Origin of the sequence: Klebsiella sp. K5-204 (genome assembly GCF_030128585.1) — a bacterium.
GTDB classification, from domain to species: Bacteria; Pseudomonadota; Gammaproteobacteria; order Enterobacterales; family Enterobacteriaceae; genus Klebsiella; species Klebsiella quasipneumoniae.
This window is the reverse complement of the sequence record NZ_JAKUZS010000008.1, coordinates 230,348-344,461: the sequence shown is the minus strand read 5'-3', so window position 1 is coordinate 344,461 and position 114,114 is coordinate 230,348. Positions and strand designations below refer to the sequence as shown.

Below are 114,114 nucleotides of genomic sequence, written 5' to 3'. Positions count from 1 at the left end.
GAGAACTCCTTTCATTTACGCGGTTGGGGAAAGTGTAGTGCAAAGCCGCTACACTTCACGCCAGCCGACGTGATTCGTAGTATATTGAGAATATTCTTTGTTAACAGGTGGCCTCCATGCCTTACTCCATCGGCGAATTTGCCCGACTTTGCGGGATAAATGCGACCACGCTTCGCGCCTGGCAGCGCCGCTATGGCCTGCTCAAGCCGCTGCGCACCGATGGTGGACACCGTCTGTACAGCGATGACGACGTCCAGCAGGCGCTTAAAATCCTCGACTGGGTGAAAAAAGGGGTGCCGGTCAGCCAGGTGAAGCCCCTGCTGTCGCGCCCCGGCGCGCGGCGCACCAACAACTGGCTGACGCTGCAGGAGACCATGCTGCAGCGGCTGAAAGAGGGAAAAATAGAGTCCCTGCGCCAGCTGATCTACGATGCCGGCCGCGAATATCCGCGCCAGGAGCTGGTGACCGAGGTGCTGCGTCCGCTGCGCAGCCAGGTCTCCGCCAACGTGCCGGCCATCATGACCCTGCGCGAAATCCTCGACGGCATCATCATCGCCTACACCTCATTTTGCCTCGAAGGCGACAAGAAGGCGCCCGGGGACAACTTTCTGATCACCGGCTGGCACCTGACCGACGCCTGCGAAATCTGGCTTGAAGCGCTCAAACGCACCGGTCAGGGCCATCGCATCGACGTCCTGCCGGTGCCTCCCGCCGCCCTGGCGCCGGAGATTTTCCCCCAGCGCAACTGGCTGCTGGTCACCAGCGGCAAACTCTCCGCCGCTCGTCAGAGGCAGGTCGAACTCTGGCAGCAGCAGGTCGTCTCCCTCGAGGTGATCCCGCTCTAACCCCCGGTTTTCACTTACCCCACTCTCTGTTCCGCCTGCGCCCGGCGGCGCGGCGGGCGCACGTTTGCCCTTCGTGCAGCCCGCGTTTTTCGCCCTTTAAAACACTAATCATAACAACCTGATTTTAAACATAAATAAAATATATTTTTTCACAAACTTGGACAAATAATTTTATTTGTGTAAGTTTTAAGTATGCCATTACGCCACCGTGTTTAGCCAGGATGTGATCCATGAGCACCACGCCGTCCGTCATTCGTCGTTTCGTTGAGTACTACGCCAGGCTGGATGCGCAGCCGCCCACGGCGCTGGCCGCGCTGTACCATCCGGACGCGACGCTGAGCGATCCTTTTGGTCAGCACCAGGGACTGTTTGCCATCCAGCGCTACTTTACCCATCTGCTGGCCAACGTGGAGCAGTGCCGGTTCACCATCGACGCGCCGCTCTGCGACGGTCAGCGGTTCGCCGTAACCTGGACCATGCACTGGTCGCATCCGCGTATTGCCGGCGGAGAAACCCTGGCCCTGCCGGGCTGCTCGGTGGTGGACATCGCCGGGGAACAGGTTCTCCACCAGCGCGACTACTACGACGCCGGGGAGATGATCTACGAGCATCTTCCCCTGCTGGGCTGGGCGGTACGCGGCGTGAAGCGGAGGGTGCGCTCATGATGACGGTGCTTATCACCGGCGCCAGCTCCGGGATCGGCGCCGGCCTGGCGAAATCCTTCGCGGCGGATGGCCACCTGGTCATCGCCTGCGGGCGCGATGCTTCGCGCCTGACGGCGCTGCAGCAGTTCAGCCCCAACATCAGCGCGCGCCTGTTCGATATGACAGACAGGGACGCCTGTCGCCAGGCGCTGACGGGCTGTTTTGCCGACCTGATCATTCTCTGCGCCGGCACCTGCGAATATCTCGACCACGGACAGGTGGATGCCGCCCTCGTGGAGCGGGTGATGGCCACCAACTTCCTCGGGCCGGTGAACTGCCTGGCGGCGCTGCAGACGCAGCTGGAGGCAGGCGATCGGGTGGTGCTGGTCAGCTCCATGGCGCACTGGCTGCCCTTCCCGCGCGCGGAAGCCTATGGCGCCTCCAAGGCGGCGCTGACCTGGTTTGCCAATAGCCTGCGTCTGGACTGGGAGCCGAAAGGGGTGGCCGTCACGGTGGTCTCTCCAGGCTTCGTCGACACCCCGCTGACGCGCAAAAACGACTTCGCCATGCCCGGCCGGGTGAGCGTCGATCGGGCGGTGGCGGCGATCCGCCACGGCCTGGCGAAGGGCAAAGACCACATCGCCTTCCCCACCGGCTTCAGCCTGACCCTGCGGCTGCTGGCCAGCCTGCCGTCAGGTATACAGCGCCTGCTGTTGCGCAGGATGGTGCGCTCATGAACATCGCCATCATCGGCAGCGGTATCGCCGGGCTGACCTGCGCCTGGCGGCTGGCCGGACACCATCAGGTGACGCTGTTCGAAGCGGGCGCCGCGCCGGGCGGCCACACCGCCACCGTGGATGTCGCCACGCCGCAGGGCACCTGGGCCATCGATACCGGATTTATTGTCTACAACGATCGCACTTATCCGCGCTTTATGGGCCTGCTCAGCGAGCTGGGGATCGACGGGCAAAAAACGCAGATGAGCTTCTCGGTCCACAACCCGGCCAGCGGCCTGGAGTACAACGGCCACAGCCTGACCTCGCTCTTCGCCCAGCGACGCAATCTGCTGAAGCCGGCCTTCTGGGGGCTGCTGAGCGAGATCGTCCGCTTCAACCGGCTGGCGAAACTGGCGCTGACCGAGGCGCTGGATCCGGGGGCGACGCTGGAGAGCTTCCTCGCCCGCCACCGTTTCAGCCCCTTCTTCGCCCGCCATTATATCCTGCCGATGGGGGCGGCCATCTGGTCGTCGTCGCTGCAGGAGATGCGCCGCTTCCCGCTGCCGCTGTTTTTGCGCTTCTTTGAACACCACGGCCTGCTGGACATTCGCGATCGCCCGCAGTGGTACGTGGTGCCCGGCGGTTCCCGGGAATACGTTCGCGCCCTGCTCGCCAGGCTCGGCGACCGCCTGGACCTGCGGCTCAACGCGCCGGTGCAGCAGGTGGAGCGCTACCCGACAGGGGTTACCCTGCGGCTGGCGTCCGGGGAGGCGCATTTTGACCAGGTGATCTTCGCCTGCCACTCCGCGCAGGCGCTGGCGATGCTGGCGGCGCCCACCGACGCCGAGCGTGAGGTGCTGGGGGATATCGGCTGGCAGCGCAACGAGGTGGTGCTGCACAGCGATCCGCGCTGGCTGCCGGCGCGTCAGCGCGCCTGGGCCAGCTGGAACTATCGCCTGAGCGACGGGGATCGGGCCCGGGCCTGCGTCACCTACAACATGAATATTCTCCAGGGGCTGCCCGCGGGCGCGCCGCTGTTCTGCGTCACCCTGAACCCGGACGCGCCGGTGGACGAGCGCTACGTCTGGCAGCGCTTCGTCTATGAGCATCCGCTGTTTAACCCGCAAAGCTGGTCGGCCCAGCTGCGGCGCGAAGAGATTAACGGCCAGCAGCGGAGCTGGTACTGCGGGGCCTACTGGTACAACGGCTTTCATGAGGACGGGGTGCGCAGCGCGCTCGACGTGGTGCAGGGCATCGCCGCGGCGGAGGGCAACTGAAATGAACAGCTGCCTCTATCATGGCGTCCTGCGCCACCGTCGCCTGCAGCCGAAGGCGCACCACTTCGTCTACCGCCTGTTTATGGCCTGGCTCGACCTCGACGAACTGGACAGGCTGCCTGAGGCGGGCATCCGTCGCAACCGCCTGGCCGCCGCCGCCTGGTACGACGCCGATTATCCGCTGGGCGCGCCGCTGAAGGCTCAGGCGCTGAACCGGCTGGAGAGCCTGACCGGCTGCCGCCCGGCGGGACGCGTGATGCTCCTGACCCAGCTGCGCTACTTCGGCTTCCATTTTAATCCGGTCAACTTTTACTACTGCTATGACGAGGCCGACACCCTGCGCTGGGTGCTGGCCGAAGTGCGCAACACGCCGTGGAATGAGCGTCATTACTACGCGGTGGACGGCCAGCAGGCGCGCCCGCTGGAGAAAGCCTTTCACGTTTCGCCGTTTAACCCGATGGACATGGTCTATCACTGGCGCTTCAACGCGCCCGGCAAAACGCTGCACATGCATATTGAAAACCATCAGGCCAGCAAGGTGTTCGACGCCACGCTGGCCCTGAGCCGCGTGCCGTTAACCCGCGCCAACCTGCGCGGGCTGCTGCTGCGTCTGCCGATGATGACCCTGAAAACCGTCCTCGCCATCTACTGGCAGGCGCTGCGGCTGTGGCTGAAGCGCGTGCCGCTGTACAACCATCCTGTCAGCAGGAGTGAACGCTCATGACCGATCCCGTCTTTGCGCTTGAACCCGATGTGCCGCGCAACGTGCGGCTCGCGCGCTGGCTGCTCTTTCGTCTGTTGAGCGGCCTCCGCGAAGGCTCGCTCACCGTGCGCGAAGGGGCGCAGACTTTTCATTTTGGCGACCCCGCCGCCGCGCTGCGCGCCGAGGCGCGGGTCTGCACGCCGGAGGTGTACTGGCGTCTGCTGACCGGCGGCAGCCTGGCGGCGGCCGAGGCCTGGATGGACGGCGACTGGGAGAGCCACCAGCTGACGGCGCTGCTGCAGATCCTCGCGCGCAACGGCGAGGTGCTGGGGCGTCTGGAGCGCGGCTTTCGTCTGCTGGGCAAGCCCGTCGCCCGCCTGCGCCACTGGACCCGCCGCAACACCCGCGCTCAGGCGCGGGAGAACATCGCCGCCCACTACGACCTCGGCAACGAATTTTATGCCCACTTTCTGGATGACGATCTGCTCTACTCCAGCGCGCTGTTTGCCGACGACCAGCAGGATCTGACCCAGGCCCAGCGGGCCAAGATGGCGCGCCTGTGCGACCAGCTGGCGCTCACTCCCGGCGATCATCTGCTGGAGATTGGCACCGGCTGGGGGGCGCTGGCCGAGTACGCCGCCCGCCATTACGGCTGCCGGGTCACCACCACCACCCTCTCCCGGGAGCAGCACCGCTGGGCTACCGAGCGCATGGCCCGCGCCGGGCTGCAGGATCGCGTCGAGGTGCTGCTCTGCGACTACCGCGATCTGCGCGGCGAGTACGACAAACTGGTGTCGGTGGAGATGATTGAAGCGGTTGGCCAGCGCTACCTGCCGGCCTTTTTCCGCACCTGTCAGGCGCGCCTGCGCCCGGGCGGCAAAATGGCCCTGCAGGCGATCACCATCCAGGATCAGCGCTATCGCGACTACAGCAAAAGCGTCGATTTTATCCAGCGCTACATCTTCCCGGGCGGCTTTTTGCCCAGCATCACGGCAATGAGCGAGCTGATGACCCGCCATACCGATTTTGTGGTGCGCAACCTGTTCGACATGGGCCCGGACTATGCCCGCACCCTGGCGCACTGGCGGCAGCGTTTTACCCATGCCTGGCAGGATATTGAAAAGCTCGGCTTTGATGAGCGCTTCCGCCGGATGTGGCTCTACTACTTCGGCTACTGCGAAGCCGGATTTAACGCCCGCACCATCAGCGTGGTGCAGCTCACCGCGGAGCGGGTATGACACGCCCGGCGCAGCACCTGCTGATGGCCCTCGCGTTCGATGTTTACTGGACGCTGGTGGTGATGTTGCGCGAGCGCGGCCTGCTGATCTGGCTGACGCTGGCGCTGTTCGCCTGGCTGCGGTTGCCGGCGGCCAGTCGTCCGCCCGCTCTGCTGTTGGCTGCGGCGGGCTGCGGGCTGGACGCCTGCTGGGCGCTGGCGGGGCTGATTGATTTTCCCGGCGACAGCCTGCTGCCCCTGTGGATGGTGGCCCTGTGGCTGATGTTCGCCGTCGTCTGGACCCGGCTGACCCGCACCACGACGCTTCCCGGCTGGGTGCTGGCCGCGGCGGCCACCGTCGGCGGCCCGGTGGCCTACCTGATCGGCGCTCGCCTCGGAGCCATGACCCTGCAGGTACCGACGGCGCTTGCCGTGGCCGCCATGGCCTGCGGCTGGCTGGTGCTCATGCTGTTGTTCCATCTGGGGATGGGGAGGCAAAAATGAGATTCGCCCTGTTACTGCTGTGGCTGAGCGCCCTCGCCCCGGCGGTCCACGCCGCCGACTGGCTGACGTGGCGCCGCGTCGGCGAGGCGACCCTCACCTGGGGGCCGTTCACTGTCTATCACTCACAGCTGCGCACGCCCAATGGCCGGTATGACGGCCCGCAGCAGGATCGGGCGCTGATCATCACCTACCGGCGCGACATCGATCGCGAGGCGCTGGTGGAGGCCACCCGCGACCAGTGGCAGGCGCAGGGCATTCTGCAGCAGGAGCCGCGCAGCGAAGCCTGGCTGCGCATGCTGCAGGGGATCTGGCCGGACGTCGCGCCGGGCAGCCAGCTGGCGTTCGTGGTCAGCGGCGGCGAGGGGCAGTTCTGGTACCGCGCCAGCGCCGCGCAGACCGCCTTTACCCCGCTCGGCCCGCGCCAGTCGGCGGCGTTCAGCACCCGCTTTCTCGCCATCTGGCTCGATCCGCGCACCACTTATCCCGAACTGCGTCAGCAGTTGATCGGAGGTACACCATGAAACGCATTCTGACCCGTGGCCTGGCGCTGCTGATGCTGATGCTCGCCGGCTGCAGCACCGAGGTCACCGAGTACCGGCAGCAGCAGCCCGCCCTCGACATCTTCCACTATTTTCAGGGCCGAACCGAGGCGTGGGGGATGGTGCAGGATCGCAGCGGCAAACAGCTGCGCCGCTTCCATGTAGCGATCGATGGCGACGTCGTCGGCGACACCCTGACGCTCCATGAGCGCTTTGTCTATGACGATGGCGAGAAACAGCAGCGGGTGTGGCGCATTCGCCGCACCGGCGATAACCGTTATCAGGGCACCGCCGGGGATATCGAAGGCGTGGCCAGCGGCCAGGCGGCAGGCAATGCCTTTCACTGGCGCTACAGCATGAACGTCGAGGCCAGCGGCAGCCGGTGGCTGCTGCACTTTGACGACTGGATGTTCCTGCAGGACGGCAGCCATTTGTTTAACAAAACCGAGATGAAGAAATTCGGCATTACGGTGGCCACCGTGACCCTTTTCTTTACCCGAACCACAGCAGAAGAGAGGACAGCGCCATGAACACGCAACCTGTCATTGGGATCAGCGGATGTTTAACCGGCTCAGCCGTGCGATTCGACGGCGGGCATAAGCGTATGGGCTTTGTGATGGATGAGCTCGCGCAGTGGGTGGCGTTTAAGCCCGTCTGCCCGGAGATGGCGATTGGCCTGCCCGTTCCCCGCCCGGCGCTCCGGCTGGTGCAGACCCCGGTCGGGGAGATCCGCATGCGCTTCAGCCACGCCCCGCACGAGGATGTGACGGAGAAGATGGCCGATTTCGCCAACGCCCATCTGGCAACCCTGGGCGAGCTGTCGGGCTTTATCGTCTGCGCCAAATCGCCGAGCTGCGGGATGGAGCGCGTGCGGCTGTATGATGAAAAAGGCAATCGCGGGCGTAAGGAAGGCGTGGGGCTGTTTACCGGCGCCCTGATGGCGCGCTACCCGTGGCTGCCGGTGGAAGAGGATGGCCGGCTGCACGATCCGCTGCTGCGGGAGAATTTTGTCGAGCGCGTCTTCGCCCTGCATGAACTCAACGCCCTGCGCGCCCGCGGCCTGACCCGCCACGGCCTGCTGGCCTTTCATAGCCGCTACAAGCTGCAGCTGCTGGCTCACCACCAGGCGGGCTACCGCGAGATCGGCCCGTTCGTCGCCTCGCTGCATGAATGGGAGGATCTGGAGGCTTTCTTCGAGGTCTATCGCGAAAAGCTGATGGCGATCCTCAAGCGGCCCGCCTCGCGGAAAAACCACACCAACGTGCTGATGCATATTCAGGGTTATTTCCGCGACCAGCTGAACAGCCGCCAGCGCGGCGAGTTGCGGGAGGTGATCCTCAACTATCGCGCCGGGCTGCTGCCGATCCTCGCGCCGCTGACGCTGCTTAAGCACTATCTGGCCGAGTATCCGGATCGCTACCTGCAGGCGCAGAACTATTTTGACCCCTACCCGCAGGATCTTGCCCTGCGCCTGACGGTGAACTGAGGGAACCTGGGCCAGCTGCCCGGCGGCGCTGCGCTTGCGCGGGCCTACGGGGGGATCCCGCAGGCCTCCTCAGGAACGTAGGCCGGATAAGGCATTTATGCCGCCATCCGGCACAACCACAGGTATGGAGCTTGACGTGTCCTGCCCGGCGGCGCTGCGCCTGCCGGGCCTGGGGGGTATCCCGCAGGCCTCCTCAGAAACGTAGGCCGGATAAGGCATTTATGCCGCCATCCGGCATAAATGGAGCGCACCAGTCGTAGCCCGGCTAAGCGTAGCGCCAGCCGGGAACGCTCCTTCGACAACGCTATCGCATCAGAACCACGCCTCAAACATCCCGCCGATGTTCAGCGAATCCAGCTGCTGGTCTTTGGTATTGTTGACCTTCGCGGTATGCTCGTTGTCCACCTGACCGCCGGTCACGTAGAAGCGCAGCATCGGACGGAACTCCGGCCCCATGCCGATGGCGATGTTCTGCGACAGCGTCAGCTTCCAGCCGTGGTTATCCCCGCCCTGGTCGTAGTCCACGCGCTGGTAGCCCGCTTCCAGCCAGGTGGAGTGCACGTCGTTCCAGAAGTACATCGGCCGCACGATGGCGCCGTAGTTTTTGCGGTTGTCGGTATTATCTTTGCCGTTGTCATAGTCGTGGAAGGCCAGCAGATATTCCACCTGCGCCTGCTGGGTGAACTTATGGCTGCCCTCGAAGCTGGCGTAGACCGTGGTCAGGTCGTCGGTTTTGTTGTAGACGCTGTTATCCGAGTTGTCGGAGTAGCGCAGGATCACCTTGTTCACTCCGCTGTCGTTGGTGTGGCTCAGCACCAGGCCGCCCTGCCAGGCTTCGAGACGCGCGTCGCTGTCCACCGCCTTCGAGTCAAAGCCGTAGTTGGCGTACACCTCGACATCGATCGGCCCGGCCTTGATGTTGTGGGTTTTGGTGGTCAGCGCGTAGTGGCCGTTGTCCCCGGTGTCGGAGCTGCCGGTACAGGTGATGCGCGACGGGTTGGTCTCATCGGCCATCACTTCCGGGCTACAGGATTTCACCTGCGACACCGCCGCCACGTCGAACTGCACGCCGCCGATATCAAAGTTCTTCACCCCGGCGCCCTGGCCGTCGTGGTTCATCCAGAAGTAGTCGTTGATCCCCTGTTGCGGACGCTGGTGGAAGTCGCGGCCGGCCCAGATATAGGCGTTGGGATTGGATTCCAGCACGTTGGTGACGCCGACGTAGGCCTTCTTCAGGTTAACCTCGTCGCTCCAGTGGTCGAACATGACGTTGAGATCCCAGATAGCCCCCTGCGCGCTTTTGAAGGCTTTGCTGATCTGGAATTCGCCGCCGTTGCTTTCGTTGCCCAGACGGCCGATCGCCGAGGCGCCGTTATAGGAGCCGTCGACGCCGACATATTTCTGGTCGCCGGTCTGGAAATGGGCGCCATAGCGGGCATAGCCGCTGAACTTAAGGCCGAACGGAATCGCCATATCCGGCGAGGCGGCGGTGGTCTGCGGGTTGGTAATGACGTCGACCTTTTTGTCGGCCGCGGCGTCAATTTTCGCCTGGCGGTCGGCCAGTGCTTTATCAACAGCTTTGGCGACAATGGCGTCGATCTGTTCCTGAGTAAATTCTTGCGCCATTACAGAGGTAAGCGGAAAAAACGCGGCGATAACCGCCATGGTTAATGGAAGTTTTTTTATCATTGTCATGAGTTTCTCAATATAGGTTAATTTTATTCAGACAATAACCAGCCTATTCTGAGCTGACAGAATATGTCGCTATCATCAGAACAAGTTATTTTTTATTTTGTACGGTCACAGAGGCATTACACAATTATCGCTACTCGCCCTCCCTCACTGATATTAAACAGGTGGCACAATGGCAGAACCATCCGCGCGGCGGATTGTTCCTCTATAGACAGTCAAACAGATAGCCTTTCGGCACAGACAGCATAAATACAACACGAACAAATAAACGCTATTTCCCGGCAGCGGGCAGACGGCGGAATACATGCCCCCGCAGGGGCATGTCAGCAAAAATCAACCAAAGATATAAGTATTGACGAGATTTTCGAGTAATTCCTGACGCCCGCTCTGATGCTGCGGATTCAGATTATGCTGCTCAGCGTACCGGGCAATATTATCCAGCGACATACGGCCGGCCATAATTTGCTGCCCCAGTTCGCCCTGCCAGCCGGCATAGCGTTTTGCCAGAGCCCGATCGAGCTTGCCATCCTCAATCATCCGCGCGGCCAGCTTGAGAGACAGCGCCATCACGTCCATGGCGCCAATATGGCCATAGAACATGTCGTATTTGTCGGTGCTCTGCCGGCGAACTTTGGCGTCAAAGTTCAGGCCGCCGGTGGTGAATCCCCCGGCTTTGAGGATCTCGTACATCACCAGGGTATTTTCTTCCACGCTGTTCGGGAACTGATCGGTATCCCAGCCGAGCTGCGCATCGCCGCGGTTGGCATCAACGGAGCCGAAGATCCCCAGCGCGATGGCGCTGGCGATTTCATGGTGGAAAGAGTGCCCCGCCAGGGTGGCGTGGTTGGCTTCAATGTTCACCTTGATCTCATTTTCCAGACCAAACTGCTTCAGGAAGCCATACACCGTCGCGACATCGTAATCGTACTGATGCTTGGTGGGCTCCTGCGGTTTCGGCTCGATAAGCAGCGTGCCGCCAAAGCCAATCTTATGCTTGTGCTCCACCACCATCTGCAGGAAGCGGCCAATCTGCTCGCGCTCCTGACGCAGGTCGGTATTCAGCAGGGACTCGTAACCTTCGCGGCCGCCCCACAGAACATAGTTTTCGCCGCCGAGCTGGTGGGTGGCGTTCATGGCGGTCACCACCTGCGTGGCCGCCCAGGCAAACACCTCCGGATCGGGGTTGGTCGCCGCCCCGGCGCCGTAGCGCGGGTGGGTAAAGCAGTTGGCGGTGCCCCACAGCAGTTTCACGCCGGTTTGCTGCTGTTTCTCCGCCAGCACCTCGGTCATCACGGCAAAATTATGCAAATACTCTTTCAGCGACGCGCCTTCTGGCGAGACGTCGACATCGTGGAAGCAGTAATACGGCACGTTGAGCTTGTAGAAAAACTCAAACGCCACGTCCGCTTTGCGTTTGGCCATTTCCAGCGCATCGCCCGCGGCCTGCCAGGGACGCTCAAACGAGCCGGCGCCAAACATATCCGCGCCATTCCAGCAGAAGTTATGCCAATAACAGGCGGCAAAACGCAGATGATCTGCCATGCGTTTTCCCAGCACGATTTCATCCGGATTATAGTGGCGAAACGCCAGAGGATTATCGGTTTTAGGTCCGGCGAAAAGAACGCGTTCGAGCTGGTCAAAATAAGTTTGCATGATGAACTCCGAAATTGAGGAAGCCGAAAATTAACAACTGTGACACATCGTGTATTCTCATCGTCGGTTGCTCAATTACGTTATTTCACTCAGCGATTGAGAAAATGCTCAAATGTGAGCCATCTCGCAAATAAAACTATTTTAAATATCTCGCTTCGCGCGCGTATAGCGTACACTTCCTGGGGAATTCAGGTGGACATAGCGAATTAAAATGCCGGTTTTGTCACATTGCCTGTCTGCCAAAAAATTAGCGGCGGATGGCGGCTCAACGCAGGTGATACAGGCCTTTGCTTCGAGGATCACAGAAGTAAAAAAACATAATTACTTAATTTAAAAACGTAATAGATTCTTCCATGTCAACTGTGTCAGAAAGTGTTTCACCTACACAAAACAAACCGGAGTCTGCTTAGAATGAGTAAAAACATAATGCACAGTCGGCATGATGAATATCATAAATTAACCCGCGGAGAACGAATTGGTTATGGCATGGGCGACTTTGCGCAAAACCTGGTTTTCGGCACAATTGGGGGTTTTCTGGCTTTGCATATGCTGACGGTAAATACCATCAGCACGGCAACGGCAGGCTTTATTTTTCTTTTTGTCCGCATAATTAACGTGTTTTGGGATCCGATGGTCGGCACCTACGTGGATAAACGAACCTCGAAAGCAGGGAAATATCGTCCGTGGCTGTTACGAGCCGGCGTGCCGCTGGTGATCCTCTCGGCATTACTGTTCGCGCCCATCCCCGGAGTGAAAGGTTCGGTGGCTTTCGCCTTTATTATTTATCTGGCGCTGGACCTGGTTTATTCCTTAGTCAATATTCCCTATGGCTCATTGAATGCGTCGCTGACCCGCGACCCGGAATCGATCGATAAGCTCACCAGTACCCGCATGATGCTGGCCAACAGCGCCAACCTGCTGGTCTATACCCTGTTCCCGATGTTTGTGCAGATGGCGGCGCCGAAAGATCGCAGCCTGAAAGACACCGGCTTTTTTGGCCTTGAGCTGAATCTGGGGAATTATGCCGATCCGTCGGCAAACTACGCCTGGTTTGGCGTGTACGCCATCTATATGATCATCGGCGCGGTGGCCCTGTTTATCTGTTATAAATTCACCAAAGAACGCGTTGTCGCGACCGCCGAGCAGACCGCCAACGTCAAAACCACCGACCTTTTCCACGAGCTCCGACATAACCGCCCGCTGGTTATTCTGGGCATGTTCTTTATGCTGGCCTTTACCTTCATGTTCTTCATGAACACCGTTAACGGCTTCTTCAACCAGTACGTCGTCGGCCACTCCGAATGGATGGGCGCGGTGGGTCTCGTCGCGTCTATTCCCGGCATCGCCTTCCCGATTTTCTGGCCGAAACTGAAAAAAATCTTTGGTAAAAAAGGCTTCTTCCATCTGTTCCTCGCCATGTTCATCGTCGGCGAACTGCTGACCTACGTCTGGTCCCGCGAAGGGATGCACGACGCCCTGTGGCTGGCCTACATCGCCACCTTTATTAAACAGTGGGGCTTAACTTCCGCCACCGGCTTTATGTGGGCGCTGGTACCGGAAGTCATCGCGTACGGCGAATTAAAATCTGGCAAACGCAATGCCGCCATTATCAATGCCATTATGGGACTCTTCTTCAAGATCGGCTTCACCATCGGCGGCGCGATCCCGCTGTGGCTGCTGGCGGTGTATGGCTTTAATGAAAGCGGCGCCGTGCAGAGCGCCAGCGCCATCGACGGGATTATTATGACCGCGGTGTGGATCCCGATCGCGCTGGCCGCTATTTCGATGGTGATTATCCAGGTTTATCCGATCTCCGATAAACATGTTACCGACATCAACCGTCAGCTGGATGAGATCCGCGTGTAGTTAAAAAAATTATAAATCAGACCGATTCGTCACTTTCCATTTTAAAAGGTGTAATGAAATGTCACTTATTCAAAACCCGATATTACGCGGCTTTAATGCCGACCCCAGTATTATTCGCGTCGAGGATACGTACTATATTGCCAACTCGACGTTTGAGTGGTTCCCGGGCGTGCGTTTACATGAGTCGAAAGACCTGAAAAACTGGAACCTGCTGCCTTCGCCGCTCTCCACCACCACCCTGCTGGACATGAAGGGCAACCCCTCCTCCGGCGGTATTTGGGCGCCGGCGCTCTCCTGGGCCGACGGGCAATTCTGGTTGGTGTATACCGATGTGAAGGTCACCGAAGGCGCCTTCAAAGACATGACCAACTATCTGACCACCGCGAAGGATATTCGGGGGCCGTGGAGCGACCCGATCAAGCTGAACGGCGTCGGGTTTGACGCCTCGCTGTTCCATGACGACGATGGCCGGAAATATATCGTCCAGCAAACCTGGGATCACCGGGAGTACCATCACCCCTTCGATGGCATTACCTTAACGGAGCTGGATACCAACACGCTGAAGTTAATGCCGGAAACCGCGCGCACTATCTACCGCGGCACCGCCGTGGCGCTGGTCGAGGGGCCGCACCTCTATAAACTGAACGGCTACTACTACCTGTTTGCCGCCCAGGGCGGCACCGTGTTTACCCACCAGGAGGTGGTGGCGCGGTCGAAAACCCTCGAGGCCGACAGCTTCGAAACCGAGCCGGGCGACGTGTTCTTAACCAACGTCGACACCCCGGACAGCTACATCCAGAAACAGGGCCATGGCGCGCTGGTCTCCACCCCGGAAGGCGAATGGTATTACGCCTCGCTCTGCGCCCGGCCGTGGAATCGCCCGGGGGAATCCATCTACGATCCGCGCGGCTGGTCAACCCTCGGCCGGGAAACCGCGATCCAGAAAGTGTACTGGGATGACGAGGGCTGGCCGCGTATTGAAGGCGGTCACGGCGGGAAAACCTTCGTCGAAGGGCCGAAAGACGCCATCTTCACCGAAAGCGCCAGCGATAATAGCCAGCAGGATGACTTTACGTCGCCAGCGCTCGATCCGAACTGGAATACCCTGCGGGTGCCGTTTACGGCCAAAATGGGCTCCACCGGCAACGGCAAATTAACCTTAATCGGCCAGGGTTCGTTAGCCAATACCCATGACCTGTCGCTGATTGCCCGCCGCTGGCAGGCCTTCTATTTTGATGCTGCAGTGAAGGTGAAATTCGAGCCCTTCAGCTATCAGCAGATGGCCGGGTTAACGAATTACTATAACGACCGCCACTGGAGCTTCGTCTTCCTGACCTGGAATGAAATTAACGGCAAGGTCATCGAAGTCGGCGAAAATAACCGCGGGAAATACACGTCGTACCTGAAAGATAACGCCATCAAGGTGCCGGACGGCGTCGAATACGTCTGGTTCCGGACCAAAGTCCGCAAGCAGACCTACAGCTATGAATACAGCTTCGATGGCGTGACGTTCACCGAGATCCCGGTCCAGCTGGATGCCGCGGTGCTGTCCGATGACTATGTGTTGCAGAGCTACGGCGGGTTCTTTACCGGGGCGTTCGTCGGCCTGGCGGCGGTAGACTACGCCGGGTACGGCACCCAGGCTGAGTTTTATCAGTTCGAGTATCAGGAGCTGGGCGATAGGTTAGCGGCCGATGGCAGCTACAGCTGGGAGGCTGGCGAGACGCGGGATAAGTAAAAGAGAGCGGGCCCACGCTACCGGTAAGGTAGCGTGGGGTTTGTGGTGTGTTTGATGAACGTAAAGCGAGCGCTGTCGGATGTCAGTCTGTGGGGCGCAGCCGGGCCTTCAGCTCTTCTGGGGTAAACGGCGGATCTCGCCGGTGCAGCATCGCATGGCAGTTGGGACATACCGGGATCAGATCGGTTTCAGGGTTCAGACGGTAGTCCTGCTTTATCCCGGACAGCGGAATGAGATGGTGGATATGGATAAAGCCCTGGCCGATATCGCCATAGCGGCTGGCCATATCCAGACCGCATACTTGACACCGGCAGCCATGCAGGCGAAGCGCCGCCTGACGAGCCTGACGGTCGCGCTCATAGCGATTGACCACTACCTGCATCGCCGCCCCTTCCACGTACTCCATGGTCGTCTGCCCCTCATCGGGGAAAAGCGCAACCTCGTCATCGCCAGCGCCCTGCGACGCGATCGTAAATCCTTGCTCCAGTGACAGACGCACGCATTTGGATTTAATCCCTCCGCTGAAATCCGCCGGGGTAAATTCCGTCCCCGTCGCAAGCGTGGCCGCTAACCCGACGATGGCTTTTGAAGGATACCGACGCCCCTCAAACTCGATCTCATACAGACGCGCGCTTTTAAACTGATGCGCAACGCCTGCATCGTAAGCGCGAATGGCGGCGATGATGCATTCCCTGGATAAATGGTCCGGTAGTTTTTTCATAAGACATAGCTATCTGATGGCGCGAAGCTTGAGTATAAATAGAAAGCTATGGGCTTTTCGAACAAATAACTGGCAGTGATAATTAAATCGCGATCCACGTAGAATCGCCGCATCTGGTAGGTTGATCGGCAAGGATTTTGCGAGCATCATCGCATTTATTTAGCTGCCAATGTAACGCTATGCCCTCCAGCACGACCCTGCAACACGCGATCGAGAACATCGCCATCTGGCGCAAAGGCGAACAGCGTGCGCCGCATAAGCCACTATTGCTGCTGTACGTCCTCTCACAGTACCAGCGCGGCCATGCGCGGATGTTCGATTACGCCTCGGAGATACGCGATGAGCTGCATAGCCTGCTGGAACGCTTTGGCCCGCAGCGCCGCCAGTACCGGCCGGACATGCCCTTCTGGCGCCTGAAAGGCGACGGCTTCTGGCAGTTGCACAACAGCGAACAGTGCTCAACCCAGGGCAGCCGACAGCCGCCCGGCAAAGAGCTGGAGCTCTGTCACGTCGCCGGCGGCTTCGATGAGCCGCATTTTGCGCTACTCAACAGAAATAAGAAGCTGATCAATACCCTCGCCCATCAGATCCTCGAAGCGCATTTCCCGGAGAGTATTCAGGAAGAACTGGCTGAAGAGATGGGGTTTGATCTGCTGCAGCTCCGCAAAGAACGCGACCCACATTTTCGCCAGCAGGTGCTGCGCGCCTATAATTATCAGTGCGCGATCTGCGGCTTCAATATGCGCCATGATAATACCTCCGTCGCCCTGGAAGCGGCCCATATCAAATGGAAGCAGCACGGCGGCCCCTGCGAAATCCCTAACGGCCTGGCGCTCTGCGCGATTCACCATAAGGCCTTTGATAAAGGATCCATTGGTCTGGATGAGGATATGCGCATCCAGGTTTCGCCGGCGGTGAACGGCGGGGGCATCGTTGGCAGGTTGTTCTGGGATTTTGATGGTAAGCCGATTACCTTGCCGCTGGGGAAAGAATGCTATCCGCAGGAGGGGTTTGTGGCGTGGCACCGGCGGGAGGTGTTCAGGGGGTGAGGGGGGATGGTGATAAGCGGGTTTCGATGCTACCTTCTCGCTCCTGAACATCAACGGACCCTTTCATCTCTGCGCCACCATCGTCTTTAAGATACATATACGGAGGAATTGGCATCTCATTTGCTCCTCATCGTTGAAATTAACTGCAATGTAATAATGTAGAGTAAAGCTGAAAGAAATATCACTATTACCAGCGATATATAAAAGAAAGTGTCATACATCGTATCGGCGTTCACACTCCCGAACAAGAAGTGGCAAACATCCCTTGCGATATCATAATCGAGATAGTTTTCCGGCCTTGGAAGTGCACATCCCAGAAGCAAAAACAGCAATATAATATAAATAATTTTACTTATATTATGGGCAAGAGATGTTACAGCCACTGGCAACAATCTCCCCATAACCGCGAACCAGCGGGGAACGCATGCAGGGAACATGAACCAGTGATGTTTTCGTAAGAGCATTCCGGATCATGGCAAAATCAGAATTATGGGCGATAGTAATACAACCCTCGACAATCGCCCCCGGATGCAAACGGAAATTACCGCATTTCACACCCTCTACCCACGTCTCATCGTCAATTTCGCGGTCGTCACGCCATAATGCAAACCAATCGCTATTCCCCCGCCGTAGTTCGCATAATGATGTGATGAAACGATTGGTGTTAGCCCTGCTTTTATTTATTTTCAAAGAATTGGCTATAGCACCCGTCCTCACGCCGGAAGCGGATATCACTCTGATGAATTCGTCGATGTTTACTCGTGAAGGATAGCGACGGCACAACATGATGCTATCGATGTGTTCACATAAACCGCCTGTACACGAGTCATAAACCTGATTCAGTCATGAACAAGTCCGCGCAAATGCATATAAATTAATAATTTTAACATTCAAATTTCCGCGTATCCAATCACTAATCGAATACTTATATGCGCTTTATTATTTTTTGAATTAATACATCTCACGCAATACAATTTGTAACAATTAGATTATGGTAACACTTATCAAGTTATTTATTCTCTTGTAAATTATCGTCGATTATTTCTTGCAAAAGTGATGTAAATCTTCAGTCGTTTATTTAAACATAGGATAGCTATATGGCAGACATAGAAGGGATAGCTCGGAAGATATATGACATCATTATTTCTCCTGATACAGTTACAGGGCTTATCAATGGTGGATTATCTGTTCCTTTAGATTATGGTTATCTGATTTACGGTATCTTTGATACGGATACAAGATATGAACGTGAAACAGAAAGAATCCGTATGATGACCGCGATAAGACATGACATCCTTAACTATGAAAATATCGTTAATGCAGTTAAATTAATCTTCCAATTGTTCAATAAATACCTATCCGAATCAGAACAAGATAGAATATACAGAAGTGTAGTTACCTCTATCGTGGGTAGAATCTCTACGAATATTATCGCATCGAACATCGCTAAAGCCGTTATAGAAAAAACATCATTTACTTACGTAGTATTCAAGGGAAAAGGGAATCCAATAGCCTTTTTAAGTACTATCCTCTTGTTTGGTGGAATGGCAGAGCGTTCCATCAGGACCTCTGATAGTCTCAGGAATGAAGCACCCGAGGTGTACACGTTATTAAGGCCCCGCGATTATGATCTGCTGTATTTCTTATTTGCCGATGCGGTACAACCTTTTGTTGATGCCATCCATGCAGGATACACCGAGGGCAGCCCCGTGTTCGACAAGATTATGAAAAGAGTGGAAGAACATTTAAATATGAATACTAAGGCTGGGTGATATGAAAAAAATTATTGCACCCCTCGTCGATATAGTTCTCTGCACCTATATTGTCACTGCATGCTTTACTTGCCTGACTGAGTTTAATAACTGGCGCAATAAAATAATCGCAGTGATGATTACAATCGGCAGCGCTTATATTATTGCCATTGTATTGAATAGATGCCTGGGCACAAAGATAGGTATATTAAGCGGTATTTTTAATTTACTATCAGGCCCGCTACTAATTATAGGCTCTATTGTTTGCACAGCCTTACTTAACCCGTGGCCTGTTAAGATTATTGGTCTGTTTTTGTGGGTCATTTTAATGTTTTGTTTACCTTCATTTATAAATAGAGATAAGGAATAATCATGTCAAATCCAGCATATCTTTGGCTAACCGATACAAACGGCTCCCCTATAACGGGTAGTTCTCTCGTTACAGGGCGTATTGGCGCTATTGAATTAAAAGCGGTAACGCACCACCTATCCATTCCTGTGGATGGAAACACCGGGAGATTAACAGGAACCAGAGTACATACGCCTATTACGGTACAGAAAGATTTTGATAAAACAACGCCCCTTTTATACAAAGCGTTGAGTGAGAACCAAACATTAAAGTCGGCAACCATAAAGATGTATCAGATCCTTGATGCAGGTGTTGAAAGCGAATATTTTAATATTATTTTAGAAAATGTAAAAGTAACCGGAATTACCCCCAACTTATTTCCTGATTCTGGTACAGGTACACACAGCGAGACGATTCAGTTAAGGTATGAGGCCATCACCTGGAAACATTGCGATGGGAATATCATTTACAAAGATTCCTGGAATCATCGGGCAACAGCATAAACTCCCCTTAGACTAAAGGCCATCCAAAAAAGTGGCCTTTTCTAAGTTTAACTGATGATTTAAACCACCCTCGCCAAACAAGCCCCTAATGCAGCCGCATGATTCCCGAAAAAATCATCTAAAATTGACCTTGCTATACTACATTGACCTGCTCTCCGTTGATTAATACATCTTGATGTCATGAATGTTTTCATCAGCAACTGAGGGCATCCCTGTGAAGAAGCGTTTTTCCGACGAACAGATCATCAGTATTCTCCGTGAGGCCGAAGCCGGCGTTTCTGCCCGGGAATTCTGCCGCAAGCACGCTTTTTCAGACGCCACTTTCCACACCTGACGCAAGAAGTTTGGAGGCATAGTATATAAAGGCTATACCTCCATGAGTAGAGCTAAATTAATTCAACACATTCGATACCTGCATTGCGTTAAGCCCCCTATAATTTCCGCTGCTCCAGGCTGGAATAAATCGCTCTAATTTCCGCTTGTAAGCTTTCGCCACGGTATACCATCGACGTATCGTATCGTTTGTACTTCTCATCACGCGTAGCGCTAAACCAGTTGAACGATCCTATGCACAACAGCCCTTCATCACCAATCACGATTTTACTGTGAACACGGTTAACCAGCATAGTCACAATGCCCAGCGCATTTAGTTTTTCCACTGCATCATTAAGGCGCTGCTGTTTTGCTTTGCGCTTTTCAAAACTGACGTCTTGGGTATTAAAGCTTTTATCCGTTACAACAGTAATGTCGATACCACGAGCACGTGCCTGGATCATTGATGTAAGAAAACCGGTTTGTTCCAATTTTTCCCAGGTCAGCCAAGGGGAAACAATAGTAATACTTTTACCAATAGCGTCAAAAGTCTGGTTCAGGAACACATCATGCTGCTCAACACCGTGCAAGGTAGAGATCTGTGTTTGCGCTGTATTAAGGTCCTGGCGTTCTTTATACTCAAACTGCAGTGCATTATTATCGGATGCAAACAGGTATTTTGAAAGCAACCCTCTCGGCGAGGAAGCGGGCTGAATCTCAAACAGGTCCATATCGCCAAAGACCAAAAAGCTATCTTTAGCACGTGAAACGGCAACGTTCAGCATGCTGCTGTCTCTATCAATAAATCCGCCATCTTCATGTTTCGAATACACAGGAGAGAACAGCACAATTGCCCGTTCCGCCCCCTGCAATGAATGAACCGTGCCCACTGTCACCGAATTTTCATCGCCACTACAATTGATATCCAGTTTACGTAATGACGATTTAATCGCACTGACCTGCGCCGAAAATGGGGTCACAATGCCGACTAATTCATGTAACGGTTTATTGTAGTGATGCTCAATCTCTTCTTTGTGCGCTGCAAGCCATGCAGCAATCGTCTTCGCTTCAAAGTCGTTATAACGACTTCCACCATTGGCCTGCATACCCTTACCATCTATATGCAGATAGCCCATTGCAGGAAATATTGTCTCTTTTCCTTCCCCTCGTTTGGGCTGCAACTTACCGTGATAACTAAGGGTGTTACAGTAGCCAATGATGTTATCGAAGCAGCGACGGTGTTCGTACAGATACATCCCCCGCGCCAGATCCGGATCGTACTGGTAGCGCGAGTTAAACTGTGCAACCTTCATAACGCTGCCGGATGCAGCGCTTTTTCCTGATTCACAAACCAAAGCATAAGCTTCAGTCAGTTCTTCCTGAGAACCTTCTGGAAGGATATGCTCCTCAACCATATTGCCAATATCAATACAAGGCAGGCTGTTCCAGATAGGCGCAATCTGTTCTGTGTCGCCAATTACCAGAGCTTTCTTCGCCAGTGCGAAAGAAGCTGCAGCAACCTCAGGAAGCACCTGCCCCGCTTCATCGACGATCAACAAATCGGCGAAGTTATATAAATAACCATCATCAAATTTCTTGCCACCAACATGTTCTCTGATAAGCATATGGTGAGGAAGCATGAAGCAGGTCATGACGACACAAGGGGTGAGCTTCATTCTACGTAGCCAGCGGGCTTTAATTGCCTTCGCCCCTTTGCGATCTTTTTCTTTTTGAAAGTCCTCGATAGCAGCCATATCCATCAGCCACCGACCTTCCCAGTAATGCGTCGCCAGCAAAAACGCCGGGAAACGGAGCTGTGTATCGGCAAGCTCATCGGCTTCGCTCAGATTCAGCTCCGTCTCGCCTGCATAACCCAGCGAATGGGTTATCTCGCACCAACGGATGACGGCTTCACTTTCACGTCGGGAAATGTCCTCAGCGTGATCAATTTGCTGTTGGTACCCGGCCTGTTCTTTATGAGCGTGCTCAATCAATCCATCGATAAAGGCATCAATTCCATCAGGCTGAGATCCCTGGAATGCTGTCATTCTTTCGCCAAACGTAGCCTCCAAAAACAGCTTCATTTGATAGTGACGCTTAGTACGAACGGCGGGAAGCCAGGAGAAGAGAGTGAACATGATCGACTCTCCGGCTCGATATTGTTCCCACTGTTTTTTGCCCTGCGTTAATAGCGAGATTTCATTGGTGCTATTAAGCAGTAACGTTCTCTTATCCTGAATATACTGTTCGAGATCGTCACTGATGACATGCCGCTCCTGACGGATTGCGTTCAGGTCATCCCACGCAGGCTCGATTTGCTCAAGCTCTGCAGAGAGTTCAACCAAACGCTGATGCAGGAGATCCACAACCTGTTCTGATGAATGACATTTCTCATTCGGAAAAGCTGCCCTTGCCTTTTCAAGGAAGAAGCACCGGGCATCTTCAACATATTCAAGAGATTCAACACGGTTAAAAAAGTCTTCCGTCTGGTATTTTTTTACCGCCTCGGCTCTTCGTCCCGAAGACGGGAAGTAAGCGCCAAAGCTTTTTACATCTGGTAACCAACGCCCGGCCATAGGCCCGGCACCGATAGAAAAATCTTTGCCGAAGGCCTCGATAATGTTGGTTACGGCCTGATTATTGGTTGATGTCGCAACCACCACAGGTGGTTCAGTTTTGTTTAAAGCTGCTCTCGCCCAATCAGTAGCGATGATGGAGAGAACCAGAGTAGTTTTCCCGGTACCCGGAGGACCATTCACGGCAAGAATATCGCCGGGCTGTTGAGTGAGGTAATGGCTCAGGGCATCGCGCTGCGCGACAGCCAGCGGAAACTTATCACCGGAGTGTCCCAGACGCTCACTAAACATGGCATTACTGGCGAGGAGCGGCTCAACAGGAGACTTCTCTTTCGAGGCAAAGCACGCCAGCAATGGCACCTCTTTTTTGCACGTCAGCAAATGATCGTACATAGGCAGGATATGGGTGCTGGCCCCTCCAGGCTGGTTGGCTTTAATAATGTAGCCATATCCAGTTTTTTCATATTGCTCAGGTGATGCGAGCCATTTGCCAGCAACATGCTTTAAAAGTTCATCTGAATCTTTAAGGTACTTTTGCCACCACTGCTGGTAACGAGCATATCGTTCCACTCGTTGTTCATCAGTCTCCTCACGCAGCTCATCCTCATTACCGGGACCAAAAGTGATTGAATCATGCGTGGTTCTGTACTTGTCATATTCCGCCATCTCACCAATAGAAAAGGTACCTTTGGGGAGCGGTTCGAGCAGGTCACGGGGAATGGTGGCTGGCGATGTAGGGAATAAAAAGCCTTCGCGGTTGAGGAGTGCAGCGGTAACCAAAGGTGTAACAATATCAGGAGCACCAGCAGTCCGCGCCTTGCCATGCTTTAACAGGCGGATCCATACCTCTGGCCGTAACAGCACCTCGACGGTCTTGACCTGGGTGTCTTCACCATTGAAGAATAATTCCACAATATCTTCACCCAACCTCCCCCTATCGACGTTCGTCCATTTCGTAAATGATTCTTCCTCTCTACGCTCAAATGCCCCTTTTCCAGACTCGGCATCTGCTAAGGTATTACGCCAATATGAAGTGAATCCCTGAGTATTACTGTCCATTCCCCATCCCGTAACTTAAATGAGACAATTGATGTTGTCGTATAAATTCATCATGGTTAAACATTGTCCACGATGCGAGGGGGATCGCAAGAATTGTTTGTATCGCTAAACATGGCGTGCCACTTTACATATCGACGGCTACTGAACGGGTATTCTCAATTTTTAATATGCTGTTTGTCATATCTCTGATGCAATAAATGAGGATAGGAATTGCCCTCCTGATACGGGTCATTTCTTTGTCCCTTTCCGGTTGCGATAGTCCCTGTAGCAGGTATTATTTTGCGTACTACGTTCCAAAACGGTTTTTTGCCGGAGCACTTTGCTCCATGGCCGCAATCTCTTCCGAGGGCTTCATGACTAACACTAACTTTTCTCAAACGGCTGCATTTATCTGGTCGGTGGCCGATCTGCTGCGCGGTGATTTCAAACAGTCTCAGTACGGGCGCGTGATCCTGCCCTTCACGCTGCTGCGTCGTCTTGAGTGTGTGTTGGCTGAAACCAAAGATGCGGTGGTGGCGAAATATGATGAATTAAAAACCAGCCAACTGCCGGAAGATGCCAAAGAGAAGTTTCTGCTGCGCGCCAGCGGGCTTTCCTTCTTCAATACTTCGAAGATGGATCTGGGCAAGATGGGGCAGAACGACATCAAAGCCAACCTGGAAAGCTACGTACAGGCGTTCTCCCCGGATGCGCGTGAAATTTTTGAACATTTCAAATTCAGCGAGTTCGTCGGCCTGCTGGAAGATGCCAACCTGCTGTTTAAAGTGGTGAAGAAATTCGCCACCACCGATCTCAGCCCGAAAGCGATTTCCAACTATGAAATGGGCCTGGTGTTTGAAGAGCTTATCCGTCGTTTTGCGGAAAGCTCCAACGAGACCGCCGGTGAGCACTTCACCCCCCGCGATATCGTGCGTCTGACCACCTCGCTGGTGTTTATGGAAGATGATGAAGCCCTGACGCAGCCCGGTATCATCCGCACCATTTACGACCCGACGGCCGGAACCGGCGGTTTCCTCTCTTCAGGCATGGAATATGTGCACGAACTGAACCCTAATGCGGTGATGCGTGCTTTTGGCCAGGAGCTGAACCCTGAATCCTACGCTATCTGTAAAGCCGACATGCTGATCAAAGGTCAGGATGTCAGCCGCATTAAGCTGGGGAACACCCTCTCGAACGACCAGTTACCGCAGGACCAGTTCGACTATATGCTCTCTAACCCGCCGTTTGGCGTGGACTGGAAAAAGATTGAGGGCGAGATTAACGACGAACATACGCAAAAAGGCTTTAACGGTCGCTTTGGCCCGGGCCTGCCGCGTGTTTCCGACGGCTCGCTGCTGTTCCTGATGCACCTGATCAGCAAAATGCGCGACAGCCACAATGTGGATGGCACCGTGAGCAACGGCGGGCGTATCGGGATTATCCTTAACGGATCTCCACTGTTTACCGGTGGTGCAGGCAGCGGTGAGAGCGAAATCCGGCGCTACATTCTGGAAGCCGATTTGCTGGAAGGCATTGTCGCGCTACCAACGGACATGTTCTACAACACCGGCATTGCCACCTACGTCTGGATCCTCTCCAACAAGAAAACGCCTGAGCGCAAAGGCAAAGTGCAGCTGATTGATGGCACCAACCTGTGCGGCAAGATGCGTAAATCACTGGGGTCCAAGCGTAACCTGATGGGCGAAGACGATATCAAACTGATCACCCAGACCTTCGGTGATTTTGAGGTAGTGGATGCCACAATCCTGGAAGAGCTTGGTCTGGAAAAAGCCGCCGAGCAAAAATCCAGCCGCGGTCGCCAGCCTGCCACCGCCAAAACCGAAGCGCCGAAAACCTTCGCCAGCAAAATCTTCAACAGTACCGACTTTGGCTATCGTCGCCTGACCATTGAACGCCCGCTGCGTTTATCCGCTCAGGTAACGGATGAGGCGATTGCGACCCTGCGCTTTGCACCGAAGCCGTTTAACGCGCCGATGGAACGCCTGTATGACGAGTTCGCGTCCCAATGGCAGGATGACACTTATGGTGATTTCTCCGGACTGGAAGCCGAAGCGCGCGCCATCATCAAAGCCGAATTTGCCGAGCTGAAAGAGAAGCAGATTAAAGACCTGCTCGACAATAAACTGTGGCTGGCGCAGCGTGAGTTAATGGAAAAAGCGCAGCAGATTCAGACGGCGCTGGGTACGCAGGCGGGTGGCAAAACGCTGGTGAGTAATGACTTCAACCAGTTCCAGCTGACCCTGAAAGGAGCCATCAAAACCGCTGGCGTGAAGCTGGATACGAAAGAGAACAAGCAGTTTATCGACGCTATCACCACGAAAAACCCGGATGCCGAGCCGGTGGTGAAGAAGGTGCTGAAAGAAGCCGCTCAGCCCCTGTACGGTGCGTTTGAATACAAAGGCAAGGTTGTTGAGTTTGAACAGGACGGCGACCTGCGCGATAACGAGAACGTGCCGCTGAACCCGGCAGTGTCCACCAGCGACCTGATTGAAAACTACTTCAAAGCCGAAGTGTTGCCGCATGTGAATGACGCGTGGATCAACGCCGATAAGCGCGATGCAAAAGATGGCGAGGTGGGGATTGTCGGTTATGAGATTCCGTTTAATCGCCATTTCTATGTCTATCAGCCGCCGCGCCCACTGGAAGAGATTGATGCCGACCTGGATGCGGTCAGTGCCGAGATTATGAAGCTGCTGCAGGAGGTACATTCCTGATGGCTAAGTATAAGGCGTATCCGGAGTATAAGGATTCTGGGGTTGAGTGGTTGGGGATGGTACCCTCTCACTGGAATATTAAGCGGCTTGGTCAACTTTTTGAGGAAAGAAGAGATAAGGTTAGTGATAAAGACTATCCTCCTTTATCTGTAACTATGCAGGGTATTGTCCCCCAAATTGATACTGCAGCTAAAACAGATGCAGGGGATAATCGTAAGCTGGTTTTGAAAAATGACTTTGTTATTAATAGCCGTTCAGATAGGAAGGGCTCGTCGGGGGTGTCTCAGCTTAATGGGTCCGTTTCATTAATTAGCATAGTAATGGAGCCTAAAAGGATAAACCCTAAATTTGCTCACCATTTACTCCGCAGTTATCCGTTCCAGGAAGAATTTTACCGCTATGGTAAAGGCATTGTTGCCGATCTTTGGAGTACAAACTCTTCTGAAATGAAGAATATCCTTATCCCTGAATTGGCAGATGATGAGAGTAATGCAATTGCATGTTTCCTCGATCACGAAACCGCAAAAATCGATAACCTGATCGAGAAGCAACAGCTACTGATCGAACTGCTGAAAGAAAAACGTCAGGCAGTGATTAGTCATGCCGTCACCAAAGGGCTAAACCCTGATGTGCCGATGATAGATTCTGGTGTTGAGTGGTTGGGGGAAATTCCGCAGCATTGGGGTGTTACACGGTTAAAATATGAATGCCGCAATATAGTTGATTGCCCTCACTCAACTCCTAACTACACAGATGAGGGTGAGTATCCAGCAATCCGAACAGCTGATATTTTGGCTGGATACTTAGACTTGGAAAATTGCCGCCGAGTCACAGAGCCTGTTTACGATGAGAGGAATTTTAGATTAATTCCAAAAGCTGGGGATATAATTTATTCCCGTGAAGGTGAACGGTTTGGTATTGGAGCTCCCATTCCAGAGGGGGTGAAAGTGTGTTTAGCACAGCGTGTTATGCTGTTTAGAGCCAAATCCACACCTGGATATTTGATGTGGGCACTAAACTCGTCTTCTACTTATACTCAGGCTCAGCAAGACTGTATAGGGTCGACCTCTCCTCATGTGAATGTTGATACCATCAAAAACTTTATTCTTGCTTGGCCACCGGAAAACGAGAGAGAGGAAATATCAAAATTTATCCATCAAACATTGGATTCAGTTGAATCACTTACTGCCCATCTTACTGAAAAGTTAACTTTACTCCAAGAACGCCGCACCGCCCTGATCTCCGCTGCCGTCACCGGAAAGATCGACGTCCGCGATTGGGTTGCCCCCGACACGCAGGATGTTGAGGCATCACAGGAGGCCACCGCATGAGCATGGACAGCACCAAAGAGCTGATCTTCCAAAATGAGATAATCACTCAGATGGAAGCAAAAGGCTGGGTTCGTGGCAAAACGGACGGCTACGATCGCGAACGTGCGCTGTATTCCCAGGATGCGCTAACCTTTGTACAAACCACCCAGCCGCAGGAGTGGGAGAAGTTTGCCAAAATTTACCCCACCGATACCGAGCGTCATTTCCTCGATACGCTGGTGGCGCAGCTCAAAAAAGCGGATATCAACGCCACCGATATGCTTTCGCGCACTTACGGCACGCTCGGCGTACTGCGTCATGGTATCAAAAGCCATAACGCGCGTTTTTCCCTGTGCCAGTTTAAGCCGGAACATAACCTCAATCCGGAAACCCTGACTCGCTATAAACAGAATATCTGCCGTATCGTGCCGGAGCTGGTTTACAGCCCGCATGCGTCGAACGCCGCATTTGAAGAAACGGGTACCAAGGCAAAGAAATGGCGTATCGACCTGGTATTGTTCGTCAATGGCCTGCCGGTAGCGACGCTGGAACTGAAGTCTGAATTTAAGCAGACGGTGCAAAACGCCATTACGCAATATAAGAAAACGCGTTTGCCAAAAGATCCTGGCACCAATAAACCCGAGCCACTGCTGACCTTTAAACGCGGCGCGCTGGTGCACTTTGCCGTCAGCCAGTACGAAGTGTTTATGGCGACCAAACTCGAGGGCGATAAAACCTTCTTCCTGCCGTTTAACAAAGGCACCCATGACGGCGGCGCGGGGAATGATATCCCGGAAGAGGCCAATGACTACGCCACCAGCTATCTGTGGAATGAGGTGCTGCTGCCGGACAATCTGCTGAAAATTCTCGCCAGTTTTGTGCATCTGCAAATCGTAGAAAAAGAAGATGCCATTGGCCTGAAGTACAAAAGCGAGAGCCTGATTTTCCCGCGCTATCATCAGTGGGACGTGGTGAACAAACTGATCACTGCCGCTACGGTGGAAGGGACCGGCAATAAATACCTGATTCAGCATAGCGCGGGGTCGGGCAAATCCAACTCTATCGCCTGGACGGCACATCAGCTTTCCCGCCTGTACGACGAAAATGGCGAGAAGCAGTTCCACTCGGTGATTGTGGTGACGGACCGAACCGTACTTGACGATCAGCTCCAGGACACCATCTATCAGTTTGAACATCAGGATGGCGTGGTCGGGCGTATCAATAACAAAGAAGGCGACGGTTCAAAATCGGAGAAACTGGCCAGCGCGCTGGAAAACTCGCAGCCGATTATCATCGTCACTATTCAGACCTTCCCGTTCGTCCTGAAGGCGATTGAAAACAGCGTCAGCCTCAAGCAGCGCAAATACGCGGTGATCGCCGATGAAGCGCACTCCTCGCAGAGCGGCTCTACCGCGCGTCAGCTGAAAGAAGTGCTGATGACCGAAGAAACGGATGACGATGTGGAGATGTCTTCAGAAGATATTCTGGACGCCACCGTCGCCGCGCGTAAAGGCAGCAACAACCTCAACTATTACGCCTTCACCGCCACGCCAAAAGCCAAAACGCTGGAGCTGTTTGGCCGTCGCCCGAATCCGCAGGAACCCGCATCGAAAACGAACAAACCGGAAGCGTTCCACGTTTACTCCATGCGCCAGGCCATCGAAGAAGGCTTTATTCTTGATGTGCTGAAGAACTATACCAACTACAAGGTGGCGTACAAACTGCTGCAAAAGCTGGAGGATCCTGACCGGGAAGTGGACAGCAAGAAAGCGAAGATCAAACTGAACCAGTGGGTCTCGCTGCACGATCATAACGTGTCGCAGAAAGTGAAGGTGATTATTGAGCATTTCCGCAAGCATGTGATGCACTTGCTGGCTGGCCAGGCGAAAGCGATGGTGGTGACCAGTTCACGTAAAGCGGCGGTGCGCTACAAGCTGGCGTTCGATAAATACATCGCCGAGCAAAAGTACGACAAGATCAGCGCCATGGTGGCGTTCTCCGGGGAAGTGGAATTCCACGAAGATGACCACAACAGCCTTGCGCTGCTTAACCAGAAGTTCACCGAGATCAATATGAACCCCGGACTGAAGGGCCGGGATATGCGTAAAGCGTTTGATACCGACGACTACCAGGTAATGCTGGTGGCTAACAAATTCCAGACCGGTTTTGACCAGCCCAAGCTGTGCGCCATGTATGTGGATAAAAAGCTGGGCGGTGTGGAGTGTGTGCAGACCCTGTCTCGCCTGAACCGTACCTATCCAGGGAAGGCGCAGTCCGGCACCTTTGTGCTCGATTTCTACAACGAACCCGACGAGATTTTGGGGGCTTTCCAGCCGTACTACCAGACCGCGGAACTGACTGATGTCAGCGATCCGCAGTTGGTCTTTGAGCTTTATGAAAAACTGCGTACCAGCGGCATTTTCCTGTGGAACGAAGTGGAGCAGTTCTGCGAGGCGTTCTTCAGCAAAAATAAATCCAACGCGGCTATTAGCAATATTTGCAAACCTGCGGTGGAGCGCTGGAAGCATCGCTACACCTCGGCGATTGATGCTTATGTGCTGGCCAAAGAGATGTTTGAACGCACGAAGAAGACCGGCGACGTTGTGCTGATCACCAATGCGGAAAATACCTTTAAGGACTGCGAGAAAGAAAAAAGTAAGCTGGATATCTTCAAGAAGGATCTCGGTAGCTTTGTCCGCTTTTACGAGTTTATGTCGCAAATTGTCGATTACGACGACAAAGACCTGGAAAAGCTGAGCCTGTTTGCCCGTCATCTGCGTCCGTTGCTGCATGAACAGCGTATCGAAGAAGATGAGATTGATTTAAGCAACGTGGAGATGAGCCATTACCGTTTGTCAAAACTCCACGAGCAACACCTGAAGCTGCAGGAAGATGCGGCGGAATACAAAATCAAACCGGGTAATGATGTAGGTACCGCGAAGCCAAAGGACAAGAAAGAAGAGTTTCTGTCGAATATCCTGGCGCGCCTTAATGAGCTGTTTGTCACCGATAATCTCACCGATAAAGACATGATCAACTATGCCTTTGCGGTGCGCGACAAGCTGTCAGAAAACCAGGCGGTGATGACCCAGATTGCTAACAATACGCGCGAGCAGGCGATGCTGGGCGATTTCCCAAAAGCCATTGATGATGCCGTGATGGACAGCAATGAGGCCCAGCAGGAGATGATGGTGCAATATCTCTCTAACCCTGAACTGGCCAAGGGCTTTGCTCGGGTGGTGTTTGATATGTTGAAAGGGGCTTAACGCTTTTCATCAAGGAGTGGTGTAGGAAATGCTGAATTCTCTAGAGATATACCAGGCGTTGAATGAATTGGGTTATCGTCTTGAGTCTGGAAAATTCGAGCCAAGCTATGCTTCTGAGCATGCGCTCGGGAATGGAAAGTATCTGTATGTCAAACGCCGTCAGGACGGTGTGGTTAACAAGAGCCCATTGGTTCTTGCACCAGAAACCCTGGCCTTAAAAGCGGAAATCGATCGTATTTCGGGTATCCACTGCCTTTGGGAAAAAGTAAAAAGCACCAGCTACCGCCGTTATCCGAAAGATAACGGTACATCCCAATATGGTTTCGCGGCTGATGTTGAGTCAGTTGAAGCGTTACAGGCGCTGGTAACTTTGCTGGGAGGCCAACCAGCTATAACTCCCCAAACCGGACTAATAAGAGACAACGAAAATAAGGAACAATCATTAATGTATCCCTTAAACCAAATTCTCTACGGGCCCCCCGGCACAGGTAAAACCTACTCTACGACCGAAATGGCGGTAAAAATCGCCGATAATGCGTGGTACCAACAGGCTACGCGCGAACATCATAGCAATGACTTACGGGAGTTGGTAAAAGAACGCTATAAGTCGTTAGTAGAAAAGCAGCGCATTATGTTTACCACCTTCCACCAGAGCTTCTCCTATGAAGATTTTATCGAAGGGATCCGCGCGACCACTGATGAAACATCGGGTGCGCTTCGCTACGAAGTAGTGGATGGTATTTTTAAACAGCTGTGCCTGAATGCTGAAGTTAAAACACGTGGTAGTTCAAACCAATCATTGTCCTTGAATGGGCGACGGATTTGGAAAATGTCTCTCGGGAATACGCTTGACGGAGAAGATTATATTTTTGATGAATGCCTTGTGAATAATTATATTCTATTAGGTTGGGGTGATAATCTTGATTTTAGTGGCTGCACGACAGCTGCTGATATCCGACTGCGCATCGATGAAGCAAGTGATAGTCTGGTTGAGCGAAGTGAATACATGCTGACTGCGGTCAATATGTTTAAAAACATCATGCAAAATGGTGATATAGTTATTATTTCCGATGGCAACCATAAATTTAGAGCCATTGCCGAGATCGCTGGCGATTATCAATTTTTACCTAATGATGAACGCGTTGGCTATCATCAAATGCGTAAGGTCAACTGGCTACGAATCTATTCGCCGAGCTTACCGAAAGAACAGCTTTTTTTAAAAGCACTTTCACAGATGACATTATATGAGTTGAGGGATACCACAATTGACAGGGAAAAACTGTCTCAACTACTGGCTCCGGTTGAAACAACTGATAATCAAGCATTGCCGCACGTGCTCATCATCGATGAAATAAATCGCGGTAATATTGCCCGCATTTTTGGTGAATTAATTACTCTGCTGGAACCCGATAAGCGACAGGGTGCCGAAGATGCCCGCACTTTAGTATTACCTTATTCTAAACAGCTGTTTTCCGTGCCTAAAAATGTCTATGTGATTGGCACTATGAATACTGCTGATAAGTCGTTAATTCAGATGGATCTGGCGTTAAGACGCCGTTTTAGCTTTACAGAAATGCCTGCAAGACCGGAGTTGTTAGCAGGGATCACTGCGTATGGCGTTGATGCCGCACAGTTGCTAAGGCGTATTAATCAGCGTATCGAAGCGCTACTGGATAGTGAGCATATGATTGGTCATGCTTACTTTATGCCACTAAAGAAATTAGACAATAACGCCGACCGCGAAGCCTGCCTGGCCAGCATCTTCCATGACAAAATCATTCCCTTGCTGAGAGAGTATTTCTTTGATGATTATGAGCGTATCGGTTGGGTGCTTAATGACTCGGTAAAATCGAAAGAAAATCGTTTTATTCTGTTACAGCAGTCAGCACAACTACCATCACTTTCTGCACTATTCCCGAAAGATATCGCGGATAGTTTGTCTGACAGACGCTTTCGTATCAATCAACATGCTTTCGCGTCGGCCGAAGCTTATCAGGGTATTGTGGCATGATGATCCAAGTCCGGGAATATGCTCTGCTGACTTGTGATAACTCTCAACCAGCCAGTATGGATTTGGGAATAGTTTCTGAGGCAACCTTTTCCTGGCTTGAGCAATTGCAACACAAGTGGCGTGGTTCTTCGCAAATTCTCAGCCGGGAAGGGAAGCGGTTTTTGCGTTTGGGAAACTACGTCGGTTATCTACAATCCCCGAATGGCGAGTCAATTGAAATTCTGCCTAAAACTACACTTGAAGCTCCAGCTGAGGTAGTCCCTCTGCGTCAACTTTTACGCCGAATGCTAAGCGCCTCTTTAGGGATTACGCCTCGTGAGGCAAATCAGGCTGCATTGCAACGTAGCGATCAGCCTCTACATGAATGGATAATCAGTGAGTTTTTGCGGCATCTTGCTGATTTAGTACGCAAAGGACTTCGTTTCGATTATCACCTCAATGAGGATGAACATAGTACGTTCATCCGCGGTCAATTGAATGTCACTGCGCAAATGAGAATGCCTCCGGGCAGAGGCACTCGTTTTCATGTGCGCTATGCCGAGTTCTCCCCTCAGCGCATCGAGAACCGTCTGCTACGGACGGCTTTGGATTGGGCGCTTAAAATGGCCAGGCAAGGGCAGAGCTGGAGGCAGGCAAATTCTCTAAGCCATCAACTGGAAGACATATTGCCTATCTGTGGCAGTACAACACAACTAATGAGGCAATGGAGCGATGGTAAATATCTCTTCGGATATCGCGCTATAAAACCGTGGTGCCAGCTCATTCTTGAACAGATGAATCCAGATTTTCAATTTGGATCGCATCAGGGAATCTCTTTGTTATTTCCTATGGAGAAGTTATATGAGGGCTGGGTAGGATGCGGTCTGGCTGGGGCATTGCATCACGATCACCGGCTCATAGAACAAACCAAGAGCCAGTACTTGTTGGAGCATGTACCTGTTGGTGAAATGTCTTCTCAACGATGGTTCTTGCTTAAACCAGACTTTCTTATCACTGGCAGGCAGACGGTGGTTCTGGATGCTAAATGGAAACTTTTAGATAGCAGAGCTGATGATAGGCAGAGAAAGTATGAAATCAGCCAGCCTGACTTGTACCAAATGTTCGCCTATGGACAAAAGTATCTTCGCGGGAAAGGAAATATGATGCTCATTTATCCGCGTCATCAGTACTTTGCCACATCATTGCCGGTGTTCCGTTTCGATGAAGATTTGTCTCTATGGTGTGTACCCTTTGATCTTGAAACGGGTAAATTAGTGAAAGGTGAGTGGCAAACTTCTTTCCACTGTTTTCCCTGTGAAGAGGCAGTAACGGCTCATAGCGATTAACCAAATAATCGGTAATTTATTGAAAGCTTATAGCCAAGGAAGCAATCATTATGATTTATAGAGATTTTTACCATTTAATGTTGGAGTCTTTTTCCCAGCCAGTTGAGCTGTACACTGAGTCAAGAAAGGTACCTTTTACGCTGTACGTTGAAGAACAAAAGCTGTTTGTTCGAAATGGAAAAGATAATACCAGCCGTATTGGCCCCAAAGAAGTCGCAGCATTTGTTGAGCGGTTTGAAGAAAATGGAAGCATGTTAGCTAAAGACTACCAGGATGTGACTTTCAAAGCCTCCTATTTATTGGCTGCAATGAAATATATCACTTTAAAAAACGCGCTGAATCCTGGCAATAAATAGCCATCTTTACCGCTGGATGGTGATTTTTTAAAGCCTTCTCAATCATTCCCTCCACCACAGACCTATCTTTCCTCAACTCACCCATTTAAGTCACATACCGCCGCATTATTGTTAAGTAGCTCAGGGATGCGTTTTGACTCCAACCCAGGACGATGTTGTCTATTAGCGGAGGGCGGAGCATGGCTGGCGCAGTCGTTTCCGCACCCTGCGCGGCAGTCTCACTCCTAAAATGAAAGCTGAGCACAGCCGGCGTATCGCCAGTCGCGAGCTGGCCGACGAGTTCACCGGCCGGATTGCGGAGCTTGAGACCGACCTGACACGCGCCATGCTGAATGCCTGCTCCGGCGCTAATAAATACCTGTCAGCGCATGAAGATGCCTTTATCGCTTACGCCGGTACGCAATGGACTCAGGCTGTCAATGCGGTACCCGTCTCCCTCATTCGCGCTTTCCTGCTGCGCATTTATGCCATCGAAATGAAGGGTAAAAGCGCCCCGCAGTCCGTGGCCACCGTCGAGCTGCGCGATGCGCTGAGCCGTCAGGGCAGCCTGTATCACTTCGATATGACGCAGGAGCCGGTGTTGTCCGTGACGGGCATGTACCGGCCGCAGATTACCGGCGTGGATACGGAACTGTTACGCAGCCCGCTCAAGTTAACCATGCTCGCCAGAAAGCTGGCTGAAAACGGCGAGACAAAAGCGGAGATGTAAGCATGTTTCACTGTCCGTTCTGCAAAACCAGCGCGCATTCCTGCACCAGTCGGTATATGTCCGATAACGTCGAACAGCGCTATCACCAGTGCAGGACATCGAATGCTCGGCCACGTTCCACACGCTTGAATCCATCGACGGGGTTTTCGTTCACCGGCGACAGAGCCAGTCATCTCTGTACCCGCACCGGCAGCCACCGTTAACCGTGCCGGTGTGTAAGCACGGCCAGTCATCAGGAGAAACAAACGTGACCACACTGATGCTACAGAAAACCTTTGAGGCCTGTCAGACAAACAAATCCGCCTGGCTGCAACGCAGGGATGAACTGACGCAGGCCGAACAGGCATACCGCGAACAGCTTGTCCGTAGCGGCCACAGCGACCGGAGCCTGCAAACGCTGCGCGAGATTGTCGACGTGAAAAAGTGGAAAATTAATCAGGCTGCCGGGCGTTATATCCGCTCCTATGAGGAGTTGCATCCCATCAGCATTCGTAACCGTCTGAATGATTTTATGCAGGCGCACGGCGCGGAGCTGGCCGCCGCCCTTGCCCCTGAGCTGATGAATTATTCCGGGGAACACTCCGCCGTTCAGCGCTGCGCAATGCAGCACTCACTCGACTGTCTGCGCGATGCCCTGCTGGCCTGGCTGGCCGCCGGTGAAAAAATTAATTATTCAGCGCAGGATAATGACGCTTTAACGGCCATTGGATTTATGCCTCACGCGGCTTCGCGCGATGATAGCCGTGAAAAATTCACGCCCGCACAGAACCTGAATTACACCCGCCGCCGTGCAGAACTGGCCGTGCAGTAGTCCGCTTAAAAATCCCCGAAAATCCCTCCATTTTTACGTATAAAAGCCATGCATGCATAGATGCATGGTTTTGCATGCGTTTTAACGACACTGAATTCCCCGCCAGCGCCAGCACTGGCGCGCTCTGAGGCCGGTCATGCGCCTGCATTAAAAGCGCCCCCTTAAGCGGGCAGGCGTGGCGGGGAGAGCATTGCGCGCCAATATCAGAAGCATTATTAGAAATTGATGACCTTTCAATCATAAATGATGTAGCCTTATAACACTTGTAATACAATTACATTGAGTTGATTCGAAATTTAAACAACAAAATGATGAATCTTAAATTTTCATCATTAGAGATGATTAAATATTAAATTACAGGGTAATCATGAAAATTAAAAATGAGATCTCAGCAGCCACAATCCTTTCAATAATGATGTTCATTTCAGTTTATGCTTTCAAAAGTGGCGAAGCTATGTTTTTTGGCTATCCGTCATATTATATTTATTTAGATACAAATGAGGTCATTAACACCTTACTTAAACTATCAGTTGTAATAATAACGCTTATCACACTAACTCTATTTATACGCATCCCCTCCAAATTTTTTATTTTATTTGTTGCTGTAGCACTTATCACAAAATTCATAAGAATTGCTGTTTTAAGCCATCACCAGCCCTTAAATGTCATGGCTGTAATAAATCTTGGCACTAGTCATATTCTTTTTATATGCTTGTTATTCTTAATTCCAAAAGCTGTTAAGCAAGAAACTGTATATTACTCATTGAATGCTAAGCCATGTATGTTGGCAGTCCTAGCCTTCCTTAGCTTCTCCTATTTCTTCGGACTTAATTACCATAGTTTTTTCCCTGGTGGAATTTGGCAAACAGATGATGAAAAAGTTGTAGTTGGACGATACCAAGACAAATTCATCTTGAGACAATGCAACAATGGCAAGGCTTTATTCTATATAGATGAAATTAGTAAAAGTAAGTTTGAGAAATTTAAAATTGACACCCGTAGCGTTCTTCTTCTTAGATGTCAAACAGAACTCGATGAGATGAAAAAAACAGAGCCAATGGTAAACTGGTAATACTATAACCATCAATTCAATCAGAACATTAATATTGAGGAGTTAAAATGAAAAGAATAATATTCTACTCTTGGCAATCCGATTTACCGTCAAAATCGAATAGAAATATAATTGAGGGCGCTTTAAAAAAAGCTTTATCTGCGATAAAAAAAGATGCAAGTGAAACCGTTGAACCTGTGCTGGATCGAGATACTGCTGGAACCCCTGGCTCGCCATCAATAAGCGATACAATTTTTAAAAAAATATCGACATCAGATGTTTTTATAGCAGACGTTTCGATTATTAATGCTTCTGAAAGTAGCAAAAAAACTTCAAACCCAAATGTTTTAATTGAGCTAGGATTCGCTATTTCTCAATTAGGGTGGGATAGAATAATTCTTATACAAAACACATTTTTTGGTGGGCCAGAAGAATTACCTTTTGATTTACGCGGGCGCAGAGTTGTCACTTATAGTTACGATCCAGAAGATGATACCAAGTCTGAAGTAAGAGGTATATTACAAGGCAGACTTGAACATGCTTTAAAATATGCACTGAAAGACTCAAGCGTCGGTTCGTTACAAAGCGGTTCAAGTGCCCCTGTATGGTGGGGCGAATGGATTAATTACAATCATAATAGAAGCTATGGAGGACATTTATTCATAAGAGAAACATCCTCAGCTGGTTTTTTATTTGACATATCAGTTTATAGTGGTTCTCATTCTGGTAAAGTAACATCACAAGCTGTCTTTGTCTCAAGAGATATGGCGTATGCAAAAATACAAAACCAGAATGGTGAATATGGTGAAATCAGTTTCAGACGCAACATAGTTGATGGGAAAAAATTTCTATCTATAGATGAAACAGCTGATTGTTCAAGCCATAGAGGTATGGGCGTAATATTTAGTGGTGAATTCCAATGGTCCAGTGACAACCTTTTTGAACTTGGATTTTTAAACGAACTTGACTTACAAAGAATATACAATGTTTTAGGCTCATATTATTTTGATTTTAAAAAGAGAATGGAAGGTATCGGTGAAGGCGAAAATCTAGATACTTTTGAGGCCAAAGTTTTTTATGGCGGCGTTAGAGGAATGTATACCTATATGGAAGGGATAATAATGCTCTCTTCAGAAGGAGGGATATGGCTGGCATATTTAGATGACAATGATATTAAATATTTCACCAATGACATTAACTGGAAAACCAAAACACCTAGGACAATTGATAATTGGCGTAGTCGATTTCAACAGGTAGAAATAAAATACATATCAGATACAAGTACTTTACCACATGATGCCTTAGGCGAAACACTCAAAAATTTAGAAGATTAAATGACAGAAGAATAGAAATAAAAACAGTGAGTATATTAAGGCATCGTTTGACCATTGATGCTTCAATATACTCACATTAACTAAAAAAATAAACTCTTAATAGTTTACTCCCTTTTTTTTTAGCATAATCGTATGGACTCACTTCGCTCGATTTATTTGCATCAAGGTAATCTGACCACCATTGCACCATCATACGACGTTCATCCAAATGCTCAGATGTATGAATATAAGCTGCACGTACGTTATTTCGCTCTGAATGGCTCAATTGTCGCTCTATAGCATCATCGTTCCATCACCCTGACTCACCGAGCGCACCACGCGCCATCGTCCTAAATCCATGCCCGCAAGCCTCTGTTTTCGTGTCATATCCCATGGCACGCAACGCACTATTTACCGTGTTTTCACTCATGACCATAGTTGCAGCGTGATCCCCTGGAAAAAGCAGCTCCTTATCACCACTAATCTGCTTTAACTGGTCTAACAAAATCATCACCTGTCGGCTAAGCGGAACGATATGCTCCTCTTTCATTTTCATTCCACGATACGACTAACGTACGCATTTAATTTCCTCTCGTTTTGCAGGCACACGCCACAGCGATTTATCAAAATCAAATTCTTCCCATCGAGCAAAACGCAACTCACTTGAACGCACAAAAGTTAATAAGGAAATCTCAACCGCAATCCGTGTCATTATGCGGCCACGATATGCATCAAGACGAGCAAGAAACTCAGGGAACCGGCTGGAGGATAAAGCAGGGTAATGTCGCGCTTTGGTTGTCGATAACGCACCGGCCATATCACTGGCTGGATTTGAGTCGATGTAATCATTCTGTACGGCGTAACGCATTATGGCCGTGATGCGCTGTTGCAGGCGCTGAGCAACATCGTGTTTACCGCTGGCATCAACTTTTTTAATCGGAGCTAACAGGTGGCTGGTTTTGAGCTGGCGAATATCGGACGAACCGATATAAGAGAAGATATAAAGCTCAAGATAGCTAAGAATGCGCGATCGATGGTCTTCACTCCAGCGCTTGTTACTGGCATGCCATTCGCGAGCAATGGTTTCGAAAGTATATGCACCCGAATTCTCAGCCTGAGCTTCTTTCTGTTCGGCTTTTGGGTCAATGCCCTGTACTAACAGCTTTTTAGCTTCGTCGCGCTTGGCTCTTGCCTGAGCAAGCGTCACAGTAGGCCAAACACCAAAAGCAAGGCGATCTTCTTTTTTGTTTGAAGGGCGTCTGTATTTCATGCGCCAGTATTTAGAACCCTTGGCCGAAACCTCGAGATACACCCACCGCCATCGGCCATTTTGTAGTTTTTGTCTTTTGGTTTTGCGGTTTCGACCTGTCTGGCGTTGAGCTTTACTTGGGACACATTTCTAATCGAAGTTAAAATGCCCCCAATGACATCCGGATTTCAACGGACAACCTCGGACCACTCAGGACGTAAAAATCGCTGCAATCATTGATTTTTAAGGGATAATTAGACTTTCTCGGATAGTCTTGGAAGTACTAATGGTGCCGAAGGCCGGACTCGAACCGGCACGTATTTCTACGGTTGATTTTGAATCAACTGCGTCTACCGATTTCGCCACTTCGGCACTGAAGGGGATGCGGAAACGTTCTGGATTATACCTGTCGGCGGCGGTCATGCAAGCGACAGCGTGTCGCCATTGCGCTAAGTGTTGAAAAAAACAGCGCTATCCTGCGCGGCGTCACTTTTTACCGCCATTCCAGGGCACCAATGCCACCTACAAACCTCATCGCCCCCTCCCGCGACCCCAACCCCACCTGCCAGCCACTCCCCTTTCCCCCTTGATCTCCCAAACCCCACTCAAACTTATCTCAAATTTTTCTCACCTCACTCTCACTCGCATCCCCATCACAATTCATCTCTCCCCAAACAAATCCCCCTATCCACTCCCCAACTATTCCCCCAACCCCACCCGCCACCATTCCCATATATTCCAGAAAGTTTTAACCAATGCCTTTTTGTTATTCATCCGCCCCGCAGTAACATATTAATTTCATCAATATTTTTATAACTTTACATTAATGAAAAGTTTTCTTTTTGCCGTTTATTCCAGGATTTTCCTCAGGCGTGAAGGGTTCCGGTAAACACTATTTTTACTAGTCGCTGTACGAGTCTTGATGGACATATTCACTCGATGAATTAACTCAGGAGAATACTTGTGACGACGTTAAAACCCTTGCTGGCCCGCAACCGCAGCTGGGCGCTGCAGAAGTGTCAGCATGACCCGGACTATTTCGAAAAATGGGTCGACGGGCAGCGGCCCCACTCGCTGTGGATCGGCTGCTCAGACAGCCGCGTTCCCGCCGAGGTGCTCACCGGCAGCCAGCCCGGCGAGCTCTTTGTCCACCGCAATATCGCCAACATGCTCGATCCCGCCGACGACAACGTCATGAGCGTCCTGCAGTATGCCCTCCACTACCTTGAGGTGGAGCGGGTGGTGCTCTGCGGCCACTACGGCTGCGGCGGCGTGCAGGCGGCGCTCTCTCTGCCCACCCTGCCGCTGGCGCAGGAATCCTCGGCGCTGGCTCGCCGCATCGGCCAGTTGCGCCACACCCTGCATCACGAAATTGCGCAGATCGCCGATGGAAGTGGTGTTGCGGCCTCCTCCGGCGCCAGCGCCAGCGCCAGCACCGATGCGGAGCCCTCTCGCCACGCGCTGGACGCCCTGGTGGAAGCCAACGTTCGCGCCCAGTTCGCCCGTCTGCTGGAGAGTGAACCGGTGCAGACGGTGCTCGCCAGCGGGCGGCCGCTCAGCCTGCACGGCTGCGTCTACGATCTGGCTTCCGGCCATTTAACCACCCTCGTCGAACACCTCTCACCGCAGGAGCACGCCCCATGAACACACTTCGTCAGGACTCTCTCGCCGGCATCGTCGTCTTCCTTGTCGCCCTGCCGCTGTGCCTCGGCATCGCCCAGGCCAGCGGCTTACCGCCCTTCGTTGGCCTGCTGACCGGCATCATCGGCGGCCTGGTCGTCACCGCCCTCAGCCCCTCCCGCTTCGCCGTCAGCGGCCCCGCCGCCGGACTGGTCACCATCGTCGTCGCCGCCATTGAATCCCTGGGTTCCTTCTCCGTCTTCCTGATGGCGCTGGTGCTGGCCGGCGTGCTGCAGCTGCTGTTCGGCATTCTGCGGGCCGGGCGTTTTATCTCGCTGGTTCCCGCCAGCGTCATCAAAGGCATGCTGGCGGCGATCGGCATCCTGCTGATTATGCAGCAGATCCCCGTCGCGCTCGGCACGGCGGAAGAGACCGGGCTTGCCGATGTGGTTCAGGGCAATGCCGCTTTCTCCGTCACTGCGATTGCCGTCGCCGCGGGCGGCCTGCTGGTGCTCTGGCTCTGGGGCTCGCCGCTTATCCGCCGGGTGAAGAGCCTGCGCTGGATCCCCGGGCCGCTGATCGCCGTCCTGCTCGGCTGCGTGACCACCCTGCTGCTGACCCATTTTGCGCCGCAGCAGCTGGCCGCCCTGCCGCGTATTACCCTGCCGGCGTTCGGCAGCCTCGGCGACCTGCTGGGCGAGCTGGAGTCTCCGGCGTGGAGCGCGTGGCGCAATCCGTCGGTGTGGGTGGTGGCGGTGACCCTGGCGCTGGTCGCCAGCCTCGAAACCCTGCTCAGCCAGGAGGCGCTGAAAAAGCTGCGCCCGCAAAATCCGCCCCCTTCGCCGAACCGCGAAATGGTCGCCCAGGGCGTCGGCAACCTGCTCTCCGGCGTGCTGGGGGCGATGCCGATCACCGCGGTGATCGTCCGCAGCTCGGTGAACGTCAGCAACGGCGCGCAGAGCAAACTGTCGATCTTTATCCACGGCGTGCTGCTGTTGATCTGCGGCCTGTGGTTTAGCGGCCTGCTGACCCTGATCCCGCTCGCCAGCCTCGCCGCCGTGCTGCTCTATACCGGCTATAAGCTGGCGACGCCGCGGCTGTTCATCGAGCAGTTCCGCCAGGGGGCGGCGCAGTACGTCCCCTTCCTCGCCACCATCGGCGGGATTATCGCCTTCGGCATGCTGGCGGGGATCGGGATTGGTCTTGCCACCCAGATGGCGTTCAGCCTCTGGCGCAGCCATCGCCACTCGCTGCAGCTGGCGCGCTACGATGACCACTACGTGCTGCGCATCCAGCAGAATCTGACCTTTATGCACAATCCGCATCTGCTGGCCCTGCTGGCGAAAATTCCGGAAAAGAGCGTGGTGATCGTCGAGCACGACAGCGTCGGCTATCTCGACCCGGACGTGCAGGCGGTGCTGGATGATTTTGCCGAGAACGCCCCGCAGCGCGGCATCCGCCTTAATCAGTGGCCGCTGGCCAGCCGCTGACCTTAACGGGCGGCTGGTCCGCCCGCTTCGCTACCCCTCCGATTGCCAAGCGCCGTGGAATGCCATGCTCTACACTTTCTGGGTTATCACGCCAACCCCAAGGAAATAAACATGAGCATCATTAAAAGCTACGCCGCCAAAGAAGCGGGCGCCGATCTGTCGCTGTGGGAATACGATGCCGGCGAGCTGCAGCCGGAAGATGTCGAAGTTGAGGTGGAATACTGCGGGATCTGCCATTCGGATCTGTCGATGATCGACAACGAATGGGGGATGTCGAGCTACCCGCTGGTGGCCGGTCACGAGGTGATTGGCCGGGTGGCGGCGCTGGGCAGCGCGGCGCAGGATAAGGGGCTGAAGATTGGCCAGAAAGTCGGCATCGGCTGGACGGCGCGCAGCTGCGGCCATTGCGACGCCTGCATCAGCGGCAACCAGATCAACTGCCTGGAAGGCTCGGTGCCGACCATTCTCAACCGCGGCGGCTTCGCCAATAAGCTGCGCGCCGACTGGCAGTGGGTGATCCCCCTGCCGGAGAGCATCGATCTGGCGTCCGCCGGCCCGATGCTGTGCGGCGGCATCACCGTCTTTAAACCGCTGCTGAACCACCACGTCACCGCCACCAGCCGCGTCGGGGTGATCGGCATCGGCGGTCTCGGCCATATCGCCATTAAGCTGCTGCGGGCGATGGGCGCGGAAGTGACCGCCTTCAGCTCCAACCCGGCCAAAGAGCAGGAAGTGCGGGCGATGGGCGCCGATCGCGTGGTCAACAGCCGCGATCCTGAAGCCTTAAAAGCGCTGGCCGGCCAGTTCGACCTGATTATCAACACCGTCGCCGTCGACCTCGACTGGCAGCCGTACTTTGAAGCGCTGGCGTACGGCGGCAACTTCCACACCGTCGGCGCGGTAATGAAGCCGTTCCCGGTGCCGGCCTTTACCCTTATCGGCGGCGACCGCAGCATCTCCGGCTCGGCGACCGGTAACCCGTCCGAACTGCGCACGCTGATGAAGTTCGCCGGGCGCAGCAAGGTGGCCCCAACCACCGAGCTGTTCCCGATGTCGCAGATTAACGAAGCGCTGAAGCACGTTCGCGAAGGCAAAGCCCGCTACCGCGCGGTGCTGAAAGCCGACTTCTGATGGTTCTCTCCCGCCGGGCGGCCCACTCGCCCGGCGTTTTCCCCGTCGCTTCATCAAACCGTCATCTCCCCGCCATGCCTCTGTAGTCATTGCTTCCCACAATCCGGGCTTCGATAAATGGCTGAACGAGATGCGCGTCACCATGAGAAAGACCTGGCTTCCCTGGCTGATCCTGTCGCCTTCCCTGCTGTTTTTACTGCTGTTTACCTGGTTCCCGCTGGGGCGTTCGGTGTATGACAGCCTGTTTGATACCCGCATGGCCAGCGACGGCGCGCAGTACGTCGGGCTGGATAATTTCGCCCGCCTGTTTGCCGATAACGTCTTCTGGCAGTCGCTGGGCAATAACCTGCTCTATATCCTGCTGACGGTGGTGCCCGGGGTGACCCTCGCCCTGCTGCTGGCAGTCGCCCTGAGCGAGAACCATCGCGTCAACCGCTGGCTGCGCACCGCCTTCTTCTTCCCGATGATCATCCCGATGGTCAGCGCCGCCGCGCTGTGGCTGTTTATCTTTATGCCCGGCCTCGGCCTGCTCGACCACTATCTGGCGAAGCTGTTCGGGCCGATGAACAACAACTGGCTGGGGCGCAGCAACAGCGCGCTGCTGGCCCTGGCGCTGATCGGCGTGTGGAAGTTCGCCGGCTACTACATGCTGTTTTTCCTCGCCGGGCTGCAGAGCATTCCGGCCTCGACGCGGGAAGCGGCGCTGATGGAAGGGGCTACCCGCACGCAGGTCTTTTTTAAGGTCACGCTACCGCTGCTGCGCCCGACGCTGAGCTTTGTGATCACCACCGCGCTGATCTACTCCATCACCCAGATCGACCACGTGGCGGTGATGACCCGCGGCGGGCCGGACAACGCCACCACCGTGCTGCTCTATTACATCCAGAACCTCGCCTGGGATACCCACGACCTTGGCAAAGCCTCCGCCGCCACCTTCCTGACCCTGGCCGGGCTGTTCGCCTTCTCGCTGATTAACCTGAAACTGCTGGAGAAAGGAGCCCACTATGAGCGCTGACATCTCGCCGCTGCTGGTCCGCACGCCCGCCGCCGCCCATCAGCTGTGGCTGCGCCTGCGCCGCTCGTCGCCCTTTACGCTGACGGTATTAATGTGCTGCCTGGCGCTGCTGTGGGTCAGCCCGTTTATCTGGATGCTGGCCACCTCGTTCAGCGCCACCACCTTCGGGGAAGATATGGCCTCGCTGCTGCCGCGCCTGCCGCTGACCCTCGATAACTTCCGCGACGCCTGGAACAGCGCCGACTGGCTGAGCCTGTACGCCAACACCCTTATCTTCACCTTCGGCACCTTCTTCGTGCAGCTGTTGACCATCACCACCGCCGGGTACGTCTTCGCCTGCCACGAGTTTCGCGGCAAGCAGACGCTGTTTCTCCTGTTCCTCGTCCAACTGATGATCATGCCGGTAGTGATGATGGTGCCGAACATGCTGACCCTGAAAACCTTCGGCCTGCTCAACACCCTCACCGGGGTGATGATGCCCTACTTCACCTCGGCGTTCGGCGTGTTCCTGATGCGTCAGGCGTTCCTCGCCATTCCGAAAGAGCTGGAGGAGGCGGCGCTGATGGAGGGCTGCCGCTGGTGGCAGGTGCTGTTCCGCGTGCTGCTGCCGATGTCCTGGCCGTCGGTGCTGGCCTTCGCCACCGTCAGCATTACCTACCACTGGAACGAATACCTGTGGCCGCTGATGATGCTCAACGATCCCGATAAGCAGGTGCTGACCGTCGGGCTGGTCTCCTTCGCCATGGGCGCCGAATCCGGCGGCCAGTGGGGCACCATCGGCGCCGGAACGCTGATGGTCTGCCTGCCGCTGATGCTGGCGTTCATCCTTTTTCAGAAACAGTTCCTGCGGAGCTTCGGCTTTTCCGGGATCAAATAAGGAGTGATTCATGCTGTTAGCGCACATTTCCGATACCCATTTCCGCAGCCGCGGCGAAAAGCTGTACGGCTTTATCGACGTCAATGCCGCCAACGCCGACGTGGTCTCCCAGCTTAACGCGCTGCGCGAGCGCCCGGACGCGGTGGTGGTGAGCGGGGATATCGTCAACTGCGGCCGCCCGGCGGAGTATCAGGTGGCCCGCCAGATCCTCGGCAGCCTGAACTATCCGCTGTATCTGATCCCCGGCAACCACGACGACAAAGCCCATTTTCTGGAGCATCTCCACCCGCTGTGCCCGCAGCTGGGCAACGATGCGCAAAATATGCGCTATGCGGTGGATGACTTCGCCACCCGCCTGCTGTTTATCGATTCCAGCCGCGCCGGCACCTCGAAGGGCTGGCTGACCGACGAGACCATCGGCTGGCTGGAAGCCCAGCTGTTCGAGGGCGGCGACAAACCGGCAACGGTGTTTATGCACCACCCGCCGCTGCCGCTGGGCAATGCGCAGATGGACCCGATCGCCTGCGAAAACGGCCACCGTCTGCTGGCGCTGGTGGAGCGTTTCCCGTCGCTGACGCGCATCTTCTGCGGCCACAACCACAGCCTGACCATGACCCAGTATCGCCAGGCGCTGATCTCCACTATCCCCGGCACCGTCCATCAGGTGCCGTACTGCCACGAAGACACCCGGCCCTATTACGACCTTTCTCCGGCCTCGTGCCTGATGCACCGCCAGGTCGGCGAGCAGTGGGTCAGCTACCAGCACTCGCTGGCCCACTACGCCGGGCCGTGGCTGTACGACGAAAACATCAGTTGCCCAACGGAAGAGCGCTAACCGCCATGCTCAGTCTGCAAAACATCAGTAAACGTTTCGACGGCAAGCCGGCGCTCAGCGCCCTGTCGCTGGATATTCACGAAGGCGAATTCGTGGTGCTGGTCGGCCCGTCGGGCTGCGGGAAAAGCACCCTGCTGCGCCTGCTCGCCGGCCTGGAGCCGGTCAGCGAAGGCCAAATCTGGCTGCATGATGAGAACATCACCGCCACCACGCCGCGCGAGCGCAACTTCGCGATGATCTTCCAGAACTATGCCCTGTTTCCGCATCTGTCGGTGCGCGACAACATCACCTTCGGCATGAAGGTGCGCAAGGAAGAGAAAAGCAGCTGGCAGCCGCGGGTGGACAACGTGGCGCAGATGCTGCAGCTGGAGGCGCTGCTCGACCGCAAACCGGCGAAGCTCTCCGGCGGCCAGCGCCAGCGGGTGGCGATGGCCCGGGCGATCGTGCGTAATCCGCGGCTGTTCCTGATGGACGAGCCGCTCTCCAACCTCGACGCCCGTCTGCGCAGCGAAGTGCGCGACAGCATTATGGCGCTCCATCAGCAGCTGAAAACCAGCACCATCTATGTGACCCACGACCAGACCGAGGCGATGTCGATGGCCGACCGCATCGTGGTGATGAACGGCGGCCACGTGCAGCAGGTCGGGCGCCCGGAGTATCTCTACGCCAACCCGGCCAACCTGTTCGTCGCCGGATTTATCTGTTCGCCGGCGATGAACCTGCTGTCGCTGCCCTGCGCCAACGGTGAAGTAGTGTTGGGAGAACAGCGCCATCCGCTGCCGCCGCGCCACCGGGATCAGACCCGCGTCTGGCTGGGCATTCGCCCGGAACATATTACCGACCGCGTGGAGGAGGGCCATCTGCGCCTGCCGGCCACCGTTCTGCAACGAGAACTGATGGGGGCCGACTACCTGCTCCACGTCAGCACCCCGATCGGCACCCTGCGCTTTAGCCGCCGCCACCGCGGCACGGTGCCGGAGAAAGGCGAGTCGCTACCGATCGGCTTTTCGCCTGCCGATGTGCATCTTTTTCATGCTGAGACCCAGCATAATTTACTGATGGAGTGTAATCATGTTTAAACCCCTCACGCTAGTCGCGGTGGGCCTCAGCCTCGCCCTGAGCGGCGCGGCGCTGGCGAAAGAGAAAATAGACTTCATGTTCCCGGCGCCGGTGGACGGCAAGCTGACCATGGAGATGACCCGCGTCATTAAGCAATTCAACGACTCCCAGCAGGATGTGGAAGTGCGCGGCATCTTCACCGGCAACTACGACACCACCAAGATCAAAGCCGAATCGGCGCAGAAGGCCGGCCAGCCGCCGGCGCTGGTGATCATGTCCGCCAACTTCACCACCGATCTGGCGCTGAAGGATGAGATCCTGCCGATGGATGAGTTGTTTAAATATGGCGATCAACAGGCCGGCGATTTTCTGCAAAAAGAATTCTGGCCCGCGATGCATAAGAACGCCCAGGTGATGGGCACCACTTATGCGATCCCGTTCCATAACTCGACGCCGATCCTCTACTACAACAAAACGATGTTCGATCGGGCCGGGATCAAACAGCCGCCGCAGACCTGGGCCGAGCTGCTGGCCGATGCCAAAAAGCTGACCGACGAGAGCACCGGCCAGTGGGGGATCATGCTGCCGTCGACCAACGACGACTACGGCGGCTGGATCTTCTCGGCGCTGGTGCGCGCCAACGGCGGAAAATACTTTAACGAAGATTATCCGGGCGAAGTGTATTACAACTCGCCGACCGCCATCGGCGCCCTGCGCTTCTGGCAGGATCTGATCTACAAGGACAAGGTGATGCCGTCCGGGGTGCTGAACTCGAAGCAGATCAGCGCTGCGTTCTTCTCCGGCAAGCTCGGGATGGCGATGCTCAGCACCGGCGCGCTGGGCTTCATGCGCGAGAACAGCAAAGACTTTGAGCTTGGGGTAGCGATGTTGCCGGCCAAAGAGCAGCGTGCGGTGCCGATCGGCGGCGCCAGCCTGGTGAGCTTTAAAGGCATCAACGAGGCGCAGAAGAAAGCGGCGTATCAGTTCCTGACCTATCTGGTGAGCCCCGACGTGAACGGCGCGTGGAGCCGCTTTACCGGCTACTTCTCGCCGCGCAAGGCGTCATACGATACGCCGGAGATGAAGGCCTATCTGCAGCAGGATCCGCGGGCGGCGATCGCGCTTGAGCAGCTGAAGTACGCCCATCCGTGGTACTCCACCTGGGAGACCGTGGCGGTGCGTAAGGCGATGGAGAACCAGCTGGCGGCGGTGGTTAACGATGCCAAAGTGACGCCGGAAGCGGCGGTTCAGGCGGCGCAGAAGGAAGCCGACGCGCTGATGAAACCGTATGTGGATAAGACCGCGCTGGCGGAAGTGAAGTGACGCATTACCCGTCATCGCCACCCTGACCCTGGCCCTCTCTCTGAGGGAAAGGGAACTGTCCGGCGCCGGGGTTAAGATCCAGTCAGGCGGTTTGCAAGCGGGAACAGGGATTGAGAAAGGAAAAAAGCAGGCCATACCCGGTATGGCCTGAAAATGTCACAACGATTAGATCCCTGCCGTTTCGCGGATATATTTGCGCGCTTTTACGGCGTATTCGAAAGGATTGGCCAGAGCAGGATCCTGCTCGGCTTCCACCACCATCCAGCCTTTATAGCCAAAGTCGTCCAGCAGCTTGAACACCGGACGGAAATCGATCACCCCGTCGCCCGGGACGGTGAAGGTGCCTTTTTTCACGCCGTCGAGGAACGACAGGCCATCGCGGCGCACCTGGTCGATCACCGGCGGACGGACGTCCTTCAGGTGGACGTGGTTGATGCGCGGCAGATACTTTTTGAGGATCGCCAGCATCGGCGCTTCGCCGCCTTCGGAGTACCAGGCGTGGCCGGTGTCGAACAGCAGGAAGACGCGCTCGTCCACCAGCGACATAAACTTGTCGATTTCCGCAGTGGTCTGGATGCCGGTGCCCATGTGGTGGTGCAGACAGACCTGCATCCCCTTCTCCGCCGCCAGGCGACCAAGGGTGTTGTAGCCTTCTGCCACCCGCTGCCACTCTTCGTCGCTGAAGCACGGCTTCGCATCGCCGAGGATCGGTTTATCCAGCCCCTGGATGCTGCCGCTCTGCTCGGAGCAGCCAATCACTCTCGCGCCCATCGCATGGAGGAAGTTCATGTGATTGACGAATTCATCAATGGTTTTTTCCCGCTGGCCGTTAGCGAAAAAGGTGCTGAACCAGGCGTTGCAGATCTGAATGCCGCGGATGTCCAGCATCGGCTTGAGAACCGCCGGATCGCGCGGATATTTGCTGCCGACTTCGCTGCCGGTAAAGCCGGCCAGCGCCATTTCGCTGACGATCTGCTGGAAAGTGTTTTCGCTGCCGAGCTCCGGCATATCATCGTTAGTCCAGCCGATCGGGGCGATTGCCAGTTTGACGTTATCTTTGTTCATAGTAGGGCTCCTGCCGCTGCGCCTTAGCGGCGCAGCAATTCACGTTCAATAAGTTCACGGGTTTCCACTGCCTGGTATTTCATTTTTTCCGGGTAGCCAAACAGCGAGGTGGCGACAATCGGCTCCCCGCCGACCTTGAAGGTCTGCTCGGCGAATTTCATTTCGCGCAGGGTGCGGAACAGCGCGTCGAAATCCACATCCCCTTCCCCGACGCCTACGTGCTGGTGCACCACGGCATCCACGCCCGGCGGGTTAACGATATAGCGGCAATGTTTCGTATGATTGCGGGTATCCGCAATCAGGACATGGGAGAGATCGCTCCCGGCATAGCGCAGCATGCTCGCCACGTCGCCGACGCCTTTGTCGTAGAAAAAGGTGTGCGGCACGCTGTAGACGTACTTCACGTTATCGCTGCGGAACGACTTCACGATATCGACGGTTTCATTGTTCTCTTCGCAGAAATCCCAGGGATGCGCCTGGATCTCCACGCGGATGCCTTCCCGCTCAAAAATCGGCAACAGCTCTTCCATCGAGCGATAGAACATTTCATCGCAGATCTCAGGCTGATTCGGATCGCCGGAAAACTCGGTGTTGATCACCTGAACGCCCATCTCCACCGCAATTTCCACCAGCCGTTTCCAGTTTTTCACCGCCGCCTGGCGGCGCAGTTCGTCCGGGCCGGACCAGCGGTAGACGCAGATAAACGACGACAGCTCAAGGCCGGTATCGCGCAGCGCCTGCTTGTACTCGGCCATGATCTCCCGGCTGGCGCGCGGGTGCTTGTAGAACGGGTTTATCTGCGGGTGCGGCGACTGTTCAATGTACTTGTAGCCCCACTCCGCTACCTGATGGACCATGCGGGTGATCCCGAGGTCCTTAATCACATCCACATCAAAGGCAATTTTCATCGTCGTTACCTGTGCAAAGAAGTTCCGTCGGCAAAGCGTGCTTAACGTTTGTAGAATGCCGGGCACTCAGGCAGCGTCACCTCAACCGGCTCGCTGGTTCCCTGCGCTTTAATGCAGGCGTCCGCCGCTACCGACGCCGCATAGCCGTCCCAGGCCGACGGGCCGTGCAGCTGACCGGCTTTGACGTCGTTGATAAAGGCCTGCAGTTCGACGTCGTAGGCTTTGATAAAGCGGTCTTTCCAGTCGGTGAGAATGGCGGTCGACAGGCTGGCGGATTTACGCATCTGGACGGCAGACGGCTCCGGCAGACGGGCAATCCCGGTTTCGCCGACCACTTCGCACTGGATGTCATACCCGTACTGGCAGTTCACGAACACCTCGACGTCGATCAGGGTGCCTTTTTTGGTTTCAAAGGAGACGATCTGCGGATCTTTCAGGCGCGCATGGGTGTGCGAGGTGGAGCGCGGGAAGCGCACCTGCACGGAACGGTAGTCATCGTTCAGCAGCCAGCGCAGCACGTCCAGCTCGTGGATCAGGGTGTTGGTGATCGCCATATCGGTGGTGTAGTTCTCGCCAACCGACTGGTTGCGGTGGGCGCAGCGCAGCATCAGCGGCGCGCCGATATCGCCATCGTCGATCACTTTTTTCAGCGCCAGATAGCCTTCGTCGTATGGGCGCATAAAGCCAACCTGCACCAGGCGACGGCCGGCCTTCATTTCAGCATCGACGATACGGCGGCAGCCTTCCGCAGACATCGCCAGCGGTTTTTCGCAGAACACCGGCTTACCGGCGGCGATGGCGGCCAGGGTGTACTCTTCGTGGGTCGGGTCCCAGGAGGTGACCAGGATGGCATCGACATCGCTGGCGTTAATCACGTCGTGGCCGTCGGCGTAGACTTCCGCCTGCACGCCCGGCAGCGCAACCGCCGCACGGGCGTTGTCGGCATTGATATCAGACACCGCCACAACGGTGGCGCCCTGCAGAACCTGGGTGCAGCGACGGATGTGTTCTTTACCGATAGCGCCAGCGCCGATGACACCTAATTTGAGCGACATAATGGTTTTCTCCGTAAGTCTGTAGGATTCAGGGTGGATGTTCGTTTTAGTAATCACGCGCCTGGGCGCGCTTTTCATTAATCATTTGCGCAACTTTGCGGATCCGCTCTGAGAGCGCCGTCTGGGCGACCCCGACGTTCCACCAGCTGCCGTATTTGTGCACCATGGTCTTCGGCAGCACTTTAATATCAATCAGGGTGCTGACCGTTTCGCGACGGGCGGCGTCCAGCGCGTGGCGCAGTTCGTCCAGGGTGGTGACGCGCCAGGTTTTGCAGCCGTAGCCGGCGGCGATGGTGGCGAAGTCCACCGGCACCAGACCGCCCTGCAGCTGGCCGGTTTCCGGCTGGCGGTAGCGGAACTCGGTACCGAAGCTGTCCATCCCGTGCTCCATCTGCAGGTTGTTGATGCAGCCGTTGGCCATGTTGTCGAACAGCACGACGTTGATCTTCGCCCGCTCCTGCAGGGAGGTGACCAGTTCAGAGTGGAGCATCATGAACGAGCCATCGCCGACCAGGGAGTAGACTTCGCTCTGCGGCTGCGCCAGCTTCACGCCCAGCGCGGCGTTGACCTCATATCCCATGCAGGAGTAGCCGTACTCCACGTGGTAGGTGTTTTCCGCGCGGTTGCGCCAAACGCGCTGCAGATCGCCGGGCAGGCTGCCCGCCGCCGCGACGATCACCGCCTCGGCCGGCAGCGTTTCATTCAGTACCCCAAGGACGCTGCTCTGGGTCAGGGTGGAGTCGGTGATCTGGCGGAACTCGCGATATACCGATTCGCGATCGAGATGATCGTCGATCTCCGGCACAAAGGATTTCTCCTGCCACACCGCCTGGTAGACGCGCTGGGTCTCTTTTAACTGACGGCTCTGCACGCTCTCGATCTGCGCGCCCCAGCCGGCCTGCCAGCCGCTGTCCGCCAGCGCCGCGTCGAGGGCGGTCATCGCCTCCCGGGCGTCCGCCAGCATGGCAATGCCGTCCAGCTTCCAGGCGTCGAAGTTGCTGACGTTAATATTCAGGAAACGCACCTCCGGGTGCTGGAAAATCCATTTCGAGGCGGTGGTAAAATCGCTGAAACGGGTGCCGACGCCGATCACCAGGTCGGCCTCTTTCGCCAGCAGGTTCGCCGCCAGACAGCCCGTTTCGCCGACGCCGCCGACGTTCAGGGGGTGAGAAGAGACCACCGTCCCCTTCCCGGCCTGGGTTTCGGCAAAAGGCACTCCGTAGCGCTCGGCGAAACGGGACAGCGCTTCGCCCGCGCCGGAGTATTTCACCCCGCCGCCGCAGACGATCAGCGGTTTACGGCTGGCTTTGATGGCCGCCACGGCGTCCGCCAGCTGCGCGGCGCTGGCCGGACGGCGATCGAGACGGTGTACGCGACGCGCAAAGAAGGATTCCGGGTAGTCCCAGGCTTCGCCCTGCACATCCTGCGGCAGGCACAGCGTCACTGCGCCGGTTTCCGCCGGGTCGGTCAGGACGCGCATGGCGTTGATGCAGGCGCTCATCAGCTGTTCCGGGCGGGTAATGCGGTCCCAGTATTTGCTGACCGCGCGGAAGGCGTCATTGGTGCTGATGCTGAGATCGTAGCTCTGTTCAATCTGCTGGAGCACCGGGTCCGGCTGGCGGGTGGCGAAGACATCGCCCGGCAGCAGCAGCAGCGGAATGCGGTTGGCGCTGGCGGTGCCGGCGGCGGTGATCATGTTGGCCGCCCCCGGGCCGATGGAGGAGGTGCAGGCGATAATCTGCCGGCGCAGGGCCTGGCGGGCAAAACCGGTGGCCGCGTGGGCCATCCCCTGCTCGTTGCGCCCCTGATAGACGCGCATGTCGCCGCTATCCTGCTCCAGCGCCTGCCCCAGTCCCAGGACGTTGCCATGGCCGAAAATCGCAAAAATGCCTTTCACGAACTTCAGCTCTTCGCCATCCACTTCCAGGTACTGGTTATCGAGGAACTTCACCAGCGCCTGCGCCGTTGTCAGTCTCAGTTTGCCCATGTTGCACAATCCTTATTGTTCAGTATTTGTGTGTGGCGTCGCGCCGATGCCGCCGGGGCCGTCGTTCACGTCACTGGAATACCTGTGGATTATAGGCAAACATTTTTTTCATTAAATACAAATACAGAAGAAATATTTCATTTTGCGAGAAGGATCAAACTCTCTACCCATTTCATACGTTTCACTTACATTCCTGACACGTTTTCGGGCCCTTTTTGGCGGCGCCAGACGGCAATATCCCCTTAAAAATCATAGGTAAATGGCTGTCGTTTGGCGTTTCATTTTTCTCCGGGTCGACAGAGGGGGCGATCCGCGCTAACGCGAGGCTCAGTGCGGCAGAGTGGTAGATCCCTCACACTTTTGGTTTTTTAATTTCGAACGAGTTTGCAAATGAAATATTTATTTCTCAAACTAAGGGTAACCAATAACCCTCAGGCTGTTCACGGAGTCGACGTCGGGATCCCGACCCTTCCAGGCAGCAGACACCAAAAAGGAAATCCTAGCTATGAATGCAGCAGTAAAGCGGCTCGACGTCATCTGTATAGGTCGGGTGGCCGTCGACCTCTATGCCCAGCAGATCGGTTCGCGGCTAGAAGACGTTGCCAGTTTCTCGAAATATCTGGGCGGCTCCTCCGGCAACGTGGCCTTTGGCACCGCGATTCAGGGGCTGAAATCGGCCATGCTGGCGCGCGTTGGCGATGAACACAACGGCCGTTTCCTGCGTGAAACGCTCAACCGCGCCGGGGTGGATACCGAGTATCTGATTACCGACAAATCCCGCCTGACCGCGCTGGTGATGCTGGGGATCAAGGATCAGGAGACCTTCCCTCTGATTTTCTACCGCGATAACTGCGCCGATATGGCCTTAACGCCTGACGACATCAGCGAGGAGTATATTGCCTCCTCCCGGGCGCTGGCGGTGACCGGCACCCACCTGTCGCACGCCAACACCCGCGCCGCGGTGCTGAAGGCGCTGGAGTACGCTCGCCGTCACGGCCTGCGTACCGCGCTGGATATCGATTACCGTCCGGTGCTGTGGGGGCTCACCTCGCTCGGCGATGGCGAAACCCGTTTCATTGAGTCCGGGCCGGTCACCAGCCAGCTGCAGGAAGTGCTGCATCTGTTCGATTTGGTGGTGGGAACCGAAGAAGAGTTTCATATTGCCGGGGGCAGCACCGATACCCTGACCGCGTTGAAAAATGTGCGCCATGCCACCAAAGCCACCCTCGTCTGCAAGCGCGGACCGATGGGCTGCGTGGTGCTGGAAGGCGACATCCCGGACAGCTGGGACCAGGTGCCGCTGCAGCAGGGCGTGCGCGTGGAAGTGCTCAACGTGCTGGGCGCCGGGGATGCCTTTATGTCGGGCCTGCTGCGCGGCTGGCTTAACGACGAGGGCTGGGAGCAGGCTTGCCGTTACGCCAACGCCTGCGGGGCGCTGGTGGTCTCCCGCCACGGCTGCGCCCCGGCGATGCCGACCAAAGTCGAACTCGATGACTACCTGCAGCGCGCCGAATCGGTGCCGCGCCCGGACGTCGACGAGCGCCTCAACCATCTGCACCGGGTGACCAGCCGCCGCCAGCAGTGGCCGGAGCTGTGCATTTTCGCCTTCGACCATCGCAAACAGCTGGCCGACCTGGCGCGGGAGACCGGGCGCGATGAAGCCTGCATTCCGCAGCTCAAGCTGCTGTTGTTGGCCGCGGCCGAAGCGGCGGCGCAGGAGGCGGGTCTTGACCAGCGCAGCGGCATTCTGGCCGATGGCACCTACGGCCAGCGTGCGCTGAACGCCATTACCGGCAAGGGCTGGTGGATCGGGCGCCCTATCGAACTGCCCAGCTCGCGCCCGCTGCGTCTGGAGCATGGCAACATCGGCTCGCAGCTGATCGACTGGCCGCTGGAGCATGTCGTCAAATGTCTGGTCTTCTATCATCCGGACGACCCGGCGGCGCTGCGTGAAGAGCAGGACGCTCTGCTGCTCGAGGTGTGGCAGGCCTGTAACAAATCAGGCCACGAGCTGCTGCTGGAGGTGATCCTCCCGGAAAATGGCCCGGACAAAGACGAGCGCCATTACCACACCATGCTGGAGCACTTCTATCAGCTGGGGCTCAAGCCGGACTGGTGGAAGCTGCCGCCGCTCTCCAGCGCCAGCTGGCAGCAGATCACCGCCCTTATCGAGCGCGAAGATCCGTGGAGCCGCGGGATCCTGATCCTCGGTCTCGATGCGCCTTCCGACAAACTGCGCGCCGGTTTCGCCGAAGCGGCCGCTCACCCGATGATCAAAGGTTTCGCCGTCGGGCGCACCATCTTTGGCCAGCCGTCGCGGCGCTGGATGCAGGGCGAGCTCAGCGATGAGGCGCTGATAGAGGAAGTGAAACGCAACTACCTGACGCTTATTGGCTACTGGCGCGAAGCCCGCCGCTGATCCCCCAACGCCCGTCTCCGTCACCTTGCGGAGCGGGCGTTTTTCTGTTTCTTCGTGAAATGAATCGCGTATTTCGTCGCAATAAATGAAAAATTCGCTTCATTTGGTACACTGGAAGCCATATTCCTTCCATTTTCTCAGAGCGCACTCTATGGCCAATAACCCAACACAGCTGACCATCCTGCAGGATGAAATCAGGCGTCGCTACGATACGTTAAGCAAACGTCTGAAACAGGTCGCCCGCTATATCCTTGATAACAGCAATAGCGTGGCTTTCGATACCGTGGCCTCCATTGCACAACAGGCGGATGTTCCCCCTTCCACGTTGATTCGTTTTGCCAACGCCTTCGGCTTCAGCGGCTTTAACGAAATGAAACAGATGTTCAAGCAGCATTTGATGGAAGAGACCGCCAACTATACCGAGCGCGCCCGTCTGTTCCGCCAGACCACCAGCGATGAGTCCAGCCCGCCGGAAACGCCGACGGAGATCCTCAATATGTTCACGATGGTGAACAACCAGGCGCTGCAGCAGCTGGCGATGCAGACCTCCAGCGATGAGCTGGAGCGCGCGGTGGCCCTGTTGGGCGAGGCGGAAAATATCTATGTCATTGGCCTGCGCCGGTCGTTCAGCGTCGCCTCCTATCTGACCTATGCGCTACGCCACCTCGATCGCAAAGCCTTTCTGATCGACGGCCTCGGCGGCATGTTCACCGAACAGCTGAGTCTGGTCGGCCCGAAAGACGTGGTGGTGGCGGTGAGCTTCTCGCCGTACGCCCGGGAAGTGGTCGAGCTGGTGGAGCTGGGCGCGCAGCGCAAAGCGCGGCAGATCGCCATTACCGACAGCCAGGTCAGCCCGCTGGCGGCCTTCAGCGATGTCTGCTTTGTGGTGCGGGAAGCGCAGGTGGATGGCTTCCGCTCGCAGGTTGCTTCGCTGTGCCTGGCCCAGACGCTGGCGGTTTCGCTGGCGCTGAACAGCAGTCAGGAGTCCGAGGCCAAGCAGAAGGCGTGAGATAGGCCGCCTGGCGTCGGTTGCGCGGCGGCGCGGGATAAGCCTGCGGGGGGACCCCGTAGGCCGGATAAGCGTAGCGCCATCCGGCACAAGACGGGTATGGCGCCAGAGGTGTCCTGCCCGGCGGCGCTGCGCTTGCCGGGCCTGGGGTATATGCGCCTGCGGGTCGCCGTAGACACTGTTTTCGGTTTGCAACTTTCCCGGCCAGACAAAGCGTTTATCACGTGTAACTTCAGTGAAATTTGCGCTCCCGGTTAATTTTCTGCGTTATGTCTCTTACGGCGCAGGGAGCGCACAGGGGGCGGCCAGTCGCCGCCGCCCCCTGTACCCCCGGGCTCCGGCCAGCAAAATCGCCACTGCGTGGTACCTTCGACTTATCCCGGCAGGCTTCGGGTCAGGCCGAGGCAGCGTCCGTGCAAAACACGGCCCTCAGCCCGCATCCATGCGGGCTGCCCCGGCCTTCCGGGAACGTCTCAGCGATTTTGAGGCCGTCAGCACCGGCAGTTTCAGTCGCGCAAGTGGGTAAATCAAGGACAGGTCGCACGACCCCTCCAGGCCGGGTCAGGCGCAGCCGCCACCCGGCATAAAAGCGGCTCCGTACCCGCTGTCATCGCCCGGTGGCGCTGTGCTTACCGGGCCTGGGAGGTATGAGCCTGTGAGAGGCCCCCGTAGGCCGGATAAGCGTGGCGCCATCCGGCACAAGACGGGTATGGCGCCAGAGGTGTCCTGCCCGGCGACGCTGCGCTTGTCGGGCCTGGGGTATATGCGCCTGCGGGTCGCCGTAGACACTGTTTTCGGTTTGCAACTTTCCCGGCCAGGCAACGCGTTTATCACGTGTAACTTCAGTGAAATTTGCGCTCCCGGTTAATTTTCTGCGTTATGCCTGGCATGGCGCAGGGAGCGCACAGGGGGCGGCCAGTCGCCGCCGCCCCCTGTACCCCCGGGCTCCGGCCAGCAAAATCGCCACTGCGTGGTACCTTCGACTTATCCCTGCAGGCTTCGGGTCGGGCCGAGGCAGCGTCCCTGCAAAACACGGCCCTCAGCCCGCATCCATGCGGGCTGCCCCGGCCTTCCGGGAACGTCTCAGCGATTTTGAGGCCGTCAGCACCGGCAGTTTCAGTCGCGCAAGTGGGTAAATCAAGGACAGGTCGCACGAACCCTCCAGGCCGGGTCAGGCGCAGCCGCCACCCGGCAACATGACGGGTATCGAGCCTGATATCTTGCCCGGTGGCGCTGCGCTGGCCGGGCCTGGGAGGTATGAGCCTGTGAGAGGCCCCCGTAGGCCGGATAAGCGTAGCGCCATCCTGCATAAAAACGGCGACGGTGTTTGCGGTGTCCTGCCCGGCGGCGCTGCGCTTACCGGGCCTGGGAGGTTTGAGCCTGTGAGAGGGCCCCGTAGGCCGGGTAAGGCGCAGCCGCCACCCGGCACGGCCACGGGTACGGTGCCTGACTGCCCGGCGACGCTGCGCTTGCCGGGCCTGGGAGTGGGATTCCGCGGAGCCTTTCGCTAAAAAACACTCGCAGCGCATAGACAAGAAGGCCGGTTAGCATCGCTAACCGGCCTTTTTTATCGGCGTCTGCGCGTCACGTTAGTCGTGGCGCGGATATTCCGGGGTGTTGATCCAGGCGTGGTCCTCTTCCCAGGTGAACAACCATTTCCGATCCGGCCCGGCCATGACGTTCAGATAGTAGCTGTCGTAACCGGCAATCGCCGCCACCGGATGGTAACCGCGCGGCACCATCACCACATCGTGGTTATAGGGCGCCATGCAGGCGTCCAGGCTGCGGTCGTCGGTGTAGACCCGCTGGAAGGCAAAGCCCTGCGGCGGATCGAAGCGGTGATAGTAGGTCTCTTCCAGCTGCGTCTCTTTGCCCGGCTGGGCGGTATCGTGCTTATGCGACGGCCACGAGCTGGTGGCCCCTTCGTCGGTGTAGACCTCGACCACCAGCAGGCAATCCGCCTCGGCGCTGTCCGGCAGAATATTATGCACCCGGCGCTGGTTGCGCCCTTTCCCGCGGTGCTCCACGCCGACGTCTTCCGGCCGAATCAGGCGTGCCGGGAAGCTGCCTTTGCCCGGCGCGCTGCACACCGCCAGCTCCAGATCGGAATCGGCGGTCACCTCGACCCGATCCTGCGGCGGCACGTATACCGACCACGGCGGGGTACGTTCAAACGGCGACATCCGTTTACCGAGATTCGGGAAATCGGCCTGCTGCGTTTTCACCGACGCCAGGCCAGCGACCAGCACCAGGCACAGCTCGCGATCGCCGCTCTCCAGCGTCACGGTCTGCCCTTTTTTCAACATCCAGACATCAAAGCCGATATAGCGCCAACCGGCGCTTTGCGGCGTAATATGCTGGATCTGTCCCTCTTTTCGCGATTTAGCCAGTAACGACATGGCGCTCTCCTTCGCCGATTAACCTAACGTCGGCATGCTGAATTCAGATACGGTCTGCTGCCCTGCCGGCCAGCGTACGGTGGCGGTCTTCATGCGCGTGTAGAAGCGCACGCCGTCCGGCCCGTGGACGTTCAGCGCGCCAAACACTGAGCGCTTCCAGCCGCCGAAGCTGTGGAACGCCATCGGCACCGGGACCGGCACGTTCACCCCGACCATCCCCGCCTGCACGTCGTGGACGAATTCACGCGCGGTGTGGCCGTTGCTGGTGAAGACGGCGCTGCCGTTGCCAAACTCGTGGCTGTTAACCAGTTCGAGGGCGCTGTCATAGTCCGCCGCGCGCACAATCCCCAGCACCGGGCCAAAGATCTCTTCGCGCCAGATGGTCATCTCCGGGGTGACGTGATCGAACAGGGTGCCGCCGATATAATAGCCCGCGTCGTAGCCCGGCACGCGCAGTTTGCGGCCATCGACCACCAGTTTTGCCCCTTCGCTTTCGCCTTTATCAATATAGCCGAGCACTTTTTTCTGGTGAGTATCAGACACCACCGGCCCCATCTCGTTCTCTTCCTGGCCGCGCATGCAGCCCGGGCCCACTTTCAGCGCTTCCACCAGCGGCTTCAGGCGAGCGATCAGTTTGTCGGCGGTTTCATCTCCCACCGCCACCACCACCGGCAGCGCCATGCAGCGCTCGCCTGCGGAACCGAAGGCGCCGCCCATAATGGCGTTAACGGTGGCGTCGAGATCGGCATCCGGCATCACTATCGCGTGGTTTTTGGCCGCGCCGAAGGCCTGCACGCGCTTGCCGTGGGCGCTGGCGGTCTTATAGATATACTCCGCCACGCCGGAGGAGCCGACGAAGCTCACCGCCGCAATGCGCGGGTCAGTGTACAGCTGCTCGGCATCTTCATTGCTGCAGTGCACGACGTTAAACACGCCGTCCGGCAGACCGGCCTCTTTCAACAGCTCTGCCAGACGCACGGCGGCCGTTGGCGCCAGCGCCGGCGGCTTGAGGACGAAGCTGTTGCCGCAGGCCAGCGCCAGCGGGAACATCCACATCGGCACCATCGCCGGGAAGTTGAACGGGGTGATCCCGGCCACCACGCCCAGCGGCTGCATCAACGAGTAGCTGTCGACGCCGGTGCCGACGTCAGAGGAGTATTCGCCTTTAATCAGGTGCGGGATCCCGCAGGCGAATTCGACCACTTCCATGCCGCGGGTCAGCTCGCCCAGCGCATCCGACCACACTTTGCCGTGCTCGCTGACGATGATCCCCGCCAGCTCTTCCACGTGCTGTTCCAGCAACATTTTAAAGTTGAACAGCACGCGGGCGCGGCGCAGCGGCGTGGTGCGAGACCAGCTGTCAAACGCATCGCGAGCAACCTGAATCGCCTCAGAGACTTCCTGCGCGGTCGATACCGTGACTTCGCGCACCGCTTTGCCCGTCGCCGGATCGTACACCGGCATCGTTTCGTTGCTGCTGCTGATAACGGTTTTCCCGCCAATAAAGTTTCCTGTGATCGTCATGTTCTCGCCTCATAGTGAAGAGGGCCAGCGCACGCCGGCCCGTCGCTGATTCTGCTGTGCTATAACCGTAGTAAAATGAAATTTATATTTCAACATTGTTGTGAAATGAAATTTCATTTTGGTGATAACAGTCGCATTTTGCGCTCACGCATCGCTTACGCGCTTCCCCCATCGAGCCGCGCCGCCTCGCGATACCTGGCTCCCGGTCCCGGTCGCTCCCGCCGCGGCAGCCGGGAATATTTTGCGAGGCAGCTCAAACAATCATCATTTTCATTCTTGCTTATTTTGGAATAAACGTTTTGACTGTTAGCCAATTGAACGAACCCAACCCTCTTCCGTCAGGAGTGTCCTATGGCCATCGCAATGCAACGTTTTTGTATTAACCGCAAAATCGCGCCAGCGCTCAGCATTGAAGCGTTTTTCCGTCTGGTGAACCGTCTGGGCCTGAATAAAGTCGAGCTGCGCAACGATTTACCCAGCGGGAAAGTGACCGACGATCTGAGCCATCAGCAGGTGCGCGAGCTGGCGGCGCGTTACCACATCGAGATCCTGACGATTAACGCGGTCTATCCCTTTAACCGCCGTAGCGAAGAGGTGCGGCAGCTGACCGAGTCGCTGCTGAAAGAGGCCCAGGCCATCGGCGCCAAATCGCTGGTGCTCTGCCCGCTCAACGACGGCAGCGAGGTGCCGGCCAGCGATACCCTGAGCGCCCTGCGCGACCTGGCGCCGCTGTTCGCCTTCTACGGCATCCACGGTCTGGTGGAGCCGCTGGGCTTTCCGCAAAGCTCGCTGCGATCGGCGCACCAGGCGCAGACGCTGATCCATGACGCCCGCGTGCCGTTTAAGCTGCTGATCGACACCTTCCATCACCATCTCTACCCGCAGGCGGCGGACGAGTTCAGCCAGGTGGAGGTGGCGGACATCGGTCTGGTGCACCTCTCCGGGGTGGACGATACCCGTCCGCGCGAGCAGCTCACCGATGCCGAGCGCATCATGCTGACGCCGCAGGATCGCCTCGGCACCTGCGAGCAGGTTAAAGCGCTGGAAGCCCGCGGGTATCAGGGGGTATACGCTTTTGAACCCTTCGCTCCCGAGCTGGCGCAGTGGAGCGAAGCGGATATCGAGCGCGAAATTGAGCAGAGCATTGCGCTTATCCAACGCCACTGCGCCTGAGGCCTCTCGCGACAGCGTGCGCGGCGCGTGACGATTTCCCCAACGCCGGACGACGAGGTTGCCTATAATCGTCGCAGGATAAATGGAGGAATCGATCATGAGCTCACCCCTGTTGATTGCGCGCACGCTGGATAACGCGCTCTATTTGCTGCCCGCGATGGCCAACCGCCATGGGCTGATCACCGGTGCGACCGGCACCGGTAAAACCGTCACCCTGCAAAAGCTGGCTGAGTCGTTCTCGGAAATTGGCGTGCCGGTATTTATGGCGGACGTTAAGGGCGACCTGACCGGCATTGCCGCCGCGGGGCAGAGCTCAGAGAAACTGCAGGCGCGGCTGGAGAAGATCGGCGTCAGCGACTGGGAGCCGCACGCCAACCCGGTGGTACTCTGGGATATCTTTGGCGAGAAGGGCCACCCGGTTCGGGCGACGGTCTCCGATCTTGGCCCCCTGCTGCTGGCGCGCCTGCTCAATCTCAATGAGGTGCAGAGCGGCGTGCTGAACATTATTTTCCGCATCGCGGACGACCGCGGTCTGCTGCTGCTTGACTTCAAAGACCTCCGCGCCATCACCCAGTTTATCGGCGACAACGCCAAATCTTTCCAGAACCAGTATGGCAATATCAGCAGCGCCTCGGTCGGCGCCATCCAGCGCGGACTGTTGACCCTGGAGCAACAGGGCGCCGGGCACTTCTTCGGCGAGCCGATGCTGGATATTGCCGACTGGATGCGCGTCGATGCCAGCGGCAAAGGGATAATCAATATCCTCAGCGCCGAAAAGCTCTACCAGATGCCGAAGCTCTACGCCGCCAGCCTGCTGTGGATGCTCTCCGAGCTGTACGAGCGTCTGCCGGAGGCGGGCGATCTCGACAAGCCCAAACTGGTGTTCTTCTTCGATGAGGCGCATCTGCTGTTCAACGACGCGCCGCAGGTGCTGCTGGATAAAATCGAACAGGTGATCCGTCTTATTCGCTCCAAGGGCGTCGGCGTCTATTTTGTCTCGCAGAACCCGGCGGATATACCCGACGCCGTGCTCGGCCAGCTGGGCAACCGCGTACAGCACGCGCTGCGCGCCTTTACGCCGAAGGATCAGAAAGCGGTGAAAACCGCCGCCCAGACCATGCGCGCCAACCCGGCCTTCAGTACCGAGCAGGCGATCCAGGAGCTGGGCACCGGCGAGGCGCTGATCTCCTTCCTCGATGAGAAAGGCAGCCCCTCGGTGGTCGAGCGGGCGATGGTTATCGCCCCCTGCTCGCGAATGGGGCCGGTCAGCGATGATGAGCGCAATGGCCTGCTGAATCACTCGCCGCTGTACGGCAAGTATGAAGAAGAGGTGGACCGCGAGTCGGCCTTCGAAATGCTGCAGCAAGGGGTGCAGGTCACTACCGAGCAGCAGTCGGCTCCGCCGGCGAAGGGTCAGCAGAGCGGGGATGACGATGGGCTGCTCGGCGGCCTGAAAGAAATCCTGTTCGGCAGCACCGGCCCGCGCGGCGGCAAACGCGACGGTATCGTGCAGACCGCGGCGAAAAGCGCGGTTCGCCAGGTCACCAATCAGATCGTCCGCGGCATGCTGGGCAGTCTGCTGGGCGGCCGCAAGCGCTAAAAAAAAGCCCCCTCATCGTTGAGGGGGCTTACGTTCCGTAGCCGGGTCCGCTAGGCCTTGCGCATCATCAGCCAGAGGCTTATCAGGAAGAAGCTGGCGCTTGGCAACAGGGCGCCGATGATCGGCGGTATGCCGTACACCAGGGTCAGCGGGCCGAAAATCTGATCCAGCACGTAGAAGATAAAGCCGAAGCTAATCCCGGTCACCACCCTGACGCCCATCGGCACGCTACGCAGCGGGCCAAAGATAAACGACAGCGCCATCAGCATCATCACCGCCACCGACAGCGGCTGGAAGATTTTGCTCCACATATTGAGCTGGTAGCGTCCCGGATCCTGGCCGCTGGACTTCAGGTATTTCACATAGTTGTGCAGCCCGCTGATCGACAGCGCGTCCGGATCCAGGGCTACCACGCCGAGCTTGTCCGGCGTCAGGTTGGTTTTCCAGGTGCCGCTCACCATCTGCGACCCGGTCACCTGCTTCGGATCGGTCAGATCGGATTCATCCACCTGCGACAGGCGCCACACTTTATTCTCGCTATCGAATTTTGCCGAGGCAGCATAGCGCACCGACTGTAAACGACGCTCCGGGTTGAAGGCATAAATGCTGACGCCCCCCAGCTCATCGTTACCTTTTACCCGTTCGATATAGACAAAGTTATGGCCATCTTTCGCCCACAGCCCCTGCTGGGTGGAAAGCAGCGAACCGCCGTACATCTGCTGGGCGCGGTAGTTGCGCGCCATCTGTTCGCCCTGCGGCGCCACCCACTCGCCGATCGCCATGGTCAACAGCACCAGCGGGATCGCGGTTTTCATCACCGCCAGCGCCACCTGCAGCCGGGTGAAACCGGACGCCTGCATCACCACCAGCTCGCTGCGCTGGGCCAGCATCCCCAGCCCCAGCAGCGCGCCAAGCAGCGCCGCCATCGGGAAGAAGATCTGGATGTCTTTCGGCACGCTGAGGATGGTGTAGAGGCCAGCGCCCAGCGCATCGTAACTACCCTGCCCGGACTTTTTCAGCTGATCGACAAACTTGATAATGCCGGAGAGCGACACCAGCATGAACAGGGTCATCATGATGGTGTTGAAAATCGTCTTACCGATATAACGGTCAAGTACGCCAAACGCCTGCATCAGGCCGCTCCTTTATTAAAACGGGCGCGGAAGCGGCGCATCGGCACCGTGTCCCACAGGTTTAACAGCACCGCCAGCGCAAAATAGAGCAGGTTAATCGCCCACATCCAGATAGCCGGGTCCATTTTGCCTTTGCCGCCGTTCGACTTAATCGAGGTCTGCAGCAGGAAGAACACCAGGTAGAGCAGCATCGCCGGCAGCATCGACAGCACGCGGCCCTGGCGCGGGTTGACCACGCTGAGCGGCACCACCATCAGCGCCATAATGAAGACGGTCGCCACCAGCGTGAAGCGCCAGTGCAGTTCGGCGCGCGCACGATCGGTGTGGGTCTGCCACAGGGTGCGCATATCCATCTGTTCGGTGTCGTCCGGATCGGCGGCCACCGCCTGGTGGCCGATAATGGCCTGATAGTTATTGAAGTCGGTGATGCGGAAGTCGCGCAGCATCGCGGTGCCTTCAAAGCGGGTGCCCTTATTGAGGGTCACCACCTGCGAACCGTCTTTCTGCTGCGACAGCTCGCCGGAATCCGCCACCACCACGGAGGGGCGCGCGTTGCCTTTCGGGCGCAGCTGGGCAAGGAAGACGTCATGGAAGCGGTTGCCGTTCACGCTCTCGATAAACATGACCGCGTTACCATCGCTGGCCTGCTGGAACTGGCCCTGGGCCAGCGCGGCCATGCCGGGGTTGGCCTTGGCTTCCGCCAGCACTTCATCCTGATGGCGCGACGACCACGGCCCTGCCCACATCACGTTGACCGCCGCCACCGCGCCGGTGAACAGCGCGAGGATCATCGCCGCCTTGATCAATACGGCTTTACTCAGGCCGCAGGCGTGCATCACCGTAATTTCGCTTTCGGTGTACAGCTTGCCGAGGGTCATCAGCAGGCCAAGGAACAGACTTAACGGCAGGATAAGCTGCGCCATCTCCGGGATGCCGAGCCCCAGCAGCGAGAGCACCAGATTGGTTGGGATATCGCCATCCACCGCAGCGCCGAGGATCCTGACTAATTTCTGGCAAAAGAAAATCAGTAACAGGATGAATAGGATCGCCAACTGGCTTTTCAGCGTCTCACGAACCAGATATCTTATGATTATCACTATAAATACGCCCGTAAAAACCCGTTTTAGTGCAGGAAAATTGCTTGTTTCATGGCTTAAACGTCATTTATTCTCTTTGGTCGTCGAAAACGTCGCTAAGATTAAATGACTCATCGGTTCTGCATGTCAGGATCTTTTCTGACGAACCCAGGCCTTATTAACGTTAAGATTAACACGAAGTCACCGCAACAGCGGACATGAGTTACGAAAGCTTGCAATTATATACTCAATGGATTTCGAGTTGTAAGAAGGCAGCAGGGCTGTGGCCCCTGGCGCGCACAATGTGCCACGTCAGGGTAAGCAGGCGCAGCCGGCGCATCTGCAACTTGAAAGGCGACGAGTATAGCCGTAGCCACCACTGTTGTCTTTAAGATTCAGGAGCATAGTGCATGGAGTTCAGTGTAAAAAGCGGTAGCCCGGAGAAGCAGCGGAGCGCCTGTATCGTGGTCGGCGTCTTTGAACCACGTCGCCTCTCCCCCATCGCCGAACAACTCGATAAAATCAGCGACGGCTACATCAGCGCCCTGCTGCGTCGCGGCGAGCTGGAAGGCAAACCTGGCCAGACGTTATTGCTGCACCATGTGCCGAACATTCTGTCTGAGCGCATTCTGCTGATTGGCTGCGGCAAAGAGCGCGAACTGGATGAGCGTCAGTACAAGCAGGTCATCCAGAAAACCATCAATACCCTGAATGATACCGGTTCAATGGAGGCAGTCTGCTTCCTGACCGAGCTGCACGTCAAGGGTCGTAACAACTACTGGAAAGTTCGCCAGGCGGTGGAAACCGCCAAAGAGACGCTGTACAGCTTCGACCAGCTGAAGACCAACAAAAGCGAGCCGCGTCGCCCGCTGCGTAAAATGGTCTTTAACGTGCCGACCCGTCGCGAGCTGACCAGCGGCGAACGCGCCATTCAGCACGGGCTGGCGATCGCCGCCGGCATCAAAGCGGCGAAAGATCTCGGCAACATGCCGCCGAACATCTGTAACGCCGCCTATCTGGCCTCCCAGGCGCGCCAGCTGGCCGATACCTATAGCAAAAATGTTATCACCCGGGTGATCGGCGAACAGCAGATGCGCGAGCTGGGAATGAACGCCTACCTCGCCGTCGGCAACGGTTCGCAGAACGAGTCGCTGATGTCGGTCATCGAGTATAAAGGCAACCCGTCGGAAGACGCGCGCCCTATCGTGCTGGTCGGTAAAGGCCTGACCTTCGATTCCGGCGGTATCTCCATCAAGCCGGCCGAAGGCATGGACGAGATGAAGTACGACATGTGCGGCGCCGCGGCGGTGTACGGCGTGATGCGGATGGTTGCTGAGCTGCAGCTGCCGCTGAACGTGATCGGCGTGCTGGCGGGCTGTGAAAACATGCCTGGCGGTCGCGCTTATCGCCCGGGCGATGTTCTGACCACCATGTCCGGCCAGACGGTGGAAGTGCTCAACACCGACGCCGAAGGCCGCCTGGTGCTGTGCGACGTGCTGACCTACGTTGAGCGCTTCGAGCCGGAAGCGGTTATCGATGTCGCGACGCTGACCGGCGCCTGCGTGATTGCCCTCGGCCATCACATCACCGGCCTGATGTCGAACCATAACCCGCTGGCCCATGAGCTGATCGGCGCCTCTGAACTGGCGGGCGACCGCGCATGGCGTCTGCCGCTGGCCGACGAGTTCCAGGATCAGCTGGAATCCAACTTTGCCGATATGGCGAATATTGGCGGCCGTCCTGGCGGCGCGATCACCGCCGGCTGCTTCCTGTCGCGCTTCACCCGCAAGTACAACTGGGCGCACCTCGACATCGCCGGCACCGCCTGGCGCTCCGGTAAGGCCAAAGGCGCCACCGGTCGTCCGGTCGCGCTGCTGTCGCAGTTCCTGCTCAATCGCGCGGGTTTTAACGGCGAAGAGTGATTGCCGTCTGATGCCCGGTGGCGCTACGCTTACCGGGCCTACGGAAAGATGCCGTTTGTAAGCCGGGTAAGCGTAGCGCCGCCCGGCTTTACATTTAAATCCACAACAAGAAGCCCCATATATGAAAAACGCAACGTTCTATCTTCTGGACAACGAAGACACCGTCGAAGGCCTGAGCGCCGTCGAGCAGCTGGTGTGTGACATTGCCGCAGAACGTTGGCGCAACGGCAAGCGCGTCCTGATCGCCTGTGAAGATGAGCTGCAGGCGATTCGTCTCGATGAGGCGCTGTGGTCGCGACCACCGGAGAGCTTTGTGCCGCACAATCTGGCGGGCGAAGGTCCGCGAGGCGGCGCGCCGGTAGAGATTGCCTGGCCGCAAAAGCGCAACAGCAGCCCGCGGGACATTCTGATCAGCCTGCGGCTTAACTTTGCAGATTTTGCCACCGCTTTCACAGAAGTGATAGACTTTGTCCCTTACGAAGAAAATCTGAAACAACTGGCGCGCGAACGCTATAAGGCGTACCGCATGGCTGGTTTCAACCTGAACACGGCAACCTGGAAATAATGGAAAAGACATACAACCCACAAGATATCGAACAGCCGCTTTACGAGCACTGGGAAAAGCAGGGCTATTTCAAACCGAATGGTGATGAAAGCCAGGAGAGCTTCTGCATCATGATCCCGCCGCCGAACGTCACCGGCAGTTTGCATATGGGTCATGCCTTCCAGCAAACCATCATGGATACCATGATTCGCTACCAGCGCATGCAGGGCAAAAACACCCTGTGGCAGGCGGGGACCGACCACGCGGGTATCGCTACCCAGATGGTGGTTGAGCGTAAGATTGCCGCTGAAGAAGGGAAAACCCGTCACGACTACGGCCGCGACGCCTTCATCGACAAAATCTGGCAGTGGAAAGCGGAATCCGGCGGCACCATTACCCGTCAGATGCGCCGTCTCGGCAACTCCGTTGACTGGGAGCGCGAGCGCTTCACCATGGACGAAGGCCTTTCCAATGCCGTGAAAGAAGTCTTCGTTCGCCTGTACAAGGAAGACCTGATCTACCGCGGCAAACGCCTGGTTAACTGGGACCCGAAACTGCGCACCGCCATTTCCGACCTCGAAGTGGAAAACCGCGAATCGAAAGGCTCCATGTGGCATATCCGCTACCCGCTGGCCGATGGCGCGAAAACCGCTGACGGTAAAGACTACCTGGTGGTCGCCACCACCCGTCCGGAAACCCTGCTGGGCGATACCGGCGTGGCCGTTAACCCGGAAGATCCGCGCTACAAAGATCTGATTGGCAAATTCGTGGTGCTGCCGCTGGTTAACCGCCGCATCCCGATCGTGGGCGACGAACACGCCGACATGGAGAAAGGCACCGGCTGCGTGAAGATCACCCCGGCGCACGACTTTAACGACTACGAAGTGGGTCGTCGTCACCAGCTGCCGATGATCAACATCCTGACCTTTGACGGCGACATCCGCGAAAGCGCGGAAGTGTACGACACCAAAGGCAATGAATCCGACGTCTACTCCAGCGAGATCCCGGCGGAGTTCCAGAAACTGGAACGCTTCGCGGCGCGTAAAGCCGTCGTTGCGGCGGTTGACGCCCTCGGCCTGCTGGAAGAGATCAAACCGCACGACCTGACCGTGCCTTACGGCGACCGCGGCGGCGTGGTTATTGAACCGATGCTGACCGACCAGTGGTACGTGCGCGCGGACGTGCTGGCCAAGCCGGCGGTGGAAGCCGTTGAAAACGGCGACATTCAGTTCGTGCCGAAGCAGTACGAAAACATGTACTTCTCCTGGATGCGCGATATTCAGGACTGGTGTATCTCCCGTCAGCTGTGGTGGGGTCACCGCATCCCGGCATGGTATGACAACGACGGCAACGTTTACGTGGGCCGCACCGAAGACGAAGTACGCCAGGAAAATAACCTCGGCGCCGACGTGGCGCTGCGCCAGGACGAAGACGTGCTGGATACCTGGTTCTCCTCCGCGCTGTGGACCTTCTCCACTCTCGGCTGGCCGGAAAACACCGACGCCCTGCGTCAGTTCCACCCGACCAGCGTGATGGTGTCCGGCTTCGACATCATCTTCTTCTGGATCGCCCGCATGATCATGATGACCATGCACTTCATCAAAGATGAAAACGGTAAACCGCAGGTGCCGTTTAAGACCGTCTACATGACCGGTCTGATCCGCGATGACGAAGGCCAGAAGATGTCCAAATCCAAGGGTAACGTTATCGACCCGCTGGATATGGTTGACGGCATCACCCTGCCGGAGCTGCTGGAGAAACGTACCGGCAACATGATGCAGCCGCAGCTGGCGGAGAAAATCCGTAAGCGCACCGAGAAACAGTTCCCGAACGGCATCGAGCCGCACGGCACCGACGCCCTGCGCTTCACCCTGGCGGCGCTGGCCTCTACCGGCCGCGACATCAACTGGGATATGAAGCGTCTGGAAGGTTACCGTAACTTCTGTAACAAACTGTGGAACGCCAGCCGCTTCGTGCTGATGAACACCGAAGATCAGGATTGCGGCTTCAACGGCGGTGAAAGGGTGCTCTCTCTGGCCGACCGCTGGATCCTCGCGGAATTCAACCACACCGTCAAAGCGTATCGCGAAGCGCTGGATAACTTCCGCTTCGATATCGCCGCCGGCATCCTGTACGAGTTCACCTGGAACCAGTTCTGCGACTGGTACCTGGAACTGACCAAGCCGGTGATGAACGGCGGCAGCGAAGCGGAACTGCGCGGCACTCGCCATACGCTGGTGACCGTGCTGGAAGGTCTGCTGCGCCTGGCGCATCCGATCATTCCGTTCATCACCGAGACCATCTGGCAGCGCGTGAAGGTCATCTGCGGGATCACCGCCGACACCATCATGCTGCAGCCGTTCCCGCAGTATGATGCCTCTCAGGTGGATGACGCGGCGCTGGCCGACACCGAATGGCTGAAGCAGGCGATCGTCGCCGTACGTAACATCCGTGCGGAAATGAACATCGCCCCGGGCAAACCGCTGGAACTGCTGCTGCGCGGCTGCAGCAAAGAGGCCGAGCGTCGCGTGAACGACAACCGCAGCTTCCTGCTGAATCTGGCGCGTCTGGAAAGCATTACGGTGCTGCCTGCCGATGATAAAGGTCCGGTCTCCGTGACCAAGATCGTCGACGGCGCCGAGCTGCTGATCCCGATGGCGGGCCTCATCAACAAAGAAGATGAGCTGGCGCGTCTGGCGAAAGAGGTGGCCAAAATCGAAGGCGAAATTGGCCGCATCGAAAGCAAGCTGGCTAACGAAGGCTTTGTCGCCCGCGCGCCGGAAGCGGTGATCGCCAAAGAGCGCGAGAAGCTGGAAGGCTACGCGGAAGCGAAAGCGAAGCTGATTGAGCAGCAGGCGGTGATCGCCGCGCTGTAATTGCTCGCGATAGAAAAAAGGCCGGAGCTTGCTCCGGCCTTTTTACATTACAGGAACGGCAGCATCGGAAAAAAACCGCCGCATAGTTTGTCAGATACCGTCGGCTGCGGTGGCGCCGCCGGCTGTAGATCGAGCGAATCGAGCTCACCGACCATCGTCGTGTTTTCAGCAATATAGCGTAGCAAATCAATCTTAAACCAGGGATAGGCCAGCCCCAGCGTCAGCGGCGTGAGAAACGTCAACGCCAGTAAACGCGGAGCAAGACCGAAAAACGTCAGGGTGGAACGAAAATGAACGCTGTCCCCCAGCACCAGGTTATTCATCGCGTGATTACGTAAAGCCACACGAAGGTATGCCATGGATAACACGATACCGATAGTGAGGAATATATATCCCCCTAATATCGCCCCAAGATGCCGCAATGCCATAAACAGTGCCGAACCTTCACTGCACAGACCAAACATACAGCCCGTCAGCAGTTGAGCGAATGCGGAAAATAAAAAGCCAATAAAAATGATGATAAACGGCAACAAAATCGCCGTTGCCCATAAAAAAATCACCACACAACGCTTAGTACTCACATAAATATTAAATTTATTTTTGCCTAAGGTTGCGCCTTTGCCGATGAGATCAAGCCAGTGGCTGTAAACCACACCGCTGGTTATTGCCATAATAACTAGCGCCAGCAAAAGCAGAACAACGATCCCCAGCAGCATGCTATTTAGGCCATTGTAAAAGAGCCGACTTCCCAGCATGGCGAACACCACCGCTGTTAGCACGTATATCAGCAAAGGTAAGCCGAGCATAATCCACCATCCGCGCAGCAGATGACACTGAACCCCAAAGCGAATATTCGCGAAAGAGGTCATCGTCGCATGGTAGCTTAACCCCTTAATTATCATTACCGGCAGCAGGATAAGAAATGTCAGCGTCTCCAGCCCTTCGCTACCGGGAGAGAAAATGGCAAGCGCTAAGCTGAGTAAAACCAGCACGACAAATATCAATAGCCAGCTGAGTAAAATCGTGATACCGCGCCCGTGATAGGCAAAGCGGGCGCCATTAACCTCCATATTCTCACAAAGATAACGGCGACTCCGTACCCATGCCCATGGAATAAATAACCCACAAGTTATTACAGAAAAAATAATATTAACCAGACAAATAATAAAATAGCGCCCGACCTGACCATGAAGAACAAAAGAATGGCCAGAACGCTGCAATTGCCCTGAAATCATACTCATAAAAAAGTCGTCCTTGTACTTTAAACCATATATAAAAATAATAAATAATGCGCATCGGCATTAAGAGAGCAGAATATATTATTTTGAATTTTCCCGGCAATACATTTCACGCGCACCTTGCGCCTGTAAACGAATAATGGTATTAAAGAAATATATGGTTATTTAAGCTAAAATTGAGTGATTCTATGAATCTTGCCGCGCCACAGACCTTTACTTTACGCCGTATCGCGGTACAGGATAACGCTGCGATAGCGGCCGTCATCCGCCAGGTATCCGCAGAATATGGCCTGACCGCCGATAAAGGCTATACGGTCGCCGACCCGAATCTCGATGAGCTGTATGAGCTGTACAGCCAGCCGGGCTCGGCCTATTGGGTGGTGGAGAAAGAGGGAGAAGTGGTTGGCGGCGGCGGCGTCGCGCCGCTCGCCTGCAGCGAGCCGGATATCTGCGAGCTGCAGAAAATGTATTTCATGACCAGCGCCCGCGGCCAGGGGCTGGCGAAGAAGCTGGCGCTGCTGGCGCTGGACTACGCCCGCGAGCAAGGGTTTAAACGCTGCTATCTGGAAACCACCGCCTTCCTGACGGAGGCGATCGGCTTATATGAGCATCTTGGCTTCGAACATATTGACGGTCCGCTGGGCTGCACCGGCCACGTGGACTGCGAAGTGCGGATGTTGAAAATGCTGTAACGCCTCGATATCCCAGGCGTCCCCGGTAGCGCTACGCTTACCGGGGCTACAGTTCGGTAGCCCGGCTAAGCGTAGCGCGAGCCGGGGTATGTCCCGGATGGCACCGCTAGCACCTTACCCGTGCTCGCGGTGCCGTTTTTTTGTCGGGTGGCGGCTAACGCCTCACCCGACCTACGGCCCGTACCATGGCGAGCTGAAGCTCTCAACGCTATCTCTCTCCCCATGGCTACTGAGACTGCCGGCGTGAGTGGCGACCGGGGCGACGGGAGCCGAACAGCGTGGGCTACGCCGCCGCCGGCACGCCGCTGTGAAAGCGGAACTCGGCCTCCGGACGGAGGATCAGCGCCGCTTCCGCCTCGCCGAGCTGGCGGACCCGTTCGCTGATATCTTCTCCGGCAATCTTCTGCGCCAGATCCAGGTAGTCCTGATAGTGACGCGCTTCCGAGCGCAGCAGCGACAGATAGAACTTCTGCAGATCATCGTCCAGCCACGGCGCCAGCGCCGCAAAGCGCTCGCAGGAGCGGGCCTCGATATAGGCGCCGCAGATAAGCTTATCGATCAGCATCACCGGCTCATGTGAGCGCACCTCCCGTCGCATGCCGCGGGCATAGTTGCTGGCGGTGATTTTGACGTAGGGGATATCGCGCGCCAGCATCATCTCCCGCACCTGCCAGAAGTGATGCAGCTCCTCTTTAATCAGCAAAATCATGCTGTCCAGCAGCTGACGGCCCCACGGGTCGTCGGTCTGCGGCATGGCGCTTTTGTTGATCCGCTTATGCAGGGCGACAAAATCCGGCTCCGGCCCCCGGCGGTAGGTGAAGTCTTCATACGGCTTCAGGCAGGCCAGCAGCTCGTCGGCGTCGGCTTTATCCGCGACGTAGCGACGCACCAGCAGCATGGCGTTCTGCGCCGCTTTCAGTTCGCACACCATATGGTCGGTCAGCAGCAGCGGCAGGTTTTCCGGCTTGCGGGCTTCGTCAATCCACGCCTGCGGCGTCGGGCAGTGCAGGAAGTTGATAATCGGGGAGAGTATCTGCGGGTAATCCATGGAGGTTCCTTGCTATACGGCGGCTGGCGCCGCCGTATCATCTACATCTTCTGCGACTTAGTGGCGAACACCATCGTCGTCTTCATCGACAAAATCTTCGTCATCCTCGCCGTCTTCTTCACCGTTCGGGTCCTCATAGTAGGTGCCCCAACCGTCATACTCGACGTCAAATTTTTCTGCCAGCGTCATCAGCTGTTCCACCTGGGCATCGATCAGTTCTGCGTTCAGGGCGCATTCGCTCAGGATATCGCAGCAGATGACCACTTCACCCTCTTCCACTTCCAGCTCTTCGGGCTCGGTCACTTCGTAGCCCAGCTTAAACGCTTCCACCGCCACTTTCTCCAGGGTTTCGAAATCGTCTGCAGAGAGGTGATGCTCAATCGTGTACAGTGCGTCCGGATCGCTGCCATCTTCCAGCAGCTCTTCGATAATCAGACGCGTCTCTTCACGCTGTTCTTCCAGGTGTTCCGGGTTTGCCATGGCTCGTTCCTCATAATGTGCGGCAGTTATCCCTATTGTCACATACCGCCGTCATTGCCTCCACTTCTCAGTGAAAGATTTCGATCACAGACTTGCAAATGAATATTCATACATATAAATTGAATTTTAATTCAATTAGTGGCCTATGCCAGGTGAGGGAACCATGTCTGCGTTTTACCAGAAGCATTTTTTAAAGTTACTCGATTTTACGCCTGCAGAAATCACCGCCCTGCTCGAGCTGGCGGCAAAGCTGAAAGCCGATAAGAAAAACGGTATCGAAGTCCAGAAACTGGCAGGGAAAAACATCGCGCTCATCTTCGAAAAAGACTCAACCCGTACACGATGCTCTTTCGAAGTTGCCGCATACGATCAGGGCGCCCGCGTGACCTACCTGGGGCCCAGCGGCAGCCAGATTGGCCATAAAGAGTCGATCAAGGACACCGCCCGCGTGCTCGGACGGATGTACGACGGCATTCAGTACCGCGGCCACGGCCAGGAAGTGGTGGAGACCCTGGCGCAATACGCCGGCGTGCCAGTGTGGAACGGCCTCACCAACGAGTTCCACCCTACCCAGCTGCTGGCGGACCTGCTGACCATGAAAGAGCACCTGCCGGGCAAAGCCTTTAACCAGATGACGCTGGTCTACGCCGGCGACGCGCGCAACAACATGGGTAATTCGATGCTGGAAGCCGCGGCGCTGACCGGTCTGGATCTGCGCCTGGTGGCGCCCTCGGCCTGCTGGCCGGAGGCCGCGCTGGTGGAAACCTGTACCGCGCTGGCGAAACAGCAGGGCGGCAACATCACCCTGACGGAAGATATCGCCGCAGGGGTGCAAGGCGCCGATTTTATCTATACCGACGTCTGGGTCTCAATGGGCGAGGCGAAGGAAAAATGGGCCGAACGTATCGCCCTGCTGCGCGACTATCAGGTTAACAGTGCGATGCTGGCGCTGACCGGCAACCCGCAGGTCAAATTCCTCCACTGCCTGCCGGCGTTCCACGACGACCAGACCACGCTGGGCAAACAGATGGCTGCCGATTACGGCCTGCACGGCGGCATGGAGGTGACTGACGAGGTGTTTGAGTCGGCGGCAAGCGTGGTCTTCGACCAGGCGGAAAACCGGATGCACACCATCAAAGCGGTGATGGTGGCGACGCTGAGCAAATAATCCTTCGCTCGCCGTCAAATCCCGGATCGCTCGGCGCGTATCCGGGATACCGCTCGTCAGGGCGCTTTGTCACGCCATCAGCATCTTCACCACCGCTTTGCGCACCTTCGCCGGGGCGCCCACGGCGCACAGCGGTTTATGCACTTCGCCGGGATAAAACACCACAAAGTCCCCTTCGTTAAGGATCACCGTTTGCTCCTGCGCCCCCTCCGCCAGGAAAGCGATGTCTTTCTCCGCCAGCCAGTCGGTCTGCGGCTCTCCTGCCGGCAGGGTGCTGAAGGTCATCCCCTCGCTGCCGCGGAGCACAATCTGGATATCGAGATAGCGGGCATGATATTCCGCGCGACGCGCGGCCTGCGGCTCGGTGGTGTCCTCGGAAATCAGATAAAACAGGTTGTTGCCGTCGATATCATGTTTACCCAGCGGCGTCGCCTCGCTGACATGGGCGATAACGTGTTCGATAGCCTCGCGCAGCGCGGCAGGCAGCCATGGCTGCAGATGGTGAATATTGCCAATAATCATCGCTTACCTCAAATATAAAACAACATTTCATTTTTTCGTTTTATACCCCCATCGTCGCTGCCATACCAGTGCAGTTTCACGGTTCTTTGCGCTGGCGCACTTTTCTGCAGGCAAACGATTACCTGTTTGTGAATGAATCGCTTGATCGTCATAACGGTCTGCGTATAATGCCAGTCGTTTTGCCGGGAGGAAGCATGGCCAATTGCGTACGACATTCTGTCTTAGCGCGTCTCAATGCAGACGCTGGCCTGCCGTTTTTCTTTCCGTTGCTCATTGGATTCCCGAAGCCCCTTATTTAAGGGGCTTTTTTTTTGCCCAGGCGTCAGGAGATAAGCATGGCTAACCCGCTATATCAAAAACATATCATTTCCATAAACGATCTCAGCCGCGAAGACCTCGAACTGGTGCTGGCGACGGCGGCAAAGCTGAAAGCTAATCCACAACCCGAGCTGCTGAAGCATAAGGTTATCGCCAGCTGTTTCTTTGAAGCCTCGACCCGCACCCGCCTCTCTTTTGAAACCTCGATGCACCGCCTGGGGGCCAGCGTGGTCGGCTTCTCCGACAGCGCCAATACCTCGCTGGGCAAAAAAGGGGAAACGCTGGCGGATACCATCTCCGTCATCAGCACCTACGTTGACGCCATCGTGATGCGTCATCCGCAGGAGGGCGCCGCCCGTCTGGCGACCGAATTCTCCGGCGGCGTGCCGGTACTGAACGCCGGCGACGGCGCCAACCAGCACCCGACCCAGACCCTGCTCGACCTGTTCACCATTCAGGAGACCCAGGGCCGCCTCGAAAACCTCAACGTGGCGATGGTCGGCGATCTGAAGTATGGCCGTACCGTCCACTCCCTGACCCAGGCGCTGGCCAAATTCAGCGGCAACCGCTTCTACTTTATCGCCCCGGATGCGCTGGCCATGCCGCAGTACATCCTCGATATGCTGGATGAAAAAGGCATCGCCTGGAGCCTGCATAGCGCCATCGACGACGTGATGGCGGAAGTGGATATTCTCTACATGACCCGCGTGCAGAAAGAGCGTCTGGATCCGTCGGAATACGCCAACGTCAAAGCGCAGTTCGTCCTGCGCGCCGCCGACCTCGAAGGGGCGCGCGCCAATATGAAGGTGCTGCACCCGCTGCCGCGCATTGACGAAATCACCACCGATGTCGATAAAACGCCGCACGCCTGGTACTTCCAGCAGGCCGGTAACGGCATCTTCGCCCGCCAGGCGTTACTGGCACTGGTACTGAATAGCGAGCTGGCACTGTAAGGGGAAATGAGAGATGACACACGACAATAAACTGCAGGTAGAAGCGATCAAACGCGGCACCGTGATCGACCACATTCCGGCGCAGGTCGGCTTTAAGCTGCTCACCCTGTTCAAACTGACCGAAACCGACCAGCGCATCACCATCGGCCTGAACCTGCCCTCCGGCGAGATGGGCCGCAAGGATTTGATTAAAATCGAGAACACCTTCCTGACCGACGAGCAGGTTAACCAGCTGTCGCTGTACGCCCCGCAGGCGACGGTAAACCGCATTGATGATTACGAAGTGGTGGGCAAATCCCGCCCGAGCCTGCCGGATCGCATCGACAGCGTGCTGGTCTGCCCGAACAGCAACTGTATCAGCCACGCCGAACCGGTTTCTTCCAGTTTTGCAGTAAAAAAACGCGCTGATGACATCGCACTCAAATGTAAATACTGCGAAAAAGAGTTTTCTCATTATGTGGTGCTGGCCAACTAAATGCGGTTGGTATTGGTGGTAGGCCTCCCTATAATGGCTACCACCCTACGCTTCGTCCTTCAGGCGGCGTCTGCGCCGGCGGCACAGCGCTTACCGCCTGGCGGCCACCTGAATGATTTTGCGTAACATTACTCAGTTCATCTGGAGATAACATGAGCAAAACTATTGCGACGGAAAATGCACCAGCAGCGATTGGCCCCTACGTTCAGGGCGTTGACCTGGGCAGCATGATCATCACCTCTGGCCAGATCCCGGTCGACCCGAAAACCGGCAGCGTTCCGGAAGACGTATCCGCGCAGGCGCGCCAGTCGCTGAACAACGTGAAAGCCATCGTTGAAGCCGCAGGCCTCACCGTCGGCGATATCGTCAAGACCACCGTTTTCGTCAAAGATCTCAACGATTTCGCTACCGTTAACGCCACATACGAAGCGTTCTTCACCGAGCACAACGCCACCTTCCCGGCGCGCTCCTGCGTTGAAGTGGCGCGTCTGCCGAAAGACGTGAAGATCGAGATCGAAGCCATCGCTGTGCGTCGCTGATCGCGAACCCCGGCATGAAAAAAGGCAGCCCGCAGGCTGCCTTTTTTACGGGGGTCATCCGCAAACCTTCCCCTCACTGCCAGCCGTAGCGGCGGCTGTAGAAGCCTTTGACCGTTTGGGTCAGCACCATATAGCCCGCCAGGATCGCCACCAGCCATGGGAAGTAGCTCAGCGGCAGGGCCTGCAGCTGCAGATAGCCCGCCAGCGGCGAGAACGGCAGCGCGATCCCCACCGCCATCACCACCAGGGTCATGGCGAACAGCGGCCAGGCGGCGCGGCTCTGGACGAACGGAATGCGCCGGGTGCGGATCATGTGCACGATCAGCGTTTGCGATAGCAGCCCTTCAATAAACCAGCCGGACTGGAACAGGGTCTGCATCTCCACGGTATTGGCGTGGAACACCCACCACATCAGGCCGAAGGTGAGGATGTCGAAAATCGAGCTGATCGGGCCGAAGAAGACCATAAAGCGTCCGAGGTCGGCCGGGTTCCAGCGCTGCGGCTTGCGGATCTGTTCATCGTCCACATTATCGAACGGGATCGCCACCTGGGAGACATCGTACAGCAGGTTCTGAATCAACAGGTGCAGCGGCAGCATCGGCAGAAACGGCAGGAAGGCGCTGGCCACCAGCACGCTGAAGACATTGCCGAAGTTGGAGCTGGCGGTCATTTTGATGTACTTAAGCATGTTGGCGAAAGTGCGGCGGCCTTCGATCACCCCCTCCTCCAGCACCATCAGGCTTTTCTCCAGCAGAATGATATCCGCCGCCTCGCGGGCGATATCCACCGCGCCGTCGACCGAGATGCCGATGTCCGCCGCGCGCAGCGCCGGGGCGTCGTTGATGCCGTCGCCCATAAAGCCCACCACGTGGCCTTCGCGTTTCAGCAGCGTCACGATGCGCTCCTTATGCAGCGGCGCCAGGCGGGCGAAGAGCGTGGTGCGTTTCGCCAGCGCCGCCAGCTCGTCGTCGCTCATGGCTTCAATCTGGCTGCCAATCACCACTTCGCCGGCATCCAGCCCCACTTCATGGCACACCTTCGCCGCCACCAGCTCGCTGTCGCCGGTGAGGATCTTCACCGTGATGCCGCTGGCTTTTAACGCTTTCAGCGCCGGGGCGGTGGTCTCTTTCGGCGGATCGAGGAAGGCGATGTAGCCTTCAAGGATCAGGTCCGACTCATCGGCGCGCTGGTAGTCGCCTTCGCGGGCCGGCAGGTACTTGGTCGCCACCGCCACCACCCGCAGCCCCTGTCGGTTGAGGGTGTCAGTGACCCGGCGGATGCGGCGCAGCATGGTGTCGTCCAGCGGCACGATATCGCCGTTGTAGCGCACCTGGGTTGAGACGTTGAGGATCTCCTGCAGCGCCCCTTTGCAGATCAGCTGATGCGCGGCGTCCTCCTCTTTCACCACCACCGACATGCGGCGGCGTTCGAAATCGAAGGGGATCTCATCCACTTTCTGCCAGCGCGCCGCCAGCCCGCGGGCGGCCTCCAGCTCAACGCCCTCCAGCACCGCGGTGTCGAGCAGATTTTTCAACCCGGTCTGGTAGTGGCTGTTCAGCCAGGCGGCATGCAGTACGCGCTCGCTGACCTTGCCGGAGACGTCGGTATGGTTCTCCAGCACAATCTTATCCTGAGTCAGGGTGCCGGTTTTATCGGTGCAGAGGATGTCCATCGCGCCAAAGTTCTGAATGGCGTCGAGGTGCTTCACGATGACCTTTTGCTTCGACAGCTTTACCGCCCCGCGCGCCAGCGTCGAGGTGACGATCATCGGCAGCATCTCCGGCGTCAGGCCGACCGCCACCGACAGCGCGAACAGCGCCGCCTCCCACCAGTCGCCTTTGGTGTAGCCATTGATCAGCAGCACCACCGGGGCCATCACCAGCATAAAGCGGATCAGCAGCATACTCACCCGGCTGATGCCTTTCTGGAAGGCGTTCGGCTCGCTCTCCTGCTCGCTGACGCGGCCGGCCAGTTGACCAAACCAGGTGTGGCCGCCGGTGGCGAAGACGATGGCCTGCGCCGAGCCGCTCACCACGTTGGTGCCCATAAAGCACAGGGTGTCGCACTCCAGCGGGTTCTGCTGCAGCGGATCGCGGCTGCGGGCCACTTTCTCCACCGGCAGCGATTCGCCGGTCAGCGAGGCCTGGGCGACGAACAGATCCCGCGCCTGCAGGATACGCAGGTCCGCCGGGATCATGTCCCCCGCCGACAGCCGGATGATGTCGCCCGGCACCAGCTGGTCGATAGGCAGCTCCAGCCAGCGGCTCTCCCCCTGCTCGTTGACCACCCGCAGCACGGTGGCGGTATTGCTCACCATCGCCTTCAGCGCATCCGCCGCTTTGGTCGAGCGCGCCTCCTGGATGAAGTTGAGCAGCGTCGAGATCCCCACCATCAGGGCGATCACCCCGGCGGCGAACAGATCTTCGGTGGAATAGGAGACGATGCCGAGCACCGTCAGCAGCAGATTGAACGGGTTGCGGTAGCAGGTCCACAGATGCACCCACCACGGCGAGGGCTTCTGCGCCGGGATCTGGTTGTCGCCGTGTTTAAGGATTTTCGCCGCCACTTCGCCTTCATTGAGCCCTTCAGGGTGGCTGTCAAAGGCGCGCCAGATCTCCTGGTCGTCCATCGCCGCCACGTCCAGGCACTGTTTGCCCAGCGACTCAGGAATGGGGCCGCTCGCCAGATGGCGGGCGTCCGGCAGCGGATCGCGCTGGACTAAACGGCGTGGCAGATGGCGGCTAAGCTGTGCGAACAGCTGCCGGGTATAATTTTTCAGCATAAACAGTCCCTCCGCGCTCGCGCAAGCGAACGCAGCGTTGCCGACGGGCGTAGCAAAACCTACCTGTCAGGCATGTTATTTTTATGGCAGGGACATCAAGGACGTCACTGCTTTACGCTTTCCGGTAAAGCAGTGTTAAACAGGCTTACCGGAAAGAAAGGTTGCTCCATCGAGGATGAGGAGTGGGATCGGGGTCCATAACTATCTCCGGTAAGTGAATTTAAACGGCGCGGATTATAGCGCCCTCGTTGAGGATTGTGTGGCAATAATGGCGATGATAAACCCGCGCAACTAAACCGAACGTAAACCAGACTTTGCTCATTGCGGTTTGGTTGAGTAGCATTAGGCTCACTTCTACCCACCCTGACGAGAATTCCGCATGCAGAACCGGCTGACCATCAAAGATATCGCGCGCTTAAGCGGCGTAGGGAAATCAACGGTATCCCGCGTCCTCAACAACGAGAGCGGGGTCAGCGAACGGACCCGCGAGCGCGTCGAAGCGGTGATGCAGCAGCACGGTTTCTCGCCCTCCCGCTCCGCCCGCGCCATGCGCGGCCAGAGCGATAAAGTGGTGGCGATTATCGTCACCCGTCTCGATTCGCTGTCGGAAAACCTCGCCGTGCAGACCATGCTGCCCGCCTTTTATGAGCAGGGTTACGACCCGATTATGATGGAGAGTCAGTTCTCCCCTGGGCTGGTGGAGGAGCATCTCGGCATGCTCGCCCGGCGTAATATTGACGGCGTGGTGCTGTTCGGTTTTACCGGCATCGACGAGGCGATGCTCGCTCCCTGGCGCGACACCCTGGTGCTGATGGCCCGCGACGCCCCCGGCTTCGCCTCGGTGTGCTATGACGACGAGGGGGCCATCACGCTGCTGATGCAGCGGCTCTACGAGCGCGGACATCGCCACATCAGCTTCCTTGGCGTACCGCACAGCGACGTCACCACCGGCGAACGCCGCCATCGCGCCTACCTCGCCTTCTGTAAAAAGCATCGCCTGACGCCCACCGCCGCCCTGCCAGGGCTGGGCATGAAGCAGGGGTATGACACCGTCGCCAGCGTGCTGACGGCCGAGACCAGCGCCCTGGTGTGCGCCACCGATACCCTCGCCCTCGGCGCCAGCAAATATCTCCAGCAGCAGGGCCGCGATGCGCTGCAGCTCGCCAGCGTCGGCAGCACGCCGCTGATGAAGTTTCTCCACCCGGAAATATTGACCGTCGATCCTGGCTATGCCGAGTCCGGACGCCGGGCCGCCCGGCAGCTGATCGAGCAGATCGCCGGCAGCGTCGATCCCCGCCAGATCGTGATTCCCGCCGCCCTCAATTAATCTCGTTCGGGCGATTTATGTGATCGTCGCCGGGTTTCGGGAACGTTCCCATTTTGCAAATCAAGCGGAACGGTTAGGATGCCCTCAAGGTAAAAACGGCATCTCTCCCCTCTGTTTTTGAGGCTTCATCATGAGCAAAGTAAACCAGCAGGACATCGATAAACTGATCGAACTGGTGGGCGGGCGCGGCAATATCGCCACCGTCAGCCACTGTATTACCCGTTTGCGCTTTGTGCTGAACGACCCGGCCATCGCCAGACCAAAAGAGATTGAGCAGCTGCGCATGGTGAAGGGATGCTTCACTAACGCCGGTCAGTTCCAGGTGGTCATCGGCACCGAGGTGGGTGATTACTACAAGGCCCTGCTGGCGACCACCGGTCAGACTTCCGCCGATAAAGAGCAGGTCAAACAGGCCGCGCGGCAAAATATGAAGTGGCATGAACAGCTGATCTCGCACTTCGCCGAGATCTTCTTCCCGCTGCTGCCGGCGCTGATCAGCGGCGGTCTGATCCTCGGTTTCCGCAACGTCATCGGCGACTTACCCATGAGCAACGGCCAGACGCTGGCCCAGATGCACCCGTCGCTGAAAACCATCTATGACTTCCTGTGGCTGATTGGCGAGGCGATCTTCTTCTATCTGCCGGTGGGGATCTGCTGGTCGGCGGTGAAGAAGATGGGCGGTACGCCGATCCTTGGGATCGTCCTGGGCGTGACCCTGGTGTCTCCGCAGCTGATGAACGCCTATCTCCTCGGCCAGCAGGTGCCGGAGGTGTGGAACTTCGGCCTGTTTACCATTGCTAAAGTCGGCTACCAGGCGCAGGTCATCCCGGCCCTGCTGGCGGGCCTGACCTTAGGCTTTATCGAGACGCGCCTCAAGCGCATTGTGCCTGACTACCTCTACCTGGTCATTGTGCCGGTCTGCTCGCTGATCCTCGCGGTATTCCTCGCGCACGCCATTATCGGTCCGTTCGGCCGCCTGATCGGCGACGGCGTGGCCTTCGCAGTGCGCCATCTGTTAACCGGCAGCTTCGCGCCGATCGGCGCCGCGCTGTTTGGCTTCCTCTACGCGCCGCTGGTGATTACCGGCGTCCATCAGACCACCCTCGCCATCGATATGCAGATGATCCAGAGCATGGGCGGGACCCCGGTGTGGCCGCTGATTGCGCTGTCCAACATTGCCCAGGCGTCGGCGGTGGTCGGCATCATCATCGCCAGCCGCAAGCAGAATGAACGTGAAATCTCGGTACCGGCGGCGATCTCCGCCTATCTCGGGGTCACCGAGCCGGCAATGTACGGTATCAACCTGAAGTACCGCTTCCCGATGCTGTGCGCGATGATCGGCTCCGGCCTCGCCGGCCTGCTGTGCGGCCTGAACGGCGTGCTGGCGAACGGCATCGGCGTCGGCGGCCTGCCGGGGATCCTCTCCATCCAGCCGAGCTACTGGCAGGTGTACGCCATGGCGATGGCCATCGCGGTGGTGGTGCCGATTATCCTCACCACCGTGGTGTATCAGCGCAAGTACCGTCAGGGCACCTTGCAGATTGTCTAACTTCTTCTTTCGGGGCGCCTTTGGCGCCCCTCGTTGCAGCAGGAAAGTACTATGAATCATCTCCCCCACTGGTGGCAAAACGGCGTTATTTATCAAATCTATCCGAAGAGTTTTCAGGATACCACCGGCAGCGGCACCGGCGACCTGCGCGGCGTCACCTCCCGCCTCGACTATCTGCAAAAGCTTGGGGTCGACGCCATCTGGCTGACGCCGTTCTACGTTTCACCGCAGGTGGATAACGGCTACGACGTGGCAAACTACACCGCCATCGATCCCTCCTACGGCACGATGGCCGATTTTGACGCTCTGGTGGCGGAAGCGAAGGCCCGCGGGATCCGCATCGTGCTGGATATGGTGCTGAACCATACCTCGACCGAACACGAGTGGTTCCGTCAGTCGCTGAATAAGGAGAGCCCCTACCGTCAGTTCTATATCTGGCGCGACGGCGAACCGGACGCCCTGCCGAACAACTGGCGCTCCAAGTTTGGCGGCAACGCCTGGCAGTGGCATGCCGACAGCGGTCAGTATTATCTGCACCTGTTCGCCATTGAGCAGGCGGATCTCAACTGGGAGAACCCGGCGGTGCGCGCCGAGCTGAAAAAGGTCTGCGAATTCTGGGCCGACCGCGGCGTCGACGGCCTGCGCCTCGACGTGGTCAACCTGATCTCGAAGGATCAGGCCTTTCCCTGCGATGCGGACGGGGATGGCCGCCGCTTCTACACCGACGGCCCGCGGGTGCATGAGTTCCTGCAGGAGATGAGCCGCGATGTCTTCACGCCGCGTCATCTGATGACCGTCGGCGAGATGTCTTCCACCTCGCTGGAACACTGCCAGCAGTACGCCGCGCTGGACGGCCGCGAGCTGTCGATGACCTTTAACTTCCACCATTTAAAAGTCGATTATCCCGGTGGGGAGAAGTGGACCCTCGCCCGCCCGGACTATGTGGCGCTGAAGGCGCTGTTCCGCCACTGGCAGCAGGGGATGCACAACCGGGCGTGGAACGCGCTGTTCTGGTGTAATCACGATCAGCCGCGCATCGTCTCGCGCTTTGGCGACGAAGGCGAGTACCGGGTGCCAGCGGCGAAGATGCTGGCGATGGTGCTGCACGGCATGCAGGGCACGCCCTATATTTATCAGGGCGAAGAGATCGGTATGACCAATCCGCACTTCAACAGCATCAGCGATTATCGCGACGTCGAGAGCCACAATATGTTTATCGAACGTGCGGCGCAGGGGCAAAGTCCGGACGAACTGCTGGCGATCCTTGCCAGCAAGTCGCGCGACAACAGCCGCACGCCGATGCCGTGGCATGGTGGCGAGAACGGTGGCTTTAGCGATGGCGAACCGTGGATCGGCCTTGGCGATAACTACCGGGAGATCAACGTCGAGGCGGCGCTGGCGGACCCTGATTCGGTGTTTTATGCCTATCAGCAGCTGATTACGCTGCGTAAAACCCTGCCGCTGCTGACCTGGGGCGATTATCAGGATCTCCTGCCTGACCATCCGTCGCTGTGGTGCTATCGCCGTCAGTGGCAGGGACAAACGCTGGTGGTCGCCGCCAACCTGAGCCGCGACCTGCAGGCCTGGCAGCCTGAGGACGCCCCGGGCGAGTGGAAGATGATCATCAGCAACTATGCCGAGACCACGCCCCGCCCAACCGGGCTGACGCTGCGGCCGTTCGAAGCGGTATGGTGGCTGCAGGCGTAAGGTGTCCCCTGCCCTCCCGAAATGAGAAGGTCATGCCTGGCGCCGGTGGCGAACGCCAGGCATTTTTGCTTATTTTCCAGCCAGATAAATTTACATTTATCGCCAGCGCCCATCATCCGTACTCTCACCTTTTTACCTTGTTCTGGGTCAATAAAATCGCAAACATCTTTGATGCAAATCACTACATATAGAACTTAAAATGCGTCCCGGCCCTACATGTTGTATTAATCGTCTATTATGTCACCATATCTTGTCGATGTCTGGCGGTGATGAGATGTGGATAAAACGGGCCGGATCTGAAGGCAAACAGCACGAGCCGTAGCGTACAGCGCCTTCGGGATAACCTCCGCCTCTGTGGATAACCTGTTCTATATATGGAGTGATCATGACACCGCATGTGATGAAACGTGATGGCTGTAAAGTGCCGTTCAAGTCAGAGCGCATTCAGGAAGCAATTCTGCGTGCAGCTAAAGCAGCGGGAGTCGATGACGCAGACTATTGCGCCACCGTCGCAGAAGTCGTTAGCCAACAAATGCAGGGCCGCGCCCAGGTCGACATCAACGAGATCCAGACCGCCGTGGAAAACCAGCTGATGTCCGGCCCCTATAAGCAACTGGCGCGCGCCTACATTGAGTATCGCCATGACCGCGATAGCCAGCGTGAGAAGCGCGGCCGCCTCAATCAGGAGATCCGCGGCCTCGTCGAGCAGACCAACTCCGCGCTGCTCAACGAAAACGCCAACAAGGATAGTAAAGTCATCCCGACCCAGCGCGACCTGCTGGCCGGTATCGTCGCCAAGCACTACGCCCGACAGCACCTGCTGCCTCACGATGTGGTGATGGCCCACGAACGCGGCATGATCCACTATCATGACCTCGATTACTCGCCCTTCTTCCCGATGTTTAACTGCATGCTGATCGACCTGAAAGGCATGCTGACCCAGGGCTTTAAGATGGGCAACGCGGAGATCGAGCCGCCGAAATCTATCTCTACTGCCACCGCGGTGACCGCGCAGATCATCGCCCAGGTCGCCAGCCATATTTACGGCGGCACCACCATCAACCGTATCGATGAAGTGCTGGCGCCGTTCGTCAGCGAAAGCTTTAACAAGCATCGTAAAATCGCCGAAGAGTGGCAGATCCCGGATGCCGAAGGCTATGCCCGCGCCCGTACCGAAAAAGAGTGCTACGACGCCTTCCAGTCGCTGGAGTATGAGGTTAACACGCTGCATACCGCCAACGGCCAGACGCCGTTCGTCACCTTCGGGTTCGGTCTCGGCACCAGCTGGGAATCGCGGCTGATCCAGCAGTCGATTCTGCGCAACCGCATTGCCGGCCTCGGTAAAAACCGTAAGACCGCGGTGTTCCCGAAACTGGTGTTCGCGATCCGTGACGGCCTGAACCATAAGTTCGGCGACCCGAACTACGACATCAAACAGCTGGCGCTGGAGTGCGCCAGCAAGCGCATGTACCCGGATATCCTCAACTACGACCAGGTGGTGAAGGTTACCGGGTCGTTTAAAACGCCGATGGGCTGCCGCAGCTTCCTCGGGGTGTGGGAAAACGAGAACGGCGAGCAGGTGCACGATGGGCGCAATAACCTCGGCGTCATCAGCCTCAACCTGCCGCGCATCGCCCTGGAAGCGAAAGGCGACGAAGCCGCCTTCTGGGCGCTGCTGGACGAGCGCCTGCAGCTGGCGCGCAAAGCGCTGATGACCCGCATTGCCCGCCTGGAAGGGGTAAAAGCGCGCGTGGCGCCGATCCTCTATATGGAAGGGGCCTGCGGCGTGCGGCTGAAAGCCGACGACGACGTCTCCGAGATCTTTAAAAACGGCCGGGCGTCGATTTCGCTGGGCTATATCGGTATCCATGAAACTATCAATGCGCTGTACGGCAACCAGCATATGTACGACAGCGAGGCGCTGCGCGAGAAGGGTGTGGCCATCGTCCAGCGCCTGCGCGACGCCGTCGATTTGTGGAAAGAAGAGACCGGCTACGGCTTTAGCCTGTACAGCACGCCGAGCGAAAACCTGTGCGACCGCTTCTGCCGTCTCGACACCGCCGAGTTTGGCGTGGTGGAGGGCGTGACCGACAAAGGTTACTACACCAACAGCTTCCACCTCGACGTGGAGAAGAAGGTCAACCCGTACGACAAGATCGATTTTGAAGCGCCGTATCCGCCGCTGGCTAACGGGGGCTTCATTTGCTACGGCGAATACCCAAACATTCAGCACAACCTGAAGGCGCTGGAAGACGTATGGGATTACAGCTATCAGCATGTGCCGTACTACGGCACTAACACGCCGATCGATGAGTGCTACGAGTGCGGTTTCACCGGCGAGTTCGAGTGCACCAGCAAGGGCTTTACCTGCCCGAAATGCGGTAACCACGACGCCTCCCGCGTTTCCGTTACCCGTCGGGTGTGCGGCTACCTCGGCAGTCCGGACGCGCGTCCGTTCAACGCCGGCAAGCAGGAAGAAGTGAAGCGCCGCGTGAAGCACCTGGGCAACGGGCAGATCGGTTAATTCCAGCTGGTTTAGCCCCTCCCCCTCTCCCCAACGGGGAGAGGGAACCGGCCCCGTAGCCGTTTGGCCACTAAGGCGCCGTTCCCGGATCGCGGCGCAAAGCGCCTTATCCGGGCTACAACCGCGTATGCGGCTTTTCGTAGCCCGGGCGAGCGCAGCGACGCCGGGAGCCGTTCCCTTTACAAATGCACAGCACCTCCGTTTTCGCAAAGCCATTAGCGTCAGAGCAAGGCGGCAAACGAGGGAATCCCAAACAGCCAGGTGGGTTTCCTCAAATCAGTTGGCGTTGTAGCAAGGCGGCAAACGAGTAAGTCCCGGGGTGCTTACTGGAGTAAGTGACCCGGGCGAGCGAGCGCAGCCAACGCCGCTACATCGGCAAATGAGAAGAGGAAACAATGAATTACCATCAGTACTACCCGGTAGATATTGTCAACGGCCCCGGCACCCGCTGCACCCTGTTTGTCTCTGGCTGCGTCCATGAGTGCCCCGGCTGCTACAACAAAAGCACCTGGCGGGTGAACTCCGGCATGCCGTTTACCGCCGAGATGGCCGACCGCATCATTGCCGATCTCAACGATACCCGCATCAAACGCCAGGGGATTTCACTCTCCGGCGGCGATCCGCTGCATCCGCAGAACGTCGCGGAGATCCTCAAACTGGTTCAGCGCGTGCGTGCCGAATGCCCCGGCAAAGATATCTGGGTCTGGACCGGCTATAAACTGGATGAGCTGAATGAGGCGCAGATGCAGGTGGTGAACCTGATCAACGTGCTGGTCGACGGTAAGTTTGTGCAGGATTTAAAAGACCCAGCGCTGATCTGGCGCGGCAGCAGCAACCAGGTGGTACATCATTTGCGATAGCGTTTAGAGCCGTTTATTCGCCTGATGATAAACGGCCGCTTTCTCTCTTTTGCCAATGGCAATAACGTAAACCACCACCACACTATCCCGTACTTGATACACCAACCGATAACCTGACGCCTTAAGCTTGATTTTGTAGCAATCCGGTAAATCACTCAGACTGGCCGATGCAATTCGCGGATTCTGCACAACCTGCTGGAGCTTATTTTTGAACTGTTTTTTGATCGTCTCGCCAAGCTTATGCCATTCGCGCCAGGCACGCGGATCAAACGCCAGTTCATAGGTCATCCAGACTTACCTTCACCTCCGGCTGCGGGTTTTCCAGCCGCTCGCGGACGGTGCGTAATAATGCCGCTTCGCTATCGCTGATAGTCATACTTTTCACTGGCATGCGGCCATTTTCCGCAATGTATTGAAACAGCAGGCGCACCGCCTCCGTTGGCGTCATATCGAGTTTCTCCAGCACGGCATAAGCCTCTTTTTTGAGTTTATCGTCCAGTCGAACGTTGAGCGTGGCCATTATGCCTCCAGAAAGGGATATTTTGTAATGCATTATAGCATTACATTTGCATTACACTCGAATCTGGAAAACGCCTCTCAAAACCGGCTGACGCACTCCATCGCCACCGTTTTAAACTCATCGAAGCTGCGGGTCGCGGCGAGGCGGCTCATGGCGCGCTCGCGCAGGAAAGTCACGAAAATATCGTAGATCGCCATCGCCTCTTCGTACTCGCGCTTGCTGATAGCGAGCAGGAAGATGATATGGGCGGTTTCATCACCCCAGACGATGCCCTGCGGGGCAATGACGGTATAGACCACCGTCTTTTTCGCCAGTAGCCCCAGGGAGTGCGGCAGCGCAATGCCATCGCCGAGCATGGTGCTGACAATCGCTTCACGCTCCACCACCGAAGCATGAAACTCGGCGTCAACAAAGCCTTCCTCCAGCAGCTGCTGGCACAGCTCGGCGAACAGCGTTTGCTGATCCATCGGCGTATCGACCACCCGGAAGTGGGCGGCATCGAAGTACTTATTCAGCATCCATGGACGGGTACGGTCCACCAGCACCAGCTTGCCGATCTGATCCAGTTGATAGTCAGTGGGGAACGGCGCGATGGTCACTACCGGCTTGTCTTTTTCGCTGATCCGCACCGTGGAGATAACAAAATCCGCCTCGATCGCGTCCCGCTGTTCGTATTCGCGCTGGGAAATAGTGGCGGCGATCTCCAGCTGCGGATATTTGCGCTGCAGGATCGCCTCGATCATCCGCACCATCGCATTGCTGGTATCGCACACCAGCAGCACCTGCGGCTGACGCTGGTAGCCGATGTTGTAGTGGCGCTCCAGCCCGACGCCGATATGCAGCACCAGAAAGCCGATTTCGTTTTCGCTGATGGTGTATGGAGTATATTTGCCCCAGCTGGAGACCGCGGCGAGGGTCATATCCCAGGCCATCGGGTAGTGCTGTTTGATGTTATCCAGCAGCGGATTGGGGATCATGATCTGGTAGCGCACGCGGGTGATCATGGTCTTTATGTGGGTCAGCAGATCGGCGTGCAGCTGGGCATCGTCCAGCAGGTTGTAGTTATACTGGCTGTTGATGTAGCGCAGGATGTAGTTGACCAGCGCTTCATCATCGTCGGCGCTGATGGTTTCCGGGTCCACGTCCTGTACCTGACGGGCGGCGATATGCACGCACAGCCACTCTTCTTCCGCGGGCGATAAAGGTTTACCGGCCAGCCGCTGCAGTTCGCCCGCCAGATCGCGCGCGGCATCGCGGACGTTCTGCGCCACATCTTCAGCACTAAAATCCGCCAGCGGGTAGCCTTCGCTGACGCGACGCACCACCACCGCCCCGTACAGGCAGATAAAGCGCTCGCCGACGTCGGTGAGACGAATATGGTGGCGCGTGAGCGTCTCCTGCAGCACCGGCTCCAGCAGCGCAGGCACCTCCTCTGCAAAGGCCTCGGCGCCGATCGGCGGCGCGATACCGCCCTGCTGGGTTAGCTCCCACAGCAGGTCGGTGAGGCAGGCGCGAACCGATACCTCGCTACCGAACAGCTTCATGCCGTGGCGCGGGCGGGTTTCAAGGGTTAGCTGATAGCGCTGGAAGCGCTCGCGCACCTCGACCATATCGTTTTGCAGCGTGGCGCGGCTGACGAACCACTCATCCGCCAGGTCTTCCAGCTTGATCGAGAATGCCGACGTCAGAAAACGCACCAGCAGGAAAGTGATGCGATCCTGGGCGGTACGCGGGACATGCTGCGCCTTCGGCGCCGTCTCCTCCAGCGCCTGAAAGCTCGCCGGGTTATCAATTTTCAGCTGATAACCGCTGCCGCGGTTAAGGATAAACTGCGCGCCATATTGCGCCAGTAGCGCATTCAGGGCGGTAATATCGGCGCGCACGGTACGAGTGGAAACCGACAGGCGTTGCGCCAGCTCATCCTGCGGCAGCGTTTCATTCCGCAGCAGGGTGAAGAGTTGCGCTAAGCGTTGGTTGGGAAATCGCATGTCAGTTCCTTGTGGTTACGGCTCAGGGTTGGGCGGAAATCACCATCTGCGATGGACTGCCGACCGGCGTGTAGTCTGAGACAAAGGTCAATTTGCCATCCTTCGGCGCCACGCTGAAGCGGGTAATATTATCGCTACGCTGGTTCATGACGTACAGCCACTGCCCCTGATTATCCAGGGTCAGCGTGCGGGGGTAATCTCCGCGCGTCCAGATATCCTCCTGGTGGCGCAGGCGGCCGTCGGCCTGCACCGTAAAGTGGGCGATGCTGTTATGCAGACGATTGGCGACGTACAGCTGTTTGCCGTCGTTGCTCAGCGCCAGGCCGGCGGCAAAGCTGGTGCCCTTATACTCTTTCGGCAGCGCGGAGACGGTTTTGCCTTCGCGCAGCAGACCGCTTTGCTGATCCAGATGATAGAAGGTCAGCGTCGACGCTTCCTCGTTAATCAGCCACAGACCGTCGCCCTTTGGCGTGAAGACGAAGTGGCGCGGGCCGGCTCCCGGCGACGAGGCGGCGATAAACGGCGGATCGTTCGGCGTCAACTTGCCGCTGGCGCTATCCAGCCGATATTGATAGATCCGATCCAGCCCCAGATCGGTGGAGTAAACAAATTTCCCGCTGGGATCGGCGGCGATCATATGGGCGTGCGGGCCATTGTGATCGCTGATGGCGAAGCTGCCCTCGACGGCCGCCGCCGGGCGTTCGGCCCCTGCCGGGCCTTCATCCTGATGCCTGTCCACCGCCTCACCCAGGCTACCGTCTTCTTTCACCGGTAGCACGGCGATGCTGCCGCTGACGTAGTTGGCCACCAGCAGCTGTTTACCGTTCGGCGTCAGGGAGAGATAAACCGGACCGGCGCCGCCGGAGGCGACCTGATTGAGTGCGGTCAGCTCGCCGTTCTTCTCAATGCGCCACGCCTGCACCACGCCTTTCTCCACTTCGCTGGCGGCATACAGCGTCTTGCCATCGCGCGAGACGGTCAGCTGCGCGGCGTTCGGCAACGAGCTCACCAGCGTCCTGTCACGTAGCGCGCCGGTTTGGCTATCAACGGTAAAGCGGTACAGACCTTCGCCATTGGGATTATAGGTGCCTACCCAGGCATAGTGAGTTTGCGCGGCGCCGGCGGCGGCGGCAAACAGGGACAGTGAAGCGACAAGCAGATGACGAGCGACAGGCATAGCAACTCCTTGATGGTTCAGTGGGATAAGCTGCCCCTCACCCTTTGAGGGCGAGGGGCAAGGGCACTACTTCACTAACTGTTTGGTCATCTCCAGCAGCTGGCGAACATCGGCCGGGCGGGTGTTGCCGCTGGCCTTATCGATAATCGAGCTGTAGATATGCGGGATGATTTTGCTCACCCCGGCATCGAGGGCGATCTTCAGGATCGCGCTGTAGTTTTCCAGATCGATACCGCCGGTCGGCTCCAGCCAGAAATCGTGCGCGGCGCAGGCTTTGGCCACCGCCTCGAACTCGTCGCGGTGCTTCAGGCCGCCCATCGGGAAGTATTTGATGGAGCTGCCGCCCATATCTTTTAACAGCGCGATGGCGGTTTCCAGCGGCACAATCCCATCCGCCGCGCTGCTGCTCAGCGGGCCGGTGGAGATCTTCACCATACCCGGGGTGCCGGTGGGCGAGACCAGGCCGTTGACCACCGTTTCGTTCTGCCCGAGCAGCGCGCGGCTGGTGGCCACGCCGGTGAAGACCTGATTGACGTGCTGCGGCTGCACCTGGCGCGAAATCTCGCTCACCATCGCCGACTGATTCGGATCCCCTGCGCCCAGCCCGACGGAGAGGGCGTTATCAATCAGCTTCGCGTAGTCGCGCATATCGGCCACCGCGCTGGCGACGTCCGGGTAGTTTTTGGAGAGCACGCCGACCAGGACATGACCTTCCGCCGCGTCGTAGATTTCCCGGGCGTTGTCTTTGCTACCCGCCAGGACGTTCAGGCACACGCGGTCACGGTAAAAGTTTGGGGTCAGTTTCATGCTTGTTTCTCCTTGTTCAGAACTTCCGCGATACGGCGGGCGACTACCGCCAGCTGCTGGGCGTCAACGCTGCGGACATCGGCTTCGATAATGCCTTCATTCGCTTTATAGCCGCGGAAGTAGATGGCGTATTCGCCCTGCTTCAGCGCGTTAACCAGATCGCCGGTCTTCACGCCGGTCACCGCTTCGTCGAATTTGATTTCGGCGCGGGCGATATCGCGGCCGGCGCTGTCCCATACCACGCGGGCAGTGACGCCGTTGAGGGTATTGAGCTGTTCGATAAACGGCGTCATCTTCGCCACCATCTCTTCGCCGCTCTCTTTGCTTGCCGTCAGGTAGTGTTCAATGGCGCAGGTCAGGCCGAGGATCCCCTCTTTACCCACTTTCATCGCCCGGCCAATCCCCATCGACTGGCGTTTAACCCACTCGACGTACTGCGTTTTGCCGATCACCAGCCCGCTGGTCGGCCCTTCAATCGCTTTCGCGCCGCTGTAGATCACCAGGTCGGCGCCCATGCGGTAGTAGCCCTGCAGATCTTCCTCCGCCGCCGCGTCAACGATCAGCGGTAAATGATGCTGACGCGCCACTTCCGCGGCCTGCGCCACGTTGAGCATGCTTTTCTGCACGCAGTGGTGGGATTTGATGTAGAGGATCGCCGCGGTGCGCGGGGTGATCGCCGCCGCCAGCTGTTCGGCAGAGCATTCGTTGGCGTAGCCCGCTTCCACCAGCCTGCCGCCGCCCAGCGCCACCATCGTGCCGACCGGCGCGCCGAAGTTGACGTTGTGGCCCTTCGGCAGGACGATTTCGTTATGCTCTATCGGCGTGACGTGCAGGTTCTCCAGCAGCCAGTCGCTGTCTTTCACCAGCACCGCCGCCACCGACTGGGCAATCCCTGCCGAGGCGCAGGAGACCACGGTCGCCCCTTCCACGTCCAGCAGCCTGGCGATGTACTCGCCGGTTTTATTCACCAGATCTTTCATTTCAAAGTACTGGTTCATGCCGGCCATCGCGGCGTCCACCACTTCCGGACGCGGCGTGGAAACGCCCAGCGCCGTCATCCGGCCGGAAGTGTTAATAACTTGTTTTAAATGGTATTTTTCAAAAATCGAAGGCATGTTCCGCGCTCCCTTGTTCGGTCAGATAGCCTTTGCCCGCGCGGATCGCGGCCAGCGGCACCAGAATGTTGTCTGCCTGGAGGCTCTCTTTTTCGGCATCCACCAGCAGCGTTGGCTGGCGCTCCAGGCGAAATAGCGTGAGATCGGCGTCGAAACCCACTTCCAGCCGCCCTTTATGCGACAGGCGCAGCCCCTCGGCAGCGCTGACGGTCACGCAGGCAATCACCTGCGGCAGGGTCATGCCGATGGCGAGAAATTTCGACATCACCAGCGCCAGCGAACGCACCGGGCCGTCGATGCGGTTACGGCAGTAAATATCCGAGCTGATGGTGTGCGGCAGAATGCCCAGCGCAATCGCCCGGCGCGCCACTTCAAAGCTGAAGCTGGCGGTACCGTGGCCGACGTCGAGGCGCACGCCGCGCTGCAGGGCGCGAGTAATCGAACTGCGCAGTTCGCCGGCAGGATTCAGAATGCGGTTCGGTTTGCCGTTATAGCAGTGGGTAATGATGTCGCCGCGGCTCAGCAGATCGGCGATTTCATCGAGGTTCGGCGGATTGTTGCCAATGTGCACCATCAGCGGCAGATCGCCGTTTTCCTGCTGAATCGCCTTGGCGCGCGCCAGCGGCGTAATGCCGTTTTCTCCCACCACGCTGCTGCTCATCCGCGCCTTCAGACCAACGATAAAATCGGGATGACGCTGCACCGCCTGCTTCACCGCCTCGGCGTCAATATTGGTCATATTGGCCAGTTCATTCTGGGCAATCAGCCCGACGCGGGAGATATTGAGCAGGGCATAGACTTCCGTCGCCGCTTTACGGGTCAGTTGATAGAACTCATCGACATCGTCGGCGCCGGTGCTGCCGGCATCAATCACGGTGGTGACGCCGGTGGCGATACCGACGCTGTCCGGCTCATCGTGATAAATTGGCGAATTCGGGTAGCAGTGAACGTGGGAGTCAATCCAGCCGGCGCTGACGTAGCTGTTGCCCTGCAGATCGAGGGTTTTGCGGGAGGGCGCGCTAATCTCGCCCAGCGCCGCGATTTTCCCGTCCTGAATGGCGATATCAGTCAGGGTATCGTCGACGAGGCGCGCGCGGCGCAGGAGTAAATCAAACATAGCTATCTCCTGATGAAAGAGTGTATCTGTTGCCGGATGGCGGCGTACCGCCTTATCCGGCCTACCAATCGCGCTGACGTGTAGGCCCGATAAGCGCCGCGCCATCGGGCGATTAGCTAATCGCCACCGGGAAAATGGAGCCGAGGATCATCGCGCCGAGGATGGCGCCGCCGGTGATCGGTTTCTGCCAGATGTAGAACAGCAGGGCGCCAACCAGCGAGCCGATCCCGATAGGAATCGAGGCGGTCATTGCGCTGAGGATGATCAAGGGGCCGAGGAAGCGGCCGGAGGCATTACCGGCCCCCATCATCACGTCGGCGCCGTAGGTGGAGTCGCTCTGGTTGATGGTGAACTTACGCGCCAGAATGATGATGTAGCCCACCGCCAGGCCGAGGATCAGGCAGGTTGCCAGCGAGGCGGCGAAGTTCGCCACCGGGAAGACAAAGCCCGCGCCGAGCAGCAGCGCCGGGACGCCAAGACCGATCCCGGTCTGAATAGCGCCGCCGATATCGAGGATCCCCACCAGCGACCCTTCGATGATGCGGGCGAACAGGAAGCTGGCGCCAAACGCCGCCACCGCGCCGTAAACGCCGGTATCAATCCCCGACTTCAGCATCGCCACGAAGGCGACTTCGTTAAAGGCGCCGATGCCGTACAGGTAGTACATGTGGGTCCCGGCGAAGACGCCGGAGGAGAGCAGGCCAACGAAGATCGGGAACGACCAGTCGGCATACCAAAAACCTTTATTCTGTTCCATTATCAGGCTCCCGTTACTTGCCGCTGAGTGAGTTGTGGATCATGTCCAGCCAGTTCGGCACGGTCAGATGGAAGGATTCGATCATCTTCATGTCGAAGCCGCGGAAGAAGCCGCTGAGGACGAACAGGGCGACAATGGCCACCATCATCACTTTGGTGACCCGGTTCCAGCCGCTCTCTTCAACGCCTTTGCCGATCAGGATGCCCAGCACCAGCCCCGGTACGGCGTTGCCCATAATCAGCTGCGCCGCGCCGCCGAAGATGGTCGCCCAGAAGCCTGATTTTTTACCGGCGTCGATCGCCGCCAGCCAGAAGATCACCGGCATCACGGTGTTCACCAGCAGGTTTGCCGCCGGGACCAGTACCTTAACCGCGGTCACCTGCAGCGCTTCCGGTACGGACGAGGCGGTGAGGTTAAGGAAGGCGACGACGATCATGCCGATGATGCCGCAGGAGATGGCCATTTTTTTCGGATCGTGCAGCGTTTCGCCGACGTTACGATTTTTCAGCATCAGCGCCGCCGCGCCCCAGTTGGGGATAATGCGGTGGTCAACATCCTGGGTGAAGGAGCCTGCTGCAACGGAAGAGGCCCAGGCGTTAAAGAAGAAACCGAGGCCAAAGGAGAAGTGGGAAGCCGGATCGCCCTCACAGGAGTTCAGCTCGCCCAGGGTTCGAAACGCCCCCATCCCCTGGGTGGTAGGGGCATGAAACATGCGTGCCGCTCCGGCGCCCACGCCGACGCCGACCAGGCCGCCGATGATAAGCGATTTTATTAATATTATCAGGAACATAGTCAGACCCTTTGCTAACAATCAGGTTTGCGTGACGAAATCCACTTTATCGAGATCGATGGCGGTCACGTTGACGGTGACGTCCAGCTCCACGCTGTAGGTCCGTCGTTCACGGCGCAAAAAGAAAAACAGGAAGGCCTCTTTTCGTACCGCTTCGCGCGCATGAACAACCGTCACGTCCTGTGGCTCAATACGCAGCAGAATGTGCGATGACGTTTTCATCACCGCAGCCTGCACATGGTTCAGGGCATCGGCGAAGGCCCGTGATTTGCTTTCGCCTTTGCCGGCAACCCTCACCGTGGTGGTGAATTGCTCTTTCATACTTATGCGCCGTATTTCTTTTTCCAGGCCTCTACCAGCCGCTCGCCCAGCTCTTCTTTATCCATAAAGCCGAAGCCCAGCACGTTGCAGCCTTCGTTGATGGCGGTGACGCCCTCTTCCACGGAACGCATGCCGTATTTCGCTTTGTAGCCGTGTTTGGTCTGGGCGGTGATGGCGCCGGCGCCGCCGCTGCCGCAGAAGGAGATGCCGAAGGTGGCGTTTTCCGCTTTCATCATGTCGCCAAGCTTCATGTCGGCAGCAACGCCAGGGACGACCACTGCACGTGCGCCGGCTTTCTCTGCGCCTGCGGCGACTTTTTGGCCTTTACCCAGACGGTCGCCAATAACTACGGTGATTTGTTCCATGTTTTGCTCCTTACAGGTTTTCTTTTGCGACTTCGAAATGGACGGAGAGCAGCCAGGCCTCTTCATCAGGCAGGTTGCCGAACTGCGCGACCACTTCGCGGGCCAACGTCATTGAATCTGGTGAAATCTCTTCGAACAGGCTGGCATCCACTTCCGGCAGCGGTTCCCCGCTGATTGACCGGTGGGCCATCGCCCGCACGTGGGAGGTCAGCATTTGCTCCTGAACGTCGTTAGGGACGATGCCGTGACGGCTTAACAGGGCAAAAACCTGCTGCAGCATCTTGTCAGCCAGGCGTTCGGTCTGCGCTGCCTGCTCCCCTACGTCGTGTATTACCGCTCCGTTATTCACTTCTGATACCCCGCTGCTGTCTCTGGGAATCAAAGTAGCGCCGGGGGATGGGAGTTTGTAGCGAGTTGTTTTCCACTTCGAAGTGGAAAGGGAGACGGCAGGCGTGATCGACCCCACACATTCACTGGAAAAATGAAAAAACAGCAATTATGGCGTGAGACGTATCACAACAATGCGCGTGAATGTGCAGCCCGCGGCTGCGGAAAGGCCGGAAAAAGAGATCGAAAAGTGTGATATCGGTAGGCTTTGAGGTGGGAGACATCGGCTGATGCCTCCCGAAAACGGCAGTTAGCGGTACTTCTTATGGTAGGTGTTGCGGGTGGTTTTAAACTCCTCCGCGGCGGCCTGCGCCTCTTTCACCTTGCCTTCATTCGCCAGCTTCAGCGCGCCGTCGATCTGGCCGATCAGAATATCCAGACCGTGACGGTAATCTTTCATCTCAGCGCTGTCGGCCGCTTTGCCTTCCAGCTTCGGCGGCGTCTCTTTCTGGGCATCAACCGCGGCGGTACGCATCTTATTCAGCGCCGCTTTCAGTTCGCCGGCGTCGGAGGTTTTCTGTACCACTTGCAGATTTTCTGCCAGAGTGTCCATGTCTTCGCCCAGGTCGGCGAAGGCCGAGGCTGAACCGAGCGCAAAAGCAGAGACAGCCAGCATCGCTAACAGTTTTTTACGCATTGCTCACTTCCTTTTTATTATTTAAGCAAACAGGTGTTATTGCCCGGCGATTTTCATCTCCGGCAGCAGCACAGAACCGCACTGAATGTTGCTGCGCGTTTCAATATCATCGCCGATGGTCACGATATTACGCCACATTTCTTTCAGATTTCCTGCAATGGTGATCTCACTGACAGGATATTGAATTTCGCCATTTTCTACCCAGAAGCCGGATGCGCCGCGTGAGTAGTCGCCAGTGACGCCACTGACACCCTGCCCCATCAGTTCGGTAACCACAAGACCGGTGCCCATCTCTTTAAGCATCTTTGCAAAACTCAGGCCGCGGCCGTTGATGCGCCAGTTATGGATGCCGCCGGCGTGGCCGGTGCTTTTCATCCCCAGCTTGCGGGCAGAGTAGTTGGTCAGCAGCCACTGGGTCAGCACGCCGTCTTTGACGATATCGCGACGCTCAGTGCGCACGCCTTCGCTGTCGAACGGCGTGGAGGCCAGTCCTTTACGCAGGTGCGGATGCTCTTCAATGGTCAGCCACTCCGGCAAAATTTGTTTGCCCAGCGAATCGAGCAGGAAGGTGGATTTGCGGTATACCGAACCACCGGCAATCGCTCCGACCAGGTGGCCAAACAGCCCGGTCGCCACTTCATTGGCGAAAATCACCGGCGCCTTCATGGTCGACAGCTTACGCGGCGCGAGGCGCGACAGGGTGCGGCGGGCGCACTCTTCCCCGACCCATTCCGGGGACTGCAGATCCTCAATCGCCCGGCCAATGGTATAGGCGTAGTCGCGTTCCATGTCGCCGTCATCTTCCGCGATCACGCAGCTGGAAAGGGAATGGCGGGTCGAACAGTAGCTCTGCAGCATGCCATGGCTGTTGCCGAACACTTTGATGCCGTAGTGGCTGTTAAAGCTGCCGCCTTCGGTGTTGGTGATGCGTTTATCGGCCTTCAGCGCCGCTTGCTCTGCGCGGGCGGCCAGTTCGATGGCCTCATCCGGGGAGACCTCCGCCGGGTGGAACAGGTCCAGATCCGGGGCGTCAAAGGCCAGCAGCTCTTTATCCGCCACGCCGGCGAAGGGATCCGGGGAGGTGTAGCGGGCAATATCCAGCGCCGCCTGCACGGTGCGGGCGATGGCGTCCGGGCTGAGATCGGTGGAAGAGGCGCTGCCCTTGCGGTTCTGGTGGTAAACCGTGATGCCTAACGCCCCATCGCTATTGAATTCTACATTCTCCACTTCGCCATAGCGGGTGCTGACGCCGATGCCCGTCGTCTTGCTGACGGAGACTTCCGCGCCATCGGATTTACCTGCCGCCAGTTCCAGCGCCGTGGTCACGGCCTCTTCCAGCGTCTTACGTTGCTGGGCAACTTGAGAGATCACTTTCATTGCTAATGCCATAATGTAAGAAGGAGTTAACTGAAGTCTAACAGAGAACCGTTTTTCAGTGCGCGCCTTAACTGGTAACATTAGCCTCTTTTTTTAAGGAGCCTGAGATGACAAAGCAGCCCGAAGACTGGCTCGACGACGTTCCCGGTGATGATATCGAGGATGAAGACGATGAAATTATCTGGGTCAGTAAGAGTGAAATTAAGCGCGACGCGGAAGAACTGAAGCGTCTTGGCGCGGAACTCGTTGACCTGGGGAAAAACGCGCTGGATAAAATTCCGCTGGATACTGACCTGCGCGACGCCATCGAACTCGCCCAGCGAATCAAAAAAGAGGGTCGCCGCCGCCAGCTGCAGCTTATCGGTAAGATGCTGCGCAATCGCGATGTCGATCCGATTCGTCAGGCGCTGGATAAGCTGAAAAACCGCCACAACCAGCAGGTTGCGCTGTTCCACAAGCTGGAGCAGATCCGTGACCGACTGATTGACGACGGGGATGACGCCGTAGCTGAAGTGCTGAACCTGTGGCCAGATGCTGACCGTCAGCAGCTGCGTTCCCTGATCCGCAATGCGAAGAAAGAGAAAGAAGGCAACAAACCGCCGAAATCCGCGCGCCTGATCTTCCAGTATCTGCGCGAACTGGCGGAAAACGAAGGCTAATTCCCGCCGCTTTTGCCGCACAAGTCACCCGGATGGCGGCGCGCTGCGCCTTATCCGGGCTACTCCGCTTTGTCTGGTGGGTGGCTATGCCTTATCCGGCCTACGGAAGGCTGCTGAACCTGAGTTATCAAACAGTTGCTCGACTCTGTAGGCCCGCGCAAGCGCAGCGCCGCCGGGCAGGCTGTATCCAACGCCATTCCCGTCGTTTTGCCGGATGGCGGCTACGCCTTATCCGGCCTACGGAAGGCTGCTGAACCTGAGTTATCAAACAGTTGCTCAACTCCGCAGGCCCGCGCAAGCGCCGCGCCGCCGGGCAGGCTGTATCCGGCGCGTTCCCGTCCTTGTGCCGGATGGCGGCTACGCCTTATCCGGCCTACGGAAGGGTGCAGAACCTGAGTTATCAAACAGTTGCTCAACTTTGTAGGCCCGCGCAAGCGCCGCGCCGCCGGGCAGGCCTTATCCGGCCCACCTTCCCCTTCTTCAACGCAAGCATCGCGCCAGCAGGGGGTTCCCCGCTGCCTCCCCTGAACCCCCAAGTCCACACAACGAGACTGTCGTTTATTGCCTTCTCTAAAGCTGAATCGTTAAAGCTAAAAGCAATGCAGATCACATCTTGTGGTGATAATTAAGCATGGTTTATCACAATAATACGACGCCTATCGCATTTAACATCTTAAAAACGGCCACTTTCTCACCAGGTGAGGCGCTTCACATTTTAATCACCCCCATGCCGGTAGATTTCACACGTCAATGACACAATCGATTCAGCAAAAAGGGAATAAAAATGAAAAAGACACTGGTTCTGACGGCTATCGCTCTGCTGGTTTCTGGCTCCGCCGCGGCAAAAACATGGGTGCTGACGAATGCTGAAGAGGGCATGGATAAGGGAAACTGGCAGATCGGCAGCGATCAGCTGAAGGTGAAAGACCATGCGTTCAGCATTGAGCAGAAAGTCCTGCACGGCGGCAAGCAGGAAGGCAGCAAAATCCTCACCATTCGCAGTAAAGACGGCCTGACCATCACCCTCAGCCCGACGCGCGGCATGAACTTGCTGCGAGTGGAAGGCTTCGGCAGCCGGATGGGTTGGGATTCGCCGGTCAAAGAGGTTGTTAACCCGGCCTTTATCAACCTGGAGAGTCGCAACGGGCTCGGCTGGCTGGAAGGGTTCAACGAAATGATGGTCCGCTGCGGCTACGAGTGGACCGGCCATCCGGTGACTGCGGACGGGCAAATTTATACCCTGCACGGCAAGGCAGGCAACACGCCGGCCTCTCTGGTGGAGGTTGAGGTGGCCGACAGAGCGCCGTATGAAATTCGCGTCCGCGGGCTGGTGAAAGAGAGCACCTTCAAAAAAGCCGATCTGCAAACCATGACCGAGCTGCGCTATATCCCGGGCAGCAACAGCTTCAGCCTGCACGATGTCTTAACCAATCACGCCGACTATCCGCATGATTACCAGATCATCTACCACAGCAACTTCGGCACCCCGATCCTGGAAGAAGGCGCGCGTTTCCTCGCCCCGATGTCCAGCATCAGCCCGTTCAATGATTACGCTAAGAGCGGATTAAAAACCTGGCAAACCTATCAGGGGCCGACCAAAGACTTTGACGAGATGGTGTTTAATATTCAGCCGCTGGCCGATGAAAATCACCAGACGCTGGCCGCCGTGGTCAACAAAGCGGGCGATAAAGGAGCCTCCATTCAGTTCGACACCCGCCAGCTGCCGGTCCTGACGCTGTGGAAAAACACCGACACCGTCAAACAGGGCTATGTCACCGGTATCGAGCCGGGGACCAGCTACGCCTATCCGGTGACCATTGAACGCGAGCAAAAACGCGTAAAACAGCTGCAGCCGGGCGCCAGCGCGCAGTTTGATCTGACCTACACCCTGCTGCATGACAGTGCCCAGGTGGCCGCCGTCGAGCAGAAAATCGCGCAGATTCAGGGCGACAATAAAGTGGCGGAGAACGACACGCCGATCGCCAAAGAGTAAAAATACCCCAGCCGAACGCCCGGAGCGGTACGCCGCGCCGGGCTACGCCCGCCCCATCACCTCGCGCCCGAGATCCCGGGCAAACTGCTGATACTGTCGCTCATCGATCGGCTGCGGGTAGCTCAGCACCAGCAGCTCATGATCCGCGATGCCCTGATGATAGGTCGGATGACGATGCGCCCAGGGGTTAGCGTGGAATCCCATCGACTGATAAAAGCGCAGCCGTTTATGGGCGATCTCGCTGCTCAGCGGATCGATTTCCAGAATGGTCAGCGGCGCGCGCGTCAGGATCTGCGCCAGCAGCTGTTTACCATAGCCGCGGGAGCGCAGCGTATCGTCGATCGCCAAATGTTCGACATAACAGTAGCCGGCAAACTGCCAGCAGCCGCTGAGGCCGATATATACGTCCTCATCGAACCACGCCTCCAGCGCGTAGTGCGCGTTGCTGAGCGCCTGACGTTTGGCCTCGCTTTCGCGCTGCTCGTGCCAAGGAAAGGCGCGCGCGTAGAGCGCGTCCAGCATGGCGAAATGGGGCGAGTCGGTAGAAAGTACGCTTTCGCAGGTCAGCATCACACCATCCCTGTTGGCAAAAAACAAAACTGCCCTCACGCGGAGGGCAGTGACCGGAGGCGGGACGTTACTCTGTCGCGGCCGCTTTTTGCGCCAGTTTATCCAGCAGCTTTTGATGAATGCCGCCGAAGCCGCCGTTGCTCATCACCAGGATATGGTCGCCAGGATGGGCGGTTTTGACCACCATCTCCGCCAGGGTATCGACGTCGGCGCTCCAGTGAGCCGGCTGGACGCAGGCTTCCGCTACTTCCGCCACCTGCCACGGGATATGCTGCGGCTGCAGGAGGAACACCTCATCGGCGCGGCCAAGAGACGGCGCCAGATCGTCCTTGCAGACGCCCATTTTCATGGTGTTAGAGCGCGGCTCCAGCACGGCGAGAATGCGCGCGGTGCCGCCCACTTTGCCGCGCAGCGCCTGCAGCGTAGCGAGAATGGCCGTCGGATGATGAGCGAAATCGTCATACACGGTGACGCCGTTGGCTTCGCCGCGCAGCTCCAGGCGACGGCGGGCGTTGATAAAGCTGCCCAGCGCGTTCGCGGCATCCGCCGGCAGTACCCCGACGTGACGCGCCGCGGCAATGGCCATCAGGCCGTTATGCATATTATGCTCGCCGACCAGCGCCCATTTCACCTCGCCGACCTTTTCACCGTCGAATAGCACTTCCCACTGCGAGGCGTCAGCGTTCAGCTTCTTCGCCTGCCAGTGGCCCTGCTCGCCCACCAGCTCCTGCTCGCTCCAGCAACCCATCGCCATCACCTGCTTCAGGTTGATGTCGTTCTCCGGCAGGATAATTTTGCCTTTGCCCGGCACGATGCGCACCAGATGGTGGAACTGCTTCTGAATCGCCTTCAGGTCGTCAAAGATATCCGCGTGGTCGAACTCAAGGTTGTTGAGGATCAGCGTCCGCGGGCAGTAGTGAACAAATTTGGAGCGCTTGTCGAAGAAGGCGCAGTCGTATTCATCCGCTTCAATGACGAAGAACGGGCTGTCGCCCAGGCGCGCAGAGACGTCAAAATTGCCCGGCACGCCGCCGATCACGAAGCCCGGCTGGTAACCGCAGGCTTCAAGGATCCAGGTCGCCATGCCGGCGGTGGTGGTTTTGCCGTGGGTCCCGGCGACGGCCAGCACCCAGCGATCGCGCAGCACGAAGTCGTGCAGCCACTGCGGGCCGGACATATAGGGAATATTGTTTTCCAGCACCGCTTCAACGCACGGGTTGCCGCGAGTCATGGCGTTACCGATGATCACCAGGTCCGGCCGGGGCTCCAGCTGGCTGGGGTCATAGCCCTGAATTAAATCAATCCCCTGGTTTTCCAGCAGGGTGCTCATCGGCGGATAGACGTTAGCATCCGACCCCGTTACCTCATGACCGAGGGAGCGCGCCAGCATGGCCAGGCCCCCCATAAACGTGCCACAGATTCCTAAAATATGAATGCGCATTCGTCATTTCCTTCTCTTATCCGGGGCACATTTTACCCATATCCCGGGCCCTGGCGAAATGCATTTCAGGCGAATCTGTATTTTGCTGGCGCGATTCACTAGTGCGCACTTTTTTGATTCTTTGTTAAGATTGTTGCGTTCGTTTTACTCAACATAAAAATGCAGGGAACGAGTTATGAAAACGTTAGGTGAGTTTATTGTTGAAAAGCAGCACGAGTTCTCCCACGCCACCGGTGAGCTGACTGCTTTGTTGTCAGCAATAAAGTTGGGCGCCAAGATCATCCACCGCGATATCAACAAGGCCGGTCTGGTCGATATCCTGGGTGCCAGCGGTGCTGAAAACGTTCAGGGCGAGGTGCAGCAAAAACTCGATCTGTTCGCGAATGAAAAATTAAAAGCCGCACTGCGAGCACGCGATATTGTTGCCGGGATCGCCTCTGAAGAAGAAGATGAGATTGTCGTCTTCGAAGGGTGTGAACACGCCAAATACGTGGTGCTGATGGACCCTCTGGATGGCTCCTCTAACATCGACGTTAACGTCTCTGTTGGTACGATCTTCTCTATCTACCGCCGCGTGACGCCTGTTGGCACGCCGGTGACAGAAGAAGATTTCCTGCAGCCGGGCAACAAACAGGTGGCAGCGGGCTATGTGGTCTATGGCTCTTCGACGATGCTGGTGTATACCACCGGCTGCGGCGTCCACGCCTTCACCTACGACCCGTCCCTCGGCGTCTTCTGTCTGTGCCAGGAGCGCATGCGCTTCCCGGAGAAGGGCAATACCTACTCCATTAACGAAGGCAACTACATCAAATTCCCGCAGGGCGTGAAGAAGTACATTAAGTACTGCCAGGAAGAGGACAAAGCGACGCAGCGTCCTTATACCTCACGCTATATCGGCTCGCTGGTGGCGGACTTCCACCGCAACCTGCTGAAAGGCGGCATCTACCTCTATCCAAGCACCGCCAGCCACCCGGACGGCAAGCTGCGCCTGCTGTATGAATGCAACCCGATGGCCTTCCTCGCCGAACAAGCGGGCGGTAAGGCCAGCGATGGTAAAGAGCGTATTCTGGATATTGTTCCGGAAAGCCTGCACCAGCGCCGCTCCTTCTTCGTCGGCAACAACCACATGGTGGAAGACGTCGAGAACTTTATTAAGTCGTTCCCGGACGCCTAAGCGCCCTGCCCGCTCCTCCCGCGCCTGCGGGAGGAGCCTCTCTTTTAGCGACTCCCCGCCCCGCTCACCCGCGTGACCGCCGCATTCTGCCGGTTTTCCCACAGCACGGTCAGCCCACGCTGCAGCGCGATAAAGATAAACAGCAAAATGCCGATGGCGATTTTGGTCCACCATGAGCTGAGGGTGCCGTCGAAGTTGATGTAGGTCTGAATCAGCCCCTGGATCGCCACCCCGAACAGGGTTCCCAGCACAGTGCCGACGCCGCCGCTAAGCAGCGTGCCGCCGATCACCACCGAGGCAATGGCGTCCAGCTCTACGCCGACGCCCGCCAGCGCATAGCCCGCCTGGGTATAAATGGAAAAGACGATCCCGGCCAGCGTCGCCAGCCCGGTGGAAAGCATATAGATACGGATCGTGGCGCTGCGGGTGGAAATCCCCATTAAATTCGCCGACGTCGCGTTGCCGCCAATGGCATACACCTGGTTGCCGAAGCGGGTGCGGTGGGCGACAAAAATACCGGCCACCACCACCAGCAGCATCAGCAGCCCCATGGCGCTGAGGCGTCCGCCGCCGGGAATGGTCCATGCCAGCCCGGACAGGGTGTCGTACACCGGGTGGTTAATCGGAATCGACTCCTCTGACACCAGATAGCTCACGCCGCGCAGGAAGAACATGCCGGCGAGGGTGATGATAAAGGCCGGGATCTTCAGGGCGTCAATCAGCAGCCCCATAAACGCGCCGAAGGCGCAGCCCATCACCAGCACCAGCGGAAACGCCACCAGCGGTGATATTCCCCAAAAGCCAATCGCTTTGGCGAGAAAGACGCCGGTAAAGGCGATCACCGACCCGACAGACAGATCGATCCCGCCGGAGAGGATCACGAAGGTCATACCCACGGCGATGATCCCGAGGAAGGCGTTATCCGTCAGGATATTGCAGATCACCCGCGTCGAGGCAAAGCCGGGGAATTGCGTCAGGCAGTAGAGATAGCCCAGCACAAACACCGCGAGGGTGATCATCAACGGTAAATTACGTTTTATCATGGCCGCGTACCCCTTTCAGTAAACCGATAAAGCGCGGCGACTGGACAATCAGTACGCACAGCACCACCACCGCTTTCACCACCTGGTTGAGCTCCGGCGGGAAGCCGGAGAGCAAAATCCCGGTGTTCATTCCCTGGATAATCAGCGCCCCCACCACCGACAGCAGCAGGTTGAAGCGCCCGCCCATCAGCGAAGCGCCGCCGATGACCACCGCCAGAATGGCGTCCAGCTCAAGCCATAGCCCGGCGTTATTGGCATCCGCGCCGCGAATGTCCGCCGCCACGATGATCCCGGCGATCGCCGCGCAGACGCCGCTCAGGACATAGGCCAGCATCACCACGATGCGGGTATTGACGCCGGCGTTTTTCGCCGCGCGGATATTGATCCCTACCGCTTCGATAAACATGCCCAGCGCCGTTTTGCGGGTAAACAGCCAGAACAGCAGCAGGGTCGCGGCGGCGATGATCACCGGAGTCGGAAACAGGAGGAACGATCCGCTGCCGAGCCACGCCAGCGCCGGGGAATCAAAGGTGACGATCTGCCCGGCGGTGATCAACTGCGCCACCCCGCGTCCGGCCACCATCAGGATCAGCGTCGCCACAAAGGGCTGGATCTTAAGGACCGCCACGAGAATGCCGTTCCACAGCCCGGCCAGCGCGCCCGCCGCCAGCGAGGCCAGCAGCACCACCGGCAGGCTGTGACCGGCGACGGTCATCGAGGCGGCCGTCGCGCCGGCTATCGCCATCACCGCCCCCACCGACAGGTCGATGCCGCCGGTGGCGATCACCAGCGTCATGCCGATGGCCAGCAGCGCCACCGGGGCGGCGCGGTTGAGAATATCGATTGGGCTGCCAAACAGGCGGCCATCCTGGAGCACCACCTGATAAAAATGGGGCGCCACCAGGCTGTCGACCAGCAGAACCAGCAGCAGGGCAATGATCTGCGGGGTGCCCTTCGGCCAGGTGAAGCGTCGCTTCTCCGGGCCGGTTTGCGAAAGAGATCGAGGCATCATGGGTTACTCCTTATGCCGCAATTGCGTTCATGATCGCCGGTACAGAGAGCTCGGCGAGCGGGATCTCGGCCACCTGCCGGCGATCGCGCATGATAATGACCCGATCGGCGTAACCCACCAGCTCCTCCAGTTCAGAGGAGATGACCAGCAGCGCCAGGCCATCGGCGCAGAGGGTTTCAATCAGGCGAATGATTTCCGCATGGGCGCCGACGTCGATGCCGCGGGTCGGCTCATCGAGGATCAGGAACTGCGGTTTGGTCAGCAGCCAGCGCGAAAGCAGCACCTTCTGCTGGTTGCCGCCGGAGAGAAACTCGATCGGCTGCTCCGCGCTGGGGGTGCGGATCCCCAGCTGGCGAATAAAGCGCTCGGCGATCTCGTTCTGTTCGCGCCGGGGTATCGGCCGCAGCCAGCCGCGCTGCGCCTGCAGAGCGAGGACGATATTTTCCCGCACCGAGGCGGCGGCGATAATGCCGTCGGTTTTGCGATCCTCCGGACAGAAGCCGATCCCGAGGCAGGAGGCCTGATGCGGAGAACGCAGGGTTTGCGGTTTGCCTTTGATCCACGCCTTCCCGCTGTCCGCCGTTTTAATACCGAAGATCACCTCGGCGGTTTCAGTGCGGCCGGAACCCAACAGGCCGGCGAGGCCAACGATTTCGCCCGGACGCACCTGCAGGTCGAACGGGGCGATGGTGCCTTTTTTACCGTAGCCTTCAAATGCCGCCACCGGCTTATCGCTCAGCAGGGTTCGGCCCGCCCGCTGCAGGGCGTTGTGGTCCAGTTCGCGGCCCAGCATCATTTTCACCAGCTCAATCTGCGGCAGTTCGCGGGTCTCGCGGCAGCCGACGAAGCTGCCGTTGCGCAGCACGGTAATGCGGTCGCTGACCGCATAGACCTGGTCGAGAAAATGGGTGACGAAGATCAGGCTGACGCCGTTATCCCTGAGCTGGCGCATCAGGGTAAACAGCATCTCCACCTCCTGGGTATCGAGGCTGGCGGTGGGCTCGTCGAGGATCAGCACCTTGGCCGACAGGTCGATGGCCCGGCAGATAGCGACGATCTGCTGCATCGCCACTGAAAAGCGGTTCAGCGGCTCGCGCACATCGAGGGAAAAGCCGTAGGAGGCCATCAGCGCCGTTGCCCTGGCCTCCATCTCTTTCCGCCGCAGCAGGCCAAACCGCCGCGGCTCACGGCCGATGAACAGGTTATCCGCCACCGACATATTGGGCAGCAGGTTCACTTCCTGGTAGACAGTGCCGATCCCCAGCTGCTGGGCATGGGCGGTATTTTTCGGGGAAATGGCCTGGCCTTCCAGCCAGATAGTGCCGCGATCGGCATGGTAAACGCCGGTAAGCGCTTTGATCAGCGTCGATTTCCCGGCGCCGTTTTCGCCCAACAGGGCCATGATTTCGCCGCGCCGCAGGCTAAAGTTGACGTTATCCAGCGCCTTAACGCCGGGGAAGAATTTACTGAGTCCTTCGGTGCGAAGGATCTCCTGGTGTGCCTCGGCGCTCATAATCGATATCACCTTCAAATGATGTCAGGTTGCCCCGGCTCGCGCTGTGCTTGCCGGGGTTGCTGGAACGCTGCCTGTTACCCTCTCCGGCTGAGGAGAGGGGCGGGATGAGGGGCTATCCACTCAGTAGCCCATATTTTTCTTCTTCTCTAACTCTTCTTTCGCCGTATCCGGCAGATACAGCGTCGATTTGGTAATGGTCAGCTTCTCCGGCAGGGTGCCGTCTTTTTTGTATTTCTCCAGCGCATCAAACGCCGGGCCGGCCATATTTGGCGTCAGCTCGACGCTGGCGTTGGCTTCGCCGGCGATCATCGCTTTATAGATATCCGGCACGCCGTCGATGGAGCCGGTCAGAATATCTTTGCCCGGCTTCAGGCCAGCTTCTTTAATGGCCTGGATGGCGCCGATGGCCATATCGTCGTTATGAGCGAATACCATGCAGATGTTTTTGCCGTTATTCTCAGCCTTGATAAAGCTCTCCATAACCTCTTTCCCTTTGCTGCGGGTGAAGTCGCCGGACTGAGAGCGGATGATTTTGATATTCGACGCTTTGGCGATGGCGTCAGCGAAGCCTTTCTTACGGTCGATGGCCACGCTGGCCCCGACGGTGCCCTGCAGTTCCACGACGTTACAGGGCTTACCGTCGACGGTTTTCACCAGCCAGTCGCCAATCAGTTGACCTTCCAGCACGTTGTTGGCGGTCACGGTGGTCATGTAGAGATCTTTATCTTTCACATCAATAGAACGGTCGAGGAGGAAGACCGGGATTTTGGCCTCTTTCGCCTCTTTCAGTACCGGCTCCCAGCCGGTAGCCACCACCGGCGCAATGAAGATCGCGTCTACCCCCTGGGCGATAAAGGAGCGCACCGCTTTAATCTGGTTTTCCTGTTTTTGCTGACCATCGGCGATCTTCAGCGTGATACCGCGCTTGGCGGCTTCCTCTTTCGCGACGCTGGTTTCTGCCGCACGCCAGCCGGATTCAGAACCGACCTGCGAAAAACCTACGGTTAGCGGGGCAGCTATCGCCATAGACGACATAGCTGCGGAAACTGCTGTGACAAGAAGTAAGCGCTTCCACATAAGGGTATCCTCGTAGGGTTATTGTTGGTTAAAGTCTCACCTGCGGACAAACTATAGACAATCGGTGATGTAACTGAATGCGTTACATCACACTTCAAAAAAGTAAATGAGATGTTAATGACGGCCCCATTGCCCAGCGGAGAGCCGATAAGGCTTCGCAGGGAGCGCGGCTGTTGCGGTTTATGACGTTTTTTTAAGCGGTTTGATAAATCAATCACATGCAATGAAAACGGTTACATAAATTTATTCATGATGTGGCTATGTTTATGGATTTTCATGCCATTATTGCGCGCAAAATTCAGAGCACTCCACGGCGAGATCGGGAAAAAGAAGCGAAGACATTCGATGTGAGTTGGCTATAATACCGAGCACTTGTTTGCCATACATTTTAAAGGAAACAGACATGAGCTTACTCAACGTACCTGCGGGCAAAGATCTGCCGGAAGACATCTACGTCGTGATCGAGATCCCGGCGAACGCAGATCCCATCAAATACGAAGTCGACAAAGAGAGCGGTGCACTGTTCGTTGACCGTTTCATGTCCACTGCGATGTTCTATCCGTGCAACTACGGCTACATCAACCACACCCTGTCTCTGGACGGCGACCCGGTTGACGTGCTGGTCCCGACCCCGTACCCGCTGCAGCCGGGCTCCGTGATCCGCTGCCGTCCGGTTGGCGTTCTGAAGATGACCGACGAATCCGGTGAAGATGCGAAACTGGTTGCGGTACCGCACACCAAGCTGAGCAAAGAATACGATCACATCAACGATGTGAACGACCTGCCGGAACTGCTGAAAGCCCAGATCACTCACTTCTTTGAGCACTACAAAGATCTGGAAAAAGGCAAGTGGGTTAAAGTCGACGGTTGGGACAACGCAGAAGCGGCGAAAGCTGAAATCGTTGCCTCTTTCGAGCGCGCTAAGCAGAAGTAATTCTGTCTCAGGCAGGGTCATACCCTGCCTGATTGCGGCACGGATAGCCGCGATAACACCATGGAGGGTGTCCCGTGAAAAGCGTTCGCTATTTCACTCTTAACTTTTCTGGCTTCACAACCGCCGCCTCTGAAAAACAGGGGTATCTGCGCCTTATCGCCGGCGACCATGTCTTTTATACCGATAAACGCTATTTTAACGCCCCCTCGCTTTTTGACCGCCTGAAGACCCATCAGCCTCTGTATCTCGGCGCCCGCCGCCTGGACAACGGCAGTTACTGGATCCACTGGCTCAGCGATGGCGAAACGCTCCTTGAGCCCAGTCAACGCGTCAAGCGCTGGGCCCGGCCGCTGCTAATTATCAGCCTGCTGACGCTCATCGTCTCCCTTATTCCGCTCCTGGTGGGCGCCTCAGAATGGGCAAAATTCGGCTGCGGCATTATCGCGGTACTGGCCTTCATCGCGCTGTTAACCGGGCTCTGCGAGCGACTGTTCCACCCGGCGCTAAAACGGCACCCCGCCATGCGCGATCTGCTGGCGAAGATGGCGCAGGCCCGCCGCCGCGACTTTTCTTTTTGCCAGCCGCTACCCGCAACGCCGCGGGCCGTCCGCCGGTCGGCGATGCCTTTTACGCATGCCCTGCCGGAACGCTATGCGGTTAAGACAGACATCATCACCGATACCCACTTTAAGAAGTGGTATGCGGGCAATCCTACGCGGGAATATCACGGCCTCGGGATACAATGCGGTTCCCTGCCGCTGGCCTTCTGGTGGCAGGCTGGCTGCGCTAATTTCGCGCTGCATCCTGTTCTCTATCGTCGTCAGCCACCGTTTCTTGCCACTGGCGATCGTATCGTCGCCGTATACGAGCGCGACAGCCGGGCGATCCATGCGCTATACAATGCCAGCGACGGCGCGGCTTATGTAAAAAACCATCCGCTCTATCCTGGACGCAGACAGCTGTCGCTGCTTTATTACCTGTTTTACGGCCTAGCGCTGGTGATGTATCTGCTATTTCTCGGGGTAGAAATCATCAGCGCCCTTCAGTCAGGCCGACGCGTCTGGTGGCAGGTTCAGGATTCACTGGACATGCTGTCCTTATTGTTACTCTGCTTTGGCGGGATACTGGCGGTACTGGAGCTGATTGGCCCAACGGCCTGGTTATTGTCACACCGGGTGGCTGACTGGCTGAAGCTGCGATCGGCGATGCGGCGTTACCTGCGGGAGGCAGCCCCCCAAACCACGCCCGAGGAGGTCATGTAATGTTCAGCACCCCAACACGACGATTATTATTCCTCGCGCTGACGACGCTGGCTTCCACGATGTGGCTGGCGAGAGATTATCTGCCGCTCTGGTAAGAGGCGGGCGCAGAAAAAACAACGCCACCCGAAGGTGGCGCTGTCGTGGTTAATACTGGTCGCGATCCAACCAGTTGCCGTTCGCTATCAACGTACAACCCTCAACGGAACGTTGATAGACATACATCCATGCGCTGCCGTAAGGCGTCTGAATCAGGTGGCGCGCATACTCGCCCCCCTTGGTGCGGAGCGCATCCAGTTCGGCCAGCGTCGATGCATCAATACGATAAACTTCACCATGTACTGTGCCTTCGCCGGGCACCGCGCCTGGATAGTGGCCCAGGCTGTACAGCTGATAATCGTCGACACTATGAGCGCCCAGCCACTGGGCGTTGGTCATCCAGTGGCTGTTGCCTTGTTTGCGTCGTAAACTGCCGTAAACAAATATTCGCATTGCTAAAACTCAAACTGATAGAGCAAATCGAGCGCCTGGTCGATGCCAGA

101 protein-coding genes, 1 tRNA gene and 4 pseudogenes (1 of these 106 running past the window's edge) are annotated in these 114,114 nt (G+C 57.1%); 61 read left to right on the top strand and 45 right to left on the bottom strand.

What is annotated here, in order from left to right:
* The first annotated feature begins 116 nt into the window (after positions 1-116).
* The 10 genes from MKR05_RS21880 (at position 117) to MKR05_RS21835 (ending at position 7,930) form a co-directional block, all read left to right on the top strand.
* Positions 117-845, top strand: coding sequence for a MerR family transcriptional regulator (locus MKR05_RS21880; protein ID WP_002887258.1), 729 nt, complete (start codon positions 117-119; stop codon positions 843-845).
* 230 nt (positions 846-1,075) lie between these two features.
* Complete coding sequence (locus MKR05_RS21875) at positions 1,076-1,510, top strand: nuclear transport factor 2 family protein (protein ID WP_065813360.1); 435 nt, start codon at positions 1,076-1,078, stop codon at positions 1,508-1,510.
* Positions 1,507-2,226 carry an SDR family NAD(P)-dependent oxidoreductase gene (locus tag MKR05_RS21870; RefSeq protein WP_101989847.1) on the top strand — a complete coding sequence of 240 codons (720 nt, stop codon included), beginning with the start codon at positions 1,507-1,509 and terminating at the stop codon, positions 2,224-2,226. Before MKR05_RS21875 ends, MKR05_RS21870 begins: the two co-directional genes overlap by 4 nt.
* Positions 2,223-3,482, top strand: coding sequence for an NAD(P)/FAD-dependent oxidoreductase (locus MKR05_RS21865; RefSeq protein ID WP_049015235.1), 1,260 nt, complete (start codon positions 2,223-2,225; stop codon positions 3,480-3,482). Before MKR05_RS21870 ends, MKR05_RS21865 begins: the two co-directional genes overlap by 4 nt.
* A 1-nt stretch (position 3,483) precedes the next feature.
* On the top strand, positions 3,484-4,206 hold the full coding sequence (locus MKR05_RS21860) for a DUF1365 domain-containing protein (protein ID WP_101989848.1): 723 nt from the start codon (positions 3,484-3,486) through the stop codon (positions 4,204-4,206).
* Positions 4,203-5,423, top strand: a complete 1,221-nt coding sequence (locus tag MKR05_RS21855) for a cyclopropane-fatty-acyl-phospholipid synthase family protein (protein WP_032454723.1) — start codon at positions 4,203-4,205, stop codon at positions 5,421-5,423. Before MKR05_RS21860 ends, MKR05_RS21855 begins: the two co-directional genes overlap by 4 nt.
* Entirely contained in the window at positions 5,420-5,905 is a 486-nt protein-coding gene (locus tag MKR05_RS21850) for a DUF2878 domain-containing protein (protein WP_064158589.1), read from the top strand. Before MKR05_RS21855 ends, MKR05_RS21850 begins: the two co-directional genes overlap by 4 nt.
* Positions 5,902-6,426 (top strand): hypothetical protein, encoded by a 525-nt coding sequence (locus tag MKR05_RS21845; RefSeq protein ID WP_048336536.1) that lies wholly within the window; start codon positions 5,902-5,904, stop codon positions 6,424-6,426. The genes MKR05_RS21850 and MKR05_RS21845 overlap by 4 nt, the downstream gene beginning before the upstream one ends.
* Positions 6,423-6,974 (top strand): DUF3833 domain-containing protein, encoded by a 552-nt coding sequence (locus MKR05_RS21840; RefSeq protein WP_048336535.1) that lies wholly within the window; start codon positions 6,423-6,425, stop codon positions 6,972-6,974. The genes MKR05_RS21845 and MKR05_RS21840 overlap by 4 nt, the downstream gene beginning before the upstream one ends.
* Positions 6,971-7,930 carry a DUF523 and DUF1722 domain-containing protein gene (locus MKR05_RS21835; protein ID WP_004206730.1) on the top strand — a complete coding sequence of 320 codons (960 nt, stop codon included), beginning with the start codon at positions 6,971-6,973 and terminating at the stop codon, positions 7,928-7,930. Before MKR05_RS21840 ends, MKR05_RS21835 begins: the two co-directional genes overlap by 4 nt.
* 312 nt (positions 7,931-8,242) lie before the next feature.
* Here the strand turns inward: MKR05_RS21835 and MKR05_RS21830 are convergent, their stop codons facing one another.
* Together MKR05_RS21830 and xylA are read right to left on the bottom strand one after the other, a co-directional pair.
* A complete protein-coding gene (locus MKR05_RS21830; RefSeq protein WP_284118695.1) occupies positions 8,243-9,625 on the bottom strand; it encodes a carbohydrate porin in 1,383 nt (460 codons plus the stop codon).
* A gap of 330 nt (positions 9,626-9,955) precedes the next feature.
* Positions 9,956-11,275, bottom strand: coding sequence for a xylose isomerase (gene xylA, locus MKR05_RS21825; protein WP_023291802.1), 1,320 nt, complete (start codon positions 11,273-11,275; stop codon positions 9,956-9,958).
* A gap of 426 nt (positions 11,276-11,701) precedes the next feature.
* On the opposite strand from xylA, the gene MKR05_RS21820 reads away from it, so the two are divergent.
* Positions 11,702-13,141 carry an MFS transporter gene (locus MKR05_RS21820; protein ID WP_072199169.1) on the top strand — a complete coding sequence of 480 codons (1,440 nt, stop codon included), beginning with the start codon at positions 11,702-11,704 and terminating at the stop codon, positions 13,139-13,141.
* Between the two features lie 58 nt (positions 13,142-13,199).
* A complete protein-coding gene (locus MKR05_RS21815) occupies positions 13,200-14,879 on the top strand; it encodes a glycoside hydrolase family 43 protein (protein WP_238875430.1) in 1,680 nt (559 codons plus the stop codon).
* Positions 14,880-14,961: 82 nt separating this feature from the next.
* On the opposite strand, the gene MKR05_RS21810 is transcribed toward MKR05_RS21815, so the two are convergent.
* Complete coding sequence (locus tag MKR05_RS21810; RefSeq protein ID WP_284118697.1) at positions 14,962-15,600, bottom strand: HNH endonuclease; 639 nt, start codon at positions 15,598-15,600, stop codon at positions 14,962-14,964.
* A gap of 179 nt (positions 15,601-15,779) precedes the next feature.
* On the opposite strand from MKR05_RS21810, the gene MKR05_RS21805 reads away from it, so the two are divergent.
* Entirely contained in the window at positions 15,780-16,649 is an 870-nt protein-coding gene (locus tag MKR05_RS21805) for a phosphorothioated DNA-binding restriction endonuclease (protein WP_238875433.1), read from the top strand.
* Positions 16,650-16,671: 22 nt separating this feature from the next.
* Here the strand turns inward: MKR05_RS21805 and MKR05_RS21800 are convergent.
* The 3 genes and pseudogenes from MKR05_RS21800 to MKR05_RS21795 all read right to left on the bottom strand — a co-directional run.
* A pseudogene (locus MKR05_RS21800) lies at positions 16,672-16,764 on the bottom strand (type VI secretion system tube protein Hcp); the annotation flags it as partial.
* Position 16,765: 1 nt separating this feature from the next.
* Positions 16,766-17,050, bottom strand: coding sequence for a hypothetical protein (locus MKR05_RS27000; protein ID WP_369821210.1), 285 nt, complete (start codon positions 17,048-17,050; stop codon positions 16,766-16,768).
* Positions 17,007-17,435 (bottom strand): tlde1 domain-containing protein, encoded by a 429-nt coding sequence (locus MKR05_RS21795; RefSeq protein ID WP_238875435.1) that lies wholly within the window; start codon positions 17,433-17,435, stop codon positions 17,007-17,009. The genes MKR05_RS27000 and MKR05_RS21795 overlap by 44 nt, the downstream gene beginning before the upstream one ends.
* Before the next feature lie 311 nt (positions 17,436-17,746).
* Between MKR05_RS21795 and MKR05_RS21790 the strand changes: the two genes are divergently transcribed.
* The 4 genes and pseudogenes from MKR05_RS21790 to MKR05_RS21775 all read left to right on the top strand — a co-directional run.
* A complete protein-coding gene (locus MKR05_RS21790) occupies positions 17,747-18,421 on the top strand; it encodes a hypothetical protein (RefSeq protein ID WP_072422295.1) in 675 nt (224 codons plus the stop codon).
* A 1-nt stretch (position 18,422) separates the two neighbouring features.
* On the top strand, positions 18,423-18,770 hold the full coding sequence (locus tag MKR05_RS21785) for a hypothetical protein (RefSeq protein ID WP_072422296.1): 348 nt from the start codon (positions 18,423-18,425) through the stop codon (positions 18,768-18,770).
* Between the two features lie 2 nt (positions 18,771-18,772).
* Positions 18,773-19,252 carry a type VI secretion system tube protein TssD gene (locus tag MKR05_RS21780; protein WP_004192264.1) on the top strand — a complete coding sequence of 160 codons (480 nt, stop codon included), beginning with the start codon at positions 18,773-18,775 and terminating at the stop codon, positions 19,250-19,252.
* Positions 19,253-19,466: 214 nt separating this feature from the next.
* Positions 19,467-19,583 (top strand): annotated as a pseudogene (locus MKR05_RS21775) (transposase); the annotation flags it as partial.
* A gap of 100 nt (positions 19,584-19,683) precedes the next feature.
* Here MKR05_RS21775 and MKR05_RS21770 read toward each other — a convergent pair.
* Positions 19,684-23,199, bottom strand: a complete 3,516-nt coding sequence (locus MKR05_RS21770; RefSeq protein WP_072422297.1) for an AAA domain-containing protein — start codon at positions 23,197-23,199, stop codon at positions 19,684-19,686.
* A gap of 353 nt (positions 23,200-23,552) precedes the next feature.
* Between MKR05_RS21770 and MKR05_RS21765 the strand changes: the two genes are divergently transcribed.
* The 11 genes and pseudogenes from MKR05_RS21765 to MKR05_RS21715 all read left to right on the top strand — a co-directional run bounded on the left by MKR05_RS21765 (position 23,553) and on the right by MKR05_RS21715 (position 38,086).
* Complete coding sequence (locus tag MKR05_RS21765) at positions 23,553-25,913, top strand: class I SAM-dependent DNA methyltransferase (RefSeq protein WP_072422335.1); 2,361 nt, start codon at positions 23,553-23,555, stop codon at positions 25,911-25,913.
* On the top strand, positions 25,913-27,244 hold the full coding sequence (locus MKR05_RS21760) for a restriction endonuclease subunit S (RefSeq protein ID WP_072422298.1): 1,332 nt from the start codon (positions 25,913-25,915) through the stop codon (positions 27,242-27,244). The genes MKR05_RS21765 and MKR05_RS21760 overlap by 1 nt, the downstream gene beginning before the upstream one ends.
* Positions 27,241-30,489 carry a type I restriction endonuclease subunit R gene (locus MKR05_RS21755; RefSeq protein WP_238875439.1) on the top strand — a complete coding sequence of 1,083 codons (3,249 nt, stop codon included), beginning with the start codon at positions 27,241-27,243 and terminating at the stop codon, positions 30,487-30,489. Before MKR05_RS21760 ends, MKR05_RS21755 begins: the two co-directional genes overlap by 4 nt.
* Before the next feature lie 28 nt (positions 30,490-30,517).
* Complete coding sequence (locus MKR05_RS21750; RefSeq protein WP_284118698.1) at positions 30,518-32,500, top strand: AAA family ATPase; 1,983 nt, start codon at positions 30,518-30,520, stop codon at positions 32,498-32,500.
* Positions 32,497-33,825, top strand: coding sequence for an McrC family protein (locus MKR05_RS21745; protein ID WP_060592089.1), 1,329 nt, complete (start codon positions 32,497-32,499; stop codon positions 33,823-33,825). The genes MKR05_RS21750 and MKR05_RS21745 overlap by 4 nt, the downstream gene beginning before the upstream one ends.
* Positions 33,826-33,875: 50 nt before the next feature.
* The gene (locus tag MKR05_RS21740) at positions 33,876-34,181 is read left to right on the top strand and encodes a hypothetical protein (protein WP_238875421.1); all 306 of its coding nucleotides are present in this window, start codon (positions 33,876-33,878) and stop codon (positions 34,179-34,181) included.
* A 172-nt stretch (positions 34,182-34,353) separates the two neighbouring features.
* Positions 34,354-34,890: pseudogene (locus tag MKR05_RS21735) on the top strand (capsid protein); the annotation flags it as partial.
* 2 nt (positions 34,891-34,892) lie between these two features.
* Positions 34,893-35,093 (top strand): ogr/Delta-like zinc finger family protein, encoded by a 201-nt coding sequence (locus MKR05_RS21730; RefSeq protein ID WP_395035643.1) that lies wholly within the window; start codon positions 34,893-34,895, stop codon positions 35,091-35,093.
* Between the two features lie 44 nt (positions 35,094-35,137).
* The gene (locus MKR05_RS21725; RefSeq protein ID WP_238875428.1) at positions 35,138-35,701 is read left to right on the top strand and encodes a phage polarity suppression protein; all 564 of its coding nucleotides are present in this window, start codon (positions 35,138-35,140) and stop codon (positions 35,699-35,701) included.
* Positions 35,702-36,068: 367 nt separating this feature from the next.
* Complete coding sequence (locus MKR05_RS21720) at positions 36,069-36,773, top strand: hypothetical protein (protein ID WP_248569225.1); 705 nt, start codon at positions 36,069-36,071, stop codon at positions 36,771-36,773.
* Between the two features lie 47 nt (positions 36,774-36,820).
* Positions 36,821-38,086, top strand: a complete 1,266-nt coding sequence (locus MKR05_RS21715) for a nucleotide-binding protein (RefSeq protein ID WP_248569224.1) — start codon at positions 36,821-36,823, stop codon at positions 38,084-38,086.
* Positions 38,087-38,162: 76 nt separating this feature from the next.
* Here the strand turns inward: MKR05_RS21715 and MKR05_RS21710 are convergent.
* Positions 38,163-39,394: pseudogene (locus tag MKR05_RS21710) on the bottom strand (tyrosine-type recombinase/integrase).
* Positions 39,395-39,601: 207 nt separating this feature from the next.
* Positions 39,602-39,686, bottom strand: a tRNA-Leu gene (locus MKR05_RS21705).
* Between the two features lie 591 nt (positions 39,687-40,277).
* On the opposite strand from MKR05_RS21705, the gene MKR05_RS21700 reads away from it, so the two are divergent.
* From MKR05_RS21700 to MKR05_RS21665, 8 genes are all read left to right on the top strand, one after another.
* On the top strand, positions 40,278-40,958 hold the full coding sequence (locus MKR05_RS21700) for a carbonic anhydrase (RefSeq protein ID WP_072422304.1): 681 nt from the start codon (positions 40,278-40,280) through the stop codon (positions 40,956-40,958).
* The gene (locus tag MKR05_RS21695; RefSeq protein ID WP_044525228.1) at positions 40,955-42,424 is read left to right on the top strand and encodes a SulP family inorganic anion transporter; all 1,470 of its coding nucleotides are present in this window, start codon (positions 40,955-40,957) and stop codon (positions 42,422-42,424) included. The genes MKR05_RS21700 and MKR05_RS21695 overlap by 4 nt, the downstream gene beginning before the upstream one ends.
* 111 nt (positions 42,425-42,535) lie before the next feature.
* Entirely contained in the window at positions 42,536-43,555 is a 1,020-nt protein-coding gene (locus MKR05_RS21690; RefSeq protein ID WP_284118701.1) for an NAD(P)-dependent alcohol dehydrogenase, read from the top strand.
* Between the two features lie 130 nt (positions 43,556-43,685).
* Entirely contained in the window at positions 43,686-44,570 is an 885-nt protein-coding gene (locus MKR05_RS21685; protein ID WP_004146807.1) for a carbohydrate ABC transporter permease, read from the top strand.
* Positions 44,560-45,447: a carbohydrate ABC transporter permease gene (locus MKR05_RS21680; RefSeq protein ID WP_248569223.1), complete on the top strand. Its 888-nt coding sequence runs from the start codon at positions 44,560-44,562 to the stop codon at positions 45,445-45,447. The genes MKR05_RS21685 and MKR05_RS21680 overlap by 11 nt, the downstream gene beginning before the upstream one ends.
* Positions 45,448-45,457: 10 nt before the next feature.
* On the top strand, positions 45,458-46,282 hold the full coding sequence (locus tag MKR05_RS21675; protein ID WP_023291782.1) for a phosphodiesterase: 825 nt from the start codon (positions 45,458-45,460) through the stop codon (positions 46,280-46,282).
* 5 nt (positions 46,283-46,287) lie between these two features.
* Entirely contained in the window at positions 46,288-47,361 is a 1,074-nt protein-coding gene (locus MKR05_RS21670; RefSeq protein ID WP_284118703.1) for an ABC transporter ATP-binding protein, read from the top strand.
* Positions 47,354-48,664, top strand: a complete 1,311-nt coding sequence (locus MKR05_RS21665; RefSeq protein ID WP_117134068.1) for an ABC transporter substrate-binding protein — start codon at positions 47,354-47,356, stop codon at positions 48,662-48,664. Before MKR05_RS21670 ends, MKR05_RS21665 begins: the two co-directional genes overlap by 8 nt.
* 165 nt (positions 48,665-48,829) lie before the next feature.
* Here the strand turns inward: MKR05_RS21665 and iolE are convergent, their stop codons facing one another.
* Genes iolE through iolD form a run of 4 tightly spaced genes read right to left on the bottom strand, consistent with a single transcriptional unit; the run spans position 48,830 to position 53,679 of the window.
* The gene (gene iolE, locus MKR05_RS21660) at positions 48,830-49,729 is read right to left on the bottom strand and encodes a myo-inosose-2 dehydratase (RefSeq protein WP_032454673.1); all 900 of its coding nucleotides are present in this window, start codon (positions 49,727-49,729) and stop codon (positions 48,830-48,832) included.
* A 23-nt stretch (positions 49,730-49,752) separates the two neighbouring features.
* Positions 49,753-50,637 carry a sugar phosphate isomerase/epimerase family protein gene (locus tag MKR05_RS21655; protein WP_004152193.1) on the bottom strand — a complete coding sequence of 295 codons (885 nt, stop codon included), beginning with the start codon at positions 50,635-50,637 and terminating at the stop codon, positions 49,753-49,755.
* A gap of 41 nt (positions 50,638-50,678) precedes the next feature.
* Positions 50,679-51,692 carry a Gfo/Idh/MocA family protein gene (locus MKR05_RS21650; protein ID WP_004152192.1) on the bottom strand — a complete coding sequence of 338 codons (1,014 nt, stop codon included), beginning with the start codon at positions 51,690-51,692 and terminating at the stop codon, positions 50,679-50,681.
* 46 nt (positions 51,693-51,738) lie between these two features.
* Positions 51,739-53,679, bottom strand: a complete 1,941-nt coding sequence (gene iolD / locus MKR05_RS21645; RefSeq protein ID WP_023291779.1) for a 3D-(3,5/4)-trihydroxycyclohexane-1,2-dione acylhydrolase (decyclizing) — start codon at positions 53,677-53,679, stop codon at positions 51,739-51,741.
* A gap of 505 nt (positions 53,680-54,184) precedes the next feature.
* Between iolD and iolC the strand changes: the two genes are divergently transcribed.
* Positions 54,185-56,098 (top strand): bifunctional 5-dehydro-2-deoxygluconokinase/5-dehydro-2-deoxyphosphogluconate aldolase, encoded by a 1,914-nt coding sequence (gene iolC / locus MKR05_RS21640; RefSeq protein WP_238875404.1) that lies wholly within the window; start codon positions 54,185-54,187, stop codon positions 56,096-56,098.
* A 151-nt stretch (positions 56,099-56,249) separates the two neighbouring features.
* Positions 56,250-57,107: a MurR/RpiR family transcriptional regulator gene (locus MKR05_RS21635; RefSeq protein ID WP_004206536.1), complete on the top strand. Its 858-nt coding sequence runs from the start codon at positions 56,250-56,252 to the stop codon at positions 57,105-57,107.
* A 1,589-nt stretch (positions 57,108-58,696) separates the two neighbouring features.
* Here the strand turns inward: MKR05_RS21635 and iolB are convergent.
* On the bottom strand, positions 58,697-59,506 hold the full coding sequence (gene iolB / locus MKR05_RS21630) for a 5-deoxy-glucuronate isomerase (protein ID WP_023291777.1): 810 nt from the start codon (positions 59,504-59,506) through the stop codon (positions 58,697-58,699).
* Between the two features lie 18 nt (positions 59,507-59,524).
* On the bottom strand, positions 59,525-61,030 hold the full coding sequence (locus MKR05_RS21625; RefSeq protein ID WP_023291776.1) for a CoA-acylating methylmalonate-semialdehyde dehydrogenase: 1,506 nt from the start codon (positions 61,028-61,030) through the stop codon (positions 59,525-59,527).
* Positions 61,031-61,381: 351 nt separating this feature from the next.
* Here MKR05_RS21625 and MKR05_RS21620 point away from each other — a divergent pair, with 351 nt between their 5' ends.
* Positions 61,382-62,203: a TIM barrel protein gene (locus MKR05_RS21620; RefSeq protein WP_044525212.1), complete on the top strand. Its 822-nt coding sequence runs from the start codon at positions 61,382-61,384 to the stop codon at positions 62,201-62,203.
* 97 nt (positions 62,204-62,300) lie between these two features.
* Positions 62,301-63,803: a helicase HerA-like C-terminal domain-containing protein gene (locus tag MKR05_RS21615; RefSeq protein WP_165458131.1), complete on the top strand. Its 1,503-nt coding sequence runs from the start codon at positions 62,301-62,303 to the stop codon at positions 63,801-63,803.
* A 50-nt stretch (positions 63,804-63,853) separates the two neighbouring features.
* Here MKR05_RS21615 and lptG read toward each other — a convergent pair whose 3' ends face one another.
* Together lptG and lptF are read right to left on the bottom strand one after the other, a co-directional pair.
* Positions 63,854-64,936, bottom strand: a complete 1,083-nt coding sequence (lptG, locus tag MKR05_RS21610) for an LPS export ABC transporter permease LptG (protein WP_002886956.1) — start codon at positions 64,934-64,936, stop codon at positions 63,854-63,856.
* The gene (lptF, locus tag MKR05_RS21605; protein WP_023291773.1) at positions 64,936-66,033 is read right to left on the bottom strand and encodes an LPS export ABC transporter permease LptF; all 1,098 of its coding nucleotides are present in this window, start codon (positions 66,031-66,033) and stop codon (positions 64,936-64,938) included. Before lptF ends, lptG begins: the two co-directional genes overlap by 1 nt.
* A gap of 389 nt (positions 66,034-66,422) precedes the next feature.
* Between lptF and pepA the strand changes: the two genes are divergently transcribed.
* The 3 genes from pepA to MKR05_RS21590 all read left to right on the top strand — a co-directional run bounded on the left by pepA (position 66,423) and on the right by MKR05_RS21590 (position 71,354).
* Complete coding sequence (gene pepA, locus MKR05_RS21600) at positions 66,423-67,934, top strand: leucyl aminopeptidase (protein WP_004206531.1); 1,512 nt, start codon at positions 66,423-66,425, stop codon at positions 67,932-67,934.
* 121 nt (positions 67,935-68,055) lie between these two features.
* Positions 68,056-68,499, top strand: coding sequence for a DNA polymerase III subunit chi (gene holC / locus MKR05_RS21595; RefSeq protein ID WP_064157721.1), 444 nt, complete (start codon positions 68,056-68,058; stop codon positions 68,497-68,499).
* Complete coding sequence (locus MKR05_RS21590) at positions 68,499-71,354, top strand: valine--tRNA ligase (protein ID WP_044525210.1); 2,856 nt, start codon at positions 68,499-68,501, stop codon at positions 71,352-71,354. Before holC ends, MKR05_RS21590 begins: the two co-directional genes overlap by 1 nt.
* 47 nt (positions 71,355-71,401) lie before the next feature.
* Here MKR05_RS21590 and MKR05_RS21585 read toward each other — a convergent pair whose 3' ends face one another.
* Positions 71,402-72,595 (bottom strand): YjgN family protein, encoded by a 1,194-nt coding sequence (locus MKR05_RS21585; RefSeq protein ID WP_226327444.1) that lies wholly within the window; start codon positions 72,593-72,595, stop codon positions 71,402-71,404.
* A gap of 185 nt (positions 72,596-72,780) precedes the next feature.
* Here MKR05_RS21585 and MKR05_RS21580 point away from each other — a divergent pair, with 185 nt between their 5' ends.
* Positions 72,781-73,284: a GNAT family N-acetyltransferase gene (locus MKR05_RS21580; RefSeq protein WP_023291770.1), complete on the top strand. Its 504-nt coding sequence runs from the start codon at positions 72,781-72,783 to the stop codon at positions 73,282-73,284.
* Positions 73,285-73,567: 283 nt separating this feature from the next.
* Here MKR05_RS21580 and miaE read toward each other — a convergent pair whose 3' ends face one another.
* Complete coding sequence (gene miaE / locus MKR05_RS21575) at positions 73,568-74,332, bottom strand: tRNA isopentenyl-2-thiomethyl-A-37 hydroxylase MiaE (protein ID WP_023291769.1); 765 nt, start codon at positions 74,330-74,332, stop codon at positions 73,568-73,570.
* A 57-nt stretch (positions 74,333-74,389) separates the two neighbouring features.
* Entirely contained in the window at positions 74,390-74,812 is a 423-nt protein-coding gene (gene rraB / locus MKR05_RS21570) for a ribonuclease E inhibitor RraB (RefSeq protein ID WP_023291768.1), read from the bottom strand.
* Positions 74,813-74,910: 98 nt separating this feature from the next.
* Here rraB and argL point away from each other — a divergent pair, with 98 nt between their 5' ends.
* Entirely contained in the window at positions 74,911-75,006 is a 96-nt protein-coding gene (argL, locus tag MKR05_RS27085; RefSeq protein ID WP_370736902.1) for a putative translational regulatory protein ArgL, read from the top strand.
* Positions 74,976-75,980, top strand: a complete 1,005-nt coding sequence (gene argF / locus MKR05_RS21565) for an ornithine carbamoyltransferase (protein WP_048296511.1) — start codon at positions 74,976-74,978, stop codon at positions 75,978-75,980. The genes argL and argF overlap by 31 nt, the downstream gene beginning before the upstream one ends.
* A 69-nt stretch (positions 75,981-76,049) precedes the next feature.
* Here the strand turns inward: argF and MKR05_RS21560 are convergent, their stop codons facing one another.
* On the bottom strand, positions 76,050-76,502 hold the full coding sequence (locus MKR05_RS21560; RefSeq protein ID WP_023291766.1) for a YhcH/YjgK/YiaL family protein: 453 nt from the start codon (positions 76,500-76,502) through the stop codon (positions 76,050-76,052).
* 194 nt (positions 76,503-76,696) lie between these two features.
* On the opposite strand from MKR05_RS21560, the gene MKR05_RS21555 reads away from it, so the two are divergent.
* The 5 genes from MKR05_RS21555 to ridA all read left to right on the top strand — a co-directional run bounded on the left by MKR05_RS21555 (position 76,697) and on the right by ridA (position 78,787).
* Positions 76,697-76,801: a pyrBI operon leader peptide gene (locus tag MKR05_RS21555; protein ID WP_002886930.1), complete on the top strand. Its 105-nt coding sequence runs from the start codon at positions 76,697-76,699 to the stop codon at positions 76,799-76,801.
* Positions 76,776-76,835, top strand: coding sequence for a pyrBI operon leader peptide (locus MKR05_RS27080; protein ID WP_227650304.1), 60 nt, complete (start codon positions 76,776-76,778; stop codon positions 76,833-76,835). The genes MKR05_RS21555 and MKR05_RS27080 overlap by 26 nt, the downstream gene beginning before the upstream one ends.
* A gap of 2 nt (positions 76,836-76,837) precedes the next feature.
* Positions 76,838-77,773: an aspartate carbamoyltransferase gene (gene pyrB, locus MKR05_RS21550; protein ID WP_004206522.1), complete on the top strand. Its 936-nt coding sequence runs from the start codon at positions 76,838-76,840 to the stop codon at positions 77,771-77,773.
* A 13-nt stretch (positions 77,774-77,786) separates the two neighbouring features.
* Positions 77,787-78,248 carry an aspartate carbamoyltransferase regulatory subunit gene (gene pyrI, locus MKR05_RS21545; protein ID WP_002886927.1) on the top strand — a complete coding sequence of 154 codons (462 nt, stop codon included), beginning with the start codon at positions 77,787-77,789 and terminating at the stop codon, positions 78,246-78,248.
* A gap of 152 nt (positions 78,249-78,400) precedes the next feature.
* Complete coding sequence (gene ridA / locus MKR05_RS21540) at positions 78,401-78,787, top strand: 2-iminobutanoate/2-iminopropanoate deaminase (RefSeq protein ID WP_002886926.1); 387 nt, start codon at positions 78,401-78,403, stop codon at positions 78,785-78,787.
* Between the two features lie 73 nt (positions 78,788-78,860).
* On the opposite strand, the gene mgtA is transcribed toward ridA, so the two are convergent.
* Positions 78,861-81,569, bottom strand: coding sequence for a magnesium-translocating P-type ATPase (gene mgtA / locus MKR05_RS21535; protein ID WP_023291764.1), 2,709 nt, complete (start codon positions 81,567-81,569; stop codon positions 78,861-78,863).
* Between the two features lie 145 nt (positions 81,570-81,714).
* Positions 81,715-81,768 (bottom strand): mgtA regulatory leader peptide MgtL, encoded by a 54-nt coding sequence (gene mgtL / locus MKR05_RS27075; RefSeq protein WP_219340445.1) that lies wholly within the window; start codon positions 81,766-81,768, stop codon positions 81,715-81,717.
* Between the two features lie 180 nt (positions 81,769-81,948).
* On the opposite strand from mgtL, the gene treR reads away from it, so the two are divergent.
* From treR to nrdG, 5 genes are all read left to right on the top strand, one after another.
* Positions 81,949-82,896, top strand: a complete 948-nt coding sequence (gene treR, locus MKR05_RS21530) for a trehalose operon repressor TreR (protein WP_065812801.1) — start codon at positions 81,949-81,951, stop codon at positions 82,894-82,896.
* 130 nt (positions 82,897-83,026) lie between these two features.
* Positions 83,027-84,445, top strand: a complete 1,419-nt coding sequence (treB, locus tag MKR05_RS21525; protein ID WP_023291762.1) for a PTS trehalose transporter subunit IIBC — start codon at positions 83,027-83,029, stop codon at positions 84,443-84,445.
* A gap of 51 nt (positions 84,446-84,496) precedes the next feature.
* On the top strand, positions 84,497-86,152 hold the full coding sequence (gene treC, locus MKR05_RS21520; protein WP_044525203.1) for an alpha,alpha-phosphotrehalase: 1,656 nt from the start codon (positions 84,497-84,499) through the stop codon (positions 86,150-86,152).
* Positions 86,153-86,537: 385 nt separating this feature from the next.
* Positions 86,538-88,676 carry an anaerobic ribonucleoside-triphosphate reductase gene (nrdD, locus tag MKR05_RS21515; RefSeq protein ID WP_004206513.1) on the top strand — a complete coding sequence of 713 codons (2,139 nt, stop codon included), beginning with the start codon at positions 86,538-86,540 and terminating at the stop codon, positions 88,674-88,676.
* Between the two features lie 395 nt (positions 88,677-89,071).
* The gene (nrdG, locus tag MKR05_RS21510) at positions 89,072-89,536 is read left to right on the top strand and encodes an anaerobic ribonucleoside-triphosphate reductase-activating protein (RefSeq protein WP_012969085.1); all 465 of its coding nucleotides are present in this window, start codon (positions 89,072-89,074) and stop codon (positions 89,534-89,536) included.
* 3 nt (positions 89,537-89,539) lie between these two features.
* Here the strand turns inward: nrdG and MKR05_RS21505 are convergent, their stop codons facing one another.
* From MKR05_RS21505 to pmbA, 14 genes are all read right to left on the bottom strand, one after another.
* A complete protein-coding gene (locus MKR05_RS21505) occupies positions 89,540-89,824 on the bottom strand; it encodes a type II toxin-antitoxin system RelE/ParE family toxin (protein WP_044525202.1) in 285 nt (94 codons plus the stop codon).
* Positions 89,814-90,056, bottom strand: a complete 243-nt coding sequence (locus MKR05_RS21500) for a type II toxin-antitoxin system RelB/DinJ family antitoxin (RefSeq protein WP_023291757.1) — start codon at positions 90,054-90,056, stop codon at positions 89,814-89,816. The genes MKR05_RS21505 and MKR05_RS21500 overlap by 11 nt, the downstream gene beginning before the upstream one ends.
* A gap of 77 nt (positions 90,057-90,133) precedes the next feature.
* A complete protein-coding gene (locus MKR05_RS21495; protein WP_044525201.1) occupies positions 90,134-92,044 on the bottom strand; it encodes a transcription antiterminator in 1,911 nt (636 codons plus the stop codon).
* Between the two features lie 22 nt (positions 92,045-92,066).
* Entirely contained in the window at positions 92,067-93,221 is a 1,155-nt protein-coding gene (locus MKR05_RS21490; protein WP_065805920.1) for a lactonase family protein, read from the bottom strand.
* A gap of 66 nt (positions 93,222-93,287) precedes the next feature.
* Positions 93,288-94,028: a 2-dehydro-3-deoxy-phosphogluconate aldolase gene (gene dagF, locus MKR05_RS21485; RefSeq protein WP_180402639.1), complete on the bottom strand. Its 741-nt coding sequence runs from the start codon at positions 94,026-94,028 to the stop codon at positions 93,288-93,290.
* Positions 94,025-95,143, bottom strand: coding sequence for a DgaE family pyridoxal phosphate-dependent ammonia lyase (locus MKR05_RS21480; protein ID WP_032454655.1), 1,119 nt, complete (start codon positions 95,141-95,143; stop codon positions 94,025-94,027). The genes dagF and MKR05_RS21480 overlap by 4 nt, the downstream gene beginning before the upstream one ends.
* A complete protein-coding gene (locus MKR05_RS21475) occupies positions 95,127-96,260 on the bottom strand; it encodes an amidohydrolase/deacetylase family metallohydrolase (protein WP_049013642.1) in 1,134 nt (377 codons plus the stop codon). Before MKR05_RS21475 ends, MKR05_RS21480 begins: the two co-directional genes overlap by 17 nt.
* 112 nt (positions 96,261-96,372) lie before the next feature.
* The gene (locus MKR05_RS21470) at positions 96,373-97,017 is read right to left on the bottom strand and encodes a DUF4310 family protein (RefSeq protein ID WP_238874953.1); all 645 of its coding nucleotides are present in this window, start codon (positions 97,015-97,017) and stop codon (positions 96,373-96,375) included.
* 13 nt (positions 97,018-97,030) lie between these two features.
* Positions 97,031-97,807 carry a DUF4311 domain-containing protein gene (locus tag MKR05_RS21465; RefSeq protein ID WP_002886897.1) on the bottom strand — a complete coding sequence of 259 codons (777 nt, stop codon included), beginning with the start codon at positions 97,805-97,807 and terminating at the stop codon, positions 97,031-97,033.
* 21 nt (positions 97,808-97,828) lie between these two features.
* Positions 97,829-98,128, bottom strand: coding sequence for a DUF4312 family protein (locus MKR05_RS21460; protein ID WP_004206503.1), 300 nt, complete (start codon positions 98,126-98,128; stop codon positions 97,829-97,831).
* A gap of 2 nt (positions 98,129-98,130) precedes the next feature.
* Positions 98,131-98,493 (bottom strand): SFCGS family glycine-rich protein, encoded by a 363-nt coding sequence (locus MKR05_RS21455; protein WP_032454653.1) that lies wholly within the window; start codon positions 98,491-98,493, stop codon positions 98,131-98,133.
* Positions 98,494-98,503: 10 nt separating this feature from the next.
* Positions 98,504-98,842, bottom strand: coding sequence for a PRD domain-containing protein (locus MKR05_RS21450; protein WP_004206500.1), 339 nt, complete (start codon positions 98,840-98,842; stop codon positions 98,504-98,506).
* Between the two features lie 288 nt (positions 98,843-99,130).
* Positions 99,131-99,517: a cytochrome b562 gene (cybC, locus tag MKR05_RS21445; protein ID WP_002886893.1), complete on the bottom strand. Its 387-nt coding sequence runs from the start codon at positions 99,515-99,517 to the stop codon at positions 99,131-99,133.
* A 36-nt stretch (positions 99,518-99,553) separates the two neighbouring features.
* Positions 99,554-100,906: a metalloprotease PmbA gene (gene pmbA, locus MKR05_RS21440; protein WP_032429082.1), complete on the bottom strand. Its 1,353-nt coding sequence runs from the start codon at positions 100,904-100,906 to the stop codon at positions 99,554-99,556.
* Between the two features lie 95 nt (positions 100,907-101,001).
* Here pmbA and yjgA point away from each other — a divergent pair, with 95 nt between their 5' ends.
* Entirely contained in the window at positions 101,002-101,553 is a 552-nt protein-coding gene (yjgA, locus tag MKR05_RS21435) for a ribosome biogenesis factor YjgA (RefSeq protein ID WP_004206498.1), read from the top strand.
* Positions 101,554-102,337: 784 nt separating this feature from the next.
* On the top strand, positions 102,338-103,546 hold the full coding sequence (locus MKR05_RS21430) for an aldose 1-epimerase family protein (protein ID WP_049014188.1): 1,209 nt from the start codon (positions 102,338-102,340) through the stop codon (positions 103,544-103,546).
* A 42-nt stretch (positions 103,547-103,588) separates the two neighbouring features.
* Here the strand turns inward: MKR05_RS21430 and MKR05_RS21425 are convergent, their stop codons facing one another.
* The gene (locus tag MKR05_RS21425) at positions 103,589-104,116 is read right to left on the bottom strand and encodes a GNAT family N-acetyltransferase (RefSeq protein ID WP_238874951.1); all 528 of its coding nucleotides are present in this window, start codon (positions 104,114-104,116) and stop codon (positions 103,589-103,591) included.
* A gap of 67 nt (positions 104,117-104,183) precedes the next feature.
* Positions 104,184-105,557: a UDP-N-acetylmuramate:L-alanyl-gamma-D-glutamyl-meso-diaminopimelate ligase gene (mpl, locus tag MKR05_RS21420; protein ID WP_048296492.1), complete on the bottom strand. Its 1,374-nt coding sequence runs from the start codon at positions 105,555-105,557 to the stop codon at positions 104,184-104,186.
* 175 nt (positions 105,558-105,732) lie between these two features.
* Here mpl and fbp point away from each other — a divergent pair, with 175 nt between their 5' ends.
* On the top strand, positions 105,733-106,731 hold the full coding sequence (fbp, locus tag MKR05_RS21415; RefSeq protein ID WP_004206493.1) for a class 1 fructose-bisphosphatase: 999 nt from the start codon (positions 105,733-105,735) through the stop codon (positions 106,729-106,731).
* A gap of 44 nt (positions 106,732-106,775) precedes the next feature.
* Here the strand turns inward: fbp and yjfF are convergent, their stop codons facing one another.
* From yjfF to ytfQ, 4 genes are all read right to left on the bottom strand, one after another.
* Entirely contained in the window at positions 106,776-107,774 is a 999-nt protein-coding gene (yjfF, locus tag MKR05_RS21410; protein WP_002886825.1) for a galactofuranose ABC transporter, permease protein YjfF, read from the bottom strand.
* Positions 107,761-108,786, bottom strand: a complete 1,026-nt coding sequence (ytfT, locus tag MKR05_RS21405; protein WP_023291747.1) for a galactofuranose ABC transporter, ATP-binding protein YtfT — start codon at positions 108,784-108,786, stop codon at positions 107,761-107,763. The genes yjfF and ytfT overlap by 14 nt, the downstream gene beginning before the upstream one ends.
* Before the next feature lie 10 nt (positions 108,787-108,796).
* Positions 108,797-110,299: a galactofuranose ABC transporter, ATP-binding protein YtfR gene (gene ytfR, locus MKR05_RS21400; RefSeq protein WP_008807146.1), complete on the bottom strand. Its 1,503-nt coding sequence runs from the start codon at positions 110,297-110,299 to the stop codon at positions 108,797-108,799.
* A 123-nt stretch (positions 110,300-110,422) separates the two neighbouring features.
* Positions 110,423-111,379, bottom strand: coding sequence for a galactofuranose ABC transporter, galactofuranose-binding protein YtfQ (gene ytfQ / locus MKR05_RS21395; RefSeq protein ID WP_002886769.1), 957 nt, complete (start codon positions 111,377-111,379; stop codon positions 110,423-110,425).
* A gap of 403 nt (positions 111,380-111,782) precedes the next feature.
* Between ytfQ and ppa the strand changes: the two genes are divergently transcribed.
* Positions 111,783-112,313, top strand: coding sequence for an inorganic diphosphatase (ppa, locus tag MKR05_RS21390; RefSeq protein WP_002886766.1), 531 nt, complete (start codon positions 111,783-111,785; stop codon positions 112,311-112,313).
* A 74-nt stretch (positions 112,314-112,387) separates the two neighbouring features.
* Complete coding sequence (locus MKR05_RS21385) at positions 112,388-113,575, top strand: hypothetical protein (protein ID WP_065812793.1); 1,188 nt, start codon at positions 112,388-112,390, stop codon at positions 113,573-113,575.
* A gap of 144 nt (positions 113,576-113,719) precedes the next feature.
* On the opposite strand, the gene MKR05_RS21380 is transcribed toward MKR05_RS21385, so the two are convergent.
* Complete coding sequence (locus MKR05_RS21380; RefSeq protein ID WP_002886724.1) at positions 113,720-114,064, bottom strand: gamma-glutamylcyclotransferase; 345 nt, start codon at positions 114,062-114,064, stop codon at positions 113,720-113,722.
* A 2-nt stretch (positions 114,065-114,066) separates the two neighbouring features.
* On the bottom strand, positions 114,067-114,114 hold the final stretch of the coding sequence (gene tamB, locus MKR05_RS21375; RefSeq protein ID WP_238874947.1) for an autotransporter assembly complex protein TamB. The gene runs 3,729 nt beyond the window's last position; the window shows 48 of its 3,777 coding nt (coding positions 3,730-3,777); the start codon falls outside the window, past its right edge — the gene reads right to left on this strand; it ends in the stop codon at positions 114,067-114,069.

What these genes read in the sequence shown, in the direction of transcription:
- ytfQ (WP_002886769.1), bottom strand. Translation starts at nt 111,379, where the DNA reads ATGTGGAAGCGCTTACTTCTTGTCACAGCAGTTTCCGCAGCTATGTCG.
- MKR05_RS21840 (WP_048336535.1), top strand. Translation starts at nt 6,423, where the DNA reads ATGAAACGCATTCTGACCCGTGGCCTGGCGCTGCTGATGCTGATGCTC.
- yjfF (WP_002886825.1), bottom strand. Translation starts at nt 107,774, where the DNA reads ATGATAAAACGTAATTTACCGTTGATGATCACCCTCGCGGTGTTTGTG.
- MKR05_RS21780 (WP_004192264.1), top strand. Translation starts at nt 18,773, where the DNA reads ATGTCAAATCCAGCATATCTTTGGCTAACCGATACAAACGGCTCCCCT.
- MKR05_RS21815 (WP_238875430.1), top strand. Translation starts at nt 13,200, where the DNA reads ATGTCACTTATTCAAAACCCGATATTACGCGGCTTTAATGCCGACCCC.
- MKR05_RS21650 (WP_004152192.1), bottom strand. Translation starts at nt 51,692, where the DNA reads ATGTCGCTCAAATTAGGTGTCATCGGCGCTGGCGCTATCGGTAAAGAA.
- MKR05_RS21755 (WP_238875439.1), top strand. Translation starts at nt 27,241, where the DNA reads ATGAGCATGGACAGCACCAAAGAGCTGATCTTCCAAAATGAGATAATC.
- MKR05_RS21690 (WP_284118701.1), top strand. Translation starts at nt 42,536, where the DNA reads ATGAGCATCATTAAAAGCTACGCCGCCAAAGAAGCGGGCGCCGATCTG.
- MKR05_RS21655 (WP_004152193.1), bottom strand. Translation starts at nt 50,637, where the DNA reads ATGAAAATTGCCTTTGATGTGGATGTGATTAAGGACCTCGGGATCACC.
- MKR05_RS21625 (WP_023291776.1), bottom strand. Translation starts at nt 61,030, where the DNA reads ATGACGATCACAGGAAACTTTATTGGCGGGAAAACCGTTATCAGCAGC.
- treR (WP_065812801.1), top strand. Translation starts at nt 81,949, where the DNA reads ATGCAGAACCGGCTGACCATCAAAGATATCGCGCGCTTAAGCGGCGTA.
- MKR05_RS21635 (WP_004206536.1), top strand. Translation starts at nt 56,250, where the DNA reads ATGGCCAATAACCCAACACAGCTGACCATCCTGCAGGATGAAATCAGG.
- MKR05_RS21850 (WP_064158589.1), top strand. Translation starts at nt 5,420, where the DNA reads ATGACACGCCCGGCGCAGCACCTGCTGATGGCCCTCGCGTTCGATGTT.
- MKR05_RS21750 (WP_284118698.1), top strand. Translation starts at nt 30,518, where the DNA reads ATGCTGAATTCTCTAGAGATATACCAGGCGTTGAATGAATTGGGTTAT.
- iolC (WP_238875404.1), top strand. Translation starts at nt 54,185, where the DNA reads ATGAATGCAGCAGTAAAGCGGCTCGACGTCATCTGTATAGGTCGGGTG.
- MKR05_RS27000 (WP_369821210.1), bottom strand. Translation starts at nt 17,050, where the DNA reads ATGGGGAGATTGTTGCCAGTGGCTGTAACATCTCTTGCCCATAATATA.
- treC (WP_044525203.1), top strand. Translation starts at nt 84,497, where the DNA reads ATGAATCATCTCCCCCACTGGTGGCAAAACGGCGTTATTTATCAAATC.
- MKR05_RS21805 (WP_238875433.1), top strand. Translation starts at nt 15,780, where the DNA reads ATGCCCTCCAGCACGACCCTGCAACACGCGATCGAGAACATCGCCATC.
- pmbA (WP_032429082.1), bottom strand. Translation starts at nt 100,906, where the DNA reads ATGGCATTAGCAATGAAAGTGATCTCTCAAGTTGCCCAGCAACGTAAG.
- MKR05_RS21675 (WP_023291782.1), top strand. Translation starts at nt 45,458, where the DNA reads ATGCTGTTAGCGCACATTTCCGATACCCATTTCCGCAGCCGCGGCGAA.
- MKR05_RS21455 (WP_032454653.1), bottom strand. Translation starts at nt 98,493, where the DNA reads ATGGAACAAATCACCGTAGTTATTGGCGACCGTCTGGGTAAAGGCCAA.
- dagF (WP_180402639.1), bottom strand. Translation starts at nt 94,028, where the DNA reads ATGAAACTGACCCCAAACTTTTACCGTGACCGCGTGTGCCTGAACGTC.
- nrdG (WP_012969085.1), top strand. Translation starts at nt 89,072, where the DNA reads ATGAATTACCATCAGTACTACCCGGTAGATATTGTCAACGGCCCCGGC.
- MKR05_RS21745 (WP_060592089.1), top strand. Translation starts at nt 32,497, where the DNA reads ATGATGATCCAAGTCCGGGAATATGCTCTGCTGACTTGTGATAACTCT.
- pyrI (WP_002886927.1), top strand. Translation starts at nt 77,787, where the DNA reads ATGACACACGACAATAAACTGCAGGTAGAAGCGATCAAACGCGGCACC.
- MKR05_RS21590 (WP_044525210.1), top strand. Translation starts at nt 68,499, where the DNA reads ATGGAAAAGACATACAACCCACAAGATATCGAACAGCCGCTTTACGAG.
- treB (WP_023291762.1), top strand. Translation starts at nt 83,027, where the DNA reads ATGAGCAAAGTAAACCAGCAGGACATCGATAAACTGATCGAACTGGTG.
- MKR05_RS21730 (WP_395035643.1), top strand. Translation starts at nt 34,893, where the DNA reads ATGTTTCACTGTCCGTTCTGCAAAACCAGCGCGCATTCCTGCACCAGT.
- fbp (WP_004206493.1), top strand. Translation starts at nt 105,733, where the DNA reads ATGAAAACGTTAGGTGAGTTTATTGTTGAAAAGCAGCACGAGTTCTCC.
- MKR05_RS21795 (WP_238875435.1), bottom strand. Translation starts at nt 17,435, where the DNA reads ATGTTGTGCCGTCGCTATCCTTCACGAGTAAACATCGACGAATTCATC.
- rraB (WP_023291768.1), bottom strand. Translation starts at nt 74,812, where the DNA reads ATGGCAAACCCGGAACACCTGGAAGAACAGCGTGAAGAGACGCGTCTG.
- MKR05_RS21380 (WP_002886724.1), bottom strand. Translation starts at nt 114,064, where the DNA reads ATGCGAATATTTGTTTACGGCAGTTTACGACGCAAACAAGGCAACAGC.
- MKR05_RS21475 (WP_049013642.1), bottom strand. Translation starts at nt 96,260, where the DNA reads ATGTTTGATTTACTCCTGCGCCGCGCGCGCCTCGTCGACGATACCCTG.
- MKR05_RS21470 (WP_238874953.1), bottom strand. Translation starts at nt 97,017, where the DNA reads ATGGAACAGAATAAAGGTTTTTGGTATGCCGACTGGTCGTTCCCGATC.
- pyrB (WP_004206522.1), top strand. Translation starts at nt 76,838, where the DNA reads ATGGCTAACCCGCTATATCAAAAACATATCATTTCCATAAACGATCTC.
- miaE (WP_023291769.1), bottom strand. Translation starts at nt 74,332, where the DNA reads ATGGATTACCCGCAGATACTCTCCCCGATTATCAACTTCCTGCACTGC.
- MKR05_RS21585 (WP_226327444.1), bottom strand. Translation starts at nt 72,595, where the DNA reads ATGAGTATGATTTCAGGGCAATTGCAGCGTTCTGGCCATTCTTTTGTT.
- MKR05_RS21695 (WP_044525228.1), top strand. Translation starts at nt 40,955, where the DNA reads ATGAACACACTTCGTCAGGACTCTCTCGCCGGCATCGTCGTCTTCCTT.
- ppa (WP_002886766.1), top strand. Translation starts at nt 111,783, where the DNA reads ATGAGCTTACTCAACGTACCTGCGGGCAAAGATCTGCCGGAAGACATC.
- ytfR (WP_008807146.1), bottom strand. Translation starts at nt 110,299, where the DNA reads ATGAGCGCCGAGGCACACCAGGAGATCCTTCGCACCGAAGGACTCAGT.
- iolE (WP_032454673.1), bottom strand. Translation starts at nt 49,729, where the DNA reads ATGAACAAAGATAACGTCAAACTGGCAATCGCCCCGATCGGCTGGACT.
- MKR05_RS21830 (WP_284118695.1), bottom strand. Translation starts at nt 9,625, where the DNA reads ATGACAATGATAAAAAAACTTCCATTAACCATGGCGGTTATCGCCGCG.
- argF (WP_048296511.1), top strand. Translation starts at nt 74,976, where the DNA reads ATGTCTGCGTTTTACCAGAAGCATTTTTTAAAGTTACTCGATTTTACG.
- argL (WP_370736902.1), top strand. Translation starts at nt 74,911, where the DNA reads ATGAATATTCATACATATAAATTGAATTTTAATTCAATTAGTGGCCTA.
- MKR05_RS21555 (WP_002886930.1), top strand. Translation starts at nt 76,697, where the DNA reads ATGGCCAATTGCGTACGACATTCTGTCTTAGCGCGTCTCAATGCAGAC.
- iolD (WP_023291779.1), bottom strand. Translation starts at nt 53,679, where the DNA reads ATGGGCAAACTGAGACTGACAACGGCGCAGGCGCTGGTGAAGTTCCTC.
- MKR05_RS21820 (WP_072199169.1), top strand. Translation starts at nt 11,702, where the DNA reads ATGCACAGTCGGCATGATGAATATCATAAATTAACCCGCGGAGAACGA.
- MKR05_RS21430 (WP_049014188.1), top strand. Translation starts at nt 102,338, where the DNA reads ATGAAAAAGACACTGGTTCTGACGGCTATCGCTCTGCTGGTTTCTGGC.
- MKR05_RS21460 (WP_004206503.1), bottom strand. Translation starts at nt 98,128, where the DNA reads ATGAAAGAGCAATTCACCACCACGGTGAGGGTTGCCGGCAAAGGCGAA.
- MKR05_RS21580 (WP_023291770.1), top strand. Translation starts at nt 72,781, where the DNA reads ATGAATCTTGCCGCGCCACAGACCTTTACTTTACGCCGTATCGCGGTA.
- MKR05_RS21765 (WP_072422335.1), top strand. Translation starts at nt 23,553, where the DNA reads ATGACTAACACTAACTTTTCTCAAACGGCTGCATTTATCTGGTCGGTG.
- MKR05_RS21560 (WP_023291766.1), bottom strand. Translation starts at nt 76,502, where the DNA reads ATGATTATTGGCAATATTCACCATCTGCAGCCATGGCTGCCTGCCGCG.
- lptG (WP_002886956.1), bottom strand. Translation starts at nt 64,936, where the DNA reads ATGCAGGCGTTTGGCGTACTTGACCGTTATATCGGTAAGACGATTTTC.
- yjgA (WP_004206498.1), top strand. Translation starts at nt 101,002, where the DNA reads ATGACAAAGCAGCCCGAAGACTGGCTCGACGACGTTCCCGGTGATGAT.
- MKR05_RS21615 (WP_165458131.1), top strand. Translation starts at nt 62,301, where the DNA reads ATGAGCTCACCCCTGTTGATTGCGCGCACGCTGGATAACGCGCTCTAT.
- MKR05_RS21875 (WP_065813360.1), top strand. Translation starts at nt 1,076, where the DNA reads ATGAGCACCACGCCGTCCGTCATTCGTCGTTTCGTTGAGTACTACGCC.
- MKR05_RS21680 (WP_248569223.1), top strand. Translation starts at nt 44,560, where the DNA reads ATGAGCGCTGACATCTCGCCGCTGCTGGTCCGCACGCCCGCCGCCGCC.
- MKR05_RS21860 (WP_101989848.1), top strand. Translation starts at nt 3,484, where the DNA reads ATGAACAGCTGCCTCTATCATGGCGTCCTGCGCCACCGTCGCCTGCAG.
- MKR05_RS21480 (WP_032454655.1), bottom strand. Translation starts at nt 95,143, where the DNA reads ATGCCTTCGATTTTTGAAAAATACCATTTAAAACAAGTTATTAACACT.
- MKR05_RS21500 (WP_023291757.1), bottom strand. Translation starts at nt 90,056, where the DNA reads ATGGCCACGCTCAACGTTCGACTGGACGATAAACTCAAAAAAGAGGCT.
- MKR05_RS21685 (WP_004146807.1), top strand. Translation starts at nt 43,686, where the DNA reads ATGCGCGTCACCATGAGAAAGACCTGGCTTCCCTGGCTGATCCTGTCG.
- MKR05_RS21740 (WP_238875421.1), top strand. Translation starts at nt 33,876, where the DNA reads ATGATTTATAGAGATTTTTACCATTTAATGTTGGAGTCTTTTTCCCAG.
- MKR05_RS21785 (WP_072422296.1), top strand. Translation starts at nt 18,423, where the DNA reads ATGAAAAAAATTATTGCACCCCTCGTCGATATAGTTCTCTGCACCTAT.
- MKR05_RS21620 (WP_044525212.1), top strand. Translation starts at nt 61,382, where the DNA reads ATGGCCATCGCAATGCAACGTTTTTGTATTAACCGCAAAATCGCGCCA.
- MKR05_RS21810 (WP_284118697.1), bottom strand. Translation starts at nt 15,600, where the DNA reads ATGAAAAAACTACCGGACCATTTATCCAGGGAATGCATCATCGCCGCC.
- ridA (WP_002886926.1), top strand. Translation starts at nt 78,401, where the DNA reads ATGAGCAAAACTATTGCGACGGAAAATGCACCAGCAGCGATTGGCCCC.
- MKR05_RS21715 (WP_248569224.1), top strand. Translation starts at nt 36,821, where the DNA reads ATGAAAAGAATAATATTCTACTCTTGGCAATCCGATTTACCGTCAAAA.
- mpl (WP_048296492.1), bottom strand. Translation starts at nt 105,557, where the DNA reads ATGCGCATTCATATTTTAGGAATCTGTGGCACGTTTATGGGGGGCCTG.
- MKR05_RS21665 (WP_117134068.1), top strand. Translation starts at nt 47,354, where the DNA reads ATGTTTAAACCCCTCACGCTAGTCGCGGTGGGCCTCAGCCTCGCCCTG.
- MKR05_RS21720 (WP_248569225.1), top strand. Translation starts at nt 36,069, where the DNA reads ATGAAAATTAAAAATGAGATCTCAGCAGCCACAATCCTTTCAATAATG.
- cybC (WP_002886893.1), bottom strand. Translation starts at nt 99,517, where the DNA reads ATGCGTAAAAAACTGTTAGCGATGCTGGCTGTCTCTGCTTTTGCGCTC.
- MKR05_RS21865 (WP_049015235.1), top strand. Translation starts at nt 2,223, where the DNA reads ATGAACATCGCCATCATCGGCAGCGGTATCGCCGGGCTGACCTGCGCC.
- MKR05_RS21425 (WP_238874951.1), bottom strand. Translation starts at nt 104,116, where the DNA reads ATGCTGACCTGCGAAAGCGTACTTTCTACCGACTCGCCCCATTTCGCC.
- MKR05_RS21670 (WP_284118703.1), top strand. Translation starts at nt 46,288, where the DNA reads ATGCTCAGTCTGCAAAACATCAGTAAACGTTTCGACGGCAAGCCGGCG.
- MKR05_RS21880 (WP_002887258.1), top strand. Translation starts at nt 117, where the DNA reads ATGCCTTACTCCATCGGCGAATTTGCCCGACTTTGCGGGATAAATGCG.
- MKR05_RS21790 (WP_072422295.1), top strand. Translation starts at nt 17,747, where the DNA reads ATGGCAGACATAGAAGGGATAGCTCGGAAGATATATGACATCATTATT.
- xylA (WP_023291802.1), bottom strand. Translation starts at nt 11,275, where the DNA reads ATGCAAACTTATTTTGACCAGCTCGAACGCGTTCTTTTCGCCGGACCT.
- MKR05_RS21870 (WP_101989847.1), top strand. Translation starts at nt 1,507, where the DNA reads ATGATGACGGTGCTTATCACCGGCGCCAGCTCCGGGATCGGCGCCGGC.
- MKR05_RS21495 (WP_044525201.1), bottom strand. Translation starts at nt 92,044, where the DNA reads ATGCGATTTCCCAACCAACGCTTAGCGCAACTCTTCACCCTGCTGCGG.
- MKR05_RS21505 (WP_044525202.1), bottom strand. Translation starts at nt 89,824, where the DNA reads ATGACCTATGAACTGGCGTTTGATCCGCGTGCCTGGCGCGAATGGCAT.
- holC (WP_064157721.1), top strand. Translation starts at nt 68,056, where the DNA reads ATGAAAAACGCAACGTTCTATCTTCTGGACAACGAAGACACCGTCGAA.
- mgtA (WP_023291764.1), bottom strand. Translation starts at nt 81,569, where the DNA reads ATGCTGAAAAATTATACCCGGCAGCTGTTCGCACAGCTTAGCCGCCAT.
- pepA (WP_004206531.1), top strand. Translation starts at nt 66,423, where the DNA reads ATGGAGTTCAGTGTAAAAAGCGGTAGCCCGGAGAAGCAGCGGAGCGCC.
- MKR05_RS21845 (WP_048336536.1), top strand. Translation starts at nt 5,902, where the DNA reads ATGAGATTCGCCCTGTTACTGCTGTGGCTGAGCGCCCTCGCCCCGGCG.
- MKR05_RS21465 (WP_002886897.1), bottom strand. Translation starts at nt 97,807, where the DNA reads ATGTTCCTGATAATATTAATAAAATCGCTTATCATCGGCGGCCTGGTC.
- MKR05_RS21490 (WP_065805920.1), bottom strand. Translation starts at nt 93,221, where the DNA reads ATGCCTGTCGCTCGTCATCTGCTTGTCGCTTCACTGTCCCTGTTTGCC.
- MKR05_RS21760 (WP_072422298.1), top strand. Translation starts at nt 25,913, where the DNA reads ATGGCTAAGTATAAGGCGTATCCGGAGTATAAGGATTCTGGGGTTGAG.
- MKR05_RS21835 (WP_004206730.1), top strand. Translation starts at nt 6,971, where the DNA reads ATGAACACGCAACCTGTCATTGGGATCAGCGGATGTTTAACCGGCTCA.
- nrdD (WP_004206513.1), top strand. Translation starts at nt 86,538, where the DNA reads ATGACACCGCATGTGATGAAACGTGATGGCTGTAAAGTGCCGTTCAAG.
- MKR05_RS21770 (WP_072422297.1), bottom strand. Translation starts at nt 23,199, where the DNA reads ATGGACAGTAATACTCAGGGATTCACTTCATATTGGCGTAATACCTTA.
- ytfT (WP_023291747.1), bottom strand. Translation starts at nt 108,786, where the DNA reads ATGATGCCTCGATCTCTTTCGCAAACCGGCCCGGAGAAGCGACGCTTC.
- iolB (WP_023291777.1), bottom strand. Translation starts at nt 59,506, where the DNA reads ATGTCGTTACTGGCTAAATCGCGAAAAGAGGGACAGATCCAGCATATT.
- MKR05_RS21855 (WP_032454723.1), top strand. Translation starts at nt 4,203, where the DNA reads ATGACCGATCCCGTCTTTGCGCTTGAACCCGATGTGCCGCGCAACGTG.